Raw genomic sequence first — 112,002 nt, 5'->3', positions numbered from 1 at the left:
TTGCTTCCGACCCAGTATAAATCTTCGGTTACTTTTCTGACACAATGCATGTTAAAGTTCCTCCTTTATTTTCACTATGATTCTGTCAATCTATAGAAGTTCACATATTAACGTCTATATTTTAACATATTGAGATAAATTCGCAAGGCGGGTATGGGTTTTTGTGCAAAAAAATGACAGTTCCTTATAAAATCCTTAGAATTCGCTCTTAAAGTAAAGCTGTACAAAGAGAAGGGAGAATCATTTTATGGAAGAAATAATTTTGGAAACAAAAGAACTATGCAAGCAGTATCACAAACAGACTGTGCTGAAAAATATCAATATGAGAATTCCGAAAGGGTGTGTATACGGGCTTTTGGGAGCAAATGGCGCAGGAAAATCGACATTGATGAAAATATTGTGCGGGATGACGCGGGCAGATGCCGGGGAAGTATTTTTTGACGGAAAAATATGGAGTCGAAAGTGCATAGAACGGATTGGGGCTTTGATCGAGCTGCCTCCTGTTTATGAAAATTTAAGTGCAGTGGATAATCTGAAAGTGCGGACATGGACGCTTGGGATTTCAGATGCCCGGATCCTGGAGGTACTTGATATTGTGGATCTGAAAAATACGGGGAAAAAGCAGGTGGGAAAGTTTTCTATGGGAATGAAGCAGCGGCTGGGAATTGCGGTGGCATTGTTAAATGATCCGGATTTTCTGATCCTGGACGAACCGGCGAACGGACTGGATCCGTTTGGAATCCGTCAGCTTCGGGAAATGCTGGTTTCTTTTGCAGAAAGTGGGATGACAGTACTTGTCTCCAGCCATATTTTAGGTGAAATCCAGCAAACGGCAGACTACATTGGAATCCTGGCAAATGGAGTATTGGGATATCAGGGTGGACAGCAGGAAAATCTGGAAGAATTGTTCACGGAAATTGTGAGCAGAAACAGGGGGTGAACGGATATGAGAGCATATATCAAGGCAGAGCTTCTGAAAAACAGACATTCCGAATGGGCAAGACTGATGGTTATTTTTCCTACAATATCGATTTTATGTTCCGTATATTTTTCGTTTGGAAATGCAGCATATTATCAGATGAATCAGTATAACTGGTGGTATATGTGTTTCCTTCCAATCCAGGTAATCGCAGGCAGTATTTTTATCTGCCGGAGGGAGAAACGTCTGAAGTACAGAGCAGTGCAGATGCTTCCTGTATCAGCAGGGAAGATCTGGATAGCAAAGGTTGTCAGCTGTATTGGGCAGATCATTGTAAGTACAGGAATGATCGCAGCGGCGGTGGCCGGAATCAGTTTGGTTTTGAAACAATTATTTACAGGAGGAAATCTGTTTTCCCCGATTACTGTGGCAGCAGCATGGGGACTGTTAGTCTGCGCGATATGCTGGCAGATTCCTTTGTGGATGTTTTGTTATCAAAAGACGGGGATGGTCCTGACCTTTTTACTTGGGATGGGAGCGAATTCGATTCTTTCGACTGTTTGGACAACAGGATCCAGATGGTGGATGAATCCGTTTGCAATTTTGCCAAGGCTGATGTGTCCGGTTCTTCAAATACTGCCAAACGGACTTCCGGCAGTGCCGGAAAGTGTCATGTTTACGCCGCAGGTACTGGAAAAGAGTGTGATCGTTCCGGGAATCTTACTCAGTATGGGATTATTTGCCCTGTTGACAGCTATGACAGCAAGATGGTATCAGAGGAGGATGGAAGTCGGATGGGAAAAATAAAAAAACTGGTGGGAAGTGAATTCCTAAAATTGAAAGGAACCTGGATTTTCTGGATCCATTTGGGAGTTCCTGTTGCAGGCGCGGGATTGTTTTTATTGTATGGAGTGGCTGCAAAAAGAGAATGGCAGAGTGTACTGGAATTTTATGCAGAAACACTCGCGATCGTGTACCCGTCTGTTTCTGCGATCATCTGTATGCAGTCTGTGATGCAGGAATTAAAGGCGGGAAATTTTCAAAATCTGCTGTGTGTGTCAACATTGCGCTGGAGCGCAGTGTTGAGAAAGATACTCACACTTTGGATTCTCGGATTGGCGGCATCACTGCTTGCTTTTTTACTCTTTGGAATGGGCGTCTGGGGAACGAAAGCTGCGTGGAATCTGTCGGTAAAAGAATATCTTATATGCGGGCTGATCTTGTGGATAACGCAGGCAGGAATCTATCTTCTGCACTTTTTTCTGGCAATGCGTTTCGGAAGTGGAGCCTGTCTGGCAGCAGGGGTGACGCAGAGTCTGATTGCGGCATTGCTCTTTACTGGATTAGGAGATGGACTCTGGATGTGGTTTCCATGTGGATGGAGTGGACATCTGCTGTTGTATTATGTAAAATGGAAAACAGAGAGCGAAGTGTTTAAAATGGCGGGAGAAATGCTGAAAGAACAGATCAGGACGGGCGTTCTCTCAATGGTGGGAATGACGATAACAGGGCTGATCCTCTGGTGTATCTGGATACAGCATCACGACAGGAAAAGCATTTCACAATGACAGGAAAGAGGAGTCAAAATGGCATGGATATTGGCGGTAGATGATGAAGAAGGGATTCGGAATCTGATTCAGAATGCATTGGAAAAAGATGGACATCGGGTGAGTGTATGTAAAAATACAGAGGTGATAAAGGAAAAGGATTTGATTCACTATGATCTGATTTTACTGGATATCATGATGCCGGGAACAGACGGCATCACCTGGTGCAAAAAGATCAGACGGTATGTGGACTGCCCGATTTTATTTCTGACAGCAAAAGCGGAGGAAAAAAGTATCATGGAAGGGCTTGGTTCCGGTGGAGATGATTATATCTGTAAGCCGTTTGGAATCGGAGAACTCCGGGCAAGGGTTGCGGCACATTTGCGAAGAGAAGCCAGAGAAAAAACACATGCAGTGGAAATTTCAGGAATACGTTTTGATCTGGCGGGAAAGAGTGTTCAGGTGGGGGAAGAGAAAATTCCTCTGACGAAAAGTGAATATGAGATCAGTGAGCTTCTGGCATTGAACCATGGACAGGTTTTTTCCAAAGAGAAAATTTTTGAGAGTGTATTTGGATATGAGAGAGAAAGTGACAGCTCCGCAATTACAGAGCATGTGAAAAATATTCGGGCAAAATTTGCCAGATATGGGAAGAAGAATATACAGACAGTGTGGGGGATTGGGTACAAGTGGGAGTAAGGCAAAAGAATATTTCAGGGATTTTCAGACGTTTTCTGTTTAGTTTTTTACTTGCAGGAGCAGCAACTATACTGGTTTTGGGAGTGATTGTCCAGATTTTGACCATAAAGGCGGTGATACATCCCGCTAATTATGATGAACAGCAGTTGGAGCAAAAAAGGGAAGAAATCCAGGAAGCAGAAAAAGTGGAAGAAAGAATGCTCCCATACGGAACCAGGTTTGGAGTGTTTGATAATTCAGGCAGGTGGCTTTACGGAACATTTACAGAATCAGAAAGAGAAGAAGTATGGAAAGCTGTTTTGGAAGAGAAAAATGAAATCAGAAGTGGATATCTGAAACGATTCCAGAGAGAAGAGGAAATCTGTCTGGTATCCTATCAGCTTCGTGTTCAATTTGGAAATCCGGCACTCAGAGAACGGTTTCCGCATGTTCTGGAATTACTTTTGCTGGCAGCGCTTTTGATTTTTTGTGCGGAAGTGATGTTTTTGATCCGATATTTCAGCCGGAAGATTAAACAAGAACTTCAAAAAATTGAATGGATGACAGAAAAAATTGAGCATCAGGATCTGGAATTTCCATGTCCGGATTCTCAGGTTCTTGAAATCAAAAAAATCCTGGAGACGTTCGGAAGAATGCGGGATACACTGAAAGAGTCTCTGATGAAGCAGTGGGAGCTTGAATCAGCCAGAAAAGAGCAGATGGGAGCGCTGGCACATGATCTGAAGACGCCTTTGACTGTGATCCGGGGGAACGTACAGCTGATGGGAGAGGCAGAGAGTCTGGAAGAAGCACAAAAGTACAGCCTTGCATTGGAACAGGAAATTCAGGGAATCGAAGAATATTTGCAGATTTTGCAGGAGATGATCTCCACAGGAGGTTATCAGATGTACAAAAAAGAGCAGGTGGACATACGAGAACTGACAGGACAATTCAGAGAGCGGATCGAAGCGGCGGCTGCCGGGAAGAAGCAAACGATTCAGTTTGAATGTGAAAATCTTCCAAAGTGGATTTGTGTCAATGAGAAACTGTTGATACGGTCCTGGGAAAATCTGGTATATAACGCAATCGAATATACGCCACAGGGAGGAATGATACGAATCTGTATATCTGAGGGAAAGGAACAACTGGAAATTTCCGTAGAGGATGAGGGGAGCGGATTTTCGGCGGAAGATCTGCAGTCTGCGAAAAACCTGTTTTATCAGGGAGACAAAAGCAGACATTCCAGGAAACATTACGGGATGGGATTGTATCTGGCAGAGCAATTTGCAAAAGAAAACGGAGGAAGTCTTACATTGGCCAACTCTACGAGGATGAAAGGAGCATGGGTAAGACTGCGGATTGCGAAAGAATCCCAGAAATAAGTAATTGCAAAAGTTTGAAAAAGGATATAGAATACAAACGAAATCTAATACGAAAAGAAAGGAAGACAGACCGATGTTATTTGTACACTATCCGAAATGTACCACATGCAAACGTGCCAAAAAGTGGCTGGATGAGCATCAGATTTCTTATGAAGAACGAGATATCAAAGAGAATAACCCGTCACTGGAAGAGTTAAAAGAATGGTATCAGAGAAGCGGGCTTCCTCTTAAGCGCTTCTTTAATACAAGCGGGATGCTTTACAAAGAGATGAAGCTAAAAGATAAACTTCCGGAAATGAGCGAGGACGAACAGCTGGCACTGCTTGCTTCAGACGGAATGCTCGTAAAGCGTCCGATTGTTGTGACAAAAGAGAGCGTTCTTGTTGGGTTTAAAGAAGCACAGTGGGAAGAAGAGCTGTAATCGAAACAAAGAGTTCTGACAGGCAGGCAAAAAAAGGCTTGCCTGTTTTTTCATCTTGTGATATGTTAGAAACAGATTTGAAATGAAAGAGGTGGAAGGATGATTAATTTTTCTTGCAAGTAGAATGGAAAACAGCAGTGATTGTGCAGATACGCAATGATTGCGCCTTTTTGCAGGAAAGTTAAGAGTCTTGTTCACAGATATGGATCATTGGCCGCATACGTCTGATATGGGGATGGTTTGTGCTATGAGAAGCTGCAGGAATTGACTTTCTTGCAGTTTTTTTGACGTTAGGAGGCAGGGAGCAATGTCGATGATAAAAGTAGAAAATCTTACGTTTTCTTATCCGTCCAGTTATGATCCTATTTTTGAAAATGTGAGTTTTCAGATCGACACAGACTGGAAACTGGGATTTGTGGGGAGAAACGGCAGAGGAAAGACGACGTTTTTAAATCTTTTGATGGATCAGTATGAGTATCGGGGGAAAATTATAAAATCAGTCCGGTTTGATTATTTTCCGTATTTGGTAAAAGATACAAAAAAGTGGACGATGGAAGTACTGAATGAGGTGTGTCCGCAGGCAGAAGAGTGGCAGATACGGAAGGAACTTTACGCTTTGGAAGTGGATGAAGAAGTGCTTTGGCGTCCTTTTGAGACGCTTTCCAACGGAGAACAGACGAAAGTCCTTCTTGCAGCACTGTTTTTGAATGAAGGACATTTTCTGTTGATCGATGAGCCGACCAATCATCTGGATACACATGGCAGACAGATTGTATCGGAGTATTTGAGAAAAAGGAAGGGATTTATTCTGGTGTCCCATGACAGGTGTTTCCTGGATGGGTGTGTGGATCATATTTTATCCTTGAATCGAAGTAATATTGAAGTACAGAGCGGGACTTTTTCTGCGTTTCTTCAAAATTTTGAACAACAGCAGCGGTTGGAAGAAGCGCAGAATGCGTCTTTGAAAAAGGATATCCGAAGACTTTCGCAGTCAGCAAAACGTACACAAGGATGGTCAGACCGAGTGGAAGCCTCCAAAACCGGGGCTGCGGATAAAGGGTATATCGGGCATAAGTCTGCGAAGATGATGAAACGGGCCAAGTCGATCGAAGCGAGACAACAAAAGGCAATCGAGCAGAAGTCAGGCCTTTTGAAAAACCAGGAAAGGGCAGAAGAGTTAAAGCTGCTGCCCTTGCAATATCGTTCGGATACTCTGGTTACTTTTTCAGAGGTGTCAGTCTGTTATGAGAAAAATCCGGTAAGCTGTCCGGTGTCCTTTTCTATCCGTCGTGGAGAGCGGGTGGTATTAGAAGGAAGCAATGGAAGCGGCAAAAGCAGTCTGCTCAAATTCGTGGTGGGAGAAGCTTTGGAGCATACAGGGACGATCACGATGGGATCTGGACTTGTCATTTCTTATGTACCACAGGATGCGTCACATTTGCAGGGGACACTTTCTGATTTTGCGAAAAAGAACCAGATCGAGGAAGCTTTATTCAAAGCAATCCTGCGGAAACTGGATTTTGAGAGGATTCAGTTTGAAAAGGAAATACAGGATTTTTCCGGTGGTCAGAAGAAAAAGGTGCTGATCGCAAAAAGTCTCTGCGAACAGGCACACTTATATGTGTGGGATGAACCGCTGAATTTTGTGGATCTGTATTCCAGGATGCAGATTGAACAGCTGATCCGGGAATTCTCCCCGACGATGCTTCTGGTCGAGCATGATCAGGCATTTCGGGAGGCCGTGGCGACAAAAGTTATTCAAATAGAAGGAAAGTAAGTGATGTGCTATAGCATTTTTTAAGAAAAGGACGCTTTATGACAGGTATCAAAAACCATTATTTATTGTAGAGAATGGTCTTGGAGCTGTAGATTATCCAAAATATAAAAAAGACGGAGAAATAGAAATTTATAGAATCAAACGGCGAGGTATTAGATTAAGAATCATTAGATTACGACACGGAAAGGTATGTTGCCTGTTAAGTTGATTGAACCGCCGTGTACCGAACGGTACGCACGGTGGTGTGAGTAGGAGAGATTTCTCGTTTAGAGAAATCTCTCCTACTCGATTTATTGAAAAATTATAGTTTTTTTAGCTTTGCAGCAGACCGCTTATGCATAACCAAAATCAATATTATCATACATAAAGCAGAAACAACTAAGGAGAGGATCAGATTTCCATTTGTCAAACCGATCACAAGATATCCAATGAGGCAGCAGGCTGCTACAGTTAATGAATATACCATTTGTGTAGAAACATGAACCAAATGGTCCACACCGGCACCGGCGCTTGAGAGAATGGTTGTATCGGATATCGGTGAGCAATGGTCTCCAAATACACTGCCGGCAAGTGTGGCTGCCAGGGAAGCGACGAGTAAATCAGGACAAATGGCTTGTGCAACAGGGATAATGATTGGGATTAAAATACCAAATGTTCCCCAGGATGTTCCAGTCGCAAAACTTAGGAATCCAGAAAGTAAAAATACCAAAGCCGGAAGAAATGCACCGGGAAGTCCGGTTGTTTCAACAAATGTTTTTACAAAAGCCGGTGTACTTAATAAATCTCTGCAAATACCACCGATTGTCCATGCGAGCATTAGAATACATCCGGAAGTGATCATTTGTTGCATTCCTTTTGTGAAGTTGTCCATAAATTCTTTGAAACTCATAATTTTTCTGGGAACATACAAACAAAGTGCAGTGATCAGCCCGGCAAAGCTGCCCCAAACGAGAGCTTGTGCAGCAACACAGTTTCCGAGTGCGGCAGTGATGCTGTGCAAAGCAGGATCACCGCTCCAATAGCCGCCGTTATATAGCATTCCGAGGATTGCTATGATAATTAAAACGAGAATAGGAAGGATCATGTCAATGACATGCCCTTTTTTTGCAGAAACTTCTTTGTCTGCATTTTTTTCTTCAAGTTCTCCTAAAACCCCTGTTTTTGCCAATGCTTCATGTTTTGCCATAGGGCCAAAATCCAGTGAAAAGGCACACACAAGTAAAACCATGAAAAGGCTGAGAAGGGCATAAAAATTGTATGGGATAGCCGTAATAAAGGCTTTGAATTCAGAGTCAAATGCACCTGTATTTTTTAAATAACTTCCAACTGCAGCAGCCCAACTTGATATTGGTGCAATAATACAGATTGGTGCAGCGGTTGCATCAATAATATAAGCCAATTTTGCACGGCTGACTTTATATCTGTCAGTGACTGGTTTCATAACCGTTCCTACTGTCAGGCAATTAAAATAGTCATCTAAAAAGATAAGACAGCCAAGTAAACTAGTGAGTAAAAGTGAAGAGCGTTTGGTACGAATCACCTTAGAGGCCCATTTTCCGTACGCTTCTGCACCACCTGATGCGTTGACAAGGTAAACTAAACCTCCTAATAAAAAGCAGAAAACCATGATATTCATATCTGTTTTTTGAATCATGACTTCAAATGCGGTGGAAACAGATCCGATAATCGGATTGGTACCTGACGCGAAAGAATAAATTAGTGTACCGGATAGAATCCCGGTTATCAGTGAAAAAAGTACTTCTTTGGTAATCAAAGCCAGAATAATCGCAATTACTGGCGGGAGGATTGATAACCATCCTACATATACAGCATCCATAAAAAATCTCCTTACTTGTAAATTTTAATACAGTATTCATTGTTGAAAAGATGTAATTGACGAAATTCGCATGTCAAGTAAGGAAGAATAATTTCCAGGATAATGTGGAATACTCTGTTGCAGGAACAAGAACAGAATATTCAGGAAAGAAATTATAAAGTGTCTTCATAAAAATACCTCCTTTCAAAAAATATAGCATACACACAAATTGATTAAATGAAAAATGTGTATCAAAAAATGTAAAGATGTACATATACTAGATGAGTGGATAATAGCACGAAATGGCAAAATGTTCAATATATATCATTGAAAATATTTATTTTTGGTTAAAATAACTTATATTAGAAATAAAAAACTAGATAGAATAAATAAAATATTGACATTATATATACTGATGATATAATTTATAGATGTAAAATGTATTGAAAAAACATTAATTATATATAAAACGAAAAAAAGAGGAGCGCAATGGGGAAAAAGTTATTAGCATTAGATATTGATGGAACGTCTGTATGTGATGATTATAGTATGGGAGAAAAAAGTAAGAGAGCTATTCAATTAGCACAGAAGAAAGGATGCATTGTTGCATTCGTTTCCGGCAGAAGAGAAATGGATATGCTTACATTAAAGGAGGATCAATGGATTACAGATTATCAGATCCTTAATACGGGTGGGAAGATTATTAGGTGTGCAGATAAAAAAATCTTATATGATAAGAGGATTCCTTCAGAGGTTTGTAAGAAATTAATTTCATATTGTATGGAAAATGGACTTCAGATTCAATGGTGCAATGGGCTTAAATGGTATGTTTCTAAAATGACAGATGCAACTGCGGAATACGCAAAGGAAATCAACCTTTTGCCGAAGGTTGTGGATGTGTTTGAAAAAGTGGATTTTCAAGAAAAGATAGAAAGTTTTATGGCAGCGAAAGATTGGGAACGTGTAGCTGCATATATTGATTCTTCCATATTTGAGCTGACCTACACAAATTCTGAACCGGGTTCCATTGATATTATAGACAGGAATATAACAAAATGGCAGGGAATTGAAATTCTTGCAAATGAATTAGGGATCGCTTATGAAGATATAATCACAGTTGGAAACTATTACAATGACCTGGATATGCTGCAGAGGGCTGCTGTTGGAATTGCTGTCGGAAATGCAGTAGAGATTGTGAAAAATCAAGCGGATTTTGTTATGGAAAGAGATAACAATCACGATGTGGTAGAAGAAATTGTTACGAAAATGTTGAATCATGAGTTTGATTTATAAAAATAAATCGAAAAAAGGAAGGAGTGATGATATGAGCATGGTGTTCTGTAGACTGGAAGCAGGATGAAACTTACGGAGATGAGAGGCAGAATTATATGAGTTTAGGAGGTTGATTATGAAAATAGGAATGTTTACAAGTGGATATCAGAGAAATCCGTTGGAAGATTGTTTTAAAGATGCGAAAAGATTTGGATATGACTACATTGAGCTGTGGGGAGCTCGTCCACATGCGTATACATATGATCTGAAAGCAGGTGCGATTCATGAAGTTCGGCGTTTGATCGAGAAGTATGAGATTCCTGTTCGTGGATTTACGCCGGAACACAATGCATATCCATTTAACTATATGATCGGCACAGAAGCAATGCGGCAGGAATCCGTGGAGTATTTGAAGACCTCTATGGATATGGCAAAAGAAATGGGTGCAGATTTTACACTGATCAGTGCAGGACATTCGGGCTATGGAACCACATACAAAGAAATGTGGGATCGTTTAGTGAAAACTGTGCGGGAATTAGCAGATCATGCAGAAAAGATACAACATAAATTAATCATGGAAACATTGACAACATATGAGTCAAATGTGATAAAAAATGCCAACGATTTACAGGAGCTCTTTCGATGGGTTGACTCTCCATATTTAGTTGGAATGTGTGATATTGTTGCACCATTTACACAATCGGAGAGTATTATGGATTATTTTGATAAGTTGGGAGACAAGATGTATCATATGCACATCATTGATGGAGTATCTGATTCGGATTCTCATGTTATGCCGGGAGAAGGTCAGATCCCATTGCAAGAGCTGTTTTATGAATTGAAGGACATTGATTATCAGGGAACGGCAACAATTGAATTGGTTACAGGATATATCAATGAACCTAGAATGTATGGAAGAAGAGCAATTAACAATATTCGTGAAATGATGGATAAAGCAGGATATTAAGGCTATATTGTCAATATAAAAATTCCTCTTTGCAGAATTGCAAAAGAGGAATTTTTATATGTTGTTTCTGATATGGCAAAAACTATTTTATCAACAAATTTTCTTTGAGATAGTTGACAGACCGCTGTACAGAAGTATGAGGATCGTCCCAGTAAATGGAGTCATTGATTTCTAAATCTACGATTCCGGTATAATTATGCTTTTCTAAGATATTCAAGTATTCTTTTAATGGGAGGTTTCCGTCTCCGAGAATAAAATGACCGGAGGGATCTCCATCTGCATAATGAATGAATTGAATAGTGTCTTCTCCTAATACGTTATAATAATCTTCCAGGTTTTCTCCTGCGACTTCCATTGCAATCAAATCTACGCAGGTCTTTAAAGCAGGGCTGTGAACTTCGTTGAGCATTTCCTTCATCTGCGGAAGATTTACCAAAAGATTGCTTTCATATGGCTGCAGCTGCTCAAGTAAAATAGAAATACCACGTTTTTCAGCCATTTCACAAATCTTATGTATCGTTTCAACGGCGCGCTTCCAGCTGTCTTCTCTTGGAATATCGAGAGGGCCACACCCGCTGTTCATGAAAACACGGTTTGTACCAAGCGTTAGAGCATCGTCCATTGCCATGTCAAAGTAATCGACTGTACGATCCCGGATGGGCTGTTCTGGTGCACTGAAACTATATGGATATCCAAGGGTTTCAGGTGTATACATAACATATTTCATTCCCAGACTTTCTGCTTTTCGTCTCATCTCGAGAAGTTTTCGTTCTGCAGATGACGAGGTTAAGTAGTCGAGCCTGCAGTAATGAGGGGATCCGCCCCATAGATCAAGGTTCTTGATACCGCATTGATGCATCGAATCAAGATAGTAATCGAACGTGTAGTGTACGTATTGCACACTCATAACAGCAATCTGGTCCATTGTGATAATTGACATGCTAACACCTCCATGATATAATTTTTCTGTAGATAAGTATATAAAATAACAAACAATTATAAATAAAGAATATCATATCATGTTTAAAAGTCAATAGATAAAATGAAAAAATATTGGAGGCGATGAATATGGATACATTCATCCAAAATAAGACGAACAGGAAAGATTCTATGCTGCATGAATTATGGATTCTGGGGATGCCAACGATCGTAGAACAACTGCTGCAAACGGTTGTGTCGTATGTTGATACTGCAATGGTCGGGCAGATTGGTGCGATCGCGAGTGCTGCAATAGGATTGACAGCTACAGTGAACTGGCTGTTCAATGGAATGTTTTTTGCTGTTAGTATGGGAATGCTAAGTTATATAGCGAGGTATACCGGAGAAGGGGATGTAGTGATGGCACATCGCACATCGTCACAGGCTCTGTGGGTTGTTGTTTTTTTAGGGATTGCAGAAACAATCATTGCATTGCTGATCAGTCCGGTATTGCCGCAGTGGATGGGCGCAAGCAGGGAAATATGGAAAGATGCGAGCGAATATTTTTTCATTATAAACTGTCCATTGCTGTTTAGAGGGAGTTTGATCGTATATGGAAATATTTTAAGGGCGAATAAAGATTCCAAAACGCCATTATATATCAATCTGAGTGTAAATATTTTAAATATTATGTTAAATCAATTGTTGATTGGCACAGGTACTGCCTTTGTTTTGTTTGGGGAAAAAATAGTAATTCCGGGAGCAGGCTGGGGTGTGAAAGGAGCTGCTTTTGCTACAGCGCTCAGTCAGAGCATAGGAGGAATTGCAATTTTTATTGCTGCGATGCATAATCCGTTGCTAACGGTGACAGGCGGATTATTGAGACCGAAGTGGACAATTTTGAAGGATTGTATTCGAGTTTCCATGCCATTGGTCGGACAAAGAATGGTGATGGGATGTGGTTATGTAGTTTTTTCAGGACTGGTTGCAGGACTTGGAACGCTGAGTGTGGCAGCACATTCAATAGCGTTAATCATCGAACAAGCTTTTTATGTACCGGGATATGGGATTCAAACAGCAGTCAGTACTCTTTCCGGGAATGCGATGGGCAGGAAGAGTGAAAAAGAACTGGAATCCGTGGTTAAGTCGGGACTTTTCGTTGCTGTATCGATTATGACTACGATGGCAATTGGACTTTTTGCAAAAGCATCCGGTATCATGGCCTTGTTTACGATCGACAAAAATGTGATCAAACTGGGGGCCGTATTGTTGAGAATCGTGGCTGTGAGTGAGCCTCTTTATGCAGCATTGATTATCTATGAAGGTGTTTTCTTTGGTATTGGAGATACCAAAATGCCATTTTTGTTCTCTGTATTAACCATGTGGGGAATTCGGATATGTATGACATGGGGATATGTAAGTATGATAGGGAACAATTTAAAAATAGTCTGGGCTTTTATGGTAATGGATAATGTATGCAGGTGTATTCTGCTCTGGTGGTGGTACCGGAAAAGAAAGCAAAATACATTCATCGAATAAACAATAATAGTTGGAAAACCAACGAAAAAGTGATAATATAATACATATTCAGAACTAATACAAGGGAGGGATATTATATGGAATATCGAATTCCGCCAGGTGTAGAAGCGGTAGAAAAATTGGAAGATTTTATTGTGGTGAATCGACTAGCGCCGAATACAAGAATTCCATCAGAAAGAGACTTGTGTGAGATGTGGGGCGTAAGCAGATCTACACTAAGACAAGCGGTTGATGCATTGGTTTGCCGTGGCGTTCTGTATAGAATAAGCGGTTCAGGGGTTTATGTTTCCGGCGGCAAAAAAAATCGAAATATGGTTGGTGTAGATTCCATGGTCGGAGAGCTTCGTCAGCAGGGTGCTATTTTGGTTAAAAAAATTATTTCCTGCAGAAAAATGGAAGCAACCAAACAGATTTCAAAGAAATTGCGAGTACCGTTAGGACGTCAGGTTTATGAATATGTTCTTCTTAGAAAGATTGATGATATTCCGTGTATTTTAGAAACAACCTATATAGATTGTGAACGTTTCCCGGATTTTGATAAATATTATAACGAAAAAAATAGTATGGGACGTGTTGTGAAAAATATTTACCATAAAAAGCAGGTTGCCGGCGAGGAACGAATCAGTGTTACTTATGCAAGTGAACACGAAGCGGAATTTTTAGAAGTGCCTTCAGAGACGCCGCTGTTTTTTACATCAGGGATAATTGAAGATGAAGAAGGAATTGTTGTAATGTATTATAAACAATTGCTCAGAGGTGATAAATTCAAATTTGTAAGTAGGATTGATAATGAGCAGTCATAGCGCAGGCATATAAAGGAGAATACAGTGGATTCAGCAGAAAAAATGGTATATGAAGATGAAAAATTAAGTTATCGGACTCCGATTTATTTACAGTTAAGAGAAATTATAAGAAATAGAATCGAAGAAGGCGAGTATCTGCCTGGAACAGCGATTCCATCGGAAAATAAACTGGCAGAAACGTATGGGATCAATCGTTTGACAGTTCGAAATGCGGTTGATACTCTGGTGAATGAAGGGGTTCTGCAGAGGGTACAGGGAAAAGGTGTTTTTGTTGTTGGCGATAAATACGAAGAGAATCTGGAAGAGCACGGTGGTTTTGTAAGCATTATGTCTTCAGGATCCAAAAGAGTTTCCGTAAAGGAACAGTCGAAAGTATACAGACCGGCAGGAAATAAATTTGCAAATTATTTCAATATTGAACCAGAGGATCTGATTTTTTGTGTGCGACATTTTATTACTTTAGATGGCGAACCGTTATCAATAGAAGATATTTATGTTCCGAAGGAAGTACTTCCGGAATTGGAAGTTGTGAATTCTTCTGTGTTTACGATTAAGGACATTTTTGCATTTTATGGGATTGAACTTTCAAGTATGCAGCAAACGATGGAGATTATAGAAGGGACAGCAAAGTTAAGAAAATTGTTGGGAGCTCCGGAGGGAGTTGCGATCATCATGCTTGGCTGCGATTATTGGGACAGCAATGGAAGAGCCATTGCATACAGTCGGTCATTCATAAGAAGTGATCGAAGTTCGTTTACAATTCGGCTTCATGATTAAGGAAAATGAGGCTGCTGTATAAAAATATTCAGACAGTGAAAGTATATTGCGAGATGATGAATTTCGAGTCAGACAATGGAGTGGGATTTTATAAGTCCCACTCCATTTGTTATGGTTTGATTGATTCTTTTTACACTGTCTGTTATGTATCCGTCCGCAGGTGAATGTATTTATTCTGAGAGTCTGTGCATCAAATCTACGGTTGCTGGATATAAAGCATCATAAATGCTCTGGTACTTTTTATAAGCTTGATGGTGATCCATGTCAGGATAATAAGTTTTTCCGGGTTTGATAAAGTCAGTTAATTTATCGAATGACTCGAATCCCGGATATTGGATTCCGGAAGCAGCCATTAATGCATCGCCAAAGCTTGCACCGACAGTGATTTTTGGTGTGCTGATCTCTTTTCCTGTGACATCTGCAACGATCTGCATCCAAAGCTCATTTTTTACTCCGCCTCCAACAGCGAAAATCTGATCGATCGGAACGTCATGACTTAGCATGATATTTAACTGCTGATTTACAGAATATGCAACAGATTCTAATGCGCTTCTATACATATGCTGACGAGTATGGGAGAGTGATAATCCGAAGAGAATGCCTTTTGCAAGTGGATCGTTGATTGGTGTTCGCTCACCTGCAAAATATGGCAATGTGATAAGTCCGTCGCTTCCGAGTGGAATATCGGCCACTCCATCCATCATTGTCTGATATGCATCGATACCATTTTCAGTTTCGAGTTTTACACAGTCTGAAAAAATGTGATCCCGGTACCATTTTGTAAGAGAACCTGCAGCGTTTGTGCCTGCAGAAATATCACAAAGTCCGGGAACGATAAATTCTTCACGCCACAGGCGTTCATCATCTACCAATTCCTTTGTTCCGAGAATCATATAGATAGAAGAACCGAATTGGATCATCATTTTACCAGGTGCAACAACACCGGTGCTGATTGCTTCTGCTCCCGAGTCATCTGTTCCGACGATAACAGGTGTTCCAACGGCAAGTCCTGTTTCCTGTGAAGCTTTTTCCGTTACATATCCGGCAATATCATTTGCTTCTTTTACTTCAGCTAATTGATCGGGGCGGCAAATTGGTTTGCATGTTTCCGGATTTGGTGTTCCGTCATTAAAATATAGCGGGTTGAAGCTTGCAAGACCAAGAAAACGATCTACCACGTAGTTTCCGGTAAGTTTTGCAGTGATAAAACTGGAACCTGTTAAAAACTTATGTGTTTTTTCATAGACTTCAGGTTCTTTGTTTTTAATCCAGAGTATCTTTGGCATTACATCGCTGGAACAGAGCGGACGACCATACCAGTTTCGAATCTGTTCTTCACCATACATTTGTGTGAGCTGTTCCATTTCATCGGTTGCACGTGCATCAATTCCGTATAAGATTGCTTTGCGAAGTGGACGGCATTGTTCATCGACAGGGAGACAGTCTGCACCAAGGGCGCTTGCTCCCACGGCTTTGATATCAGAAGGTGAAATATTCGCATTTTTGATCAATGCATTACTGATGATGCAAAAATCTCCCCACCAGTCTTTGTCTGCATCGTGTTCATAGTGGCCGGGAGCGGGATTTGTCATTGCATGTTCGGTCGTGTATTCTGCAATGATTTCTCCGTGAGAATTGATTAGTACCCCTTTGCTTGAGTTTGTTCCGGTATCAATACCCATGAAATAAGATTCCATAATAAAGTGATCCCCTTTCTATAAATACTATATAAGATGTGAAAATAGTATACCATATATGTTTTAAAATAACAATAATATGTTGCTTTGAAATGTGATTTAACGTGAAATTATTGAAAAAATGAATGAAAATATAAAATTTTATGGAAATATATGGAAATAATATAAAAAAGCCTTAAAAAACAAACAAATAAAGTTGATTTTATGGGGAGTATACGAAAAAACAGGGTGTAAATCTAAAATAAATTAAATATATACAAAAAGTGTATTAAAAAATTGTAAAAAATGTAGAAAAGGAATAAGTTTGAGAAATAGTATTGAAATATACAAGCAGAGAAATTATAATACAAAACAACGATAGATAAGAAAAAACTTATCAGTTTAAGAGAAAGGAGAGAGAATATGGCAAAGGAGAGTCCAAAAACACCAATTCAAGTACATGGAGGAGAAAAAGAGCTAACGAGACGCTTGGGGTTAATGTCAGCTATTGTGCTTGGTGTAGGAACAACTGTAGGATCAGGAATCTTTACTTCTGTAGGAGGTGTAGCGGGAACAGCAGGAACAGCCGTTATGACTATTTTGGCATTTTTGATTGGCGGTTTGATCATGATTCCACAGAATTTATGCTATACAGAGTTGATGACAGCATATCCTGAGGACGGTTTATTCATTGTGTATTTCCGGGAAGCCGGATGGAATTTCCTGTCATTCTTTGGCGGATGGTCCTGCTTCTGGGCAACAGACCCGGTAGGTATTGCGATTACAGCACTTACTGTAGGAAACTACCTTGCATACTTTACTGGTTGGGAGCCGGGAATGGTACGGGCAGTTGCAATCGGAATGATTATTGTCTTTACTGCATTGCATATGATTCGAATGGATGCAGGTGCAAAATTCCAGAATATAATTACAGCAGTTAAAATTGTTCCATTTATTCTTCTTGTAGTAGTTGGTCTGTTCTGTGTAACAGGTTCGAACTACAGCGCACCAGCGGTAGAAGGAGTATCACCAGGGGTTATGTCACTGTTATTGGGAATTGCAGCTACAACATGGTCTTATGATGGTATGCAGACATGTGGAACAATGGCTGGAGAGATTAAAAATCCACACAAGAATATTCCGATTGCTCTGATCGGAACCGTGCTTTTGGTTACATTGCTGTATACAGGTTTGTCTACAGCCTGTGTAGGTCTCTGTGATGTTTCAACTCTTGCAGCATCAGGAGCACCGGTCGCCACAGCATTTGAAGCAGTTCCGTTTATCGGAAAAGCTTCAGGAACAATTGCTGCATTTTTGGCAATTATAGTTGTAACAGGTTCACTTTCATCCCTGATCATGTTCCAGGCACGTGTTGAATACAAATGTGCAACAGAAGGATACTGGTGGAAATCCTGGGGAAAAGTACATCCTGTATGGAAAACACCTTATGTTTCTATGTTATGGCAGAGCGGATTTGCAATTGTTTTAGTATTTGCAACAACACTTCAGACTTTGTTGGGATACTTTACACTAATTTGTCTGATCCGAAATGTATTATGTTTCTGTACATGGTTTAAGGTTAGAACTATAAATGAGCAAATTTGAAAAATTGCACAAAACTACACTGCGAATTTCATAAATGAATCAAAATCATTGCTTTCCTTTGCGCATTGAAAAAGATAACGATACTTTTCCAGCTGAATGGTATCACAGATTTCGTGATATCCAGTTTCAAACGAACAGAACCTACCAGTACCCACTGCACACATGAAATGTGCCAGTGACATAAGCAGCCAGTACCTTTTGATTCCCTGTGCAGAGCGTATCTGATAGCTGTCCAGTGCCAGTTTATCCTTACACTGGCGGAAAAATACTTCAATCGGCCATCGACACACATACCAGGAAAGAATCTCCTGTGTAGATAGGGCTGCGTTTGTACTGATGAAAGCACGCAATGCTTTGGGATTACCAAATGCTTTTTCCGGATAACTCAAAAGAACTACCGCATTTTCTATGCCGTTGAGGTTTCCCTCGTACCGGTACACATAATAGTTTCGTTTTTTGACTGTCACAAGGTCAAATTCACGATGTGTAACAGACAATTCGGCGGCCAGTTCACGAAGTTTCTTTTTCATTCCCGATGGATACAGCAAACGGTTTGTTTTCAAAGCACCGATGGTATGGAATCCTCTCTGTGCAAAGGTATTGATTATCTTTTCAGAAACATACCAGCAGTCGCAAAGAAAATAGGACATTACCGGTGGAACAGGCAGCTCCTTTGCAATGCTTTGTACAATGTCAATCTTGGAAATTGACTTATTGTACATTACAAAAGCATAGTTCAGAACAATGCCATTGCAGGAAAGCATAACAGCAACTGCCTGATGCCCGTAGTCCTGTTTTCCCTTTAAATGGGATTGGTGAAAATACGCATCTTCAATCGGATGTAAAGCCCGTGACGAAGGCTTTGTCTTTGAAGCAATCGTATCGTCCACAATGCAGAAAACAGGCTTTCCGGTGCGTGCTGCTTCTGAATAAATAATCTCAATGACAGAGCATTTTAACGTATCTGAAAGTAATGAATCATCCCATTTTCCGGAATTGAGAAAATGGGCAATCGTCGTTCTGTGGCAGGAACTGTTTTTAGCAAAGTCCGTAGTTTTTCCATGATATCCTGAAATGAAAATACTGATTAGGATACTCATAAGATGGTTTATTACTCGGTTCGAATAAAATTTGCATAAGTTTAATTTTTTAAACTGGTTGTATATGAATGAGGAATGATGTATAGTATTTGCGAGAGACACCTTCTTTCGTAAATGTTGCAAATGTTTGTTTTGGCACTTTCATTATACAACACATGGAATCGAGGTGTCTTTCTTTTATGCAAAATCACGAACTTGCTCATTTATAGTAGTGACAACATTTATTGACACTCCATTATTCAGTACAATTGCAGCAGTATTGGCGATTGGAACAGCAATTCCATTCTACTTCTACTTCAAGAAAGTAAATGCAGATTTAATCGCAGAAAAGAAAGCTGAACATGATGCCCTGGAAAGAGCAATGGAAGAGGCAGCAAGGGGAGAAGCAAAGAATTAAATAATGATTTGTATTCCTGATATAAAAAGGGGTACACGTTACTCCCTAATCTGTTTTTTAGAATGATTGGGGGGTATTTTTATACACATAGATTTTGGAGGGCAAAAAATGAAAACATATAGATTATCGAAAGAAGAAATTTTTCAATGGTGTTCAATTCCGAAAGAAGAATTGGCTTGTAAAGAAGGCTTGAAAGTAAAGCTGAATGTTTATGAAGATAAGGGAGCCTTGATGGAGAAACTTGGCAATATGATGGCAGATGAGGTAATCGAACATAATCAGAAAGAGATTCCTACGAAGTGGGTATTGCCGGCAGGGCCAACAGATGAATATGATATTTTTGTGAGACGTGTAAATGAAGAAAGAATCAGCCTGAAGAATCTGTGGATTTTCCATATGGATGAATTTTTAGATTGGGAAGGCCGCCCATTACCGGTTGCAGATACATATGAAAGTCTGGAAGGAACAATGAATGCATGCTTTTATGGTCGCATTGATGAAGAGTTAAACGTGCCAAAGGAACAGCGAATCTGGCCGAGAATCGACAACATTGATTATGCAGATAATTTGTGTGAGGAGCTGGGTGGTGTTGATACAGTATGGGCAGGAGTTGGAGCAACAGGTTTGGTTGCATTTAACGAAGCCCCCAGAAATTACTGTTATCGATTAACTGTAGATGAATATGCACAGGGAAAGACCAGGATTGTTGAGTTAAATGATGATTCTATGGTTGCAATGGCACACCGTTCTTTTGGATGTTGTCTGGACAGAATCCCACCCAAAGCGATTACGCTTGGATTTAAAGTCATGCTGTCAGCAAAAAGATGTGTTTATATGGTTGGAACTGGCCCTTGGAAACAGACCGTATGCAGAATTATTCTGTTTAGCGAACCAACTCTGGAGTATCCGGTTACCTTATTTCCTAAATATGTTCCAGAAGTGATTCTGTGTACAACAGAAGAAACAATTGATCACCCAATGGCGCATGAAACGAAAGGATGGTAATGAAGATGGAAAAAAAAGATGTAATTGTATTAAATAGTCATGGTGTTGGTCAATATGCCTATACAGATCATATGCCGAAATGGGGAGAAACGTTAAGTGTAAAAAAATGGCATGTGGCAGAAGATGGAGGAAAAGGAACAAATGTGGCTGTGGCATTAGGTCGATTGGGATTAAAAACAGCCTATATTGGGAAAGTAGGAAACGATCCGTGGGGAGATCTGGGAGAAAAATGGCTGGAGGATGCAGGAGTAGATCATACTTTTATGTATAGAACAGATGAAGTTTCTACAGGGACAGGACTGATTTTATTAGGACCAGATGGCCAAAATGCCATCATTGATGGCGACAGTTCCAGTGTAGCGTTGAAAGAGGAGGAAGTCATTCAGGCACTTGATGAAATGAAGGGATCGCAGTATTTTGTTACAGGGTTTGAAGTGCCTATGAAGATCGCTCTTTCTGGTGCAAAACATGCAAAGGAACTCGGAATGATCACAGCACTGAATCCAAGTCCGCTTCCGGAAGAAGACATGGGAAGGCTGGATTATGTGGATTACTTATTTATCAATGAAGTAGAAGCAAAATACATCTGTCAGGATGATGATGAAAAAGATCCAAAAGAGTTAATGAATAAAGTGCGTGAAAAGTATGGGGTTCAAAATGTAATTATGACTTTGGGAGGAGATGGAAGCGCGGCTCTTTGCAAGGATGAATACATGGAAGTAGCATCTGTGAAAGTAGAGAATGTTGTGAATACAGCAGGTGCAGGCGATGGATTTATGGCTGCAGTGATTGCAAATCTCGTTTGGGGGAAAGAATTAAAAGAAGCAATGGAATGGGCAAGTAAATATGCAGCATTATCCGTTACGATCGATGGGACAATACCGGCTTATCGACCATTAGAAGAAGTAGAAGCATTTATTTCCAGATGTTGTTAGGAGGGGAAGTATGAGTTTGCGTACTGCGATGATGGATGAGATTATGGAACAGGGAGAACTGCTTCAAGAAATATTTGAAAACAGGAAAGAAATCACAAAAAAGTTTGTGAAACTCTGCAAAGAACAGCAGTTTAAGAAAATTTATTTTGTGGGAAACGGATCCCCCTATTATGCGGGATACACGTTAAGTTTTGCGGCAGAAAAACTTATGGGAGCAGACGCAGTTGCGATTCCAGCGGGTGTGTTTCACAATCATTGTGTGTTTAACCGTGCAAAGCAGTATGCGAATGATGAAATCCTTCTGGTTTGTCCGGCCGAGTCCGGTCGGTCCAAAGGGCAGGTTGATGCAGCGCATCGTGCAAAAGAAGTTGGAATTAAAGTGATGTCAACAACTTTAAATCCAAACGGGATTCTGGCAGGATATTCCGATATTGTACTTACAAAACCAGGGCAGCATGAGCAGGCAATGGCGGCTACAAAAGGACAAACGATGGGGATTCTTTTGATCTTTCTCAATTTCCTGGAAGCGGCGTATCAGACGGGGAAGATAACGGAAGAAACATATCAGATGTATCTGGAAGGATGTAAACATTTGAGTGTCAATGTAAAGAAATCGATTCAGGATACGTGTAATTGGTTTTGGGAAAATAAAAGTCGTGTTATGGGTGCAGGAAAATATTTCCTGATCGGATATGGGGCAAATTATGGAACAGTACAGGAAGCGGGGCTGAAATTTTTAGAATGTCATGGAAAGCCAACGTATGCATTGGAATTGGAAGAATCACTTCATGGACCCTTTCGTGCCCTGCATAAAGATGACATGGTATTTTTTGTAGCAGCAGAAAAAGGGAATGAAAGAAATAGAATGGAAGCGCTGGCTGAAGCAATCGAGCCATATTGTAAACATAGAATTATCATTCAAAGTACGAAGGAGTTGGCTCAGGCAGATTCGTTACGGATACATAGTTCGGATCTGGAGTTGATCAATACAATGGAGTATTTGATCCCATTCCAGGTATTGTCGTTTTTGATTGCAGATGAGATGGGAATTGATTTGAGTATTCCGTTAGTTGCTTCACTAGATGATGCGATGAGCCCTGCATATGAGGATGAAAATGAAAATAGAGAAAAATTATGAAGATTCGTTAGTTTTGGCAGTTGATATAGGCGGATCGAAATACATAATAGGTTTTGTTGATTTTGAGGGGAATGTCCTGTATCAAGAAAGAATAGAGTGGATTTCCATGGATGAAAAATCGATCATCCATCAGATGATGGATTCGTTAGAAATGCTTTGCAGAAAAATGCCAGATTTATTTAAAAGAGTGGCAGTAGGTGGAGTTACGATCCCTGGATTTGCAGATCCTGTAACCGGTGTGTGGGAGGACTCTGATTTTTTAGATGTGCATGAATTTCCAATATGTGATGTGTTCCGGGAAAACACAGGGATTCCTTTTTATGCGGATAATGACTGCAATGCATGTGCGCTTGCAGAAAAGTACTTTGGAAGTGCGCAGGATAAAGATGATTTTCTGTATTTAACAGTGAGTACAGGAATTGGAGGTGCACTATATATAGAAGGAAATCTTTATTACGGAAGTCTGGGGCATGCAGGTGAGATCGGATTATTTGTAGTGGAAGAAAACGGAAGAGAATCTGATACCGGAAGTGTAAATGGAATTGTGGAAATGTATGCTTCAGGAAGAGGACTTTCAAGGAATTATCTGGAACTTGGCGGGAAACTGGAATCAGAAGAATCGCTGGGTGGGAAGACAATAGCAGAGTATGCAAGAAAAAATGATGAAATTGCGTTAAAAGCGATACGACGAGAAGGAATGTATTTGGGAAGAGTTATTGCCAATTCTTGTACATTTGCTGATTTCCAAAAGGTGATCATAGGCGGCGGGATTTCTTTGATGTTTGAACAATATAAGGAGTCTTTGCTCAAAGAATTTCAAAGAATTTTACCAGAAAGAAAGGTGGAAATTGAGTCTACGAAATTGGGGTATTCCGGAGCATTTTTAGGAGCGGCAGCAGTTGCATTACGTGGAAAGGAATGCACGGAAACATCTTTGAAAAATGGTTTTGGCCAGAAAATAACATTAGAGATCAAAATAACAGATTGTGCAGAGGCTTTTTTGGTAATAGATGGAAAAACATTGAAATGCAGGAATGCCAGGTTCGGTGAATTTTTATCGGCAGCACATATCTGTGAATCAGGCGATCAGCTCAATGAATTGTTGCAGAATGATGAAATCAGAAAGGCAGTGAAGCAATATTCGAGAGGTGATCAAGAGGCGAAGGATAAAATTTATGATCTTGGATACAAGATAGGGAAAGGAGTCGCATGTGCCTGTGTATTGTTAGATCCAGGAGAATTGCTTGTAGAAGGAAGTCTGGTTGGATTCAAAGACTTTCAAACAGGATTAAAAGATGCATTGATAAAAGAAACCTATTATCGGGGAGACTTTCCTTTTCAGATCCAATTTCAATAGAATTCAATAATGGAGGTGCAGGAAAATGACATTTGAAGGAAAAGTTGTGGCAGTGACAGGTGCAGGTGGAGGAATCGGCACAGCGATTGTCAGTAAATTTGTGGATTTGGGAGCAAAAGCAGTATTGTTGGATGTGAAAGAAGAATTTGCAAAAAGAACAGCAGATTTGCTGCATCTTACAGAAGAAAACAGTATGTGCCTGGGTGTAGATGTTTCAAAAGAAGAGGATGTAAAAGAAGCAGTATCAAAGATCAGAACACGTTTTAACAGAGTAGATGTGCTGGTGAATACGGCTGGAATACCAGGTCCGAGTGCAAGAACAGAAGATTATTCTTTTGAAGATATAAAAAAAGTATACGAAGTGAATGTGTTTGGGACTTTTCTGATGATGCAAAATATACTTCCGATCATGCAGGAACAAAAAAGTGGTGCAATTATCAATTTTGGATCTGTATCAGGAATGTTTGGGTATCCATATGAAATCGGTTATGGTTCAAGCAAGGCAGCGGTTATTTATATGACGAAAAATGCTGCAAATGAAAATGGATTTAATGGTGTCAGAATCAATGCAGTTTCACCGGGATGGGTGGATACCAATATGATGAAGACGGTTGTTGACAGTTACAAGGATGTTGGAATTGAAAATAGTTCGGACAATGTGACAATTGGACCAATGCGGAGGGTTGCGGCACCAGAGGAACTTGCAAATGTAGTTACATTCCTGGCATCAGAGGAAGCTTCTTATGTAAATGGGGCAAACTTCTTGGTGGATGGCGGAATGACACTTGGCTAAAAGCAAATAAATAAAATATCAAATTTGAAAGGAGAATAAAAATGGGACATTTTATTACAGGAGTACTTACAGAAATTTTAACACCTTTTAGAGAGGACGGTTCAATCGACTACAAACAGGTGGAAGAGTTGATTGAATGGCAGATGGCGCAAGGTATTGAGAACTTCTTTATCAATGGTTTAGCAGCAGAATGTCAGGCACTTAGAGTAGAAGAAAAAATGAAATTGTTGAAAACAATTTATGGTGTGACACAGGGAAAAGCGAAGATCATGGCCTGTGCATTTGAAAATTCTGTTGAGTTAAATAAAGAATTACTGGATTTATATGAAGAAATGGGTATGGCAGATTGTTATTGTATTACTGCTCCGCCTTATTTTAAACATACCCAGGATGCTTTATATGATTATGCTGCGGAACTGATTGATTATGCAAAACGTCCTGTTTATATTTACAACTGTGTACAGATGGGAACACTGTTTGCACCAGACACATTATGTCGGCTTGTAAACGAACATCCAAACTTAAGAGGATTTAAAGATGCATCGGTAGATATTTTGAATTTTATTCAGTGTACACTGCGCATCAATCCGGATGAATTTGATTTTCTTGGAGGCTGTGATGGATTAGATGGTGTTATGATGCAACTTGGCGCTGTTGGATGTGTTTCATTTATGGCAGTTCCTTTCCCAAAAGAAATGAAAGATATTGTAGATGCAGGTTTAGCAGGCGATTATAAAAAATGTATGGAAGCACAGCATAAAGTTCTCCGTATTCGAAATCTCTGTAAACAGGCCCCATTCAATGCAGCATGGATTTATGCGATGAAATATGGCGGAGGTCCGGTTGGAATGCATTCACGCATGCCAAAAGATCAAGACTTTGTTCCGGAAATGCTGAAAACGCAGTTGGATGATCTTGCGAAAGAATATGGGTATGACGTTTTGTAGAAAGGAGCATACATATGGAGTTGACAAAAATTAACTTCAAACCTTCTTTTTTTTCAGACAGACCAATAGAATTGCTGTCAGACGGTGAATTCAGCGCAGTAGCATTTCGTTACGAAACGGGTGTATGCGGATTAAAAATCAGAAATAAAAACTGTAATATGGTTGTTTTGCCTTATATGGGGCAACAGATTTGGTTTGCTGAATTTCATGGGAAAAATTTAACGCAAAAATCTATTTTTGATCAGCCCCAAAATACAACAAAATTTGGGGATAACTATGGTGGTTTGTTGATACATTGTGGATTGACCAACATCAATTGTGCAGATGAGGGAGAGGATTATCCACTTCATGGAGAATTGCCGTTTGCTTATTATCCGGATACTTATGTTGGGATTGGGCGAGATGAAAAAGGAAAATATTTAGTTGTGGGTGGAACATATGTATATCGAAACAGCCAGGAATATCATTATTCATATAGTCCTCAATTACGTCTTTATGAAAATAGTACTGTGGCAGAAATGCATATAGATATCCATAATCGCAGAAAAAGTCCATTGGATTATATGTTTATGTGTCATATGAACTGGCTGGCAGTAGAAGGCTCTCATATTGTCTATAGTGCTATCAAGGATAAGGAGCACATCAAACCGGATCCACCGATTTTAGAGGGAGATTCAGAAAGAGCGATAAAAATGCGTGAGTATGCAAAACGGATTTTCGACGATCCAATGATTGCAGATGTGTTAGATTCAGAATCCCAGTGCAATGATCCGGAAATGTGTATTAACATTAAGTATGAATCCGATGAGGAGGGCTGGGCGCATGCAATGCAGGTTATGCCGGAGGGAGACTCCTGCTATGTGCGTTTTAAAACAGAAAAACTTCCGTATGCATTGAGATGGCTGTGCAGGACCGGAGATGAAGATGGCATTGGAATTGCATTGCCTACAACTGGTACGAACCGATCAACAAAATATCAGAAAGAGAATCATTTATATAATACGATCAAACCAGGGGAACATGAAGAGTTGAGGTTTGATTTTGGCTATCTTGATATAGAAGAAACAAAGCTAGTGAAGCAGCATATAGAAGAAATTCTCGGGAAAAAGTAGAAAAGGAGGAAAAATGTCTATGAAAATTGCATTGTTTACAGGAGGATATTCAAATTACCCATTAGAAAGAGCATTTCAGGCGGCAGCGAAGTATGGCTATGGCGGAATTGAATTGGGTGGATTTAGACCACATGCGTATGCACCGGATCTGGCAAGAGGAGGAGCAGAAAGAATCAAGCAATTATCAAGAGATTATAATATGCCGATTATTGATTATGTTCCAGAAAATACTGGCTCTCCATATAGCTTAGTATTTGAAAATCCAGAAATGAACAAAGAAAGTTTGGAATATTTTAAATTGTCATTGGATATGGCAAGAGAGATTGATGCGAAATATTGTATGTTAGCCTGCAATCATCCTGGCTATGGAAGAAATAAAGAAGATGTGAAAAAACTTTTTATTGAAAATATGCAGATTTTGGCAGAACATGCAGAAAAAATCGGCCAGACAATTATTCTGGAGCCGGTTACACCGTATGAGGGAACCATTATTGTTTCATCGGATGATGTGAAATGGGCGTTGGATCAGGTGAATTCGCCAAACTTTAAATGTATGTTAGATCTTGCTGCACCATTTACTTATGGAGAGCCTGTTTGCTCATATTTTGAAAAAATGGGAGAGGATTGTAAGCATATTCATTTTGTTGATTGTGAAAAAACAAGTGAAGATCATTTGATTCCTGGTGATGGAGAGATGGATTTTCCAAGAATTGTGAGATATCTTAAAGAAGTAGGCTATGACGGTTATCTTTCTTTGGAGTTGTTTAGTCGCTATGCAAATGAGCCGGATTATGCTGCTGAAAGAGGGTATCAAGTGATCCGTGAATTGTTGGATGAAAATTAGAGGTGATAAAAATGGGAAAAATGGGACCAATTGATGTAATTGTATTAAATAGTCACGGAGTTGGACAAGTTTGTCATATCAAACGATTTCCGCGTCGGGGGGGAGACGCTGGAAGCAACAAATTGGCATGTAGAAGAAGATGGAGGAAAAGGTGCTACTGTTTCAGTTGCACTCGGACGTTTGGGTGTATCCACGGGATATATTGGAAAAGTAGGATATGATCCATGGGGAGATATGGGAGACCAGTGGATGAGTGAATCGGGTGTTGACACCACATACATGTATAGAGATCATTCAGTGTCAACAGGAACGGGACTGATTTTGATTGAAGAGGATAGCACAAATACGATCATCGATGGAGACAGTGCATGTCAGGCGTTGACTTTAGAAGAAACAAAAAATGCAATTGAGGCGATGAAAGAAGCAAAAGTGTTTATTACAGGATTTGGCATGCCTTTCCGAAAAGCATTGGACGGTGCGAAAATAGCAAAACAAGAGTACGGAATGACAACTTTATGTAACGTGAGTCCATTGCCAAGTGAAGAGATGGGAGAATTGGATTACCTGGATTATATGGTATTGAATGATGTTGAAGCAAAAATGTTGTGTAATCTTCCAGAAGATTCTGATCAGGAAAACTATGAAATTGTGAGAACACTACAGCAAAAATACCATTGTAAAGGCGTCATAATGACGTGTAGTTCCAAAGGAAGTGCGATCATTGATGGGGATGAATATTGGGAAGTAGAAGCGACACCGGTGAAAGCAGTGGATACCATTGGGGCAGGAGATGGATATCTTGCTGCCGTAGCTGCAAATCTTGTGTGGGGAAAAAGCCTGCGCGAATCTACAGAATGGGCCAGCAAGTATGCAGCTTATAAAGTGACACGTCCTGGAAGTATGACAAAGAAGCCAGGGTGTGGATATCCGAACAGAGAAGAAGTAGAACGATTTATCGATTCAATCAAATAAAGAAAGAGGATATGGGAATGTACTGTGAAAAGGGAGGAAGGATCCTTTTTCACAGTGCAAACATCCCTTCTTTAAGTCCGGAAAGGATGAAAGTATGAGATTAGCGGCCGTTGGAAGTAATTGTATCGATTATTATAAAAATTTAGAGGGAGGGAAAGCTTTTGCCGGAGGAGGTCCGGTAAATATGGCTGTTTACACGGTGAGACTTGGCGGAACAGCAGCGTATATTGGGCCGGTTGGAAATGATGACTATGGTCAGACGATGCTGCATGCAATCGCTGGCAAAGGAGTGGACATTTCGCATTTACGAGTTGCAGAAGGAAAAACAGCCGTTTCTCAGGTCGAAATTAAAAATGGTGAGCGCATTTTTGGAGATTACGATGAAGGTGTTTTGGCAGATTATGTTTTGACAGAAGCGGATATGGAATACATAAAGTCATTCGATGTCGTAGTTTGTGATATTTGGGGAAAAGTCGGAAAACAGTTTCGCGAATTACAAGAGAAAGGAATTATAACAGCGTTTGATTGTGCGACTGACCCGGATTCTGCAGAATCTAAAGTGGCAATTCCGTATACCAATTATCTGTTTTTCTCTGTTGATTGTGGAGATACCGATGAAGTGAGAAGGAAGATGAAATCACTGTATGATTCCGGCCCGGAACTTGTGATCTGCATGATGGGAGAAGAAGGCAGCTTATGTTTTGACGGAGAAGTATTTCATAAGTTTGGAATTGTGCCATGTGCAAATCTTGTGGATAGTTTGGGTGCAGGTGACAGTTACATTGCAGGATTTTTAAAGGGAATTGAAGATGGACTTTCCATTGAAAAATCTATGGAATTAGGTGCTGGAAATGCCACCGAGACATTAGGATATTTTGGGGCATGGTGATCGGCAGAACAATGTCTGCGATGAAAAGACAATATGGAGGGAACAGCATGAAATACGAAGCAAAAGCATGGAAAGAATCGGAAGGTGCCTGTTTACGCAATTTTAATGAACAGGCTCAAATTGAGAGTGTGAATGGAGCACTTGCATTGCGCTCACAAATTGAAAACGTAATCGATCAAATTTGGGAAGAAGGATTTGATGGGATATATTTTATAGGGATTGGTGGAACATATGCTTCCGGTATGCAGGTAGAAGTATATATGCGGGGGAGATCTAAATTACCGGTGTATGTGGAAAATGCAGCGGAGTTTCTAACAACCGGGAACAAAAGATTTACGGATAAATCGGTTGTTATTTACTCTTCTGTGTCTGGAAACACAAAAGAGATGGTTGAGTTAGTGGATCGCGTTCATGAGATTGGCGCGCGTGTGTTTGCGTTTATAGATACACCGGGTACAATTTTAACGCAACCAGACAAGAGAGAGCATTTAATTGTATATCCGATGAATGAACAATTGAAATTTTACATGGTTGCAAACTATCTTATGTATAAGAATGGTGAATTTGAAGAATATGATCGTTACAATAAAGAAATGGAATCCTATCTGGCGGAAGCGTTGGTTCAGGTAGAAAAGGATTCGGATGAATGGGCATATGAGTATGCAAAAAATAAAGTGGATTTTTGGAAAAAACATCCAGATCTTCCACATTACTTTATCGGATCAGGAAATCAATATGGTGCTACCTATTCTTATGCGATGTGTTATTGGGAAGAACAGATGTGGATCCGGACAAAATCAATTAGTTGTCAGGAATTTTTTCATGGTATGCAGGAAATTATTGTAGATGATACACCGGTTACTTTATTCATGGGTGAAGATGAGCAGCGCCCATTGGCGGAAAGAGTTGCAAGATTTTTACCAAAGGTGAATGCAAATTATACGATCATTGATACGAAAGAGCAGGAGTTAAAAGGAATCAGTCCAGAGTTTCGAGGAAGCATTTCGCATTTAGTGATGCACGGTGTAAATAATCGAGTAGATGCATATATGGAATTATTCTTAAGACATCCTCTTTCTATTCGCAGATATTATCGACAATTTGAATATTAAAATAAGTGGGTAAGGTTAGTGCTTGATAAGAGAAGTGAACCTTACCTTTTTAATTGGATGTTTTGTATTGTGTGGTTTTTAAAAATAAAATATTGACATACAGCATACCAGTGATATAATAAAAGTATAAAAATGTATTAAAAAATAATAAGTTGTTTAGTTGGAGGGAAAAGAAAATGTTATGGACTGAAAAATTGTTTGGAGTGAAAAAACCGATTATTGCGATGTTGCATCTTGATCCACTCCCGGGAGATCCGTTGTACAAAAAAGAAAATGATATGGATGTGATCATTGAACATGCAAGAGCTGATTTACATGCATTACAGGATGGCGGTGTGAATGGAATTATTTTTAGCAATGAATTTAGTTTCCCATATCAGAGAACAATGGATATGGTTACGCCGGCAGCCATGGCATATGTTATTGGAAATCTGAGATCAGAAATAAAAGTACCATATGGAGTAGATGCAATCAGTGATGGAAGGGCATGTTTGGAATTGGCGGCGGCAGTAAAAGCAAACTTTGTACGTGGAACATTTTGTGGTGTTTATGTAGGAGATGGTGGTTTTTATAACAATGATTTTAGCGCTTTGCTGAGAAGAAAAGCGGCGCTCCCTTTGGATGAACTGAAGATGTTATACTTTATTAACCCGGAATCAGATCAAAGCTTAGATACCAGACCACTTGCAGATATTGCCAAAACTACAATAGCAAAGGCTGCGCCAGATGGATTATGTATTTCGGCAGATGCTGCAGGACAAGATGTGGATGATGCTTTGATTGCAAGTGTGAAAGAGGCGAATCCAGATATTGTTGTTTTATGTAATACAGGATGTCGCATTAATACGATTGAGAGAAAACTTACAACTGCGGATGCAGCTGTTGTTGGAACAACTTTCAAGAAAGATGGAAAATTTGAAAATCGTGTAGATGTAAATCGTGTAAAAGAATTTATGCAGGTAGTTCATGAGTTTAGAGAACAAATTCAATAAAGTTGGGGGTGTGCTTTTTGGCACACCCTCAATGCAATTTATTTAAGAAATATATCCATTTGTTTGGAAAGATCTTCTAACCAATCCGAATATTTCCGTTTTCACATTCTACCTGGATTTTATGTTTTGCCTCTGAATTTGTACGGTAGGAAACTTCGGAGGAATCCTCTTCTTCAGAGATAAGAGCAGTTTCTTTTGCAGAAGGCAGAGCGATTTCCCCATATTCTGTGTGGAGATTGAATCCGTAGGAATCAAATGGATCCGGAAGCTGTATGGAAACATTTCCATTTTCACTCTTACAGTCAAAGGAGCCAAGTTTTGTGGCAGTCAGATCCAGATCTCCGTAGGACAATGTAAAAACTGCGCTTTCACTGGAAAATTGATTCAGCAAAACATTGCCGCTGTCATTTTTAACCGTGATCGCTTTGACGGTGCTTGTATTTGCAGAGAAATTGCCGGAATCCAATGTGAATGTGCCAACATCAGAAATCTCCGTATCTGTAAAGGAGACATCTCCGTATTCAGCAGTGACTTCCATGGACGTTCCATTCGTCTTGTTCAGTGTGATATTTCCGCTTTCATTATAAATCCGCGCAGCGCCAAGTGTACTGTCGGCGACGGTTATATGACCGGAATCCAAAGTCAGATCAGAGGCATTTTTCACAGCAGTGCCGTCCAGACGGACATCTCCGTAGTCGTTCTCCAGATGCAGGTCGTCAAATGTGCCGGATTTTAAAGAAATATTCCCGCTGTCATTGTAAACTGCGGCCGTTTTTCCAGAAAGGGTATCAGCGTTTAAATTTCCGGAACCTAAATTGAGACGAAGTTGTTCTTTTCCTTTGATATTTTTCAAAGTGACATCTCCGTAATCACATCCGAGACCAAAATCAGAGGCGGTCAGATCGGATGCCTGGATGTTTCCGGAGTCACTGTAGAGACTGCAGCTGTTCAATTCTGCTTTTTTCGGAACATACAGTGTGACGCTGCATTCAGAATTCTGGGATGCATGAAATCCAAATCCGACAATGGCGATCGGTTCCCGATCTTCCTGAGTCAGTGTGAGTGTGCCGTCTGTACATGAGAACACAGGTTTTGGGTATTCTCCTGGCAGATTGTATTCCAGATAAAATGCGTTGTCTGAAGATGGAAGAATCTGGATGTTTGCATAAGATAAAATCTTGATATCGATATTTTTTACAGAGTCCAGTTTCTTTTTCTCCATGATAAATGGCCGTTTTTCTTTTTCCATACTGTCAGCAGAGATAAATTTTCCATCGGAGAAGGCAAAGCCAAATCGTCCTCCATTCATATATCCGATTCCGGTGAAAAGAACACCGGCAGTCAGTGTGACTGCAGAAAGTGTCAGAATGATTTTTTTACTTTTCTTCATGTCTTTTTCCCCCTTTTCTCACAAGTTTGCCGAGCAGTCCGGCAAGTTTGATGATGATCCAGCGAGCCAGTAATATGGTGAAATATGTGACCAGGATTCCACAACCGATCAGCATCAGAGACAGACCGATCGTAACCAGTCCTCCCCCAAGAGTCTGAGGGATGATCGCAATTCCTCCAATGATGCCAAGCACGCTTCCTGCCACTGCGGCAAGTGCAGTGACTAAGATACCTCCAACGACTGCAAGTATTCCAAGGATCAGGGATGCGAGCACAGCCAGGATACAAAGTGCCAGAGGCAGTGCGATCGGGGCTGCAAAAAGTGCCAGAATAGCGATCCATAAAGCGGAAAAGCGCCGTTTCATTGTTTTTGGCGGTTTGACAGCATTTTCCTGTGCCAGATCCAGAATCAGTGCGGAAGCGGCTTCTTCCGGAGCGCCTAGGTCCTCGATGGCTTTTTGCTCATTTTCGATGCCTGCATCTTCAAAATATTCTTCAAAGTAGTCCATTGCTTTATCGAAATCCTCTTTAGGAAGACGACGAAGCTGGTATGCAAGTTTTTTCATATACTCTTTCTTAGTCATTTCCCATTCCTCCATTTACAATATCGTCAATGATCGTAATGTACTCTTTCCATTCCTTTTTTAGGTGTTCCTGCCGGATCTTTCCGCTTTGTGTAATCTTATAATATTTGCGGTTCCGTCCCTGAAACTGCTGGTCATAGGTCTCTACATAGCCGTTTTCCTGTAATTTCTTTAAAATCGGATACAGGGCAGAATCTTTGGTATCAGATACTCGTTTGATGATCTGGCTGATCTGATATCCATAGGCATCACCCTCGGCGATAATAGAAAGAACAAGAAAATCAAACATGGGTGTGTTGAGTGTAAATGTCATAAAATCCATCCCTTCCTTTCGTATATTTGATAGGTAAGAAAACTGTATATCTATCTTTTGAGCATATTATAGAAAATATAATATATACGGTCAATATATATAAACTTAAGAATTCTAAAGACTTTCTAAAGGTGAGCATTCTTGTCGTTGACAGTGAGCAAAAGCAAGGATATTATTTCTATATATAAGAGCGTGAAAGGGGAAGACGATGTATAAAATACTGATTGTGGAAGATGACCGTGTCATCGCGGATAAAATGAAGGAACATCTGGAAAAGTGGGATTATGAGGTGGCATGTGTGCAGGATTTCAAACGCGTACAGGAGGAGTATACAGCGTTTGATCCGCAGCTTGTGATCATGGATATTATTTTGCCGTTTTATAATGGATTTCACTGGTGTACCCAGATTCGTCAGATCTCCAGTGTGCCGATCCTGTTTTTATCATCCGCAAGTGACAATATGAATATCGTGATGGCAATGAACATGGGTGGGGATGATTTTGTGGAAAAACCATTTGATCGGAATGTCCTGACTGCAAAGATCCAGGCATTATTAAGGAGAGCGTATTCTTTTACCGGGCAGTTAAATGTGTTGGAGTATCGGGATGTGATCTTAAATCTGAACGATGCGGCAGTGACATTTCACGGAGAGCGTATGGAGCTGACGAAAAATGATTTCAAAATCTTGCAGATCCTGATGGAGAATGCGGGAAAGATCGTAAAAAGGGATCGGATCATGGAACGTCTCTGGGAGAGTGATGAGTTTATTGATGACAACACACTGACTGTAAATATGACCAGACTCAGAAAGAAACTGGAAAGTATTGGAATCTGTGATTTTATTGCTACAAAGAAAGGAATCGGGTACGTGATAGAATGAGATTGTTGATTTCTTATTTGAAAGAAAAACTTCCGGTTGTCGGAGTATATGCCGTAATGCTTGTGATTTTCTGTATATTATTCTGGTTAAAAGAAGTTCCCTTTGATGTGATCGAGTATGGAGCAGAGCTCTCTGCAATCTGGCTTTTATTTGTGGGAGCGCTGAATTTCTGGTTTTATCGGAAGCGGTATCAAAGTCTGCTGGATCTGTCTGCGGCACTTCCGCATGAATTGAAAGAGTTTCCGGATCCAAAGAGACGGATTGAAGCAGAATATCAGGAAATCACGGAGACAATTTTTGCATGGAGAGAGATGCTGGAAAACGAAGTACTCCTTAGCAAAAAGGATGCATCTGACTATTACAGTCTGTGGGTGCATCAGATCAAGACACCGATTTCCGCTATGCATCTTCTGATCCAGTCTTTTGAAGAACAGGCAATGGAATTTGAGGAACATGCAGAGGAGACACTGGATTTCCTAAATGAGATGAAAATGAAGATTTTTCAGACGGAAGAATATGTGGGAATGGTACTGTCTTATCTGCGGATGGAGGATATGGGGAATGACCTGAAATTCCAGTGGTATCCGATCGGTGATATTATGCGGCAGGCAGTTCGCAAATATTCCCAGATCTTCATTTTGAAAAAGATCCATTTGAATTTTCAGGACAGCAGGCAGATGGTGCTCACCGATGAAAAGTGGCTGCTGTTCGTGATCGAGCAGATACTGTCCAATGCCCTGAAATACACATCATCGGACGAAGTCCGCCCGCCGAAGGCAGGGAGCATTTCCCTTTATATAAAAGGCACGGAACTGGTGGTGGAGGATACTGGAATTGGAATCGCCCCGGAAGATCTTCCGCGTATTTTTGAGCGTGGATTTACCGGATATAACGGAAGAGAGCACCAGAAATCTACGGGAATCGGTCTGTACCTGTGCAAGACGATCATACAGAAATTAGGACACAGCATCCGGGCGGAATCCCGTGTCGGAGTGGGAACGAAAATTTATATTTCTCTGGAGCGGGAGGATGTAAAATTCGAATAAAATTATCAGTTTCAACACGAAAAAAATACAACAGCAAGAATGCTAAAAATGAAAGCAAGAAGCAAATTGACGAAAGCAGGGTTTTCTTCTATTCTTGATTTATACAAAGTAGACTATAACAGAGAAGAGAGAGGAGAATCATTTTGAAAGAGTGTACGAGCGGAAGGGTTACGATCCCTACAGATGTGGACGTTGTGCCGGAAACACTGGATTTGGTAAAGCGCTGGGGGGCAGATGCGATCCGTGACTGTGACGGAACCGATTATCCAGAAGAATTAAAGAATGTAGATGCAAAAGTATATTCTACTTATTATACAACCAGAAAAGACAACGCATGGGCAAAGGCAAATCCGGAAGAGATTCAGCAGATGTATATTATGACTCCTTTTTATACAGCAGTAGAAGAGGAGTTATCCATTCATCTGATGAACCATCTGTATCCGGATATGCTGAAGGTCAATGACCATGATGATATCACAAGATGGTGGGAAGTGATTGACCGTACCACGGGAGAAGTAGTTCCGACAGAGCAGTGGAGCTATGACAGCGAGAGCGGGGATGTGACGATCCACAGTGCAAAGGCATTTCATGATTATACAGTAAGTTTTCTTGCCTATATTATGTGGGATCCGGTACATATGTACAATGCGGTGACAAACGGATGGACAGACTTTGAAAAGCAGATCACATTTGATGTGCGTCAGCCAAAGACACACAAATATTCCATGGAGCGTCTCAGAAAATATATTCAGGACAATCCACATATCGACGTGATCCGTTATACGACATTTTTCCATCAGTTTACACTGATTTTTGATGAACTGGCGAGAGAGCGTTATGTAGACTGGTATGGATATTCTGCATCGGTAAGTCCATATATTCTGGAGCAGTTTGAGCAGGAGGTCGGATATAAGTTCCGTCCGGAATTTATTATCGATCAGGGATATATGAACAATACGTATCGGATTCCATCCAAAGAATTTAAGGATTTTCAGGCATTCCAGAGAAGAGAGGTTGCCAAGCTTGCAAAAGAGATGGTGGATATCACACATGAATGTGGAAAAGAAGCCATGATGTTCCTTGGAGATCACTGGATCGGAATGGAACCGTTTATGGATGAGTTCAAGACCATCGGTCTGGATGCAGTCGTAGGAAGTGTTGGAAACGGTGCGACGCTGCGTCTGATCAGTGATATTGACGGGGTGAAATATACAGAAGGAAGATTCTTGCCATACTTCTTCCCGGATACGTTCCATGAAGGAGGAGATCCGGTCAAGGAAGCAAAAGTCAACTGGGTAACGGCAAGACGTGCGATTTTAAGAAAACCGATTGACCGTATCGGATACGGCGGATACTTAAAACTGGCGATGGAGTTCCCGGAATTTATCGATTATGTAGAGAGTGTCTGCAACGAATTCCGTACTCTGTATACAAATATCAAAGGAACGACGCCATACTGCATCAAGAAGGTCGCAGTATTAAACTGCTGGGGCAAGATGCGTGCATGGGGAAATCATATGGTGCATCATGCGATCTACTACAAACAGAACTACTCTTATGCAGGTGTAATCGAAGCGCTCAGCGGTGCTCCGTTTGATGTCAGATTTATCAGCTTTGATGATATCCGTGAGAATCCGGCAATTTTAGATGACATTGATGTGGTACTGAATATTGGTGATGCAGATACTGCATACACAGGCGGAGACAACTGGACTGATGAGACGATCGTCACAGCGATCAAGAAATTTGTTTACAACGGCGGCGGATTTATCGGAGTCGGAGAGCCGGCTGCTCATCAGTATGAAGGTCATTTCTTCCAGCTTGCAACGGTGATGGGTGTAGAAAAAGAGACAGGATTTACACTGAACATGGATAAATATAACTGGGAAGAGCATGAGCACTTCATCACAGAAGACTGTAAAGGGGAGATCGACTTCGGAGAAGGCAAAAAGAGCATCTTTGCACTGGACGGTACAACGATCGTCAAACAGATTGACAAAGAAGTACAGCTTGCAGTCAATGAGTTTGGACAGGGACGCTGCGTTTACATCAGCGGACTTCCATATAGTTTCGAAAACAGCAGACTGTTATATCGTTCCATCATCTGGTCTTCTCATGATGAAGAAGATCTGCATAAGTGGTTCAGTACAAACTACAATGTAGAAGTACATGCGTATGTGAAGAATGGAAAATACTGTGTAGTGAATAACACTTATGAGCCACAGAGAACAACTGTCTACCGCGGAGACGGAAGTTGCTTTGATCTGGATATGGAAGCAAATGAAATTAAGTGGTATGAGATTTAGAGATTGATAAAAGAAAAAGGAACGCGATCATAGAAAGTTCTGTGAGAGCGTTCCTTTTTGTGTACCTATCCGGGTATTCAGGTATAAAATTTAATTCTTTGCATGTTCCTGCCGGTATTTCACCGGTGTCATATTAAAATTCTTCCGGAAAATCTGTGTAAAATAGGACTGGGAAGAAAATCCGGTGGAGGACGCAATATCAGAAATCGAATAGTTGGTATTTTTCAGCAAATGCTGTGCACGCTTCAGACGCGTCTGATTCAGATACTGAATTGGGGAGAGTCCGGCATATTTTGTAAAAGAGTGCACCATATAATATTTGTTCATATGTGTCAAACCGGTCAGCGTGTCCAGCGTAATGTGTTCTGCATAGTTTGAGTCCAGGTATTCTTTGATCTGGGCACATTCCTTTGTCATTCGGATCGAGTTGATCGATACGGGAATGAGCTGTTGGGATCGTATGATCTTCAGAATCAGAATCTCAAGCAGATGCTGGCAGATGGTCTGAGAACCGTATTGTGCGGTCCGGATTTCGTAGAGCATCTGGCGGAACAGTTCATGAATACTGGGATCATGCTCAAAATTGCAGAATACCTGTGCGCATTCTCTGTCTTTTTGGGACAGGAATGAAATTCCATCAATTCCGAGCACATAATATTCCAGCGGATGATTTTGAGAGGAACGTTCGGTATGTTCTGTGTAAGGCGGGATGATGACCAGATCTCCCCGGCGTAGAGGCGATTGCTCCTGGTTAAAAGAAAAGCTGCCTTCTCCACTGACTACAAATAAGAGTTCCGTAAAATGATGTGTATGCATAATACTTTTCCAGTCACCTTCGTCTTTGGAGAAAGCAATGGAAAGTAATTTGGCATTCAGATTTTGAAGATCTTCTGAATTGATCAGATAATGTCGGTTGCTCATACATGTCTCCTTTGTGAAAATAAATTTAAATCAGTCCAATAAAAGTTATCTCTATCATATACAAAACAAATAAAAAAAGCAAGAATGATAAAAAAGAAGAAAATAGATGAGAGCTTGTCATTATCGGGAGGAATCAGGAATATAATATTATGTTTCATGTGTTTTAGGAATCATGGACAGCAATTTTCAGAAGGAGAAATGAGAATGAAAAAAGGGATGTTAAAGGGACAGAGGAGGGAACTGCTTTTTACAGTGATTTTTATCATGATTCTGACAGTGAGTCTGAACATGATTGCGTTTATCTGGTTTCAGCTCAGGGTGTATCATATGACATTTCAGCAGGAATTTGTGGATATGAAACAGAAACGAATTTTACTGTATGGGGATATGGAAAACGAGTGTGAAAAACATTATTCTCTGGATCGGATTCATCCGAGTGAAATGGTCAAAGCGGGTTATATTTGTGAAGAAGGGCTGACACAATACGAAAAGCTGTATTTTAGCATTATGTAAGAAAAGGAATGTGAGCCTGTAGTATTGCCGGTCCAATATGGTGGAAAAAGAGGATGGATCCGTAGCAGAACAATTATAAATGGAAAGGAAAAAAATAAAAAGATTATCGGTGTACTGGAAAATTACGATGAACAAAAGGAAAAAGAGGCGGAAATAGAACATCACTTAAAAAATATCAATAAAATCCAAAAGGCATCGCAAAGAGACTTTCTGACAGGAGTGTACAATCGGGAAGGCTTGATACAGAATATTGAAAAAGCACTGAAAGAAGATAAAAATAAACAGGGAGTGGACGCATTTTTCATTCTGGATCTGGATCATTTTAAGGAAATCAATGATTTTCTGGGGCATGGAACAGGGGATCAGGTATTGCAAAACACAGCAAAGATTCTTGATCAATGTTTTCGAAAAGAAGATATTGTAGGACGTCTTGGCGGAGATGAATTTGTGCTGCTGATTCGAAGGATTGACCGGATAGAAGCGGTTCATCGGATGGCAAAGAAGTTGAATGAATCTCTATGCAATACTTATGAAAAGGACGGACAAAGGATTCAGATCAGTGCCTCAATAGGAATCGCACTTGGACAGGCGGAAACAGAGAGTTTTGAAAAACTTTATGAAAAAGCAGATGAGGCACTTTATGAAGTAAAAAGAGAACAGAAAAACGGATATAAAATATATGAAGGACAGAGTAGGGTGTGATTCCAGGCTCTGTCTTTTTACTGATGGTTTTTACCTATTCGGGTATCCCGTAACTTATGCCTTTAGCGGGCGGACTTCCTCCGATCAGGTATAAATATCAGGAATCTGTAGTCTCACGGCGAATCAGAACAGGAGTGATTTGTTTGTGAATGGGATGTTCTAAAGGAGTAGGTCTTCTTTTTTTCATCTCATCCATTTGCAAAATCAAAAGCTCCATTGCGGTTTTTGCGATTTTATCAATCTGTTGGCCAATCGTAGTAATTGGGAGAATTGCTTCGTTGGCAATTGGAGAATTATCAAAGCCTACGATTTGGTAATCTTCCGGTAATTTTCCATATTTTTGGAAAAGCAGGTTCAAAAATATATTTGCGTAAGTATCATTTGAAAGAAAGACTCCTTTTTTCTTTCCAGAATAGGTGCTGTCTATTTTTTGAAAAACCTGTCTGATCGCTACATAAGTAGTTTCATAAGTATAGCCAAGATCCTGAAGCATTAGTTCATATGGAATGTGATGTTCCTTACAAGTATCTTCAAATCCTCGGATACGGTTATAGGCAGGCACGTGTTCAGGTACAGGAACATTTACATGAATCAGTACATCACATTGATTGCGAATCAGCAGATTGGTTGCCTGTACAGCTCCCATATAGTTGTCTGTGTCTACGCTACAGATATGCTCAGCTTCCCGTTCAATTGCGACGATTGGAATGTGATAGGAAGCAAGCTCCTCGGAAGAAAAAGTATGGCTCAATATAATCAGACCTTCAATTTTATAAGCCATCAATTCATCCAGGTACTGTTGTTCCAGTTCCTTTTTGTCACTGCTTACGAATACAAGGAATTTGTAGTGGTAGTCACTGTAGCTGGACAAAAGCTGATTCAACATCTCAGAATAGTAGTGCAGATATAGATTGGGAATAATGATTCCTATAAATTCGCTTTTCCCATTTGCCAGAACTTTAGCAAGCTTATTTTCCTGATATCCAAGATCATCCAGAGCCTTTGCGATTTTTTCCTGATTTTCTAAAGTAAGAGAATCTGGACTATTAAAATATCTTGAAATCGTAGTTTTGGAAAAGTTCGTATATTTTGCAATATCTGCAAAGGTTACTTTCTTTTTGCCCATAATATAACAACTCCTGTTTTCTGTAAATTACTTTCAGTATAGCAAGAACAGCAGAAAAAAGCAATTAAGAAATAACTGGTTACGGAACCGGTTATGCAATAAGACTAAAATTTGGTGAACAGAGAACGTGTATTTATGAAAATATGTTGACATGTTAGAGAATCTGGTGTAATATCGAATTAAAAGTAACCGGTTACTTTACCGGTTGCATAACCGGTTTATTAAAAAGAAGCAGGGAGGAAAAAAGAAATGAGGACATTTACAAACAAGAAAGCGGTTCCGGTGAAGCAGACAGCAAAACAAAAGCTACAGTATGTCAGAAAAAACTGGCAGTTATACTTATTCTTTCTAATGCCGGCACTTCTTTTGACGATTATTTTCAAGTACATTCCAATGAGTGGAGTGCTGATCGCATTTGAGGATTATAATGTGATTGACGGTGTGTTTGGAAGTGAATGGGTAGGGTTGGAATATTTTCAGCGTTTTTTGTCATCACCAGATTTTATGAATTATCTGATGAACACGTTGAAGCTGAGTGCATATGGATTACTATGGGGCTTTCCGGTACCGATTATTCTTGCATTACTTTTAAACCGCATTAGAAAAGCAGGAATTCGAAAGAAGATTCAGTTACTGATCTATGCACCGAATTTTATTTCCGTAATCGTTCTCTGTGGTATGATCCGTATGTTTCTTTCTCCGGTAGGACCAATCAATCAGGTGTTGGGGATTGATACCAATTGGATGACAATGCCGGAATCGTTTCGTACAATCTATATCGCCAGCGGAATCTGGCAGACAGCAGGATGGGCATCGATCATGTATACTGCAGCGCTGTCAAATGCGAGCAAAGATCTGGAAGAGGCAGCAATTGTAGATGGTGCAAATATTTTACAGCAGATTTGGTATGTAGAACTTCCGGCAATCAAAAATATTATTGTCATCCAGTTTATTTTGCAGGCAGGAAATATTATGAGCATTGGATTTGAAAAGGCATTTGCGTTGCAGACAGATATGAATCTTCCAGCATCTGAGATCCTCTCTACTTATGTATATCGAATCGGTCTGTTAAATGGAGATTATGGATATTCGACAGCAGTGGGATTGTTCAATTCGATTATTAATGTAATCCTTCTAATCGCAGTAAACTGGATTGTAAAGAAACTCAATGACGGGGAAGGTCTTTAGGAGGTACGAAGATGGAAACAAGAAGAAAAATGAAACTTAGCACTTCGGATAAAGTGCTTTTAGGGTTTGGCTATGCGGTTCTGGGGATTTTTGTACTTGCGATACTCATTCCGCTGGTCTATGTTGTGGTTGCTTCTTTTATGGATCCGAATGTATTGAACAGCCAGGGAATCAGTTTCAATTTTAAAGACTGGACACTGGATGCATATAGAAGAGTGCTTGAAAATGAAATGATATGGAGAGGATTTTTGAATTCGTTCTTTTATTCAACAGCATTTACTGTAATTTCAGTTTTTGTAACTTTATTGGCAGCGTATCCAATGTCTAAAAAAGAATTTGTGGGAAGAAAGTTTTTTAATACTGTTTTTATCATCACCATGTTTTTTGGCGGCGGTCTGATACCTACATTTATTCTGGTAAATCAGCTCCATATGGTAAATACGGTCTGGGCAATTTTGCTTCCGGGAGCCTTTAATGTATGGAATATGATTTTGGCGAGAACATATTATCAGTCCATTCCAAAAGAGCTTCGAGAAGCGTCAGCTATTGACGGAGCAAATGAAATCCAGCACTTTTTCCGGATTATGCTTCCGGTGTGTAAACCAATCATTGCAGTTTTGGCACTCTGGTCTTTTGTGGGAATGTGGAACAGCTATTTTGATGCAATGATCTATCTGAATGATGCCAATTTACAGCCATTGCAGCTTGTACTACGTTCGATTTTGGTACAAAATACGCCACAGCCAGGTATGATTGCGGATATCCAGAGTACAGCAGAAATGGCAAAAGTAGCAGAATTACTGAAATATGCGACGATTGTTGTATCCAGTCTGCCGCTTTTGATCATGTATCCGTTTTTCCAGAAATATTTCGATAAGGGAATCATGGTCGGTTCAGTAAAAGGTTAGATGGTTAGGAGGTGCAGCTATGAAAAAAAGAATCAAATCGATTATTGCGGCAAGCCTTTCTCTTGTGCTTGTATTTTCAATGACGGGATGTGGAAGCAAAGAAAGGATGGAGGCAGAGATCAATCCGGATACACCAGTCGAAGACGTGGAGTTTCCTCTGAAAGAAAAAGCAGAATTATCATTTATCACCAGTGCTCCTGCAACATCTACACAGGAGCCGAACGAGCGAACAATCTTCAAACGGTTGGAAAAACAGACGAATGTACATATTGACTGGACCTGCTTTGTGGCAGATCAGTTTGCGGATAAGAAAAATCTGGCACTGGCACAGTTTGGAAATCTGCCGGATGGGCTCTTTAATGCGGGAATGAATGATTATGATCTCCTTCGTTATGCAAAACAGGGGATTATTATTCCGGTAGAGCATTTGATTGATAAATATATGCCGAATCTGAAGGCTATTTTTGAAAAATATCCGGAATACAGAACAATGTGTACAGCTCCGGACGGACATATCTATTCTTTCCCCTGGATCGAACAGCTGGGGGAAGGGAAAGAAGCAATTCAGGCGATTGGGAATATTCCGTATATCAATAAAAAATGGCTGGATTTTCTTGGATTGAAAGTACCTGAAACAACAGAAGAACTGGAAAAGGTATTAATTGCGTTCCGGGATCATGCGGAAGAACTAAAGTCAGAATTTGACATAGAGGGAGATGTGATACCGATGTCCTTTATCATCAACAATGGAGATCAGGATCCTGCAATTTTGATCAATGGATTTGGTGAGGGATACGGAGACACTGGGGATCACTTTGCAGTGACAGATGAAGGCAAGGTTATTTATACCACTGTACAGGAAGGCTATAAAGAAGGTATTCAGTGGCTGCATGAACTGGTAGAGCAGAAATTGGTTGATCCGGAAGCTTTTACACAGGAATGGTCTACTTATGTGGCGAAAGGGAAAAGCCACCGTTATGGTCTGTGTTTTACATGGGATATTTCGAATATTGATAATTATGAGGATTATGTGATGCTTCCGGCATTGGCTGGTCCGAATGGTCTGGTGAATATCACCAGACAGAATAACAGTGAGACAAGTGGATTTGACAGAGGACGCTGCGTGCTGACAACCAGCTGTAAAAACACAGCACTGGCAGCGGCGTGGATTGATCAGATGTATGCGCCTTTACAATCTCCACAGAACAATTGGGGAACATATGGAGAAAAAGATTCCTTTAATATTTTCGAGATGGGAACGAACAAGGATGGAGAGAAAATGTTAAAGCATATGGATCTTGGAAATGAGTCTCCGGTAGAAGTCAGAGAAGCTCAGTCAGTGAATGGACCGTTAGCAGTATTAAATGAATATTACGATGTTTATGTGACACAGCCTGCGGATGCAAAATGGCGTCTGGACAATATGCATGAAACCTATTTGGAAGATATGCACAGTAAATATGTATATCCAAATGTATTTATGAGTATTGAAGACACAAACAAAGTGACTCAATACGATACAGATATCAGAAAATATGCAGAACAGAAAAAAGCAGATTGGATATTAAATGGCGGAATTGAAAAAGAGTGGGACAGCTATTTAAAGAAAATGGAACAATATGGATTGTCTGATTATCTTGCAATCAAGCAGAAGTATTTTGACAAGTATCAGGAATCCTTGAAGAGTGAACAGGGGAAAGAATAGGAGACATTATGAGTATTGAATTAAAGAAAGCCAATGAATATGAAAAAACAGAACAAGAGAAAATTCCGGTAGAAGAAAAACCGGCATTTCATGTAGCTGCTCCAGTGGGATGGATCAATGATCCAAATGGATTTTCCTGGTATCAGGGACAGATTCATCTTTTTTATCAATATCATCCGTATACAACGGAGTGGGGACCAATGCACTGGGGACACAGTGTTTCAGATGATATGATTCATTGGAAGAATATGCCATCAGTACTTGCTCCGGATCAGGAATATGACAAACGAGGATGTTTTTCAGGAAGTGCAACGGAAAAAGATGGAAAACATGTACTCATCTATACCGGAGTAAGTAATGTGCAGATGGAGAATGGAAGCATTCAAGAACGACAGAATCAGTGTATTGCGTATGGAGATGGAGAAATCTATGTGAAATCACCCCAGAATCCTGTTATAACCGGAGATATGCTGCCTGCGGATTGTAGCAAGATTGATTTCAGAGATCCGAAAGTGTGGAAAAAAGGGAAAAACTATTATCTGATTGTTGGAAATAAGAACTCAGAGCAGAAAGGTCAGGTTGTACTTTTTTCCAGTAAAAATTTGGAGAAATGGAAATTTGAGACTGTGTTGGCAGAAAATAGCACAGGTCAGATTGGAACTATGTGGGAATGCCCGGATTTTTTTGAACTGGATGGGACACATTTTTTGATCTGTTCGCCACAGAACATGAAAGCGCAGAAATATGAATTTCATAATGGAAATAATTCCGTATATTTTTCAGGAAAATATAATGAAACAGAGCATACATTTCAGAAGGAAGCTCCAAAATCATTGGATTATGGTCTGGATTTTTATGCGCCGCAGACGACAAAACTTCCGGATGGACGTCGGATTCTAATCGCCTGGATGAAGTCATGGGATGCCTGTGTGATTCCGGATGGTCAAAAGTGGCAGGGAATGATGACACTGCCGAGAGAACTGCGGTATATGAATGGAAGATTATATCAAAATCCGGTGGAAGAACTGAAGCAGTATCGTAAAAATCCATGTTGTTTGAAAGACCAGGAGATTTCAGGAACTGTTCAGTTTGATGAAGTGAGAGGAAGGATGCTGGATCTGACTGTAGAAATCGAAAATGGCCAATTTGATGAATTTTGTCTGGAACTGGCACATAACATGGAATATACGACTACTTATACATATAATCGAAAAAAGCAGATTATGGAAGTGGATCGTACTTGTTGCGGAGTGACAAAAGATGTAATCTGCAGAAGAATATGGAAAGTTACGGAAGGAAAAGAAACATTGAAACTTCGTTTTATTCTGGACAGACAGTCCATTGAACTGTTTGTCAATGACGGAGAACAGGTTGTGACAACTGCAATCTGCACACCGATAGAGGCAGATGAGATTGTGTTCTCATGTGATGGAAAAGCGAAAGTGAATGTAGAAAAATATGAAATTGTAGTTTAAGACGGAGGGAAAATTCTTTTTATTCGGAAGAGTTTTCCCTTTTTACTGAGATTCATATAAAAAGGGAGAGTCCCACATTTACAATCCCGGCAAGTACCATGACCAGAACAGGATTGACTCGTTTTCTCAGAAGAATCAGACAGCCTGCAAAGATTACCACGGCCTTTGGGTTGCATGAGGAAAGCTTTATCCCCAAATCTCCAAAGAAAGCAGTGATCAGGATCGAAATTCCTGCAGAGGCAATCAGTGCAACGACGGCGGGACGAAGCATCCCAAGAATTCCCTGCAGGGTGTCCAGATTTCGGTATCTCATATACAGATATGCAATAATGGTCACAATGATGCAGGAGGGCAGGATACATCCGAGAGTCGCAACAAGTGCACCGGGCATTCCTGCGATCTTGATTCCGACAAAGGTGGCGGAATTGATGGCGATCGGTCCGGGAGTCATCTGGGAAATGGTGATCAGATCTGTGAACTCAGCCATTGAGATCCAATGATGAAGAGAGACGACCTGATTCTGGATCAGGGGGAGTGCAGCATAACCGCCGCCGAAGCTAAAGGTTCCGATTTGAAGAAAACTGAAAAAAAGCTGCAGGTAAATCATGAGAGTGTCCTCCTTTTCTGATACCAGGTCTGCAGGTAGCCAAGTGCAATACAAAATAAAATGATGTAGACGGCATTGATCTGAAACATATAGTTTGCAAGAAATGCTCCGCCCATGATCAGAAGAGAAATCGGTGTTTTTTCACGGATGATTCCGCGGCCCATATCATAAACAACTGATGCGATGACAGCCGCAACACCGGATTGCATCCCTTCCAGAAGAAGCCGTATCCAGACATTGCTCTGGAAAGCAGCGTAAAATACAGAAAGGATGGAAATAATGACAAAAGGCGGCAAAACGGTGGCGAGGACACAGAGCAGAACTCCTGGAATTCCTGCCAACTTGTAGCCGACAACAATTGCGCCGTTGACTGCGATAGCTCCCGGAGAAGACTGCGCGATGGCGATCAAATCCAGCATTTCCTCATCATCGATCCAGTGATACTGGTCCACAAATTTCTTTTTCATGAGTGTAACGATCACATAACCGCCGCCAAAAGTGAAGGCACTCAGATAAAGGGTAGAAATAAATAATTTGCTTAACAGATGTTTTTGAGATTTCATTTGCATATTCTCCTTTCATTTCTATTTTAAACTTGCTTTGCCAATATGTAAAATAGTAAAATGATAATATTCGGATTATTGGTTACTGTGAACCAGTAATTTAGCCGTAACAAGTGATCATCATAAAAGGAAGGAGCAGAGAATATGATACGATTTGCAACTATTGGAACGAGTGTGATTGTGGACCGTTTTCTGGAAGCGGCAGCTTTGTGTGAGGGACTGGTCCACACGGCAGTATTTTCAAGAAAGAAGGAGACAGCCAAGGCATTTGCAAAAAAGCACGGAGCAGAGTTTATTTATACAGATCTAAAGGAGCTGGCAGAATCCTCGGACATAGACGCGGTATACATTGCCAGCCCCAATTCCTGCCATTGTGAACAGGCAGTAGAGATGCTTAAGCACGGAAAGCATGTACTCTGTGAAAAGCCTGCTGCAAGTAATGCGGCAGAGCTGCAGAGGATGAGAGCGGCGGCGGAAAACGGACAGGCGGTGCTGTTAGAAGCCATGCGTTCGGTGTATGATCCCGGATTTCAGGCAATTGAAGCAAATCTGTATCGCCTTGGAAAAATCCGGAGTGTGAGCTTTCGATTTTGTCAGTATTCGTCGCGTTATGATAACTTCCGCAAAGGAATCATCGAGAATGCGTTTCGGCCGGAGCTTTCCAACGGGGCCTTGATGGACATCGGAGTGTATTGTGTACATCCGCTGGTACGATTGTTTGGAATGCCGGAGAAAATAGAAGGAGCTTCCGTCTTTCTGGAAAATGGTGTGGATGGTATGGGAACCATCCTGGCGCAGTATCCGGGCTGGCAGGCAGTTCTGCAGTATTCCAAAATTACAAGTGGATATACGGAAAGTGAGGTTCAGGGAGAAAACGGGAGTATGCAGATCGATCGGATCGCAGATACAAGAAAAATTACGATACATGAGCGTACTGGGCGCAGAGATGTGATCCTGATCCCAAAAGAAGAGAATAATATGGTATATGAAATACGGGAATGGCTGCGTCTGATCGAGAACAGTCAGGAGGATGAGAAAAGTAAAATATATGAGGAAGCGTCCGGAAACGAAATGCAGTTTCTGGATCTGGCAAGGGAAAAGATGGGAATCCGGTTTCCGGCAGATGTTTCTTAGGATAGCGCCATGTGAAAAAAGAGTTCGCCAAAAACAGCGGACTCTTTTTGCGTCTCAGATACAGACACGCAATGAAAGTGTGTGCATATGTTAAAAGAAAAAGGATTTTGTGTGATTGGAAAAAATCGGAATTATTGGCGGGGATCAGAGGCAGATTTATGTAAAACAATTTCTGGAAGAGCATGGATGGCAGACAGAAACAGCATTTTTTCCGGATGGTACCAGACAGGAGGAAACAACAGAGCGGCTTCGGGAGATTTTTGAGAACTGCCGGTTTGTGGTGCTTCCGGTGCCTGTATTGCGGAAAGGAAAGCTCAATACAGGAGCGGAATATAAACCAGATGCAGAGCAGCTCATGGAATATGTGAAACATGGACAGTGTATCTTTGGCGGCTGTTTTTCAAAAGAACTGAAAAACAGGATTTTATGCCGCGGCGGTGAGAGCTATGACCTGATGCAGCTGGAACGGATTGTAAGAGAAAATGTAGCTGCCACAGCAGAAGGTGCGGTTGCCGAAGCGGTACAAAACAGTCCGGTTACGCTTCGGGGGAGTTTGTGTATTCTGACAGGGTATGGCCGATGCGGAAGTGCAATTCATCAGTGCCTGAAAAACTGGGGATGTACGATCGTGGTGTATGACCGTGATGAGAACGCATGCGAACGTGCAAAAGAAGCAGGAGCGAAGATCTGTGAATATAAGGATCTTTCAAAAGTACTGAAAAAAGCAGCATTTCTTTTTAATACAGCGCCGTCTGCTGTGTGGACAGAGGGATTGCTGGAAGGAGTGCCACAAGAAGTCTGTATTCTGGAGCTGGCTTCCATGCCGGGAGGAATTGACCGGGATGCGGCAGACAGACTGGGAATCCATATAAATGTCCTGCCGGGCCTGCCGGGACGTTTTGCGCCGTGTACATCAGGCAGACTGCTGGGAGAGGAGATTTTGAAGGAAATAGAAAGAATCATAAAAAGGGAGTGTAAATCATGAAGCTAAAAGGCAGGAAGATCGGAGTTGCGATCACAGGATCTTTTTGCACTTATGAAAAAGTGTTTCAGGCACTGCGGGCATTAAAAAAGGAAGAGGCAGAGCTGCAGACCATTTTTTCAGATGCGGCACAGTCTATAGACAGTCGTTTTGGAAATGCAGAGGATTTTGTGACAAAGGCAAAGGAAATCACAGGGGCAGAGCCGATGCTGACAATCCCCCAGGCGGAGCCTATCGGACCGAAAGGCCTTTTGGATCTGCTGATTTTAATGCCGTGTACGGGAAACAGCATTGCGAAGCTGGCCAATGGGATTACGGACACTCCTGCGCTGATGGCTGCAAAAGCGCATCTGCGCAATGAGCGTCCGCTGCTGGTTTCGATTTCTACAAATGATGCACTGGGTATGAATATGAAAAATATCGGGTTGTTGTTAAACACTAAGCATGTTTATTTTGTACCGTTTAAACAGGATAATCCGCAGAAAAAGCCAAATTCGATGATCGCCAGCCTGGAGTATCTGATCCCGGCGGCCGAGGCGGCACTGGAAGGCAGACAGTATCAACCGATCATTCAGTAGAAAAGGGGAAGACAATGGGAACATTTACAGGATTTTGCAGCCGGAATATGGGATTTGCACCGGGACGCTGTGTGGAAGAAACAGAACATGCACATCCGGTTACATTAAAACGGCCGGGGCGCGTGTGTACGCTCATTTTGAATGGGGAACTATACAATGCAAAAGAGCTTGGGCGGGAGCTGAAAGCCGACACAGACAGAAATGAGGAATTGTTTCTGCTTGCCTATATGCAGTACGGACCGGAATTTGTGAAAAAAATAAATGGTGTTTTCGGTGCGGTGATCTGGGATGAAACGAAAAAAATATTGTTCTTGTTCAGAGACAGGATCGGGGCAAAACCAATGTTTTATACGCAGAAAAAGGAGACGCTGTTTTTTGCCTCTGCCATTGGAAGCTTATTTCAGTATCCGGGTGTGGACCCTGTGCTGGATGAGAATGGTCTCTGTGAAATTTTTGCGCTTGGTCCGGCAAGAACTCCCGGAAACGGTGTTTTTCGAGATATTTATGAAGTGCTTCCGGGACATTATCTTTCTTTTGCAGACGGAATTCTAAAAGATCATTGTTACTGGAATGTAAAAAGTCAGCCACATGAAGATTCCAGGGAAGAAACAGTAGAAAAAACAGCGTGGCTCTTGGAGGATTCGATTAAACGGCAGATGGAGAGTGAAGAGACGATCTCTACATTTCTCTCCGGCGGAGTGGACAGCAGCCTTGTGACGGCAGTCTGTGCGGATGCTCTGCGGGAAAAGGGGGAAAGGCTTCAGACATTTTCCTTTGATTTTGAAGGAAACCGGCAGTATTTTCAGGCAAATGCATTTCAGCCGAGTCAGGACCGGCCGTGGGTGGAACAGATGGCAGCATATTGCGGCAGTGAGCATCGCTATTTGGAGTGCAGCAATGAAAAGCTGGCGGAATATCTTTACAAAGCTGTGGATGCAAGGTGTCTGCCGTGTATGGCGGATGTGGAGTCCTCTATGCTGTATTTCTGCTCTCAGGTGTCACAGTACAGCAAGGCAGCTCTGACAGGAGAATGTGCGGATGAGATTTTCGGAGGATACCCGTGGTTTCATAAAAAAGAAGCCTTTGAGACAGACGGATTTCCGTGGTCAGCAGATCAATCTGTCCGGCAGAGTCTGCTTCAGGAAAAGTGGATTCGGAAGCTTCCGATGAAAGAGTATGCAGGGGAAGCATATGAGAAAGCCGTGCGGGAAACACCGTGCTGTACCGAGGATTCTTCTGTGGAGAAGCGTCGCAGAGAAATTGCGTATCTGAATTTGAAATGGTTTATGGCAACACTGTTAGACCGGATGGAGAGGACCAGTACCTGGTGTGGATTGTCGGCGCGAGTGCCGATCGCAGATTACCGCATCATCGAGTATGTATGGAATGTGCCCTGGTCTGTGAAATGTGAGGATGGTATTCCCAAAGCATTGCTTCGCCGTGCGGGAAAAGGAAAAGTACCGGACGAAGTACTCTGGAGAAAGAAAAGTCCATATCCGAAAACATACAATCCGCAGTACGAAGCACTTCTGGCAGACCGGCTGAGAGAAGAAGTGTTACAAGATACAAGTGCGCCCATTCGGGCATTTCTGGATCGAAAGAAGGCAGAGCGGTTTTTAAATTCGCCGAAGGATTACGGAAAACCGTGGTACGGACAGCTGATGGCAGGACCTCAGATGATCGCATATGTGCTGCAGATCAATTACTGGATGAAAAAATACCAGATCCAGATCAAATTGTAAAGAAAATAAGGATTGCAATGGGGGAAAAACGGAGTATAATAAATGTAAATAAAAAACAAGGGAGCTTGCGTATCAAGCAGGCTGAGAGGAAGCTGAATCGCTTCGACCTGTGACCTGATTTGGATAATGCCAACGTAGGGATAGAAAAGCTGAGACAGCGGGTATGCCATACATTGGTGTACCCGCTTTGTTGTGCGATAAGGCAGCAGATTCCAAAAAACAACTTCAGGTCTGAAAGGAGACATTTATGAAAAAATATCTGGAAACTGTGAGAAATCATTGCCCATTGGTACATAATATCACGAATTACGTGACCGTAAATGATGTGGCGAATATCATCCTGGCATGTGGTGCCAGCCCGATCATGGCGGATGAGCCGGAGGAAGTGCAGGAAATCACAACCATCTGTCAGGGGTTGAACATCAATATCGGAACGCTTCACAAGAGCAGTATTGAAAGTATGTTCCTGGCAGGAAAGAAGGCAAACGAACTGGGACATCCTGTGCTTCTGGATCCGGTTGGAGCCGGTGCGAGCACTCTTCGCACACAGACAGCAGTGAAACTGATGCAGGAAGTCCGCTTTTCTGTAATCCGTGGAAATATGTCAGAGATCAAAGTTCTCTCCGGCGGCATGGGCGGTGCAAGAGGAGTGGATGCCTGTGAGACGGATATTGTTACGGAAGAGACTTTAGAGGAGGCAGTGGCATTTGTAAAAGCGTTTGCAAAATCCTGTGGATGCATCGTGGCAGTAACAGGTGCGATCGATCTGGTGGCAGATGACAAACGTTGTTATGTGATCCGAAACGGCAGAAAAGAAATGGGACAGATTACAGGAACCGGATGTCAGCTCTCCGGGATGCTGACTGCATTTTTGTGTGCGAATCCGGAAGAAATGCTGGATGCGGCGGCAGCGGCTGTTTGTATCATGGGAACAGCAGGTGAGATCGGCTGGGAAAATATGCAGCCGGGAGACGGCAATTCCACCTACAGAAACCGGATCATTGATGCGGTCTGCAATCTGACCGGAGAAGAACTGGAAAGGAGAGCAAACTATGAGGTGCGATAAGGAATCTCTGCTTTTATATGCAGTGACGGACAGAAGCTGGACGAAAAACGACACGCTGTATCACCAGGTAGAGGAGGCCTTAAAAGGCGGGGTGACATTCCTGCAGCTGAGGGAAAAAGATCTGAATACAGAAAACTTTCTGCAGGAGGCAGAGGAGATGAAAAAGTTGTGTGCCGCATACAGAGTTCCGTTTGTGATCAACGACAATGTAGAAATCGCCCGTACAGTAGGAGCTGACGGTGTACATGTGGGGCAGGATGATATGCCCGCGTGGAAGGTGCGGGAGATTTTAGGAGAGGACAAGATCATTGGTGTGTCTGCACAGACTGTGGAGCAGGCTATAAAGGCAGAAAAAGATGGAGCAGATTACCTGGGAGTGGGAGCAGTATTTCCGACCAGCTCCAAAGCAGATGCGGTGGAAGTGGAACACGCCACACTTCGTGACATTTGTGTGGCAGTGCAGATTCCGGTCGTAGCAATCGGCGGAATCAGCGCAGAAAATGTCAGTCAGCTTGCAGGAACGGGAATCGACGGGATTGCAGTAATCAGTGCGATCTTTGCGCAGGATTTCCCGAAGCTGGCAGCAGAAGAATTGAAAAAGAAAGTAGAGGCGATCCAATGACGATCAAGGGGATCATCTGGGATGCGGACGGAACACTGTTGGATTCCATGGAAATCTGGGAGCATGCTCCGGATCATTATCTGGAGACACTGGGAATCGAGCCGGAACCAAATCTGGGAGAGATTCTGTTTGAGATGAGTCTGGAGCAGGGAGCAAAGTATCTGATCGATCGCTACCACCTGCCGGTTGGTGTGGCAGATGTTCTGGAGGGAATCCACTGCCAGATTGAAACCTTTTACAGAAGAGAAGTGACATTAAAACCGGGGGCAAAAGAGCTTCTGGCAGAATTCAAACAAAAAGGATACCCCATGATCCTGGCGACCTCAGGAGATCAAGACTGTATCCGACAGGCGTGTGAGCGGCTGGAGATCCGGCAGTATTTTACGGAGCTGTTATTCTGCAGCGAGGTTGGTGCAGGAAAAGACAGGCCGGACATTTATCTGGAAGCGGCGAGAAAGATGAATTGCAGGCCGGATGAAGCGCTGGTTGTGGAAGATGCACTCTATGCCATTGAGACTGCAAAAAAGGCAGGGTTTTCTACAGCAGCTGTCTATGACAAAGCAAACAAGGAACAGGAAAAAATCAGAGAGACAGCGGATATTTATCTGAAGTCTTTCGATGAACAACTGACAGAAATGATAACAGGAAGGATGTAAGTAACACATGACATCGATGAAGACAGGACTGACGATCGCGGGAAGCGACTGCAGCGGCGGTGCCGGAATCCAGGCGGACATCAAGACAATGACGACAAACGGAGTCTATGCGATGAGTGCGATCACGGCGCTGACGGCACAGAATACAACCGGAGTACGTGATATTCTGGAATTGTCTCCGCAATTTTTAAAAGAACAGCTGGATTGCATTTTTACAGATATCAGACCGGACGCGGTGAAGATCGGGATGGTATCGTCCACAGAATTGATTGAGGTGATCGCAGGATCATTGAGGCAATACGAGGCAGCACATATTGTCGTGGATCCGGTTATGGTGGCGACAAGCGGAGCAAGGCTGATCCGGGAGGATGCAATCTGCGCGATGCAGGAGAAGCTTTTTAAAATTGCTGAGGTGATCACGCCCAATATCCCGGAGGCTGAGCTTTTGTCCGGAATTGAAATTCAGACACAAAGAGATATGGAGAGGGCAGCAGAAATGATCGGCAGACAGTTTGGATGCAGTGTACTGTTAAAGGGAGGTCATCAAAGACAGGATGCCAATGACCTTTTGTGGAAAGAAGACGGAGCGATGCGGTGGTTTTACGGAACGAGAATAGAGAATCCGAATACTCACGGAACAGGATGCACGCTTTCGAGTGCGATCGCAGCCAATCTGGCGAAAGAATTTGAACTGGAAGAGTCTGTAAAAAGAGCAAAGCAGTATCTTTCAGATGCATTGGAGTTCAAGCTGGATCTGGGAGCCGGAAGTGGGCCGATGAACCATGCATTTGCATGGAACAGGAACGAATAAAAAATTATAATTGCATATTTATGCATCATCCAGTAAAATAAGAAAGGATACCCTGTTATGACAAGGCAAGTGCCGGAGCCAGGACAGGGTATTATCATGTGGAAAAGTAATAGAAAAGAGGATGAAAGAAAAAATGGATGGTTCTATGTTTATCGGAACTTGGTGGTCACTTGTGCCGCCGCTGCTTGCAATCGTGCTTGCGTTTCTCACAAAGGAAGTGTACAGCTCCCTGTTTGTAGGAGTTGCTGTGGGGGCACTGCTGTATACAGGATTTTCTCCCTGGGATTCTTTTGTGTCATTTTTTGAAATTATGAAAGAAAGCATGAATCTGAATATTCTTATCTTTGACGTGCTTCTGGGGATGATCATCGTGTTGATGGCAAAATCAGGAGGTTCTGCCGCCTATGGAAACTGGGCAGGAAGCAAGATCAGGAGCAAAAAAAGCGCGCTTCTTGCAACAACGGGACTTGGGGTGCTGATTTTTGTAGATGATTATTTCAACTGTCTGACGGTCGGTTCCGTGATGCGTCCGGTGACAGACCGCTATAAAGTTTCCAGAGCGAAGCTGGCGTATATCATTGATTCCACGGCAGCTCCGGTCTGCATCATCGCGCCGATTTCAAGCTGGGCGGCTGCGGTCAACTCTTATGTGCCGGACGATGCGGGGATTACAGGGTTTCAGCTGTTTTTAAGAACGATTCCCTACAATCTGTATGCGCTTCTGACACTGGCAATGGTATTGTTTGTGGTGATCACAGGATTTGATTTCGGACAGATGAAGCGTCATGAAAAGAATGCTGCAAACGGGGATCTCTTCACAAGCGGTGCGGAAGAATTTGAGACAGTTGAGACAGAAAATGCATCAGAAAAAGGGAAAGTGATGGATCTGATCCTGCCGGTAGCGGTTCTGATCCTGTCTGCGATCGGGGCTATGATCTACACCGGATATCTGGGCGGAGCAACCGATGTATTCACTGCCTTTTCCGGATGTGATGCAGAGACAAGTCTGATTTTTGCAACTTCTGTTACGATTTTATTTATGTTGATTTTATATCTGCCGAGAAAGGTCATTACATTTAAGGGATTTATGGACAGCTTCGTAGAAGGCTTTAAACTGATGATCCCGGCGGTGGCGATCCTGATTTTTGCATGGTCCTTAAAAGGAATGGGAGATGCCCTTGGAATTGGAGTATTTGTAGAGAATCTGGTGGGAACAAATGCTTCGGCAAGCGTGATCCTGCCTGCGGTGATGTTTATGATCGCGATTTTTCTTGCATTTTCAACAGGAACCTCATGGGGAACCTTTGCGATCCTGGTGCCGATCGTAGTAGCGATGTTCCCGGGACAGAAAAATCTGGAAATGATGATCATCTCTGTGGCGGCAGTTCTGGCAGGAGCAGTATGCGGAGATCACATTTCTCCAATCTCAGATACAACAGTAATGTCTTCTGCGGGTGCACAGAGCAATCACATCAATCATGTATCCACTCAGATGCAGTATGCCATGGTCGTGGCGGCAGTTTGTATCGTAGGATATCTGATCGCAGGAATCGTGAAGATCTGGTGGGCTGCACTGGGCAGCAGTCTTTTGATCTTGTTTGCAGTACTGACGGTTTTGAAGAGACGAGAGCAGAAAAAGGATGCGGAGGAACAGCATGCGTAATGTAATTGATGTGCCGTATCTGGATCAAAGTGTGCGTTATCCGACCGGATGCGAGAGTGTGTCGGCTGTGATGCTGCTTAGGTATCTGGGATACGAAATGTCTGTGGATGAATTTATTGAGCAATATCTGGACAGGCAGGAGTTTGAACTTCGTGAGGGGGAGCTTTACGGTCCGGATCCCACAAAATATTTTTGTGGAAGTCCCTATGATGAGGAGTCATTTGGCTGCTATGCACCGGTGATCACTCAGGCGCTGAAAAAAGCGATCGGTGAAATGTATGAGGTGCTGGATCTTACGGGAACAGAGATAAAAACTTTGCAAACAGAGTACATTGACAAAGGAATGCCGGTGATTCTCTGGGCGTGTATCAATATGAGAGAACCGATCACGGGCCCACAGTGGAAATTAAAAAACAGCGGGGAAGTATTTACCTGGATTTCCAATGAGCACTGTATGCTTTTGATCGGATATGATGAAGAAGGATATTATTTCAATGATCCGTATGAGAACAATGGAGTGATCCGCTATCCGAAAGAGATTGTAGAAGACAGATACAAAGCACAGCATATGCAGGCTGTGGCAGTAAAAAAGAAATAAAGAAGGACAGGAGTCTGTTGATCGATTCAAAATCAGCAGACTCCTGTTTTTCTTTTATAATAACTGGATTCCGTGTTCCAGTGCGCAGTTGTAAATGTCATCCGGCCAGAGGGAGGACTGTACCTCTCCGATATGTGCCTTGCGCAAATAATACATACAGATACGGGACTGTCCGATTCCGCCGCCGATCGTGTAAGGCAGTTCCCTGTTCAGCAGAGACTTCTGGAACGGAAGCTTTGCGCGGTCCTCGCATCCGGAAAGCTTTAACTGCTTTGCAAGCGCTTCTTCATCCACGCGGATTCCCATAGAGGAAAGCTCCAGGGCAATGTCCAGTACAGGGTAGTAGACGATGATATCACCGTTTAATTCCCAGTCATCATAGTCCGGGGCGCGTCCGTCATGCTTTTCACCTGAAGCGAGAACTTTTCCAATCTGTGCCACAAAGATCGCTCCCTTTTCTTTGGCAAGCCGGTGCTCTCTTTCCTTGGCGTCACATCCTGGATACAGGTCTTCAAGCTCCTGGGATGTGATAAAAAAGATATCGTCCGGAAGCAGCGGCTCGATATAGTTATACCGTCTGGAAATATAATCTTCTGTTTCTTTGAGTGCACTGTAGACCTTGCGGACTGTATACTGCAGTGTCTCCATGTTTCGTTCTTCTTTGGAAATCACTTTTTCCCAGTCCCACTGATCTACGTAGATAGAGTGAATATTGTCCGTATCCTCATCTCTGCGGATGGCACTCATATCGGTGTAAAGACCTTCACCGGAATGAAAACCGTAGTGCTTGAGTGCATAGCGTTTCCATTTTGCCAGAGAATGCACGATCTCCGCGGGAGTGTCCTCCTGCTCCTTGATCCCGAACGAAACCGGGCGCTCCACACCATTTAAATTATCATTCAGACCGGATTCCGGTTTTACAAATAAAGGTGCAGATACACGGGTAAGATGCAGTGATTTTGCAAGGGAGCGTTCAAAATAATCCTTGATCTCTTTGATCGCCACCTCAGTCTCGCGGATTGTCAGGGGAGAAACATACCCCTGTGGGATGGTTAAGTGTTCCATATGCCAAACTCCTTTCGTAGGTAAGCTGTATAAGTTTTTGTTCTTATTTAAAAAGATAGGTCTATTTTACAGTCCGAAAAAATGGAAGTCAATGGGAGAATGCAGACAAAGCATCAAAAAATAGAAATCACAGAGAAAAAAGAAGAAAAATGCGAGGGTTTTTGTTGATTTCTTTTGAAAACAATGTGGATTTGTGCACAATTTCACCACGATCCGGATTGCGATTCTTTTGGATTTAAGGTATAATACAACTATAGTGTGTAGGAGATATCATATTTAGGAGAACGAACATGAGAAGATCAAAACGAATTGAGACACTGGATCAGCGCCCGGTAAATCTTGACGGATATATCAATGAATGGCCGGAAATGGGATTTGTGGCAATGACAAGTCCGTATGATCCAAAGCCGTCTGTGAAAGTAGCAAACGGCAGAATTGTGGAACTGGATGGGAAAAAGAGAGGGGACTTTGATTTTATCGATCAGTTTATCGCTGATTATGCGATGAACGTAGAGCGTGCAGAAGCGTCCATGGCAGTATCTTCACTGGAGATCGCGCGCATGATCGTGGATATTCATGTGTCCAGAAAAGAGATTCTGGAGCTTGTGACAGGAATCACGCCTGCAAAGATGACAGAGGTTATGAATCATCTGAATGTCGTAGAGCTGATGATGGGAATGCAGAAGATCCGTGCGAGAAGAACACCGGGAAATCAGGCGCACATCACAAATCTGAAAGATGATCCGGTACAGATTGCAGCGGACGCGGCAGAGGGAGCTCTTCGTGGATTTGCGGAGGAAGAGACGACTATGGGAGTTGCCAGATATGCACCTCTGAGTGCCATGGCGCTTCTGATTGGTTCTCAGGTGGGGCGTCCGGGTGTGCTGACACAGTGCTCCGCAGAGGAAGCAACAGAGCTGGAGCTGGGAATCCGCGGACTGACGACTTATGCAGAGACACTCTCTGTATATGGAACGGAAAAGGTGTTTATCGATGGGGATGATACACCATATTCCAAAGCATTTTTGAATTCGGCGTATGCTTCCAGAGGACTGAAGGTCCGCTTTACATCAGGATCCGGTTCCGAGGTGCTGATGGGAAGCAGTGAAAAGAAATCTATGCTGTATCTGGAGTGCCGCTGTCTGTATGCGACAAAGGGAGCTGGAAGTCAGGGAATCCAGAATGGATCTGTAAGTTGTATCGGAGTGACAGGTTCCGTACCGTCCGGTATCCGGGAAGTCATCGCGGAAAACCTTGTGGCAGCGCTGCTTGGGCTGGAGTGTGCATCTTCCAATGACCAGAGCTTTTCCAACTCCGATATGCGCCGTACTGCAAGAACGATGCTGCAGTTCTTGCCGGGAACAGACTTTATCTTCTCCGGCTATGCGGCAGAGCCGAACTATGACAATATGTTTGCGGGATCGAACTTTGATGCCGAAGACTTTGATGATTACAATGTATTACAGAGAGATATGCAGGTAGACGGAGGACTTCGCCCGGTAACGGAAGAAGAAGTCATTCATGTCAGAAACAAGGCTGCAAGAGCGGTGCAGGCAGTGTTTACACAGCTGGGACTTTCACCGGTGACAGATGCGCAGGTGGAGGCAGTTACCTACGCACATGGAAGCAAAGATACACTGGATCGGGATGTGACCGCGGATCTGATGGCGGCTGAGGATGTATTAAAACGCGGCATCACGGGAATCGATGTCGTAAAAGCGCTGGCAGAGACTGGATTTGTGGATGTGGCAGAGAGTGTGTTGAGTATGTTAAAGCAGCGTGTGGTCGGAGATTACATGCAGACAGCAGCGATTTTGGACAAAGACTTCCATGTATTGTCCGGCATCAATACACCGAATGACTATATGGGACCTGGAACCGGATACCGGGTACAGGGAGAGCGCTGGGAAGAGATCAAGAAGATCCCGCACATCATCAACCCACAGGATATATAGGAGGCAGGATCATGCAGATTAGTGAAGAGTTAATTAAACAGATAACCAATGCCGTTCTTTCGGAGATGGGGCAGGAGACTGGATCACATACATCTTCCGAGGTGCCTTCTATGGCAGGGCGGGACAGGATCAATGAAGAAAAGACATCCTACAGAGATTATCCGCGGGCGAAGCAGGGGACAGATCCAAAGGAAGTTGTGATCGGAGTAGGAGCTGCATTCCAGAAAGAGATTAAAAGAACCATCTGCGGTATTTTACTGGAAGATGTTCTGAAAAATGTGAAAGCGGGAATTGAAGAGGAAGGAATGATCCCGAGAGTGGTCAAAATACTGGATACATCCGATGTCTGTTTTATGGCATTGGAAGCGGCAAAGCTTTCTGGTTCCGGAATCGGGATCGGCATCCAGTCGAAAGGGACAACCGTGATCCATCAGAGAGACCTTTATCCGCTTTCCAATCTGGAATTGTTTCCGCAGGCGCCTCTGATGAATCTGGAGACTTACCGTCAGATCGGACAGAATGCTGCCAAATATGTAAAGGGTGAGCAGGTAGTGCCGATTCCATGTACAAATGATCCGATGTCCAGACCAAAATATCAGGTGAAGGCAGCGTTGATGCACATTGCGGAGACAGAGCAGCTGGATCCGGAAGTTGGAATTGTTGAATGGGAGGAAAGATAAATGCAGTACCCGTTAGGTGAACACGAAAGAGAACAGATCGCATCCAAGACAGGAAAAAAACTGGATGAGATCACGCTGGATGCAGTGATGAGAAACCAGATTGCCCCGGATGACATTAAGATTTCAAAAGAAATGCTTTATGCACAGGGACAGGTGGCAAAAGAAAACGGCAATGATCCGATGGAAAAGAATTTTGAACGTGCTGCAGAACTGGTAGATGTTCCGGATGATGTGATTTTAAAGATGTACGATAAGCTTCGTCCGAATCGTTCCACAAAGCTGGAACTGGTTTTAATGGCACAGGAGCTGTTGGAAAAATACAATGCAAAAAACTGTGCGCGCCTTGTAATGGAAGCGGCAGAGGTTTATGAGAAAAGAGGGATTCTGCTTTGACATATATTGCCGGAGTTGATATTGGAAATTCTACAACAGAAGTCTGTATCGGAGAAGTCGGGGGAGCACAGGTCCATTTCTTAAGCAGTGCTTCCTGTAAGACGACAGGAACGAAGGGGACCATTGCCAATGTTCATGGGATACGGGCAGCATTGAAAGAAGCTATGGGAAAGATTGGGATGGAGACGGAAGCGCTTTCCCTGATCCGCCTGAATGAAGCCGCGCCGGTTATCGGAGATACAGCAATGGAGACGCTTACAGAGACGATCATTACAGATTCTTCCATGATCGGACATAACCCGTCTACCCCTGCAGGTGCAGGGCAGGCAGTCGGAAAAACGCTGGATTTTGAGCGAATCCGGGAAGGCGTGCCGGGAACGCCGTATATTGTATTTGCAAAAGCAGCCGCATCCTATGAGGAGATCGCAGAAGTTATCAACAGAGAGAGGAAGCGGCTGACGATCACAGGTGTGATCCTGCAGGCAGATGAGGCGGTTCTTGTGGAGAATCGTCTGGAAGAAAAAGTGCCGATCATTGATGAGGTGGCGGGAATTCAAAAGCTTCCGGATGATGTTCTGGCAGCGATCGAAGTGGCGCTTCCGGGACAGACAATCCGTATGCTTTCCAACCCGTACGGGATTGCAACGCTGCTCGGACTGGATGCAGAGCAGACGCGGATGATCACGCCGATTGCGAAAAGTCTGATCGGAAAGCGAAGTGCGGTCGTTTTAAAAACACCGGGCGGCAATATCCGGGAGAATCTTCTTCCCGCAGGAAAAATCTGTCTCCATGCAGATCAGGACGCAGTTGTTGATCTGGATGAAGGTGCCGAGAAGATCATGCAGGTAGTTTCGGATGCCGGTACGATCTACGATATGGAAGGAGAGCATGACACCAATGTGGGCAATATGTTCTCAAGGATCAAACAGGGAATGGAAAATCTGGATGAGACTGCGAAGAGAGAGATTCATATTACTGATATTCTGGCAGTGGATACGATGGCACCGGTTCGGATTTCCGGTGCCCTGGCAGGAGAGACCTGTCTTGAGAAAGCGGTCGGAATCGCGGCGATGGTAAAGACGAGGCATCTTCCGATGCAGAAGATTGCAGAACAATTACGGATAGAACTGGGTGTAAACGTGATGGTGGCAGGCGTGGAAGCGGTTATGGCCAGTCTCGGAGCCCTGACGACTCCCGGAACAAGCCTTCCGCTTGCAATTCTGGATATGGGCGGCGGTTCTACGGATGCAGCGGTGATTTCCGAGGATGGAAAGGTATCTATGACGCATCAGGCAGGTGCGGGAGAGCTTGTGTCCATGCTGATCGAGACAGAGCTTGGTCTGGGAGACCGGCACATGGCAGAGCAGATTAAAAAGTACCCGCTTGCCAAAGTGGAAAGTCTGTTCCATATGCGGATGGAAAACGGACAGATGACATTTGTGGAGCAGTCCATTGATCCGAGGTTTTACGGAAGAGTGGTCCTTCTTACGGAGGATGGAATGATTCGGCTGGAACAGGATATCCCGATGGAGAAGATTGTGCAGGTGCGAAGAGAGGCAAAACGTAAAGTGTTTGTGACCAATGCATTTCGTGCATTGAAGAAAGTGGCACCAGGGCAGGATCTGAAACATATTTCGAATGTTGTTTTAGTCGGCGGGTCTGCGGAGGATTTTGAGATTCCGGAAATGCTGATGGAAGAACTTTCAGAATTTCGGATCGTGTGCGGACGTGGAAATATCCGGGGAGAGGAAGGTCCGCGAAATGCAGTTGCAACAGGGCTGGTACTTTCATATATAGGAGAACAGCGATGATAGTGAAGAAACCTTCAATCTTTATATATACACATCTGGCAGATGAAGCAATTTTGCGGGAAGTCTGTGCAGGAGTGGAAGAAGAGGGTGTGTTTTATGAGATTACAGAGTTTCCGGATGAATGTATGGAAAAGCTTTCCTATAAAGCGGCACGGGATTCCATGCTGGGATCCGGAATCGGGATTTTTGGAACGGCCGTCTGTCTGAAAATGCGGGGGCTTGAGAAAGGGCGTAATATCGAGGCATATCTGTCTCCGACAAAAGAGCAGTGCAGAAAAGTGGGAGCAAACAGTGCCCGTGCGATTAAAAAACAGCCCTTTAAATAGCGAAAATGTTCCGGGAAAGGAAATGTGCAAATGAAAGTATATACCAAAAAAGGTGATGGCGGAAATACCTCTCTTGCAAATGGGATGAGTGTTTCGAAAGCAGACGATCGGATCGAGCTGATCGGGACGATCGATGAACTGAATAGTTATATCGGACATGCAAAAGTGCTTTCAGAGGATCATCTGAAGACGAATCTGGCAGAGATTCAGAGAACATTGATGAAGATCATGGCAGCAGTGGCAGATCCGAGAAATCTGGATTACCGCATGAGCGCAGAAGAGACTGTGCATCTGGAAGATCAGATCGATGAGTTGGAAGCTGCGTTTCCGAGAGCCAGGGACTTTGTTTTGTACGGAGGATGTGAGCTTTCCGCAAGACTGGATATTGCGCGGGCTGTGACAAGAAGGGCAGAGCGGAGATTCCGCAAAGTGGCACAGAATTACGGAGCAGATGCAAAAGCCATGCAGTATGTGAACAGACTTGCAGATTATCTGTATGTAGAAGCAAGATTTGCAGATCATCAGGCAGGAAATACAGAGGAAGGAAAGCTGCGGGAGACAGTGATCCAGAATGTGATGAAGAATTTTTAAGACAAAGACCGTATATCAGAAAAAGCACTGGTATACGGCCTTTTGGTTTTTACATAAAACAATAAAACTGTAAAATAAATAAAGAAAGATAAAAAGACAGATAATTATAAAATAAAATATATAAAAACTAAAAATACCATTGACAATATTAAAAAAGAGTGCTAATATAAAGTCAACAAATAAAACAGATGAAACAAACACTCATTTGAAGCGAGGAAAGATAACCGGTGAAAATGAAGAAATTATCGTAATGACGAGAAAGTTACGAGAGAAGTAAAATTCATTTGAGGGGCAGGGTTATCGAGGAAGCGAGAAAATGAGAATCACTTAAGAAAGGAAGGTACAGACCGCCAGGACAGTAAATCTTAAAAACAGGACTTATTAATAAGTGAAGAGAGGTAGAAAAGGTGATTGAGCCAACAATGTAAAGATGGATGTGAATCAAAATAAAAGATTTGCATCCATCTTTCTGTTGTATCTTTCTGAAAAAGTTGGTAAAATATAGGTTGCTATTGACAGATTCAGATAATAAGGGAGAGGTACAATGGATATGATAAATGAAATAGGAAGATGGCTGCAGGAAAAGGAAGTTTTGCCGACCGCATTAGAGCGGCTTGGAATGGCAGACAAGCTGGCAGAGATTGTGCTTATTTCGCTTGGAATTACGGTATTACTGGGAATTCTGAGCTGTTTCTTTGGATTGAAGCTGGCAAGATTCTGGTCATTTCTGACAGTTTTTGTGATTGGAACAGGAGCAGCAGCGGCTGTGGCGATGCAGATTACGTCAGATGAAACACTGAGCGGGATTATTGGTCTTGCGGCAGGGATTATTCTGGCAATCGTGTTTGCAATTTTGAAGCGGGCAGGAATGTTTGTGACTGCCTTTGTACTTGGAGCAGCACTAAGTATATACTGGCTCCGGCCGGCGAATCTGATCTGGCTGCTGGTGTGTGTTGGAATTGGTCTGGTATTTGCGTTGTTGACGATTAAGCTTTTTGTTCCGGTTCTGATGCTTCTTACAGGAGTGACCGGTGCTGTATGCATCAGTCAGGCGGGAACTGTTTTGCTGGGTCATGCAGGAGTTGAATTAGAGCGTTGGATGGTCACGCTGGCATTTGCGGTGCTGGCAGTCCTTGGAATTCTGGTACAGTTTCTGATGGAATCCGGAAAGCGTCAAAAGCTGCATCTGAAAAAAGCTGCGGAGATTCGCGAACAGAATTCCACAGAGAATGAAGTGGATAAAGCCAGAGCTCTTCTGGATGAAGAGTTTAAAGAAGAAAAGCAGGCAGAGAAAGAAGTACATACAGCGGCTGTTCCTCATGCAGAAGAGCTGGAAATGGAATTTGAAGATGAATTTGAAGACGATGACGAGGATGAGGAAGACGAAGAAGTGATGAAAGAAGATCTGATCGTGTCAGAAGAGATTGTTACAGAAGATGAGTATTTGGATAAGGATCTGGATGAAGATTTCGATGAAGATCTGGATGAGTTCTGGGATGATGAGGATGATGATGTAGAAATCGTGGAGATCGATCTTTCGGATCAGGATGACGAAGATAAGTAACACAGACGCACTTTTTCCAATGTGGAAAGCATTGGGAAGAGTGTGTTTTTTTGATGGACTTTCTTGTAAGAGGGATGGCAACGCGGTATAATAGAAAAAAGAGACGAAAGCCTGTGCGTAAGTAAAATGCAGAGACAAAAAGGAGGCTTATCTATGAAAATTGATATGCATTGCCATGTGAAAGAGGGATCGATTGACAGTAAGGTGAGTCTGGAGGATTACATCACACTCCTTAAAAAGAAGGGATTTCAGGGAATGGTGATCACAGACCATAACACATACAACGGATATCGATACTGGAAAAACCACATGAAAGGAAAGGTTCACACTGATTTTGTGGTATTAAAAGGGATCGAATATGATACAAGAGATGCAGGGCACATTCTGGTGATCATGCCGGAAGGCGTGAAGATGCGGCTTTTAGAGATGCGGGGAATGCCGGTATCGCTGCTGATCGATCTGGTGCATCGAAACGGAGGTGTGCTTGGACCGGCACATCCGTGCGGAGAAAAGTATATGAGTATCGCTAATACAAAGAAATTTTATCAGTCGCCGGAAATCATGAAACGGTTTGATTTTATTGAAGCTTATAACTGCTGTGAATCTGTAGTATCAAATACAGGGGCGGCAAGGCTGGCGGCAAAATATAAAAAGGTGACGACCGGTGGAAGTGATTCTCACAAGACCGGGTGTGTGGGACGTGCTTATACGATTCTGCCGGAGCCTGTGACGTGTGAGACAGAGCTGATCTCTATGATCCACAAGAAAGTTCCTTTTGAAGTGGGTGGCGTACAGTATGAAAAGACAACAAAGGACAGGATCGGAAAGGTGAATAAAGTTCTGGTGTATTCATTCTGGCTTTATAATAAAGGCGGCGAGCTTATAAAACGAAGAGGGCGGAAGGTTAAAATGGAGGAAGAACATCCGATTGATCCGATTGATCCGATCGAGTTGTACTACACGGGAAAATCATGATGACGATGCTGTTAAAGTCGATACTGATTTTTATCTTTGTCGTGATTTCCATTTCTGACTGGCGGACGCATAAGATTCCGGACAGATGGAATGCAGGGATTCTTCTGGTGGCAGTACTGCTGGCACTGGTGGATCCTTCGGTTTCCTGGCAGGAGAGGATACTAGGGATGTTTGCGGTAAGTGTCCCGATGGCATGCCTTTTGTTTTTTGTTCCGGGAAGCTTTGGCGGCGGTGATATCAAGTTTGTTGCAGCTGTCGGGGTGGCAATCGGAGTGAAGCTGGTCGTTATGGGAAGTGCGGCAGCAATCCTACTGGCAGGGATTTATTGTATCCGGCTTCTGGCAGAAAAAAGAAACGGGCAAAAGACAGCATTCGCCTTCGGCCCGTTTTTATGTATGGGTATGACAGCAGCCATGGTGTTTGGAGACGCATGGGCTGCGTGGTTTTTATCAGGATAGATTAATGTCTGCCAAGGTGCTGTTCCAGTTTTTGCCGGAACAATTCCAGCTGTGCTTTGTAATTTCTGGATTCCAGTTTCGGGAATGCCTTTAAGAGACGGCGTGCCGGTTTTGGAACCTTTTCTCCCAGATTCTGGGCTCTTGTTTTTAATTCTACAATCTGCATCCGGATTTCTTCGGATACTTCCAGTTTGACATCATCCAGTTTTTGTCTGGAACTTTCCTGCATATCCAGCACGTGCATTACATTCTGATAAAGCTCGGATCCGATCTGATTGGAAATTGCGTGTAATTCGTCGGTGATATGCTTCAGCCGTTCCAGATATTGATTGAACTTCACGATTGCAGAAGTGGTTACAATTATATCAGAAAGCAGAGCAATGCCAAGGATTGCAATCAAAGCAATTCCGGCTGTGTGCGGAATCAGGGATAACACCTGATGGATCAGCGGGTGGACAAAATATACGATGAAAACGCATGCAACGCCCCAGATCAAGGAAAATAAAAGGCAGACATACCCTCCGATATTGAAAGGCAGTTTGGAATAATCCCACCATTTGTTGTGGAACAGCTTGTCCATTGCCCATCCGGTTACGCCCTCTAAAACAGTTACCAGTATGACAGAAGAAATGTACAAAAGTAACAGGTTGGACTGGAAAGCTTCCAGGCATGCGATGACCAGTGTAACGCCAACCCCGTAGATCGGGCAGATCGGTCCGTTTAAAAATCCGCGGTTTACAAAACGATGCTGTTTAAAAGCTGCAAATATGACTTCTGTACACCATCCCAGAAAGCCATATACAAAAAAGTAGAGGATACTATAGTAAATCGACATTAAAAATCATCCTTTCTATCTGAAATATAAACAATATCATGAAGATACAGTGCATGGGCAGGAGCATGCCCGGAATAAGAATGTTCTCCTGCAAAGATCGAAGGAATACAGCAGGCATCCAGTGTGCCCGTTCCGATATCAAGCAGCAGCTGCATGAGTGTTGCGGGCATGAATGGCAGAAAATCACTGCCTTCCAGGAAAAGCTGCATTTCGTCATCGGAATGCTCAATCCGGAGAGAATAGAGTTCTCTCATGATTGCTTTTTTCTTTTTGACAGGAGAAAAGCAACGGACATCATGCCTGCCTTTCAAAAAAGAAAATGCTTCCTGCATTCGCAGGGGATCCGGCAAGTCGGGGAGAAATAAAGTATACTTCTGACGGAAAACATCAGGAGTCGGACCGGTTTTGATACAAAGCTCCCAGATACAGTGTTTGGGGAGTAATTCTGCATGAAAACGTTCGGAAACCTGTCTGGCATCTAAAACGGCGATATCCTGAGGCAGCACCTGATTCAGACTGCTCTTTAGAGCAGAAGGCAACAGGGAAGAAGTGGTCTGAAAGCTGAGAATCTGCCCTCTTGCATGAACACCAGGGTCTGTTTTTGCGGCACAGAATAACTGTATGTCCTCTTTGAGCAGCCTGGCAAGAGCAGTATGGATTCTCCCCAAGACCGTATCAAGATTTTCTTTTTTGGGAGCGGCCTTCCAGCCTGCATACCGGGTGCCGTCATATTCAACTGTAAGCATGAGAGTCTGCATAGAAATCCTCCTGAATATTTGATTCTAGTTCAATATTGTACAGGAAGACGAGACAGAATGCAATGAAATGAAAAGAAGAAGGTTTTATGCCTTCTTCTTTAACATGGACGCAGCCATATTGACGGTGCGGTCGATCTGTGCTTTTTCGGCATCTGATTTTCCTTCTTTCAGAAGATCCAGAATCAGAGTGATTTCTTCCGGCGAGAACTGAATATTATGCTTTCCCGCATTGGTGATCAGTGCGAACAAGATGGGCGCGAGGTCTTTTCCGGATTTTCCGGCAGTTTGTGCAGCGGCCATTTTAATCAGTTCCAGTTTGATTGGATCCATGTTCTGCATTTTTGGATGATTCATCCATTCGTTCATGTGAAGTACCTCCTTTAGAAGTTGTAAAATCCATTTGATTCATTGTATCGGAAAACATGGCATCATATGTCTGAAACATTTCTTTTTGTTCCGGATTCAACATTCCCATCAGCAGATCAGGAGAAAAACCGGTAGGATTGTCTGCCGGCATATTCTGAAAAAGCTCCATCATCTGCAGAAGCTGGTTTACCTGCGCCATCTGCTGTGATTCTTCTTCGGAAAGATAGGGTGAGAGGTCACTTAAAATCCGGGATGGAGAAAGAGAGTCAGAAGGAGGGGAAACCGGAAATCCCCGAAAGAGATGAATGGCATTCTGCAATTCATTCAGGCGGATGAAGATCCCCAGCATCCGTTGGCCGTTTGTTGGAAGATAGGGCAGCAAAAGTTTGATCGTCTGTAATTGTCTGGAAGTAGTCAGTTCATCAAAAGGTGTCAGAAAGTGTTTTGGATTCTTTTCCATAAATCCTCCCGGTATGTAGCGTTGTAAATATATATGTGGAAAAGTACACGAAAATGAATGAAAACCTGAATGACTTTTTTTAGTTGGTATCATACTATAAAGAAAGGAAGAAAAAAGAAAAGAGGATTTTTATGAAACGAAAACTGATCATTGACGGAAATGCGGTATACGAGATTGATGAAAACTGCATGTTGAAAAACAGGTTGGACAAAGAGAAGGAAAAGAAAGACAGAGAAAAGATCCGGTCGGAAAAAGCCGGGCATTAAAAATTCCCCGGCAGATTGCCGGGGAGTTTTGCGTTCAAAGGCAGATTAGCATCCGCATCCGTTATTGCTGCATCCACATCCGTTGTTTCCGAATCCATTGCCGCATCCTCCGCAGAAGATCAGAAGAAGGATGATCCACAGACAGCTGTCATTGCCGCATCCGTTACCGTTGCTCCATCCATTGCCACATCCGCCACAGCACAGAAGCAGGAGAATGATCCAGATACAGGAGTTCCCGCCAAAGTTTGATTCGCATCCACATCCGCAGTTTGTTGCACTTAATTCACTCATTTTAAATCCTCCAATAATGTTGTTTACAGTTCTATAATATGTGGATAGGGGAAATGTGTGAGAAAATTGTTTTAATAAATTTTTTACAGGAGTTGAATTGGTCTTAATACTTATTTTACTTGGCCTGTGCTATTTTTTAGAAAAGGGAAGGAGAAGATGGGTTATGAAGATCATAAAAATGGATAAAAAAATAGAGAAAGAACAGAATAGAGAACTGGAGCAGTTTTGCAGACAGATCAGAGAATATGTACAAAGCGGACGCATCCGTGAGTGTGAACAGTTGATTCCACAGTACATGCAGGTTTTCTGCCGGCAAGCTACAATATGGAGCAGTACAGTTCTTTTGCGAGAAAGTGTACGATAAGACCTGCGTATGGATGGGAAGACTGCGGGAGGAAAGGCACACATCATGGTATAAACACATCCGGCAGAAGAAGTGAATATTCTGATAAAAAAGGAATGTTCATAAATGAAACAGGCAAAGCAGATCATTGGATACTGGTGTGAAGAGATCCAAAGAGAAAGTGCTTTGGGGCAGGGAATCTGCGTCGCGGTTTTAGATACCGGGGAATGAGTTATTATAATGCTAAGTTAGAAAGAACCCAGTAAATACAAGGGTTTCGCTGACTTTTGTCCTACGAAAAAATGAGAAACACTATGATAATTTTGATGATGAGTACCGGTATCAGAGTCAAAATATAGTGGTGAAAAGGAGGTTTGCAATAATATAACTCAAGGTGGTTAGAGTATAAATTTGCTGGTTGATTTTATAATACTGATTTTCTTTCCGCCCGGAAGAAAGAGATATTATGATTAAAGGTTTTATGCTTTAAGTACATGGAGTTTGGTATTATTAAAAGTGATTTGCTGGTATTGGGAGGAGTGGGGTGTATATGATGAAGGAAAGATTAAGAAAATCAATAGTACGAGCTGTGTTTATATTCTTGTGGGGATGGCTAATGCACTATTTTTACATAGAAGAAGGACAGATTGATATATTCAAAATGTGGTTACTAATTGGTTTTCCGTTTGGCATATATAAAATTCATTTATGGTTGATACCTAAAAATTTAGATATTGGTGGTACTGTTGGTGTATGGACTATGAATATAATTATTGGGTGCATCATGGGTGGTTTTGTTGTGATAGGATATATTTTAAGATTACTATATGATGTTTTTACTGTAATGGTAGAGCGGGTTTGGTAACAGAAAAAAGCAAGTATGAGAAGAGTGCTACATACTTGCTTTTTCTGTTTCATCAGGTTCTAACAATTCATCGTAAGTAGTATTCAGACAATCCCGAATACCACGAAGTTGCGAAGCTGTGATGTGTTGAATTCCACGTTCGATTTTAACAAGAGATTCTCTTGTGATATTTATATTCTGTAACTGAAGCATACGGACAAGTTCGGTTTGATGGATACCTTTGGATAATCTGATTTTTCGTATGTTCTTTCCAATAAAGATATCTGTTTGTTTGATTTTTTGTTCCATAATTACCCTCTTATATCTGGACTCATATTAGTCCTTTTTTATCTTTATCATAACGGGTGAAAATGATACAATGGGACTAGAATGAGTCCACTTAGTGGAATAGTAAAAAGATATTTATTGAAAGGTGTTGGAATATGAAATTGAATGGACAGGGATGCTATCGAATTAAAAAGTGGGTATTTTGGGTAATGGTTTTATTGTTTATTACCTTAATTACTATGGCAGGGCAGAAAGAAAAGATTAGAGAGAAATGGCTGCACAGCCAAAAGAGAGTAGAGATATCTTTTGAGGGAGAAAAGTCCGAACTGAAAGATATTAGTACATGTTATTTATGCGGTTTAAACAATGAAAGTCTAATGGGGGTATTTCAGGGATCGGATGATATTGGAATTATATCTTTGTTGGATTGGTATATAGTGGAATTGAGATTAGATAGCTATAAGGATTCTAAAGGTTCACAGATTACATATACCAATACAGGAGGTACATTCTATTCGACTGGTGGATCACCAAGCCGGGGAATGGCAAATGCGGAAATAATGCTTCCAGATACTTATAAGTTGGATATGAATTTTTTGGCGGAGCATTTGTGTCAGAAATGTTTAGATAAGATTACAGAGAGCTTGAGATATTCAAAATGGGAATACGAAGAAAAGAAAGTAATACCACTTTGTATAGTCGATTTTCAGACTTTAGAAATATACTCTTTGCAAGATTATCATGCAGGATGTATGGTAAGAGATTATTGGATAAATATGGAACATGAAGAAAATGAAATTAGGGTTGAAGCATTTTATGTGCCAGAACGGATTTAAGGATACTTTCAGTGATATGAAGAAATGAACTATAATTTTCTAAATAAATATCTCCCATTATATGGTTTGGTGTGCTACCCGTCAAGTAGACAAATAAAAAAATATAAAGTTTTTGTGTTGCCCAGTATATGCCGGGCAACATTTTTATGCTACTAATAATTGTTTTTCGTAAAATTCCATCGGTGTTAAGATTCCAAGTCCACGCTGCGGACGATCATTTGTATAATAATTCATATATTCCGTAATTGCCTGAACTAATTCTTCTCTAGTATGAAACTTTTGTTTGTAGTACATTTCTCGTTTTAGGATTCCCCAAAAGCCTTTCATCGGACCATTATCTGTGCAATGAGCTACGAAGAATTTTCCGCAGACCGTATCTGTTTATGCGACATAGGGCTAGACGTATGGAACATCGTATTGCAAGGGCGGTAAGTGCTGGCGGTATTTCGGGCGGTGTGGCTGGTGCGGTGGCTGGAAGTGCCGTTGCTGGCAAGAGAGCCGAAAGAAAAAATACGGCTTCTAAAGAAAATCGGGGCAATACCACTTCCAGCATGGGACAGCGTGCAGGCTCAAAGGTGGGTGCTGTCTTAGATACGAAAAATAAAGTGAAAGACAAGGCAAACGCTGTCAAAGAAAATATCAAGGATATGCCGACTCAGACCGCTTATGCGGTGTATTCTGCAAAGGAAAAGGCAAAGTCCAGCGTGTCCGACTTCAAGCGTGTGTTGTGGTATACTAAAGTTGTAACATTCCGTTCGGATAAAATAGAATAAAACGAACAAGGAGAAACCACCATGACCAAAAAGTACAGCGAAGAATTTAAAAAGCAGATGGTACAGGAATATTTAAAAGGTACCAGCTATCCAAAACTTTCAAAAGAATATCAGGTTGCAAAATCCACCCTTGTAGGATGGGTAAAAAAATACAGCGAAGAATGCCAGTCTACAAAGCCACAAACCTCTCCCTCTTTTTCAGAAAATGCAAAGGAAATACACGAGCTTCATAAGCGTATCCAGGAACTGGAAAAGGAAAATCTTTTCTTAAAAAAAGCGGCGGCATTCTTTGCAAAGGAAATCGATTAGAGGCTTATCGATTTATTGATGAACATAAGGATTTCTTTGGGTTACGCTGGTTATTAAAGCATTTCCATATTTATCCCAATGCTTATTATAATTACCGGAAAAACCGGAAGAAATCTTTTCTGCAGCATCGGCAACAAGTTTTTGAACAAATTAAAACCATTTATTATAATAACAACCGAATTTTAGGACATAGACCCATGAGGATCTTTTTGAAAAGGCAGGAGATTTCTCTAAGTAAGACTACCGTCCATAAATATATGAACCAAATTCTGGGACTTCATGCAAGGATCATGAGAAAGAAGCCGGCATATGTCCATGGAACAAAAAATAAGATTTTCCCAAACCTCCTAAAGCAGGATTTCCATTGTACGGAGCCAAACCGGATATGGTGTACAGATTTCACCTATATCCGTATGAGGAATGGAAAAATGCGTTATAACTGCTCTATTCTTGATTTATATGACCGTAGTATAGTTGCCACTTTAAATTCGGATTATATCAATACGGAATTGGCAAAAGCAACTTTAGAGAAGGCACTGATGGAAGAAAAGCCTGAAAAAGGATTGATTTTACATAGCGATCAAGGCTGCCAGTTTACATCATGGGGGTTTATCAATTATTGTGAAAGCAGGGGGATTTGTCAGAGTATGAGTAAGGCAGGCTGTCCTTATGATAACGCACCGATGGAGCGCTTTTATAACACACTAAAAAATGAACTGATATATCCTAATCATTTTTATGATGCAGCCAGCTTAGATGAAGCACTAAACCGATATGTGTACGTATGGTACAATCATGTCCGTCCTCATTCCTACAATGATTGGAAAACACCATTTGAAGCTCGATATGCCGGGTGAATTTTCGAACAAAGTGTTACAAAAATGCTTGACCACTACAATACTTTAGGGTGGAAATCAATCGAGCTACTACTTTTTGATTGCGTCGGTTCGTATTATAGTTTGAACTATCCAGATAGGCGTCCTGTGATTCCCCATACTTTTCTGTAAAATAATAGGACATAAGCGAACGGAGGTTACGTTCGATCTGGAGTAAATATTTAAAAAATAAATCTCGTAAATCAGAGTCAAATTCATATAAGGCAACAATTTCCTCGAATGTTGTTCCTATTTTATATGTTTTGGTAAAAGGAACTCGGAATAAGTGCTTGTACCCACCAATCAAAGGGAAATATCCGATTTGCTTGAGCATGGCTTCTGCATAAGCTCGATCAGATATGATGATTACTTTGTCCTCTAAATGTTGTATTTGCTGCTCAAAGCTGGCAAATGTTTTTTTCGTCATAGTATTCACCTCTATATAGCAAAAGAGGGAGAGACCCGCAGGCTCTCCCCCGGTTACGGGCTTCGCAAGTTTCCGCAACACGATCACTGAACCTAATATAACAAACCAATGTAAAAATGTCAACTGTTTCCGAAGGAATCTTCCACAGGAGATTTACAAAGGATTATAAGGTTCTAGGGTAGTATATGTATTGACTGGGTAAATAATACATCAGAGAAATGAATGAAGGGGACTATAAGTATAAAAAAATAGCGTTCTATTAGGCTGCGGAGCAAGAAAAATTCTTCCATTCTTTATGTGGATAAAGTATAATATTATAAAACAAATCCAAATTGTATGTGGAGGAATATGAAGTGAAAATATATTACAAAGGCTTTTTATGCAATCTTGCCCCCTATCGTGTGATGGGCGAAGATAGACATGCATTATTTCCTATTACCCAGTCGAATGATCCTATATTTTATGAAGAATTTGATGAAGTTCACTATGGATTATGGGCGAAAGTATTAACAGATGAAGAATATCAAGAAATCGTTGATGCTGTTACGAAAAATGAATAGACAACTTTGAATTTGGGAGATATAAAAATGGTATATAATGATTTGAGAAGTAAGCTAAATGAATACAACTGGGATGACGGATTTGAAATTCCAAAACAAATACTTGCTGCCCCCAGTTGTGATTTAGCACTAGCATTAGAGATATTTTATTTAAGTGATGGTTATGCTTTCTTAGACGATTCAACAAAGACAACTGACTTAAAAGAATGGAGGAAATTTATTACCGTTCTCTATGATGATATATTGAACAATAAATTTCCAAAGACAAGCACAGCATTTGAAATTCCATTATCCCAAGTTCAAAAATACAAACTTCAGAAAAAAGGTATTTCAAAAATTTTTTTGACTGACTTATAACTTAGAATTTAAGGTAGAATTGATAATGACAATAGAAGAAGTTTTTAGTGATTTATATGATAAATATGGTGAAGATTTTAACTGGTATATGCTTCCGTTAACACAGGCTGATGGAATGTTTGTTACTGAATTGAAAAATGAAATTGGGGAAGATCACTTCTTATATGACAAAAGAATTTGGGCAGTAGCAAAGTGTGAATCTAATGATGATGTGTTATATGTTACTGACAACGGAAGGAATGCGGACATCTACTATATTTTTCATTTGACTTACTCAAAGTATAATTCTGATGGATTTCCTCGATATGAAGAATTAAAAGATGTATATGCAGTAAAAGCATTTATTGAACAGTCCATAATTTGAAAATAAAATTTAAACTACAACTACCAGTTTATAGAACTATGTTAAATCATAAAATCACATTGAGGTGGCAATTATGCGATATAAAAAAATTGTATTGAGTATTATAGCAAGTGTGCTTGGTTTAGGGCTGTTAAGTGGTTGTGGTGGTTATTCTCATGATTTTAATTCAAGTGAAGAAGCACAAAAATATGTATTAGCAAAATTAAAGGACAAATACAATGAAGAATTTACCATTAAAGAAGTGAAGAAGTACAAAGAAGAAAAAATTGGATTGAATTGGATTAGCGTAGAAGTTTCTAGTAAAGAAAATTCTTCTCAAACTTCTACTGTATATGCACGAAATACTGGTCTTTTTAAGGATGGTTATCATGTTTATTACTATTCTGATGAAATAGAAGAACTTGCAACTCCTTTATTTCAAGATAAGCCTTTCATAAGAAATTATCAACTTGAAGTACAAGGGCATACAACAACGACAGAATGGAATGGTAAGGAAAGTGTAGAAGAATATCTGAAAAAAAGAGAATATGAAATAGAAACAAGCATATATCTTAATGATGGAAAAACAGACGAGGAATATGCAGAAGAAATTTCCCATATCATGCAGGAAATTGTAGAAAGTAATTTGGTTTTAAATATTTCAGTATATACAAATGATGATAACATTATTTTCTATTCTCTACCAGAACAGCACAGTCAACCAGATGTAGAAGTGATTTTAGAAAAAATGGAAGATGTGAGAAGTTTACAAGAAACAAAAGAAGATTACAAAGAGTGGAAAAAACAAAATCAAAATAATGCAAAAGATTAAGAGTGGAAATATTTAAAAAAAATGGTGATTATTTGTATTTAAGAGAAGAAGGAGGATTTTGGTATGCAGAGAAATAAATCAAATGAAATAGCAAGAGATATAATTAGAACAGCCAAGGAAACATTTAATGAAAAGATAAATAATATAACTCTTTTTAATCTTACAGATGAGCCATATAAAATGTTTAGTATAAAATGTACGATATATAATTATTTTGTGCTTGTATTCAATTATGATAGAGGGCATTTTGGATGTAATATAGTGTGTGGAGATGATGCTATTGCGTTACCAAATGATAGAGAGTGGGATAATGATTGTGATTTTGCTGCATTTTGGAAAAATGTAGATGAGCAGATAAGATTACGAATACCAGATAAATATTTGCAGGCATATGGTTGGTTATAAATTTAATTATGTCTCCACATATAATGGTCTCATAAATGTTGTAGGACTAATGTACAATCCAATATTCCTAGCGTTGCTAAACATTAAATCTGAAAAAGCGTATAAATTATGTAGACAAAATTTGAATAAATGGATAGGCAGTCTGGTTGTTGATCAGGCTGCTTTTTGCATAAAAATTTTTATGATGTCATGTGTAAAAAAAATATATACAAGAAATATCTGATAATATATAATTCTATTATAAATTATCGACAAAGAAAAGGAGTGCTATTTTGATGAAATATATACGGATTTACACAGAATCAAAGTCAATGAACAGTTATTATTATGAGGAACAGACCGGAGAAATGTTCATTCTTGAGCAAAGCAAAGGTGGGAACGGGCTTTCTGTTGGAATCATTGCTGGAATTTCACTTGTGATATATGCGTTTGTAAGGAAAATAGAAAAGCCAATTTCTTTTGATGCAAATCTGTTGTATTGGATTTCTGTGGGGATCGGAGTTGCATTAGGCGTACTTATCGCTGGATATATGCTAAAACGTGCAAAAAGAAAAATTGAAAAAAATGTAAGAATCTATCCCTGTGGACTAAAAGAAAAGCAGGCAATGGCAAAACAGAATCACAGATATTTTTTTACATACATTTTTCTGATTCTTGTCATGGTTGGGATATGTGCAGCCTCTCATTTCCTAATGATATGGGTTGTTCCATCCGTTTTGGTATATGCTTTTTTAAATTCATTGATGTGCTTGTTGACAATTTTACTGACAATCGCTTTTATAGGAAATCATCCCATAAAGGGATGGAAAATTGCAAGTAGAATACTGAGAGGAGAAAGGTAATGGCATATTTAATTCCAACTTTATATGTAATTGTATCTTATACATTTTTTCTTTTACCCGGTTTATTTGATCATGTAATGGAATTGAAGATTCTTTCAATTCTTTTACCGTTTATTATGGGAGTTGTTAATTTGATTACTGTATTAACCGTAGGAAGAAAGTGGACAAGAAAAACACTGTTAAACTGTACGTTGATTATTAAATATGGCTTGATTCCGTTTTATTTGATTGGAGGTAGCATTACGATCGGCGTAACGGTTGCGGCATTATTTCCATTACCGTTAATGGCATTGCTTGGACTTGTAACGATTGTCTTTTTGATTTTTGGTTATGGAATTTTGTTGGGAGCATCTCCCTATGCACTTGCATATATCATAAAGTCGTGTAAAGAAGGAAAATACTCAAAAATAGTGGCGATTCTGTCCGGTATATGCCAATTTCTTTTTTCGTTTGATGTGCTTTCCATGATGATACTGACAATAAAGGAAAAGCATTTGGTCAAAACAACAATCTGTGTTTTGGGGGGAATGTGCCTCATAATTCTTTTGATTCTGTTAGACGTGTTTGCGTCATTTGTATAAATTGCAGGAAAGATGATTTTTAATAACAAGTGAAAAATATTTTGGAGGAATGATTATGATCACAATGAATGAAAAAGATAAAAATGAAATGTTAGACTCTATTTTAAATGAAAAGGAAGAGTATCTATGCAAACTTTGGGGAGTTTTAATGGCTGATTCCAAAACTTATGCAGCAATCGGAGGACTCTCTGCGATAGTAGGAGGTGGAGCTGCTGCATTAGGAGCATTAAGTAATGCTTACTGTTATATAGGTGTTACAGAGCAACATTTGAATTTTGTTGTTGTTGACTCTGTAGACGTTCGTAATATTAAAAACAGAATATCTATTCCAATGGAATGTATCACAAAAGCAGAAGTGAAGGGTGGACTCTTGCCGGGAAGAAAAGTTGTAACGGTATATTTCGAAAAAAACAAATTAAAAATCTCCCTTATGAATAATGCAATCGGTTCTGATATTCAAGGACAAAAAGAGAATGTAGAGAGAGTTTGCCAGATGATTCAAAAGGCTTGTAAAAACTAAAAATCAGCCGTTGGTCATAAAGAAGGTGATTCATGATGTGTGATAAATTGAAAAAGGAAGAATTTTTCAGGGTATTATCCCTTTGATCTTGTTCATTGATTTATAATTGAAACTCGTTATTGAATAATAGGAAGTGGTAGTGCTAGGAGAGTAGAATGCTAAAATTATGTTATAAAAATAATGATAAAAGAACAGATGAATATTATTTTGATTTACAATCTCAGAAAGTATATAAAATCTGTCTTTCAACATATTATGCAAAACAAAATACAAGAGGTATTCCATTTGTTTTCATCTCAGGTGGGATATTAGCAATACTTTTAGAGCAGGTATCTCAACGTGTATTATTACCTAAAAATGGTAGGATGCTGCTGTTGTTTCTGGTAATTGGAATATTAGTTCTGATTGATAAAAAAGTGAAAAAATCATTCATAGAAAAGTACCAATACATAGAGGAACACACAATGGGAATTCCTATGGAAAAAGAGGAGGTATTAAAGCTATACACGCTGGGGAAATGGAACAGAAGGGCGTTAGGTTTTATTGCCTTTATAGGTTTGCTTATTTTTCTTATTGGGATGATTCTTATAATACAGACAGCTCATCTTACTGGGATGTTTCTGGTTTTATTAGGTGGAATAATAGGGGTTATCTTTTTCCATTACGGAGAATTTATGGAAGTGGCAAAAGTAAAAAAATGTTTACGGACAAGTAATGTTTGAAATGAGTTTTCAAACAGAGAGGGAGATGTTCTTTTTGGAACGAAATAGATATATTCAGGTATGCAGGGAAAATGAGTACGCTGTTTTATATTATGACAATAAAGAAGAAAAAATAATACGATATAAAACAGGGAAAAAATTTTCATTTTCCTTAAAATATCAATTATGTATTTTGGTTACGTTGTATTTGGGATATTTATTAAATGCTAAGGTTTATATGGTATTGGCTCAAAATAGTTGCTTGAAACATTTTATCGCTTTTTTGTGCCTTAGTATCGGTTACATTGGTTTATTATTTTTTGAAAATGACATAGCAAAAAAGATAAAAAATGAGGGAGTAGAAGTGCCGTATATCCTATCTGATGAATTGCTGCAGAAAGGGCAAAAGGATTTAAAAACGCAAAAAATGATCATATATCTATGGACTTTGATTTCCGTGGTAATATTGTGGATCTTTTACCTGACGAATTTGGTTATGGTTTTGGTACTATTTTTAGTCAGCATGATTGCTTTATCCGCTATGGCTGCGGCAACAAGACCAGTTTTACGAGCAAAATTATATCAAGCATATACTAGAAAGAAGGGAGATTAGATATGAACCCAATTAAAGTATTGGAATGGAAAGGAATGTATCCCATTAAAAAAATACTACTTGTAATGATATGGCTGTTCGGATGCTTTTTATGTGTGGCAGGAATCATTATATTTATTTCTGACAATGATGTGAAGAATTTATTGGTTGGAATACTTTTTGGAATAGGGGGTGTCGTATTCTTTTCTCCAATTAAAAAATATGTGCTTACAACATATCACTGTGTTCCTGGTTTAAATTCCAAGTTACAAAAAGTGGAGCTTGAAAAGTTACTTGAAGGAGAAGTATTTGAAAAGATATCGAAGAAAGACAGTAATATTACGAATTGTGATATTAAATTAAGTGAACATTGGATTTGTGCAAAAGGGAAACTGATTGCTAAAAATCTTCTTATTATTGGGTATCCAAGAGTAACGTCTAGCTTAATAGGAAGAGCAACGACACCTATGGTATTTATTTATATGACCGGGGATATTGTTAAGGTGGATTTAAAGACGGATTTATCTGTAGAAAAAATATCTTTACTGAGGAAATATTTCTGGCATAATTTGGGGATTGTATCAACTGAGGTTTTAGGAAAATCTGAAGAAGAGGTAACAGATATTTTTTCAAAACAATTTCAAGTATTGAAAGAAGAGATGAACTTAGATGATCGTGAACTTCTCATAGAAATGATAAAGGAACCAGAAAAATATAGGAAAATATATATGGAAATATTACCGTACCATATAAAAAAATGGTGCAAAAAACAAAATATAGAGGAGAGAAAACAGTAAAGAATTCAATCACATAGAGGTGGTTCATATGCGATATAAAAAACTTATATTAGGTATGATAACAAGTGTGTTCTGCTTAGGACTTCTCAACGGCTGTAACCGTTATTCCTGTGATTTTCATTCCAGTGAAGAGGCACAGAAATATGTGTTAGCGAAATTAAAAGATAAATATAAAGAAGAATTTGTTATTACAAAAGTAAAGACCTACAAAGAAGAAAAAATCGGTTTGAATTGGGTGATTGCAGAAGTGGTCAGTAAAGAAAATTCATCTAAAACAGCTACCGTATATGCACGAAATACGGGATATTTTAAAGATGATTATCACGCCCATTATTTTTCAGAACAGTTAAAATCACTTGCAGATCCTTTATTTCAGGATAAGGATTTTGTAAAAGATTATCAATTTGAAATACAAGGTCATACAACTACCACAAAATGGAATGGTAAGGAAAGTATAGAAGAATACTTGGAAAAAAGAGAGTATGAAATAGAAGTATATCTATATCTTAATGATAGAAAAACGGATGAAGAATACGCAAAAGAGATTTCTGATATCATGCAAGAAATTGTAAAAAGTGATTTGAATTTTGATATTTCCGTATATGTAAATGATGAGGATCTTATTTTCTATTCGTTGCCTGACCAACACATAAAACCAGATATAGAAGTTATTTTGGAAGAAATGGATGATGTCAAAAGTCAGCAAGAAACACTAAAAAATTACAAAGAATGGAAAAAACAAAATCAGCATAATGAAACAAATCCTGAATGAAAGAGGAGGGGTATGGTGAAACGAAAAGTAGGAGCGATATTAGTTATTGTAGGAATGCAGTTGCTTATATTTGGAGTAATATGTTCACAATGGGTTTATATACGTATAGGATTAGGGAATCAATACATATTAGGGAGATCATTATTATCGACACTAGGAATCCTGTTTATGATACTCGGAAATGCCTTTTACAGAGTGTTGTATAGACCACATGAGGAGCATGCCTCAACCAAAGAAAAGTATGGAAAACCAAAGAACGTGCTATTACGAATAGAGTGGAAAAAGTGGTATCCATTAAAGAAATTTATTGCTTTTCTGTTGTGGAATATCTGTTTGTTTACAGTATTGATAAGTACGATATTTTATTGTTCTGAGCAAGAAACAGATTCTAAGACATTGTTTGGCTACATCATTTTTATAATCACTACAATTGCTACATTTTCACCTATGAGAAAGTATGTAAGTCCCAAATATCGTTGCCTTCCTCACATCGGAGATGTGCTTAGCAAAACAGAACTGAATAAAATGCTGGGGGATGAGGATTTTCAGGGAATAGAGAAATTTAAAGAAATGTCCATCTATCCATACGTAAAAGAAAGTAGAAATTGGTTCTGGATTGGTGGACTGCTGTTGCACAAAAAGATGGTGGTGGCAATAGATTTTGGATTGAGGACATCCCCTAATCATATGCATTCACAAATTAAATTGATGTACGTGGATGGAGAAGTAGGAGAAATTATTTTGTCTGACCTATATTATGAAAGAAGCACGGAACTATATGGGTATTTATGGAAAAAAGCAGGAATTTTAGGAGGCAACGTTGCGGGAATTCCGTGGTATAGAAAAAATACTGAAATAGCTAGGGAATATCTAAATAACAGTAAGTTTGGCAAAAAGGATTTTTATGAAAAAATGGAACATGTAGACGAAATCCGGATGCTGCTGATGGAGAAATTTGGCGATGAAGAGGATAAAATAAAATATCAAATCGGTGAAGAAAAAGCATCCAAGGCTATAAGACAGGGGAGGAATAGAAAGAGTATCAGAAAGTAAAACAAATTTGTAAGGGATAGAGTTTATTTTGGAAGAAATGTACAGCATCAAAATTTACAAGAGACAATGAAACATACTGGAGAATGGAAAAAAACAAAATCAGCATAATGAAGCAAATCCTGAACGAAAAAGGGAGTGGTAATAAGATGGGCATTTTGGACAGATTGAAAAGAGGAAAACGGACATCAAAGGAAGAGTGTAGTGGAGTTGTAAGCAATGCAAAGAAAAATAGTATGACAGCGGTTGAGTATGCAAAAAGCTTTCAAAAGAATTTTGATTTTTCTGAGAGAAGTATAGGGGATCTGGAAGAAATTCTGGATTATTATGCAAAGGATCTATTAGAAAGCAGACCAACAGAAAATCAAGTGTGGAGTATGTCCCTTATTTTTGGCTCTTATCTGGGGGAAGTGATGTTAAAAAACGGTCTTTCTAAAAGAGGGTATCATTGGGGAATGCAGAATACGGGCAATATTCCCCTGTTGATGGCTGATGATGAAAAATATGTTAAGATTGCAGATTCATTAGAAGAGTTTTTAATAAAAATACAGGAAGATGATAATTATTATTTAGAAAGAATCGTTTAAATCATAAAATCACATTGAGGTGGCGGATATGCGATATAAAAAAATTGTATTGAGTATTATAGCAAGTGTGCTTTGTTTAGGGCTATTGAATGGCTGTGGGCATGAAAATGAGATTTCAATAAAAATTGAAACCTATTTACAAGAAGAATATGGTGAAGAATTTGAAGTATTGTCTTGGAATCAACCAAAACTTTTACCATCAGACAATGGTGCAATCTATGCAACTTGTATTTCAAAAAATGACCCAAAGCATCCATTTGAGGGTAGCTATTTTAATCCCGAAGAACCAAACTCAGAAATAGAAATTATTTATGATGGTTATGGGCAACGCCTTTTGGCAAAACAAATGGAGTCTATGATAGAAGAAGCCATTTCGCAGGCAGCTGAGAACTATTATATTCAAGGTGATATTATTATACCTGAAGAATGGCAAGACATCCCAGTGGAGGAAATTTCACAATGGAAAAATTATGTTGATCTATGTAATCAAAGTAATTCAGATTATAAAACTTTAGGTTCAGCTTGGGTCTATATTGATGCTTCTACAATGAAAGGAAAAACTGATGAAGAAGAATATCAAATGTATGAAGAAGTCTATCGTGATAAATTAGGTGGTCAGGCATTGCTTTATGTTTATTATTTAGACCATAAGAGTTTTGAAAAAGCAGAAAAAATATTAGAAATTTTCACATCTGGTGATGAGGGTAGTAATTTTGAAGATATTATCGAAGGTCAGCCATACTTTGGAACAATCATGCGATATGGTTCAGATAAATTTGATGATAACTTAGAGATATTCAAGGCCGCAAAGCAGGGAAAAGAACAAGAAAAATATCAGTAAGTAAAGCAAGTTTTAATTGATGTGGGTATAAAGGAGTGGTTTAAAATGATTAAAAGAATATGGACATTTAAAAGAATTATATTAGCAATAATTATATTTATGTGTACTATAATTGTTGCAATCTCATTGCAAAAAAGTATTATGGGAACAGATAAATTACAAAGAGATTTTGGAGTCGCACTTCTTTTCATTGTTGTGCTTGTTTGTTTACTTTACTTTTTATATAAACTATTAATACCAAAAAGTTTTAGGTGTATGACAGTAGTAAAAAAATATTTATCTTTTAGAGAATTGAAAGATCGAATTAATAATGAATCGTTTTCAAAAGTCGTTATTGACGAGAAGAAATCTGGAAAGATTGAAATATATTATTCCTCTAAATGGATTTATGCTGATGAGGTTTATATACCAAGAAAATTAGTTTTGGATTTGATAGCAGAACGCAAATCTTTATATTCATCATTTGAAAAATTATCAATAGCAACAAAAAATGGAGAAAATATTGTATTTGCCATAATTGATATTGAAGAAGCAGAAAAAATCATAAAATCTTTGCAAGGAATTTTCGAAGAGTTTACATTGGATTTTAATAATATGAGAAAAATTCAAAATAGAATTTTAAGAAAAGAAATAAAGCAAGAATTTTATAAACGGGTTATAAATAAAGAAGACTTTTTGAAAGAAAGCGGTTTGTAGAGCGTGTTAAAGTAGGAGTTTCATAGTTTGTAACAATGCTTTATAGATAAATCGGAATTTTGTGGAGAGGAACAAGTTTGAGGTAAGAGGTAATATTCTATGAAAATATGGTACAAAGGAGTTTTATGCAATACCGACACATATCGTTATATGGGAGAAGATAAACCTGCGTTATATTATATTTATAGTCCAGACCAAGAAACAATGCTTAAAGCAGGATTTGTGGAAGATCATCCCTGCTTATGAGTCAAAGTATTAGCCGATGAGGAATATAATGAAATTATTACTATTTTGAATCAAATGATGGACTGATTGGATAACTTTCAGTTTGTAAAATTGAAAAATATGAATTTGAAGGGATGTGTTTCAAGTGACAAAGGAAGAACGACAAAAATATAAGGAACTAACAAAAGTGTTGCCTAAAATATTAAAAGATAAAATTAAAAAATATAAGTTTAAGAAAAAAGACTTTATGATTTGGTATAAGAAAAAAGAATTATTTTTCGATTTGCTTATTGATGTGAAAGTAAAGTCAGATGATAAGTGTTATTGTACTGCCGTAGAAACAATCAAACCATTGTGGTTAGATGATTTGTTATGGGATTTATTGAAAATGGAAACCAACAAAGAAACACCTTTAAGTTTGAGAACTATTGGTGCATTTACAGTTAGCGGAGCTGAATTGTTTAAAAATGAAACAGAATTAAAAGAATGGACAATCAGTGAATTAGAAGAAATCATAGATAATTATTTAGAACATTTTTATAAAACTGTTCAATCATCTTCAATCTGTGATTTTTACAATAATTTAGAAAATTCTATATACCATGTCGAATTAAGAAAAGCATTATCATTTATTTATGATCATAAATATCAAGATGCATTAGATTATTTATTAGATAAAGGCGATGGTGTTTTTAAAAATGGTGATATATCTATAAATAGTGCTATGAGAGAATACTGTAAAAACCAACTTTCTCATTGATAACTAGAGATATCTATACTCCTGTAACAGATGGATGGAGTTCACTTGATTGTGTGATGCAGGAATCAACTGAGAAAATAGACTTCTTAAAATTGTTACAACGCATTTTATTTGATGCCATAATTTGCAGAATTCGGAAAATTAAAACATCCCATTTTTAGCCTTGTTATAACGGTAATAATTTTTTCTATTACTGTTATAACAAGGATTCCAGGGGTTCGGGGATGGAAGATCCCCGTATTATTTCTGCACTATTTATTTTTCTGAAAATGGCATATTATAATGTGCTGATCAACAATATATGACAAAACAGGTCTTTCCGAAAGAGGAAGATTATTTTTTAAAGCAAATGGGGAAAGAACTGCATTGTAGTCAAGGATTTGCAATGCGGATGATTCTACAATGGCATTAGATTATGAAATCTCGAAGGAGTGCAGAATTTTATGTGGGAAATTTATTTACAGCAGATAAGAGAAGAGAAAGAACTATATGATGAGGAAATAAATTCCGGTGCATCCGAGAAAGAAATTTATGAATTGGTAACAACTGCAAAAGAGAAATGGAACATGGAAATTCCGCAACAATATCTGGATGTTCTTTCAAGGATAAACGGAATAGAATTTAATGGATTTATTTTATATGGTGTAGATCAGTATTTATTAGAGCATGAAATGAAGCAGCTTGTTTATGGACTATTGGAATTCAATCACATATGGTATGAAAATGAAAAGCAGAGAGAATACTTATTTTTAGGCGAAAGTAATATTAGCTGGTATGTCTACCAATATAAAAATCAATGTTATATGGAATTGGATCAGCCGTCTGGAAGAGAAATCCATCGATTCCGTAATTTTTACGAAATGTTTGATAAGGTTTTGGATGAGGCGATTAAGGGATAAGGAAGGGAATGCTTGATTATGCAACTAAAAAAATTAGAATGGCAACGATTATATCCAGTAAAAAAACTTTTATTTCTTGGGGCGTGGTTATTTTGTGTTTTTATATTTGTAGCGGCGATTATTTTGCTTGTTCGTGATGGAAATCGTGAAAACTTATGGCTTGGGATACTATGTGGAATAGCTGCCTTTGTGATGAGTTGCCCAATGATAAAATATATAAGAATTTCATATCATTGTATGCCATACTTTAATCGGATTTTTACAAAATGTGAACTAGAAGAGCTTGTGAAAAATGAAAAATTTTATCCTATTGAAAATACAATGGATAAAAAAGTGTTAGGATTACTAAAATCAGGAACACATTGGCTTTATGCAGGAGACAGGCTTATAGCAAAAGATCTGGCTATATTCGGATGGGCAGAAGGAAGCTCAAGCCTGAATGGAAGAGCAGTAACACCTGTGTTTTTTATTTATATGACAGGAGAGGTAATAAAGATAGATTTAGGTTTCAAAATACATATTAAAGAAATCGAAAATTATAATCAGTATCTTTGGGAAAAGTTTCAAATAATACCAAGAATTATAGTGGGAGAGCAAAGGGAACATATTATCAATGCTTTTGCACGCCAGTTTCAAGAGCTGAAAGAAAATCTGGGATTAAATGAAAAAGAGCTGGTGCAAACCATCCTGCAGAATCCAGAAAAATATCGGAATATGTATATGGAACGATTGCCTGATCACATAAAGAAGTGGTGTGAGACAAATCAGACATGGAGTTGGTTCTCTAGCAAATAAATCATTTAAAGGGAAGATAAAATATGAATATAAAAGAAGCAATAAAAATTATAAAGGACGAGAAATTACAAGGTTATAATATGAATGAAGAAAGGTATAATAGAGAAAATGAAGTTGTGTTAAGGTGTGAGAATGATAAGTGGATTGTTTATGCAACAGATGAAAGAGCTAGTAAGGTTACAAATTCACAAGATATTTATTTTGATGAGGAAGAAGCATTAGATAATTTTATTGATAGATTAAGAGCTCTTAATAGATTAAGGGGCTATAAAGTTAAGACTGTTACCAGTATTTAAAATTTAGGGAACTGATAGTATCACTGAGCAGGGAAGCCATAAAAGGTATTCCTACTTTTCTTATAGCGAAAAGAAACAGTCAGATAAAAGCTGATTGTTCTTGTCTAATAAGGATAGAAAACACAGTTGGAGTATGGTAGAATAAGGATAACAAATTTGAACTTGGAGGTTACTTATGAACTATGATATGAATTTGATTAAATACCGCAAAAGTGGGTTTTTCAGAATTGCAGCAGCTATTCTGATGATCTGTTTTACACTATTTGGGCTTACCGCTTGCGCCGATACTACTGACAGCAAAGATAATAATGATGATAATGCACTGATACAAGGAACATGGGAAATAGATACCGGCTCTGGTGCTGGTTATAAATTCGTTGACGATAAGTTTATGTGGTTAAAATTCATCGAGAATGTTAACGATAACTACTGGTACGGAGATGTTGAGTATTATAACGGTGCTGAAGCAATGGATATAGCAGGACTAACAGAGGAGGAACTTAAGAGCAGCCTGCCAGGTCTTAAACCCGAAAACATTTTTGTAACAAAATTAGATCCCGAAAAAATCATTACCGATGGTGAGGATAAAACTGCTACCAATATGAACGACCAAACCTTATGGACTCGCTTATGGCTTATTGAAGAAAATGAGGACAATGTTGTTGCGGTAGTGATTGATTTAGAAACTTTTAGTATGGAGAACTACACTAAAGTTGAGTAAAAAACAGAAATTAGAAGTTAATGAGATTATTTTTTTAAAATTTAATTGATAATTCTCAGTTTATTGGAAGAGAAAAATGGTATGACAAAATTTGTAATACTCAAAAATATAATAATTGGAGAAACAAAAAATGGGTTTATTCGGACTGTTTGGAAGAAAAAAAGAAGTTGAACTAGATAAAGTAAAAGATGATAATAAAGAAAAGTTCTTAAGAGAACCTGGTGATAATAATACAGAAGGAATCTTACAGTTTGAAAATTTAAATTTTAAACTTGCAGTAATTCAAGTTTTGATGTATGACTTGAATTTATTAAAGCCTTGTTTTGATATTTATGATTTTGCTGATGAGCATAAAGAACTAGAGATAAATACAGATAGCTATACTGTAATTGAACCGGCGCTTAATTTTTTTAGACAATTGTCTATCCCAAGGGAATTTGCACATTATGTAGAAAAAATCGACATGGATGGTGGCAATGAAGTGTATATGAATATAATTCCACAATGGGATGGAGAAGATGAATGCTTTGATTTAAACAATATAACTTCCTCAGAAATAAGACAATTTCCAAATCTTAAGGAAGCAACAATAATGAGCAGTAATTTTGATAAAGTAAAAGAAATTTTTGTTGCTGAAAATATTGATGTAGAATTGCTTTAAATTAGTTCTTCTATCCAACTTTCGGTTTGCAGAACTCAATAAGTAAATAAGAACACTACCCGTTAAAAAAGTCTCCCGATCTGTAAAAGACCGAGGAGACTTCTTTTATAATTGAAATTCTTTGGTATGTGTAGTTTGGATTGGAGGATTCCATCCAAGTATCATATCCACGTTACGACATACAGTATGTAGTTCTTTCTGGTAATCCCGGTAATAGTCGTATTGTTTCTGGAGAGTATCTTTTTGAGTTAGAAGTTTTTCCTTCTGTTCTCTCAGTTGCTTCATCGTGGGAAGGGGCTGCGTTCCGTTTTTCTCTTTTAGTGATGTTACAGCCTTTTCATAAAATGTAAGTTCGGCAGAATGTTCCTGACGGAATTTCTGCTTATTTTTGCTTTTACGAAATTGTGCATAGACAGATTTATTTGCAAGATACTGTCCGGTGTAGTGGAGTTGTTGATTGAGGTTCTTTAATTCCGATTCCACAGTTTTTAATTGAATATTCCGGATGGTTTTACATCAGCTGTCCGGTGATATGGAAATCACTTTTTAGATCCGTTTTTGTGCATACCGAATCATAATTTCTGTTGAGACATTGGTAAAGACTGCTACGCACCGCAGATGCGGCAAGGTCTTGACCAATATCCAAACAGAAATGGATAAGTCATCAAGCACAAAATAGGCGATTTCCGAGTACCGGAACTCTGATTTCCAAATTTCCGGAAGTGTGATTTCATCGCACAAGAATATTCATTTAATTGTTTTCTAGAATTAGAGGTTCGTTCTTTTACAGAAGAAAATTTATCTTCCAGAATTTCTCTGGTATCATATTCATGTTCCTGCACATAGGCAATGGTCTTTGCCATTTCCTGAAGATTGGTGAGTTTGACCTTTCGGGCATAGGCTTGGCTTTGTTGTGCTTTTACACAGTTTTGTAAGTCAATGACCAGTCGCAGATTAGATTTAATGAATAAGATGTCCATAGGATCAGAGGAAATATCAGGATGAATATTTGGAGTTCTGTGGTTGGATTCAAATTGCTGTTGCAGATAGTCTTTCTCATACTTTGTTCCTAAAGCACGTCCGGTAATATTCTTTTCTCGTTCCGGGTGCAGATAGCTGAAACGTCCACGATGTTCCGTTACAACGATCTGATATTTTTCATAAAGCTGTTTTTTAAAATCTTCCACATCTTTTGCTGTATGGGAAATTTCTGTAATAGCGTCTCGCAGGTATTGTTTCTGTGTCTGAAATGTGGTTTTGCGAGGTGTTAGTCCATCTGCAAGAATTTGTTCATTCAATTTATCTAATTTTTCTTGTCCGTACCGGGAGGCATAATATTCCCGATTTTTGATTTTATTTTCAGAAGGTGAGAGTAAATCCACCTGAGGGAGATTTTCTCGGTGGCAGGTATCCATGAGAGATTTTTGCAAGTGCCTTAGATAGTTATTTGTTAAATGGTGTTTGTATCCAGCAAGACAATCACTGTTTATAGTGGTTCAGTTGTCAAGACAAAAATCTAAGCTTTTTATAATGAACTGATATATGTAACTGGGTAGGGGAGAAAATCCCCCCTTAGGCTGCATGATCATCCAGTAACAGAATCGGATAATAGCAGGATGCCGGTGTTTGATTATTGAGTGCAGAATGACAACGTTCAAAGTTGTAAGTGTGCACATATTTACCGATTGCCTTCCGTGCTTCTCTGATATTGTTATATTGGGTCAGATATGCTTCCTCGTACTTGAAGCTTCGGAACCATCGTTCAATCATGATATTGTCAGCCCACCGGCTTTTACCATCCATGCTTTGACGGATCTGGTTCTCTTTGAGGAAATTCATGTACTCATTGCTTGTAAACTGACAGCCCTGATCTGAATTCAGGATAACAGGTTTTGCCACTATAAACGCCTTTTTTAACGCAGTTATGACCATTCTGGTATCCAGAGTATCATCGACTTCCCAGCCAACGATACAGCGGCTGTACCAGTCAATCACAGCGGTCAGATACAGAAATCCACGCTTAATGGGGATGTATGTAATGTCGATTGACCATGCCTGATTTGGACGGTCGATAACGGCGTTACGTAGCAGATACGGGCAGACTTTAGCCTGTCGCATACGTTTAGAAAGGTTCATTTTTGGATAAATTGGATCAATCCCCATTTCATTCATATAACGGCGCGTTTTCCGGCGACCAACCTGATGCCCACGCTTCTTCAGTTGAGCAGACAGTTGTCGTGCTCCCCAGGCCGGATTATCCGTGTGTAATCGATCTATGATCGATTTGCAATCCAACTCCTCCTGAGATATGGGCATGCCCTTGTAATAAACACTGGTACGATTGATATCAAGAAGTGTAGCTCCTGTTTTAACTGGAAGTTCTTTAGTCTTCAAAAGGTTTTGGACTAAATTTACTCTCGTAGTCAGGTCCAAGTGTTTCTTCAGATTTTTTTTTCAACCAATCCACCTGCATGGTGAGCTGGCCAACTTTTTTCGCATATTCAGCTTTTTCCTTGCGTTCTAAAGCGAGTTTTTCTTTCAGATTATCCTCTCGTGTGTCATTAAAAACCACGGATGCTTTATCGAGGAACTCCTTCTTCCAGTTGCGGAGAAGATTCGGCTGAATATTGTTTTCGGTTGCGATTGTATTTAAGTCTTTTTCTCCTTTGAGCAGTTCAATCACTAATTCTGATTTGAATTTGGCAGAGAAATTTCTTCTTGTTCGAGACATAATAATAATCCTTCTTTCTGTAGTGTTTACAGTATATCAGATTCATTAAGAAATGTCTCTTGAAGTGTCTTAAATTACGATACCATTATAGTTTCGTTCCATATAGCCCTCTTTCGGAATATCGTATTTTCTTAGACTATTGATTACGATATGCACATGGATATTGCCGCTTTCATTGTGACCATCCGTATGAGTACAGACAAGAGCCTGATGTCCGGGGAAATTTTTACGGGCATATTCTAGTCCCAGTTCCTGTGCTTTTTCTCCGGTTAATCCACATTCGTCACGATCAGCAGGATCAAAGCTGATGATATAATGATGGGATTTGATTTCATCATAGGTTTGGTTTTTGTGATATTGATCGTTAAGACGTTCGCATTCCTTATCAAATAACATTGGTTCGCAGTTCAATCCATCCAGATAATATTCCTCTCGTAATATCATTTGCCCATGTTCATTTAAAATCGGTTTCTTTGTTCGCTCATCATGTTGGAATAGGAGATAATCCAAAGATTCTCCGTAATTGGCATTTTTACTTACGATATGTTTCAACACTGCCATGAAAGTCACCTGCCATTCTTGTCACGTCTTTTCTTAAATTCCAAAGTTCAGAGATACAGGATTGAATTTCATCCTGCATGGTTTTAGATCGGACGCCGCCTGTATGAAAATAGCGGGCAATCTGGTTTAAGTTACTTCCGATTTTTCCAAACTCAGCGGTCAGTTTTTGTAATTCAGGGATATCAGCAACTACTTCATAGCGAATCGCTATTTTTCCTTCCAACACCATTTTGCGGATGTATTCGGATAAGGTAACTCCAGTTTCTTCAGCCGCATCTGTTATTAACCCATATTCCATATCTGTAAAACGGACTGTGATACGATACGGACGGGAGATTGTTTTTTTCGGTCTTGCCATAGGAAGCCTCCTTTCTTCTTCGTGCGTATGCACATCGTCAATACCTCGGTATTGCGCTGCGAACACAACTTTTTGTGAGAGCCAACCTGCAAGTTTTAAGTGCAGATTTTATATCGAGGGAATGGGGAGCGAAATCCCCATCAAGAAATGCCAAGTCTGCAAAAACCCGGAAACGGGTTATTGTCGGACATAGGCGAATCTTGCTCTGAAATGTTTTTCCCCTTCAATAACCCTGTTTGGGGGAGGTTAAGAAACAAGCAGAAAAAAGAAAATCTTTTCGATGCTTGTTTTTTTCATGTGCCGGGATTGGGTTTATGTAAGGATGAACCTTGACAAAAGAAGAACGGTTTTTAGAATGAGACAAGTTTCTGGACGCATAGAATCTCAAATAGGAAGGGGGTTATGCTTTTGGATGGGAAAACTTTGCAGGAATTGAAGCGTGTAAATATAAAAGAAGTAAATCCAGATGAGCTTGTGGATATTAGTGAAATTGAGATTGATACGAAACAGTCAGTACAAAAACGAGTGAAAGAGTATGTAGAGCAGGTACATAATCCCTATCTTGTCCGGGTGGGGGAGTATGTTGTGAAGATTGGGTATTCCGACTGTGAAGAGACATTGAATGATCGGATGAAACAGTATATTTCAAAAATTGCAGAAACAAAATACTAAAAATTTCAACAGACTCTTTACAGTAGCAGGATGTTATGGTAACTTAGATGCAGGACAAAACAGCGAAATCCTGAAAATTACTATAAGAAGTAACCTCGTAGGACAGGTTCAACTGACTGAAATAAAAAATAGTAAAAATCAGGAGGAAGCAGAATGCAGAAAAAAATAATGTATCATGCTGCGATTTATCTCCGTTTATCGAGAGATGATGAAGATATTGATGGCAGCGCAAAACGAGAGAGCGATAGTATTTCATCCCAACGTGAGCTGGCACGTTCCTTTGTAAGAGAACAGCCGGATATGGAGTTATTCGATATTTATATTGATGACGGATATTCGGGAGCCAACTTTGACCGACCAGATTTTAAAAGAATGATGGCGGACATTGAAAATGGAAATGTAAATTGTGTCGTTGTAAAAGATTTATCCAGATTTGGACGAGATTATATTGAAGCCGGGCGGTTCATTCAAAAGACCTTCCCGGCTTTTTCTGTGCGTTTCATTGCGATCACAGATCATTACGATAGTTTGACTGCGGATCAGAGTACCACATCTCTTGTGATTCCGGTTAAAAACTTTGTGAATGATTCCTACTGTCAGGATATTTCAGAAAAGGTAAAATCACATCAGAGAGTAAAACGGGAGAAAGGAAAATTTATCGGTGCATTTGCAGTCTATGGATATCAGAAAGACCATGAAGATAAAAATAAGCTGGTCATAGATGAATATGCGGCAAAGATTGTAAAAAATATTTTCACATGGAAACTGGATGGTATGAGCAATCTTGCCATTGCAAACCGACTGAATGAGAATGGAATTTTCTCTCCATTGGAATATAAGAAATCTTACGGAGAGCATTATTCCACAGGTTTTCAAGCCGGAATTGTATCAAAATGGTCTGCGGTGGCGGTAAAGCGTATTTTAACCAATGAAATTTACACCGGAATGATGGTACAGGGAAAACGGGAGAAAGTCAATTATAAGGTAGATAAGATTTTAGAAAAGCCGGAGTCAGAGTGGTTTAAGGTGGAAGGCACACATGAGGCAATCATTTCCAAAGAGGATTACCAAAATGTACAGCGGCTTTTAAAAGTCGATACCAGAGCCGGGAAGGGAAAAGAAAAAGCGCACATGTTTTCGGGACTTCTGTTTTGCGGAGACTGTAAAGAACCTATGGTACGCCGAATAAACAGATATAAGGGGACGGAAAAAATATATTATATCTGTTCTACGAGAAATCGGAGTGAGGGATGCAGCAGGCATAGTATTCCGGAAACAGACTTAAAAAGAGTTGTGTTTCAGATTATCCGGTCACAGGTTACACTTCTGATGGACGTAAACCGACAGATGCAGTATCTCCAGACAAAGGAAATGAACTTTGAGGATGTGGTCGGATTTGATAAAGAGATTACTCGATTAAGGAATGAGCAGGAAAAATATCTGGAGCTGCGGGCGGGACTTTATGAAGATTTGAAAACGGGAATCATCACACAGACAGACTTTAAGAATTTTAGCAAAATCTATGAAAAGCAGTATATAGAAACAGAGAAGGCATTGACAAGACAGGAGGATATGTTAAAGAAACTGTTTTACAATGGAGTGCAGTCCGGTGTGAAGCTGGAACGCTTGAAAGAAACGATGCAGATTGCCACATTAGACAGGGATACCCTATTAGCCTTTGTAGACAGGATAGAAGTATATGAGGAGAAAAAGGTATCGGTACAGTTTTGTTATCAGGAAGAAATGGAAAAGATGCTAGTGTTGTCGGAGTTTCTTTCTTCACAATCAGAAGTAGTGAAGGAGGTGATCTAAATGGCAAGAACATCCAAACGTAAGGTTCGGTTAGAAAGCCAATCACTGCAAGAAAATGTATCGGTGAAAACATACATGGCAGGTATTTATGCAAGATTATCTGTGGATAATCATGACGGGAAAGAAATCTCCATTGAAACGCAGATTGAGATGGCAAAAGAATATTTGAAATCCCATACAGAGATTACACTGTATGATTGCTATTCAGATTTGGGAGCTACCGGGACAAATTTTCAGCGGAGTGATTTTGAACGGTTGATGCAAGATGTGAGAGATGGATTGATAAACTGTATCATTGTAAAAGATTTTTCCCGGTTTGGAAGAAATTATATTGAGACAGGAAATTTTGTAGAGAAGATTTTTCCATTTTTAGGTGTTCGTTTTATTGCCATTACAGATCAGTATGACAGCATCAAACAGGCGGACTGCAACGAAGCGCTTTCCATGCATTTGAAAAATATTGCCAATGAACTGTATGCAAGGGACATTGCAGAAAAGGTCACAGCAAGTAAACAGGCAAAGATGAAACAGGGAGAATATCTGGGGAGTATTCCGCCGTATGGTTTTCAAATCGAAAAGATAGACGGAAAACGGACTTTAGTGTCGGAACCTGTGACCAGTGAGATTGTCAGGGAGATCTTTAACCGGTATGCTTCTGGGGAGACATTTGTATCTCTTGTAAAATGGCTGTATAGACAAAAGATTCATCGCCCAAGTGATTATAAAAAATACAAAACGGTTTATCAGCAGGAGGGGCAGCAGTTAAGACAGTGGGAAAGAGAATCTATCCGGTTTCTATTAACCAACGATGCCTACATAGGGAATCTTGTGCAATCCGGAAAGCACATGAAAGAACAGATTACAGCGGAACACACACATGAACCTTTGGTTTCGGAAGAAGTATTTTATCGGGTATGGGAAAGGATAGAAGGAAATATTAAAATACAAAACCGCAGACCACTTAGAAAGGATACGATGGAAGATATTTTCCGTGGGGTTTTGTATTGCGGTGAGTGCGGGCATAAGTTAAGCCGTATGGTGACGGAGAGAAAGGCTTCTTATAAAGAAGTAAAAACATTTGTATTTTATAGCTGTCCGAATAGCAAACGGATTGATGAAGAAAAATGTGAAAACGAACAGATTACATTTCTTCAGATTCAGAAAGTGATCCTTCATCTGCTGAAAAAAGAGTTTCTTTTAAGCAGTACACAGATGAAAAAACTGATGGAATTTAATAAAGAGGCAGGAGAAAAACGAAAAGAACAGATACAGAAAGCACAGGATGAACTGCAAAAATCGGTGGATGGTGCTGACAGGAAGATCAGTTCCTATTATCTGGAGTATCGAAACGGGAGCATTTCACAGGCACAATTTCTGGAAACAAAGAAGAAACTGGAAGAAAAAAAGGAACAGGATCGGCAGGCATTACGTGATTTACATACAGAGTATTCTTCCATTGACAGAATGGTAGATAAGCAGAATCAATTTCTCCGTACTATTTTGAAATACAAAAGCTGTGCCGAACTAAATGCGGAATTGGTGCAAAACCTGATAGAGAAAATTTATGTGTATCGTGGAAAACGGGTAGAAATCATTTGGAAGTGGAATGATGAGTTTGCGAAGGTGATGGGAGGAACTGACGATGAAAAATAGACTGAAGATAGCAATGTATCTGCGATTGTCCAAGGAAGATGACTGGAATGCACAGGAGAGTAACAGTATTTCTTATCAGCGTTTGTTGTTAAGAGGATATATTGAGCGAAATTTTGAAAATTATGAGATTTTAGAATTTGTGGATGATGGTTACAGCGGAACCAGTATGGACAGACCTGCAATGCAGGAATTATTAGCCGCTGCCCGGCAGAAAAAAGTAGATTGTATTATCGTAAAAGATTTTTCACGTTTTGCCAGAGACTATGTAGAAACAGGTTTCTATGTAGAGCAGATTTTTCCATTTTTAGGAATCCGTTTTATCTCTGTGAATGACCATTATGATAGTGAAGCTGTCACTAAAAAAACGATTGGGATGAATCTGGCATTTAAAACGCTGGTCAATGATCTCTATTCTAAGGATTTATCGGTAAAGGTAACTTCTTCCCTACATTCTAAAAAAGAACGGGGGATTTACTGCAGCGGGAACTGTCCTTTTGGATATCGCAAAAAAGCAGAGGACAGAAATCAAGTGGAGATTGTAGAAGAGGAGGCGGCAGTTGTCCGGGAAATTTTTCGACTGACATTAGAAGGATATACTTCTGTGGATATTGCAAAGAAGTTTCATAAAGAAAAGGTAAAAACACCTGTGGAATATCTGATAGAGAGAGGAGCAACACACCGGAAGCCAGTTGGCAAGGAATTTTCATGGCAGCATACAACAATCTGCACGATACTGAAAAATCATTTTTATGCAGGAGATATGGTATATGGAAAATATAAGAAGGATAAGGTTGGAGGGAAAAATCACTTAAAGCCAAGAAGTGAATGGAAGATTACTTATAATCATCATGAACCGATCATCGAACGGGAAGTATTTGATGCAGTACAGCAGACGAGGGGGATATCGAAACCTTATCAGCCACAAAAAGCACATATTCTGATAGGAAAGGTTGTATGCGGGGAGTGTGGTAAGGCTTTGCGCTATCGTAAAGCAAAAAATCCTTATTTTTATTGTAATGAACGTTATACGACAGGTGATGAGAATTGTGTGAGCCAAGTCAATGTATTCTTTTTGGAACAGGTTCTTTTAGCTGCTTTGCAAAAGGAAATCCGCAGACAGATGGAATTGGAAGAAGTGTGGAGTCAGTATCAGGAAGTACAAAAAGAGAAGTATCATGTGAAGAGGGATAAGTTGCAAAAATCTCAACAAGCCTTAGATGCTGTGGGAAAAGAACAGATCACACTTTATGAGAGATATGGAAAGCGGGAAATCCAAAGGGAAGAATACATAGAGTTCAGAGAGGAATTGCAGAAAAAGGAAGATTTTATAAAAAGTGAAATCCAAGAGCAGGAGATGCGATTGGCAGAGGTGGAGACAGAGTTTCATGCAGAACTGCCGGATGCTCATATCATTTGGAAAGAATGTAAGATCAATGAACTAAATCAAGAGGTGGTGGATACTTTTATAAAGAAGATAAATGTATGGGATGAACAGCATATGGAGATTATCTGGAACTTTAGTGATGGAAAAGAATAGCTATGGGATAGCAGGGGGAAATGATAGGGAATAAAGTATGATGAAAAGCAAGTCTGAAAACGGCTTGCTTTTTTCTTTACAATGATGTTGGGTGATGTATAATTATAAATAAAGTGAGAAATATGAATTTGTAAAAGTGAGAACTAAATAAAAATTATTAGGGAGAATTTATGAAGTGGCAAGTAGACATGAAAGTAAAGGATTATATTCGTAATTGGAGCGATCAAGAAATTCATACAGAATATAAAGGAGTTACTGCAAATATAAAAATAAAAGATAATAACTGTAAATTAGAACTTGAAGGGGAAGAGAATGTCAAAATTGTATTCCAACTTCTTTGGGAATTGCTGTTTCTTTATGATGGATATTTTTATGAACCAATATCATATGAAATTGATGGGGTTAAAATGGAATGTAAAGAGCTTATTACATTACCATTTTATAAAACAGACAAAATGTGGTATTGTTCAGAATTATTAGGGAGAGCACAAAGAGACCTGTCATCAGAAGTGTTAGAAAAATATGATAAATTTCGTAACACGGGCATTTCAGATAAAAAAATGACAAAATCAGTTGTGAATGCTTTTTACTATTTGAATTCAGAAAATTATGGAAAGATAAATGTAAATCATAGACTATCTTTATTATTGAATATTGCAGATGGTTTCATAATAAACACTTATAAAGAGACAAATAATGTAAAAGGTAGTTATGATATATTTTTTAAGAAAATAGTAAATAGTCAGAAGTTACAACAAGGAATTTCTTTGCTTGGAATAGATGGAGAAAAATATAAGGGGTTATTATCTCAAGAAAGACATACATTTTATCATTATATATATTCAAAAAATAGTTTGGCTGCGTTAATTCATGACTCCGAAGATAAAATTACAGATTATGCAAATTGGTATTTTGTATATGTACTTGAACTTGTAATTAGAGTAAACTTTTTAAAAGTGTCTGGTGTTGTGTTAAATCAGGAAGCTGTGGATTACGCATTAGAGTCGATAAATGATTGGATTATATATGAAAATAATCTTGACAAAGACTGTATAACACATCGTTATCAGATGGCTCAAGAATTGAAACGAATGGGAATTACTATGAAATAGATATTTAGGTTATTAAATTTTATTCAAAAAATGAAATGAGGTATGCAAGATGGCAAACAATAGAGATGATTTTTCCTTGGCTACGAAGGAGTTGCTTGCAAATCGAGTAGGCAGAAGATGTAGCAATCCGAAATGTCAAAAACTAACTTGTGCTGCAAATACTGATCCAGATAAAATTACAAATATTGGTGTAGCTGCCATATTTGTGCCGCAGCAAAGGGTGGTCCAAGATATGATGAAAGTATGACACCAGAAGAACGAAAGTCTTCTGAGAATGGAATATGGCTATGCCAGTCTTGCTCAAAGTTAATAGATACAGATACCACTCGTTATTCAAAAGCAGTTCTTTTAGAGTGGAAAAAGGCTGCAGAATTATCAGCACTTTCAGAGATTGAAAAGATTTCGCCAATACAATCTATGGAAGAGGATAAAGCGATTATCAAATTCTTTGTTCAATGTTTTGATCGTCCAGCTTTTCAAGATGACATTTATCAGGAAGGTCGAATGGAGGATTTTGATAAAGCCATCGAAGATACTCTTATCGCATTGAATACAGGGGTTATGCGTACCAGAGATGGTGAGAAACTAAAACAAGCGGAAGGAAAATCGGCGATTCAAAATCCAATATGGCGTAAAAAACTCGATACAATTGCAGATATGCTTAATGATATCCGTAGACGATTAAAGGTGGCTGAAGCAGAGCATACATATACAAAATATGGTTCAGGACAGGATGTTTTTTATTGTTTTTCAGATAGAGAACTCGGTGAGTGGTTTAATCTTACAAGAGAAGAAATATTGAAAATCTTATCTTCTATTTGTAGGGAGGCTGGATTGCGTGAATTACATTTTCCTTGCAGAAGGTATAAATGGTAAAAGAGAAGGAGAGGGGTATAGTCATCATAGGCTATATCCCTCAAAATCATTTCTCTACTAACGTTTTATAAACTCTACTTGATTTGTTTGCATCTATTTATCAAAGCCTTTTGCGGATTTATAGCATTTATTTAACACCCAGCCGTTATTTTGAAGAAAAAGTGCTGAAATACCTGATAAAATCGTAAAAAAAGCGAAAGAAAATTGCCTGCAACTACTTGACACAAGAGGGCATCTGCGCACATCCTGATTTTGGAAAACGGATATTGGAATTCAGGGATTTTGTACATCGAAAGGAGCAGATGTATGATGACAGCGGTCACGGAACACATGTGGCCGGAATTTTGGCGGGCGACGGGCGGCTTTCCGGCGGAACCTACGCGGGAATAGCGCCGAAAGCCTCCTTGCTGATTGCAAAGGTACTGGATCAGGATGGAAACGGAAGTGTGGAGAGTGTTCTGGAAGGAATGCGCTGGGTACTGTCTATGCGGAAAAAATATCCCATCCGGGTCGTCAATATTTCTGTAGGAGCAAAGCCTAATCTGGAACAGAGGCAGAAAAAACGACTGATACTCGGTGCGGAATCTCTATGGGATGCAGGAATTGCGGTGGTGGCGTCTGCGGGAAATGACGGTCCGGAAAGAGGCAGTATTGCTTCACCGGGAGACAGCAGAAAGATCATCACAGTAGGCGCTTATGAGGAAATCAGGCGGGGCAGGACACGTATGGGACAGCGGTGGAAATATTCCGGAAGAGGACCATCCGATACGTGCATTGTAAAACCGGATCTTGTGGCGCCGGGACTTGGGATCATAAGCTGTGGCAGAATTGACAAAGAAAAGAAAGCTTATGTGGAGAAAAGCGGCACATCCATGGCAGCACCGATCGTATCAGGTGCGGTTGCATGTCTGCTGTCAGAATATCCGGACATGACCAATGTAGAAGTGAAACTGAAGCTGAGGGAGTCCTGCATTTCGCTGGACGAAGAAGGAACCGGGTGGGGTCTCCTTAATATAGGGGAGCTTTTGTAAGCGCGAATGGCAAAGAAAGAAGGTGTCAAGAAAAAGTACTTGACACCTCTTTTTTTTTGAGTTATGATAGCAAAGGTGATTTGAGTGAATGATATTTTAGAACAGGCATTGTTATACGACTTTTACGGTGAACTTCTTACCAGTCACCAGAAAGAGATTTATGAACAGTTTGTACTGGAAGATTTATCTTTGAGTGAGATTGCAGGTGAGGCAGGCATCAGCCGCCAGGGAGTGCATGACCTGATCAAGCGGTGTCAGAAGGCTCTGGAAGGCTATGAGGAGAAGCTGCATCTGGTAGAAAAATTTCTTTCTATCAAGGAGAAGGTTCACGAGATCGACAGTGTGCTGGATGCTTATGAATCCGGTGCCGGAAATCAGAAACCGCAAGAGATGATAGAGAAGATCCGGAAGATATCGGATACAATTATAGAGGAGTTATAGCATGGCATTTGACAGTTTAACAGAAAAACTTCAAAACGTATTTAAGAATCTCCGAAGCAAAGGTCGTCTGACGGAAGATGATGTAAAGGCGGCACTGAAAGAAGTGAAGATGGCACTTCTGGAGGCGGATGTAAACTTTAAAGTCGTAAAGAAGTTTGTAAAAGATGTGCAGGAGCGAGCAGTCGGACAGGATGTGATGAACGGACTGAATCCGGGACAGATGGTGATCAAGATCGTAAATGAAGAACTTGTAAATCTGATGGGTTCTGAGACGACGGAGATCAAATTGCAGCCGGGAAGTGCAATCACGGTGATCATGATGGCAGGACTTCAGGGTGCAGGTAAGACCACGACTACTGCAAAGCTGGCAGGCAAGTACAAGCTGAAAGGCAAGAAACCACTGCTTGTTGCGTGTGATGTGTATCGTCCGGCAGCGATTAAACAGCTGCAGATCAACGGAGAGAAGCAGGGCGTGGAAGTATTCTCCATGGGAGATAAAAACAAGCCTGCTGATATCGCAAAAGCGGCGCTTGAGCATGCGCGCAAGAATGGAAATAACATCGTGATTCTGGATACAGCGGGACGTCTTCACATTGATGAAGATATGATGGCAGAGCTTCAGGAGATCAAAGGAACAGTGGATGTGCATCAGACGATTTTAGTTGTGGATGCGATGACCGGACAGGATGCGGTCAATGTGGCCGGAAGTTTCAATGATAAGATTGGGATTGACGGTGTGATCGTGACAAAGCTGGACGGCGATACAAGAGGCGGTGCTGCACTTTCGATCAAGGCAGTGACCGGATGCCCGATTCTTTATGTGGGTATGGGAGAGAAGCTCTCAGATCTGGAGCAGTTCTATCCGGATCGAATGGCATCCCGTATTCTTGGAATGGGAGATGTTCTGACACTGATTGAGAAAGCCGGGGCTGAGCTGGATGAAGAGAAAGCACAGCAGATGGCAGAGAAGATGAAAAAAGCCCAGTTTGATTTTGAAGATTATCTGGAAAGTATGAACCAGATGAAGAAAATGGGCGGATTATCCAGTGTTCTCGGTATGATGCCGGGACTCGGAGGCATGGGGGCAAAGATGCCGGAACTTGACTCCGAAGAAAATGAAAAGAAGATGGCAAGGATGGAGGCCATGATCCAGTCAATGACAGTAGAGGAAAGACAGAACCCGGATCTTTTGAATCCATCCAGAAAACACCGTATTGCAAGAGGCGCTGGTGTAGATATTTCCGAAGTCAACCGTATGGTAAAGCAGTTTAACGAATCCAGAAAACTGATGAAGCGACTTCCGGGACTGATGGGTAAAGGTGGTAAAAAAGGCAGATTTAAGCTTCCTTTTTAGCACATAGATAACAAAAAAGAAAAATATTAAGAAGAGGTGAAAGAAATGGCAGTAAAAATCAGATTAAAAAGAATGGGACAGAAGAAAGCTCCTTTCTATAGAATCGTTGTAGCGGATGCGAGAGCACCAAGAGATGGAAAGTTCATTGAGGAGATCGGAACATACGATCCAAATCAGAACCCAAGCGTATTCAAAGTAGATGAAGAAGCAGCTAAAAAATGGCTGAACAACGGAGCTCAGCCTACAGAAGTTGTAGGAAAGATCTTTAAGGCAGCTGGAATCGAAAAATAAGCTGTTTCGCGGAGGTGCGCGTAAATGAAAGAGTTAGTTGAAGTGATTGCGAAAGCATTAGTAGACGATCCGGACAGCGTTGCAGTTTCTGAGAGACAGGACGGCAGAACTACGGTTATTGAAGTACGTGTCGCTGACAGTGACATGGGAAAAGTGATCGGAAAACAGGGGCGCATTGCAAAAGCGATCCGTTCTGTTGTAAAAGCAGCAGCGGCAAAGGAAGATAAGAAAGTTGTTGTTGATATCATACAGTAACTTGACAAAAAGGGGACAGGCTTTGGATCAAAGCAGCTGCCCCCTTTCTTTTTCGCAGAGAGGATAGGAGAAGAGCATGGAACAGTTTTTACAGGTAGGTGTGATCTCATCCACACATGGAATCCGCGGGGAAGTCAAAGTATTTCCGACCACGGATGATCCAAACAGGTTTAAAAAGCTCAAAAAAGTGATTCTGGAGACAAAGAAAGAGAAGCTTTCGCTGGAAGTCCAGGGAGTGAAATTTTTTAAACAGTTTGTCATCGTGAAATTCAAAGGGATTGACAACATCAATGATATCGAACAGTACAAAGGCTGTTCTCTTTTTGTCAGCCGTGAGGATGCAGTTGCACTGGAGGAAGACGAATATTTTATTGCTGATCTGATCGGGATGGAAGTTTACACGGATGAGAATCCCGAGGAACTTTTCGGGACATTAAAAGATGTGATCGAAACCGGGGCGAATGAAGTGTATCTTGTAGAGTCAAAAACACATGGGGAAGTGCTGATCCCGGCAATCCGCCAGTGTATTCTTTCCGTGGATGTAAAAGCGCAGAAAATGCAGGTGCATCTGCTGAACGGATTGCTGGATCAATGATTTCAATGAAAGAAAGTGCAGGACAGATACGATGAATTTTCATATTTTGACATTATTTCCGGACATGGTCATGCAGGGACTGGGTACCAGTATCATCGGAAGAGCGGTAAACAACGGGCTGCTTTCCATTGAGGCGGTCAATATCCGGGATTACGCGTTTAACAAACATCAAAGCGTGGATGATTATCCATATGGAGGCGGAGCAGGTATGCTGATGCAGGCAGAACCTGTTTATCAGGCATATGAGGCGATCGCAGAAAAAGTGAAAAAGAAGCCGCGTGTCGTGTATCTTTCTCCACAGGGAGCGACTTTTTCCCAGACTATGGCAGAAGAACTGGCAAAAGAAGAAGAACTGGTGCTGCTCTGCGGGCACTATGAAGGAATCGATGAACGTGTTCTGGAGGAAATTGTGACAGATTATGTTTCTATCGGAGATTATGTGCTCACAGGCGGAGAATTGCCGGCCATGGTCATGGTGGATGCGATTTCCCGTCTGATTCCGGGTGTGCTGCACAATGATGTATCCGCAGAATTTGAATCTTTTCAGGATGATCTGCTGGAATATCCGCAGTATTCGAGACCCGAGGAATGGCATGGGAAAAAAGTTCCGCCGATTCTTCTGTCCGGACATCACGCCAATATTGAAAAGTGGAGAAGAGAGCAGTCGATCATCCGGACAAAGGAGAGAAGACCGGATCTTTTGGAAAAGTGCATGAAAAGCGGAGTTCTGGATAAGAAAGAAATGAAGTTTTTGCAGGAACTTTTGGCAAAAGATGAGGAAAATGCTTGAAACTATTTACAAAATATGATAGAATAAAACAGTTGTGAAAAGAAGAGATGGTCCTCTGGTACCGAAGTGGTATTAAGAACGTCCAAGATGAAGGAGGAACACAATGAACGAAATTATCAGAAAAATCGAAGCTGAGCAGATGAAAGAAAATGCACCTGAGTTTAACGTTGGTGATACTGTAAAAGTATACGCTAAGATTAAAGAGGGTAACCGTGAAAGAATCCAGGTTTTCGAAGGAACAGTTCTGAAAAAACAGGGTGGCGGAGTAAGAGCTACTTTCACAGTAAGAAAATTCTCTAACGGAATCGGTGTTGAAAAAACATGGCCAATCCACTCTCCACACGTTGAGAAAGTGGAAGTTGTTCGCAGAGGTAAAGTAAGAAGAGCAAAACTGAACTACTTAAGATCACGTATCGGTAAAGCAGCTAAGGTTAAAGAATTAGTAAAATAGTAGGAATGATGAGAGGGACAATTACAGAAGTGTAGATTGTCCCTTTTCTGTTATAAGGAGAATGTATGCGGCACTTAAAGTTTCGAAAAAAGCGAAAAAGAGCGCCACACAAGGCAAAACTGCATTTTCTGAGTGAAAAGATCCATTGGAACAAAAAAGCGGTTGCGCTCTGGATCGCAGAGATTGCAGTCGTCTGTGCACTTGCATTTATACTGGTATTTTATTTTGGACAGCGAGTGAGCAATGCAGGCGATTCGATGCGGCCGGAATTAAAAAACGGAGATGTTGTTCTGGTGAACCGTCTGGTGTATAATGCCATGACTCCGAAAAGAGGAGATATTATTGCGTTTAAGCCAAATGGCAGAGAAAATGCACATTATTATATCAAAAGGATCGTGGGACTGCCGGGAGAGACGGTTCAGATCAAGGATGGAAAAGTATATATTAACGGAAAAGAACAGAAAAAAGATATCTTTGTGTCCGAAATTGAAAAGCCGGGAGTTGCCCAGGATGAGATCACACTTGGTGAGAATGAGTATTTTGTACTGGGAGATCAGGCGTCCAGCAGCGATGACAGCAGGATGGCTGATATCGGAAATGTAAAACGTTCGGAAATTTACGGGAAGATATGGTTTAATACGAGTGTGGGCAGTAATTTTGGATTTGTAAAATAGTGAGGAGGGACAATATGCATTTTCAGTGGTATCCGGGACATATGACAAAGGCAAAACGGATGATGCAGGAGAATATCAAACTGATCGATCTGGTGATCGAACTGGTGGATGCAAGGCTGCCGGTCAGCAGCCGGAATCCGGACATTGATGAGCTCGGAAAAAATAAAGCACGTCTCATTCTTTTAAATAAAGCCGATCTGGCAGAAGAAAAGTGGAATGATGCATGGGCAGAGTATTTTAAGAAGAAAGGATATTCTGTAGTCAAGGTCAATTCAAAGAGAGGCGGGGGGATCAAGTCGATTCAGGGCGTGATTCAGGAAGCCTGTAAAGAGAAGATAGAAAGAGACAGAAAGCGCGGGATCTTAAACCGCCCGGTGCGTGCAATGGTCGTTGGGATTCCGAATGTAGGAAAATCAACGTTTATCAATGCACTGGCAGGAAAAGCCTGTGCCAAGACCGGGAATAAGCCGGGAGTGACAAAAGGAAAACAGTGGATCCGTTTAAATAAAAATGTAGAACTTTTAGATACGCCGGGTATTCTCTGGCCGAAGTTTGAAGACCAGACCGTGGGACTTCGGCTGGCATTTATCGGTTCTATTAAAGATGAGATTCTCAATACAGAAGAGCTGGGAGGCGAGCTGATCCGGTTTCTGGTACAGAGTTATCCGGGTGTATTGCAGGAAAAATATGATGTGAGTGAGTCACAGGATATTTATGCGTGTCTGGAAGAAATTGCGAAGAACAGGCATTGTCTGGTACGAGGCAGTGAGCTGGATATGGAAAAGGCGGCAAGGCTGTTGTTAGATGATTTTAGAAATGGAAGAATTGGAAGAATTACTCTGGAATTCCCTCAGGATTATGAAGAGACAGACGGAGAGTAAAGAGGGGGCAGTCGTAGCATGAAAGAGAAAGATCAGGATAGAAGTATTTTCAAAGAAATTTTAGGATGGCTCGTGTATATTGCGATTTTGCTGGCTGCGGTATATGTTCTGATTACGTATGTGGGACAGCGGACAGAAGTCAGCGGACATTCTATGGAACCGACACTGCAACATGGAGACAATCTGATCGTAGACAAGATCAGTTATCGTTTCAGGGAACCTGAGCGGTATGAGATTATCGTATTCCCTTATCAATATAAGGAAAATACATATTATATCAAACGGATCATCGGACTGCCGGGAGAAACTGTCCAGATTATAGACGGAGAGGTCTATATCAATGGAGAACTGCTGGCGGATGAACATTATGGAAAAGAAGTGATGCTGGATCCGGGGATTGCAGCAGAATCGATCACACTGGGAGACGATGAATATTTTGTTCTGGGTGACAATCGAAATCACAGTTCTGACAGCAGGGATCCGAGTGTAGGCGTGCTGCACAGGAAGGATCTGATCGGGCGAGCCTGGGTGAGGATCTGGCCGTTTAGTGACATTGGGTTTATCCGGCACGATTAAGAGGAAGTAGATTGAGGAAAAGAAATGAAAAGTATCAGTGAGATCAGAACAGAGTTTGAAGCGTGCCGGGGTTCAAGAGCAGAATTGTATGAGATGTATGCGTATGATACAAGGATGGGAGTGCAAAAGCTCATTCAGAAATATCAGAAGCAGGACGAAAAGCTTGCAAATGAAAGACTTCGTTTAAAGCAGATGCGGCAGTATGAAGAAAAGTATAGTCATTGTGACTATATCTGCGGAATTGATGAGGTTGGAAGAGGACCACTGGCAGGTCCGGTTGTGGCAGCGGCGGTAATTCTCCCGAAAGACGCCGAGATTCTATATTTGAATGATTCCAAAAAGCTCTCGGCAAAGCGAAGAGAAGAGCTGTATGATGAGATACAGGAAAAAGCAATTGCAATTGGGATCGGAATGGCGGGACCGGCGCGAATTGATGAGATCAATATTCTTCAGGCAACCTATGAAGCGATGCGTCAGGCAATCGGTCAGCTGTCTGTAGAACCGGAGGTTCTTTTAAATGATGCAGTCACGATCCCGGAGGTTGTGATTCCACAGGTGCCGATCATCAAAGGAGATGCAAAAAGTGTTTCAATTGCGGCCGCAAGTGTAATTGCGAAAGTAACAAGAGACCGTCTGATGGAAGAGTATGATCAGGTACTTGCGGGATACGGGTTTGCTGACAATAAGGGATATGGCTCGGCAGAGCATATCGCAGCACTTCGGAAACTTGGACCGACGCCGATTCACCGCCGTACCTTTATTAAAAATTTTGTCTGAAAAATGTGGTGTTTTCCGGGCGCAGTGTGAAAAGGATGAAACAAAACAACAGAGCTGTCGGCACTGCCTATGAGCAGATTGCCGGCAGATTTTTAGAAAAGAAGGGATTTCAGATCCTGGAGTATAACTACAGGTGTCGGGCAGGGGAGATCGATCTGATTGCCAGGGACAGGGAGTATTTGGTATTCTGTGAAGTGAAATACCGGCGAACAAAAAGTGCGGGCAGTGCGCTGGAAGCAGTGGATACAAAAAAGCAGAAACGATTGTACCGATGCGCTCAGCAATATGTGGCGGCACATAAAATACCCGATGCTGCGGCAAGGTTTGATGTAGTTGCAATAGAGGGGAACGAGGTGTGTCACATTGAAAATGCCTTTGAGGGGGCATAGAATATAAAAAGGGGAGTGGAAAAAATGGGATTAGGACTTCGTTATAAGAATGAAGAACAGATTTTTCAGGAACAATATACAGAACCACCATACCTGGAATATCCGATGTTTCGAGAGACAGGGATTGTAAAGCATGGATTTTCTACAAGGATAGGAGGCGTCAGCAAAGGCTGTTTTTCTTCATTGAATTTAAGTTTCACAAGAGGGGATGAAGAAGAGGCTGTTCGTGAAAATTTCCGAAGGATCGGATCAGCGATGGGAATCCGATGTGAGGATATGGTGTTTACTCACCAGACACATACGACCAATGTGCGGGTAGTGACAGAAGCAGACAAAGGCTGCGGGATCGTAAAACCTAGGACCTACTCGGATGTAGATGGTCTGGTGACTGACATTCCGGGAATTTGTCTGGTAACATTTTATGCGGACTGCGTTCCTTTGTATTTTGTGGATCCGGTAAAGAAAGTGATCGGACTGAGTCATTCCGGATGGAGAGGAACCGTAGGAAAGATCGGAAAGGTGACTGTGGAAACGATGTGCAGAGAATTTAAAAGCAGACCGGAGGATATTCTCGCAGCGGTCGGACCGTCAATCTGTCAGGACTGCTATGAGGTCAGTGAAGATGTGATCCGGCAGTTTCAGAAAAATTTTCCGGAAGACTGCTGGGATGCGTTGTTTTATCAAAAAGAAAATCAGAAGTACCAGCTGAATCTGTGGAAAGCCAATGAACTGATCTTTTATGAGGCAGGGATTTTGCCGGAGCATATTGCAGTGACCAATCTGTGTACGCATTGTAACAGTGAGATTCTATATTCTCACAGACAGGCAGGAGATGCCAGAGGAAATCTCTGTGCGTTTCTGGCATTAAATCAGGAGGTGTAAGAGTGACATTTTTAGCAACAGAGGAAATCCAGGATGTAGTACAGTCCCCGGAAGAAGTGGCAAAAGATGTAAACCAGTTTGTACAGTGGTTTGAGGATCAGATTCCAACCTTGATCTCTTTCGGGATTAAGGTTGTGCTTGCAATCGTATTTTTCTTTATCGGAAGAGCGGTGATCCATGGAATCCAGAAGATGGTGAAGCATTCCATGCAGCGGGCAAATGCGGATACAGGAGTGATCCAGTTTGTTGAATCATTTTTGAAATTTGGTCTGTATGCACTGCTTTTGTTTATGATCGCAACAAATTTTGGAATTGAGACATCCTCGGTTGCGGCGCTGATCGCATCCGGAGGTGTGGCAATCGGTCTCGCGCTGCAGGGGAGTCTTTCGAACTTTGCGGGAGGCGTACTGATCCTGCTTTTGAAACCGTTTGTAGTAGGTGACTACATCATTGTTGCCAATGATGGAACAGAAGGAACGGTAAAAGTCATCCAGATCTTCTATACAAAGCTGACAACGGTAGATAATAAGACGATCGTGATTCCAAATGGAACGCTTTCCAACAGCAGTCTGACGAATGTTACGGCAAGACCGGAACGGCAGTTGGATTTAAAAGTAGGGATCGCCTATGATGCAGATCTGAAAAAAGCAAAAGATCTGATCGAAACGCTGTTAAAACAGGATGATTCCATTATTCAGGACGAGGATATCAAGGTGTTTGTCGATTCTCTGGCTGACAGTTCTGTTATACTGGGACTGCGCGCATGGGTGAAGACAGAGGAGTACTGGAGTACAAGATGGAGACTTCTGGAAGAAATCAAGCTGATATTTGATGAAGAAGGTATTGAGATACCGTTCAATCAGCTGACTGTGCATATGGCGGAAAAATAATAAAAGAATATTGAGTAAAAGTAACAGAAAAAGAGAGCTGGAAAAGAAAAGCTCTCTTTTTTATGCAAAAAACGTAAAAAACAAAGAAAAAACAAATAAAATATGGAAGTTTTGCTGGAATAAGAGTATACTGAAAACGTAAATATGCTTAGGGGATATAACTGTACAGAAGTTATAAAAAATGAGAAAGGAGTCAATGAAGCAAGGAACAAAACAAAAACAGGAGGAAATGAAGGTATGAAAAAAGAGAGAAAAAAAGTGTTGCTTGTATGGGTCATGACACTGGCAATGCTTTTTGGTGTTCTGCAGCCGGCAGTGGGGAT

Annotated in this window: 129 protein-coding genes and 3 pseudogenes (2 of these 132 only partly in view); 106 read left to right on the top strand and 26 right to left on the bottom strand. The window is 40.5% G+C overall.

From position 1 onward, the window contains the following. Positions 1–50 carry the beginning of an FprA family A-type flavoprotein gene (locus tag FXV78_RS01615; RefSeq protein ID WP_004841918.1) on the bottom strand. Its footprint begins 1,156 nt before the window's first position, so the window shows 50 of its 1,206 coding nt (coding positions 1–50); its start codon is at positions 48–50; its stop codon lies beyond the left edge, outside the window. Between the two features lie 197 nt (positions 51–247). Between FXV78_RS01615 and FXV78_RS01610 the strand changes: the two genes are divergently transcribed. The 8 genes and pseudogenes from FXV78_RS01610 to FXV78_RS18930 all read left to right on the top strand — a co-directional run. After that, positions 248–940, top strand: coding sequence for a lantibiotic protection ABC transporter ATP-binding protein (locus tag FXV78_RS01610; RefSeq protein ID WP_004841916.1), 693 nt, complete (start codon positions 248–250; stop codon positions 938–940). Between the two features lie 6 nt (positions 941–946). Further along, a complete protein-coding gene (locus FXV78_RS01605; RefSeq protein ID WP_004841915.1) occupies positions 947–1,726 on the top strand; it encodes a lantibiotic immunity ABC transporter MutE/EpiE family permease subunit in 780 nt (259 codons plus the stop codon). Beyond that, positions 1,714–2,487, top strand: a complete 774-nt coding sequence (locus FXV78_RS01600; protein WP_009244860.1) for a lantibiotic immunity ABC transporter MutG family permease subunit — start codon at positions 1,714–1,716, stop codon at positions 2,485–2,487. The genes FXV78_RS01605 and FXV78_RS01600 overlap by 13 nt, the downstream gene beginning before the upstream one ends. Positions 2,488–2,505: 18 nt before the next feature. Then, positions 2,506–3,165 carry a response regulator transcription factor gene (locus FXV78_RS01595; protein ID WP_004841910.1) on the top strand — a complete coding sequence of 220 codons (660 nt, stop codon included), beginning with the start codon at positions 2,506–2,508 and terminating at the stop codon, positions 3,163–3,165. Continuing rightward, positions 3,156–4,526 (top strand): HAMP domain-containing sensor histidine kinase, encoded by a 1,371-nt coding sequence (locus tag FXV78_RS01590; RefSeq protein WP_004841909.1) that lies wholly within the window; start codon positions 3,156–3,158, stop codon positions 4,524–4,526. The genes FXV78_RS01595 and FXV78_RS01590 overlap by 10 nt, the downstream gene beginning before the upstream one ends. A 73-nt stretch (positions 4,527–4,599) precedes the next feature. Next, on the top strand, positions 4,600–4,947 hold the full coding sequence (locus FXV78_RS01585) for an arsenate reductase family protein (protein ID WP_009244858.1): 348 nt from the start codon (positions 4,600–4,602) through the stop codon (positions 4,945–4,947). A 307-nt stretch (positions 4,948–5,254) separates the two neighbouring features. Then, a complete protein-coding gene (gene abc-f, locus FXV78_RS01580) occupies positions 5,255–6,724 on the top strand; it encodes a ribosomal protection-like ABC-F family protein (protein WP_039959509.1) in 1,470 nt (489 codons plus the stop codon). Positions 6,725–6,755: 31 nt separating this feature from the next. Continuing rightward, positions 6,756–6,824 (top strand): annotated as a pseudogene (locus FXV78_RS18930) (family 1 glycosylhydrolase); the annotation flags it as partial. A 201-nt stretch (positions 6,825–7,025) separates the two neighbouring features. Here the strand turns inward: FXV78_RS18930 and FXV78_RS01575 are convergent. Then, positions 7,026–8,561, bottom strand: coding sequence for a Na+/H+ antiporter NhaC family protein (locus FXV78_RS01575; protein WP_004841899.1), 1,536 nt, complete (start codon positions 8,559–8,561; stop codon positions 7,026–7,028). Positions 8,562–9,029: 468 nt separating this feature from the next. Between FXV78_RS01575 and FXV78_RS01570 the strand changes: the two genes are divergently transcribed. Beyond that, the gene (locus FXV78_RS01570) at positions 9,030–9,833 is read left to right on the top strand and encodes a Cof-type HAD-IIB family hydrolase (RefSeq protein WP_004841895.1); all 804 of its coding nucleotides are present in this window, start codon (positions 9,030–9,032) and stop codon (positions 9,831–9,833) included. Between the two features lie 115 nt (positions 9,834–9,948). Next, the gene (gene frlC, locus FXV78_RS01565; protein ID WP_004841892.1) at positions 9,949–10,779 is read left to right on the top strand and encodes a fructoselysine 3-epimerase; all 831 of its coding nucleotides are present in this window, start codon (positions 9,949–9,951) and stop codon (positions 10,777–10,779) included. 82 nt (positions 10,780–10,861) lie between these two features. Here the strand turns inward: frlC and FXV78_RS01560 are convergent, their stop codons facing one another. Then, positions 10,862–11,719, bottom strand: a complete 858-nt coding sequence (locus FXV78_RS01560) for a sugar phosphate isomerase/epimerase family protein (RefSeq protein ID WP_004841889.1) — start codon at positions 11,717–11,719, stop codon at positions 10,862–10,864. Between the two features lie 128 nt (positions 11,720–11,847). Here FXV78_RS01560 and FXV78_RS01555 point away from each other — a divergent pair, with 128 nt between their 5' ends. The 3 genes from FXV78_RS01555 to FXV78_RS01545 all read left to right on the top strand — a co-directional run bounded on the left by FXV78_RS01555 (position 11,848) and on the right by FXV78_RS01545 (position 14,816). Further along, positions 11,848–13,236: an MATE family efflux transporter gene (locus tag FXV78_RS01555; RefSeq protein WP_039959508.1), complete on the top strand. Its 1,389-nt coding sequence runs from the start codon at positions 11,848–11,850 to the stop codon at positions 13,234–13,236. A gap of 77 nt (positions 13,237–13,313) precedes the next feature. Then, positions 13,314–14,039, top strand: coding sequence for a GntR family transcriptional regulator (locus tag FXV78_RS01550; protein WP_004841887.1), 726 nt, complete (start codon positions 13,314–13,316; stop codon positions 14,037–14,039). A gap of 24 nt (positions 14,040–14,063) precedes the next feature. Further along, complete coding sequence (locus FXV78_RS01545) at positions 14,064–14,816, top strand: GntR family transcriptional regulator (protein WP_233447396.1); 753 nt, start codon at positions 14,064–14,066, stop codon at positions 14,814–14,816. A 170-nt stretch (positions 14,817–14,986) separates the two neighbouring features. Here FXV78_RS01545 and FXV78_RS01540 read toward each other — a convergent pair whose 3' ends face one another. After that, positions 14,987–16,513, bottom strand: a complete 1,527-nt coding sequence (locus FXV78_RS01540; protein ID WP_004841882.1) for an FGGY-family carbohydrate kinase — start codon at positions 16,511–16,513, stop codon at positions 14,987–14,989. A gap of 402 nt (positions 16,514–16,915) precedes the next feature. On the opposite strand from FXV78_RS01540, the gene FXV78_RS01535 reads away from it, so the two are divergent. Next, complete coding sequence (locus tag FXV78_RS01535; RefSeq protein WP_004841880.1) at positions 16,916–18,097, top strand: amino acid permease; 1,182 nt, start codon at positions 16,916–16,918, stop codon at positions 18,095–18,097. 14 nt (positions 18,098–18,111) lie between these two features. Here the strand turns inward: FXV78_RS01535 and FXV78_RS01530 are convergent, their stop codons facing one another. Beyond that, complete coding sequence (locus tag FXV78_RS01530) at positions 18,112–19,197, bottom strand: IS701 family transposase (RefSeq protein WP_004841879.1); 1,086 nt, start codon at positions 19,195–19,197, stop codon at positions 18,112–18,114. 211 nt (positions 19,198–19,408) lie between these two features. On the opposite strand from FXV78_RS01530, the gene FXV78_RS01525 reads away from it, so the two are divergent. From FXV78_RS01525 to FXV78_RS01465, 13 genes are all read left to right on the top strand, one after another. Continuing rightward, the gene (locus FXV78_RS01525; protein WP_004841877.1) at positions 19,409–19,594 is read left to right on the top strand and encodes a hypothetical protein; all 186 of its coding nucleotides are present in this window, start codon (positions 19,409–19,411) and stop codon (positions 19,592–19,594) included. 108 nt (positions 19,595–19,702) lie between these two features. Continuing rightward, positions 19,703–20,599, top strand: coding sequence for a 6-phosphogluconolactonase (locus FXV78_RS01520; RefSeq protein ID WP_039959504.1), 897 nt, complete (start codon positions 19,703–19,705; stop codon positions 20,597–20,599). A 5-nt stretch (positions 20,600–20,604) separates the two neighbouring features. After that, positions 20,605–21,534, top strand: coding sequence for a ribokinase (locus FXV78_RS01515; RefSeq protein ID WP_050785330.1), 930 nt, complete (start codon positions 20,605–20,607; stop codon positions 21,532–21,534). 10 nt (positions 21,535–21,544) lie between these two features. Further along, entirely contained in the window at positions 21,545–22,672 is a 1,128-nt protein-coding gene (locus FXV78_RS01510) for an SIS domain-containing protein (RefSeq protein WP_004841870.1), read from the top strand. After that, entirely contained in the window at positions 22,650–24,029 is a 1,380-nt protein-coding gene (locus FXV78_RS01505; protein WP_050785328.1) for an ROK family protein, read from the top strand. The genes FXV78_RS01510 and FXV78_RS01505 overlap by 23 nt, the downstream gene beginning before the upstream one ends. 25 nt (positions 24,030–24,054) lie before the next feature. Beyond that, positions 24,055–24,822, top strand: coding sequence for an SDR family NAD(P)-dependent oxidoreductase (locus tag FXV78_RS01500; RefSeq protein ID WP_004841866.1), 768 nt, complete (start codon positions 24,055–24,057; stop codon positions 24,820–24,822). Between the two features lie 41 nt (positions 24,823–24,863). Beyond that, positions 24,864–25,769, top strand: coding sequence for a dihydrodipicolinate synthase family protein (locus tag FXV78_RS01495; protein WP_004841864.1), 906 nt, complete (start codon positions 24,864–24,866; stop codon positions 25,767–25,769). 14 nt (positions 25,770–25,783) lie between these two features. Next, positions 25,784–26,881 (top strand): DUF4432 family protein, encoded by a 1,098-nt coding sequence (locus tag FXV78_RS01490; RefSeq protein ID WP_004841862.1) that lies wholly within the window; start codon positions 25,784–25,786, stop codon positions 26,879–26,881. A gap of 19 nt (positions 26,882–26,900) precedes the next feature. Continuing rightward, positions 26,901–27,725, top strand: coding sequence for a TIM barrel protein (locus FXV78_RS01485; RefSeq protein ID WP_004841860.1), 825 nt, complete (start codon positions 26,901–26,903; stop codon positions 27,723–27,725). 60 nt (positions 27,726–27,785) lie between these two features. Next, on the top strand, positions 27,786–28,697 hold the full coding sequence (locus tag FXV78_RS01480) for a PfkB family carbohydrate kinase (RefSeq protein ID WP_004841857.1): 912 nt from the start codon (positions 27,786–27,788) through the stop codon (positions 28,695–28,697). Between the two features lie 94 nt (positions 28,698–28,791). After that, positions 28,792–29,586: a fructoselysine 6-kinase gene (frlD, locus tag FXV78_RS01475; RefSeq protein ID WP_004841856.1), complete on the top strand. Its 795-nt coding sequence runs from the start codon at positions 28,792–28,794 to the stop codon at positions 29,584–29,586. A 47-nt stretch (positions 29,587–29,633) separates the two neighbouring features. Beyond that, entirely contained in the window at positions 29,634–30,698 is a 1,065-nt protein-coding gene (locus tag FXV78_RS01470) for an SIS domain-containing protein (RefSeq protein WP_050785329.1), read from the top strand. A gap of 176 nt (positions 30,699–30,874) precedes the next feature. Beyond that, the gene (locus FXV78_RS01465) at positions 30,875–31,690 is read left to right on the top strand and encodes a BtpA/SgcQ family protein (RefSeq protein ID WP_004841853.1); all 816 of its coding nucleotides are present in this window, start codon (positions 30,875–30,877) and stop codon (positions 31,688–31,690) included. A gap of 76 nt (positions 31,691–31,766) precedes the next feature. On the opposite strand, the gene FXV78_RS01460 is transcribed toward FXV78_RS01465, so the two are convergent. The 3 genes from FXV78_RS01460 to FXV78_RS01450 are packed head-to-tail and all read right to left on the bottom strand — an operon-like array spanning position 31,767 to position 33,976. Then, positions 31,767–33,080, bottom strand: a complete 1,314-nt coding sequence (locus tag FXV78_RS01460) for a DUF4097 family beta strand repeat-containing protein (RefSeq protein WP_004841852.1) — start codon at positions 33,078–33,080, stop codon at positions 31,767–31,769. After that, on the bottom strand, positions 33,067–33,663 hold the full coding sequence (locus tag FXV78_RS01455; RefSeq protein WP_009244854.1) for a DUF1700 domain-containing protein: 597 nt from the start codon (positions 33,661–33,663) through the stop codon (positions 33,067–33,069). The genes FXV78_RS01460 and FXV78_RS01455 overlap by 14 nt, the downstream gene beginning before the upstream one ends. Further along, entirely contained in the window at positions 33,656–33,976 is a 321-nt protein-coding gene (locus tag FXV78_RS01450; RefSeq protein WP_172624240.1) for a PadR family transcriptional regulator, read from the bottom strand. The genes FXV78_RS01455 and FXV78_RS01450 overlap by 8 nt, the downstream gene beginning before the upstream one ends. 208 nt (positions 33,977–34,184) lie before the next feature. Between FXV78_RS01450 and FXV78_RS01445 the strand changes: the two genes are divergently transcribed. The 3 genes from FXV78_RS01445 to gnpA all read left to right on the top strand — a co-directional run bounded on the left by FXV78_RS01445 (position 34,185) and on the right by gnpA (position 38,208). Then, on the top strand, positions 34,185–34,856 hold the full coding sequence (locus FXV78_RS01445; RefSeq protein WP_004841848.1) for a response regulator transcription factor: 672 nt from the start codon (positions 34,185–34,187) through the stop codon (positions 34,854–34,856). Then, positions 34,853–35,902, top strand: a complete 1,050-nt coding sequence (locus tag FXV78_RS01440) for a sensor histidine kinase (RefSeq protein WP_004841845.1) — start codon at positions 34,853–34,855, stop codon at positions 35,900–35,902. Before FXV78_RS01445 ends, FXV78_RS01440 begins: the two co-directional genes overlap by 4 nt. A gap of 143 nt (positions 35,903–36,045) precedes the next feature. Further along, positions 36,046–38,208, top strand: coding sequence for a 1,3-beta-galactosyl-N-acetylhexosamine phosphorylase (gene gnpA, locus FXV78_RS01435; RefSeq protein WP_039959503.1), 2,163 nt, complete (start codon positions 36,046–36,048; stop codon positions 38,206–38,208). Between the two features lie 90 nt (positions 38,209–38,298). Here gnpA and FXV78_RS01430 read toward each other — a convergent pair whose 3' ends face one another. Beyond that, a complete protein-coding gene (locus FXV78_RS01430) occupies positions 38,299–39,129 on the bottom strand; it encodes a helix-turn-helix transcriptional regulator (RefSeq protein WP_004841839.1) in 831 nt (276 codons plus the stop codon). Positions 39,130–39,333: 204 nt separating this feature from the next. Between FXV78_RS01430 and FXV78_RS01425 the strand changes: the two genes are divergently transcribed. Continuing rightward, positions 39,334–39,642 carry a hypothetical protein gene (locus tag FXV78_RS01425; protein WP_009244851.1) on the top strand — a complete coding sequence of 103 codons (309 nt, stop codon included), beginning with the start codon at positions 39,334–39,336 and terminating at the stop codon, positions 39,640–39,642. Between the two features lie 24 nt (positions 39,643–39,666). Further along, on the top strand, positions 39,667–40,344 hold the full coding sequence (locus FXV78_RS01420) for a GGDEF domain-containing protein (RefSeq protein ID WP_004841836.1): 678 nt from the start codon (positions 39,667–39,669) through the stop codon (positions 40,342–40,344). 97 nt (positions 40,345–40,441) lie between these two features. Here FXV78_RS01420 and FXV78_RS01415 read toward each other — a convergent pair whose 3' ends face one another. Continuing rightward, complete coding sequence (locus FXV78_RS01415) at positions 40,442–41,470, bottom strand: LacI family DNA-binding transcriptional regulator (RefSeq protein ID WP_004841835.1); 1,029 nt, start codon at positions 41,468–41,470, stop codon at positions 40,442–40,444. A gap of 249 nt (positions 41,471–41,719) precedes the next feature. Here FXV78_RS01415 and FXV78_RS01410 point away from each other — a divergent pair, with 249 nt between their 5' ends. From FXV78_RS01410 to FXV78_RS01395, 4 genes are read left to right on the top strand one after another with little or no spacing between them, the layout of a single operon-like run. Next, positions 41,720–42,658 (top strand): ABC transporter permease, encoded by a 939-nt coding sequence (locus tag FXV78_RS01410; RefSeq protein WP_004841832.1) that lies wholly within the window; start codon positions 41,720–41,722, stop codon positions 42,656–42,658. 11 nt (positions 42,659–42,669) lie between these two features. After that, positions 42,670–43,566 (top strand): carbohydrate ABC transporter permease, encoded by an 897-nt coding sequence (locus FXV78_RS01405; protein ID WP_004841831.1) that lies wholly within the window; start codon positions 42,670–42,672, stop codon positions 43,564–43,566. A gap of 19 nt (positions 43,567–43,585) precedes the next feature. Beyond that, positions 43,586–45,271 carry a type 2 periplasmic-binding domain-containing protein gene (locus FXV78_RS01400; RefSeq protein WP_004841828.1) on the top strand — a complete coding sequence of 562 codons (1,686 nt, stop codon included), beginning with the start codon at positions 43,586–43,588 and terminating at the stop codon, positions 45,269–45,271. An 8-nt stretch (positions 45,272–45,279) separates the two neighbouring features. After that, positions 45,280–46,746, top strand: a complete 1,467-nt coding sequence (locus FXV78_RS01395) for a glycoside hydrolase family 32 protein (RefSeq protein WP_004841826.1) — start codon at positions 45,280–45,282, stop codon at positions 46,744–46,746. 52 nt (positions 46,747–46,798) lie between these two features. Here FXV78_RS01395 and FXV78_RS01390 read toward each other — a convergent pair whose 3' ends face one another. Further along, complete coding sequence (locus tag FXV78_RS01390) at positions 46,799–47,353, bottom strand: chromate transporter (protein ID WP_004841824.1); 555 nt, start codon at positions 47,351–47,353, stop codon at positions 46,799–46,801. After that, on the bottom strand, positions 47,350–47,916 hold the full coding sequence (locus tag FXV78_RS01385; RefSeq protein ID WP_009244847.1) for a chromate transporter: 567 nt from the start codon (positions 47,914–47,916) through the stop codon (positions 47,350–47,352). The genes FXV78_RS01390 and FXV78_RS01385 overlap by 4 nt, the downstream gene beginning before the upstream one ends. A gap of 144 nt (positions 47,917–48,060) precedes the next feature. Between FXV78_RS01385 and FXV78_RS01380 the strand changes: the two genes are divergently transcribed. The 10 genes from FXV78_RS01380 to FXV78_RS01335 all read left to right on the top strand — a co-directional run bounded on the left by FXV78_RS01380 (position 48,061) and on the right by FXV78_RS01335 (position 57,768). Further along, positions 48,061–49,050 carry a Gfo/Idh/MocA family protein gene (locus tag FXV78_RS01380; protein ID WP_004841821.1) on the top strand — a complete coding sequence of 330 codons (990 nt, stop codon included), beginning with the start codon at positions 48,061–48,063 and terminating at the stop codon, positions 49,048–49,050. Between the two features lie 115 nt (positions 49,051–49,165). Next, the gene (locus FXV78_RS01375; RefSeq protein WP_004841820.1) at positions 49,166–50,035 is read left to right on the top strand and encodes a dipicolinate synthase subunit DpsA; all 870 of its coding nucleotides are present in this window, start codon (positions 49,166–49,168) and stop codon (positions 50,033–50,035) included. Continuing rightward, the gene (locus FXV78_RS01370; RefSeq protein WP_004841818.1) at positions 50,032–50,610 is read left to right on the top strand and encodes a dipicolinate synthase subunit B; all 579 of its coding nucleotides are present in this window, start codon (positions 50,032–50,034) and stop codon (positions 50,608–50,610) included. Before FXV78_RS01375 ends, FXV78_RS01370 begins: the two co-directional genes overlap by 4 nt. Positions 50,611–50,657: 47 nt before the next feature. Next, a complete protein-coding gene (gene asnB / locus FXV78_RS01365; protein WP_004841816.1) occupies positions 50,658–52,352 on the top strand; it encodes an asparagine synthase (glutamine-hydrolyzing) in 1,695 nt (564 codons plus the stop codon). A 247-nt stretch (positions 52,353–52,599) separates the two neighbouring features. Beyond that, positions 52,600–53,418, top strand: coding sequence for a hydroxyethylthiazole kinase (thiM, locus tag FXV78_RS01360; RefSeq protein WP_004841812.1), 819 nt, complete (start codon positions 52,600–52,602; stop codon positions 53,416–53,418). Next, positions 53,405–54,040: a thiamine phosphate synthase gene (gene thiE / locus FXV78_RS01355; RefSeq protein WP_004841810.1), complete on the top strand. Its 636-nt coding sequence runs from the start codon at positions 53,405–53,407 to the stop codon at positions 54,038–54,040. The genes thiM and thiE overlap by 14 nt, the downstream gene beginning before the upstream one ends. Further along, on the top strand, positions 54,037–54,696 hold the full coding sequence (locus tag FXV78_RS01350) for an HAD family hydrolase (protein ID WP_004841809.1): 660 nt from the start codon (positions 54,037–54,039) through the stop codon (positions 54,694–54,696). The genes thiE and FXV78_RS01350 overlap by 4 nt, the downstream gene beginning before the upstream one ends. A gap of 16 nt (positions 54,697–54,712) precedes the next feature. Then, positions 54,713–55,507, top strand: a complete 795-nt coding sequence (gene thiD / locus FXV78_RS01345; RefSeq protein ID WP_004841807.1) for a bifunctional hydroxymethylpyrimidine kinase/phosphomethylpyrimidine kinase — start codon at positions 54,713–54,715, stop codon at positions 55,505–55,507. Positions 55,508–55,640: 133 nt separating this feature from the next. After that, entirely contained in the window at positions 55,641–57,170 is a 1,530-nt protein-coding gene (locus tag FXV78_RS01340; RefSeq protein ID WP_009244840.1) for a Na+/H+ antiporter NhaC family protein, read from the top strand. Then, positions 57,163–57,768, top strand: a complete 606-nt coding sequence (locus FXV78_RS01335) for a C39 family peptidase (RefSeq protein ID WP_004841803.1) — start codon at positions 57,163–57,165, stop codon at positions 57,766–57,768. Before FXV78_RS01340 ends, FXV78_RS01335 begins: the two co-directional genes overlap by 8 nt. Positions 57,769–57,822: 54 nt before the next feature. Here the strand turns inward: FXV78_RS01335 and asnA are convergent, their stop codons facing one another. Continuing rightward, positions 57,823–58,833: an aspartate--ammonia ligase gene (asnA, locus tag FXV78_RS01330; protein ID WP_004841800.1), complete on the bottom strand. Its 1,011-nt coding sequence runs from the start codon at positions 58,831–58,833 to the stop codon at positions 57,823–57,825. Between the two features lie 290 nt (positions 58,834–59,123). Between asnA and FXV78_RS01325 the strand changes: the two genes are divergently transcribed. From FXV78_RS01325 to FXV78_RS01285, 9 genes are all read left to right on the top strand, one after another. Next, positions 59,124–60,788: a propanediol/glycerol family dehydratase large subunit gene (locus FXV78_RS01325; protein WP_004841799.1), complete on the top strand. Its 1,665-nt coding sequence runs from the start codon at positions 59,124–59,126 to the stop codon at positions 60,786–60,788. Positions 60,789–60,799: 11 nt separating this feature from the next. Then, complete coding sequence (locus FXV78_RS01320) at positions 60,800–61,468, top strand: propanediol/glycerol family dehydratase medium subunit (protein WP_004841797.1); 669 nt, start codon at positions 60,800–60,802, stop codon at positions 61,466–61,468. After that, the gene (locus tag FXV78_RS01315) at positions 61,469–61,861 is read left to right on the top strand and encodes a diol dehydratase small subunit (protein ID WP_004841796.1); all 393 of its coding nucleotides are present in this window, start codon (positions 61,469–61,471) and stop codon (positions 61,859–61,861) included. Then, a complete protein-coding gene (locus FXV78_RS01310) occupies positions 61,858–63,672 on the top strand; it encodes a diol dehydratase reactivase subunit alpha (RefSeq protein WP_004841795.1) in 1,815 nt (604 codons plus the stop codon). Before FXV78_RS01315 ends, FXV78_RS01310 begins: the two co-directional genes overlap by 4 nt. Then, a complete protein-coding gene (locus FXV78_RS01305; RefSeq protein ID WP_004841794.1) occupies positions 63,669–63,998 on the top strand; it encodes a glycerol dehydratase reactivase beta/small subunit family protein in 330 nt (109 codons plus the stop codon). The genes FXV78_RS01310 and FXV78_RS01305 overlap by 4 nt, the downstream gene beginning before the upstream one ends. Before the next feature lie 30 nt (positions 63,999–64,028). Continuing rightward, on the top strand, positions 64,029–64,589 hold the full coding sequence (locus FXV78_RS01300; protein WP_004841792.1) for a cob(I)yrinic acid a,c-diamide adenosyltransferase: 561 nt from the start codon (positions 64,029–64,031) through the stop codon (positions 64,587–64,589). A gap of 544 nt (positions 64,590–65,133) precedes the next feature. Continuing rightward, on the top strand, positions 65,134–66,153 hold the full coding sequence (locus tag FXV78_RS17755; protein ID WP_004841791.1) for an ABC-2 transporter permease: 1,020 nt from the start codon (positions 65,134–65,136) through the stop codon (positions 66,151–66,153). A 153-nt stretch (positions 66,154–66,306) separates the two neighbouring features. Continuing rightward, positions 66,307–67,128 carry a PHP domain-containing protein gene (locus tag FXV78_RS01290; protein WP_009244833.1) on the top strand — a complete coding sequence of 274 codons (822 nt, stop codon included), beginning with the start codon at positions 66,307–66,309 and terminating at the stop codon, positions 67,126–67,128. Then, positions 67,128–67,586 (top strand): prepilin peptidase, encoded by a 459-nt coding sequence (locus FXV78_RS01285; RefSeq protein ID WP_050785327.1) that lies wholly within the window; start codon positions 67,128–67,130, stop codon positions 67,584–67,586. Before FXV78_RS01290 ends, FXV78_RS01285 begins: the two co-directional genes overlap by 1 nt. A gap of 1 nt (position 67,587) precedes the next feature. Here FXV78_RS01285 and FXV78_RS01280 read toward each other — a convergent pair whose 3' ends face one another. The 4 genes from FXV78_RS01280 to FXV78_RS01265 all read right to left on the bottom strand — a co-directional run bounded on the left by FXV78_RS01280 (position 67,588) and on the right by FXV78_RS01265 (position 70,005). Further along, positions 67,588–68,421 carry a putative ABC transporter permease gene (locus FXV78_RS01280; protein WP_004841786.1) on the bottom strand — a complete coding sequence of 278 codons (834 nt, stop codon included), beginning with the start codon at positions 68,419–68,421 and terminating at the stop codon, positions 67,588–67,590. Further along, a complete protein-coding gene (locus FXV78_RS01275) occupies positions 68,421–69,179 on the bottom strand; it encodes a tRNA pseudouridine synthase A (RefSeq protein WP_004841784.1) in 759 nt (252 codons plus the stop codon). Before FXV78_RS01275 ends, FXV78_RS01280 begins: the two co-directional genes overlap by 1 nt. 84 nt (positions 69,180–69,263) lie before the next feature. Continuing rightward, entirely contained in the window at positions 69,264–69,545 is a 282-nt protein-coding gene (locus tag FXV78_RS01270) for a hypothetical protein (RefSeq protein WP_024854290.1), read from the bottom strand. Then, a complete protein-coding gene (locus FXV78_RS01265) occupies positions 69,481–70,005 on the bottom strand; it encodes a hypothetical protein (RefSeq protein ID WP_004841781.1) in 525 nt (174 codons plus the stop codon). The genes FXV78_RS01270 and FXV78_RS01265 overlap by 65 nt, the downstream gene beginning before the upstream one ends. A gap of 131 nt (positions 70,006–70,136) precedes the next feature. Between FXV78_RS01265 and FXV78_RS18410 the strand changes: the two genes are divergently transcribed. Continuing rightward, positions 70,137–70,271 (top strand): hypothetical protein, encoded by a 135-nt coding sequence (locus FXV78_RS18410; RefSeq protein ID WP_009244828.1) that lies wholly within the window; start codon positions 70,137–70,139, stop codon positions 70,269–70,271. Between the two features lie 45 nt (positions 70,272–70,316). Here the strand turns inward: FXV78_RS18410 and FXV78_RS01260 are convergent, their stop codons facing one another. Further along, positions 70,317–70,562 carry a hypothetical protein gene (locus tag FXV78_RS01260; protein ID WP_004841775.1) on the bottom strand — a complete coding sequence of 82 codons (246 nt, stop codon included), beginning with the start codon at positions 70,560–70,562 and terminating at the stop codon, positions 70,317–70,319. Between the two features lie 163 nt (positions 70,563–70,725). Between FXV78_RS01260 and FXV78_RS01255 the strand changes: the two genes are divergently transcribed. Together FXV78_RS01255 and FXV78_RS01250 are read left to right on the top strand one after the other, a co-directional pair. Next, a complete protein-coding gene (locus FXV78_RS01255) occupies positions 70,726–70,926 on the top strand; it encodes a hypothetical protein (RefSeq protein ID WP_004841773.1) in 201 nt (66 codons plus the stop codon). Positions 70,927–71,455: 529 nt separating this feature from the next. Continuing rightward, complete coding sequence (locus FXV78_RS01250) at positions 71,456–71,770, top strand: DUF6050 family protein (protein WP_003021560.1); 315 nt, start codon at positions 71,456–71,458, stop codon at positions 71,768–71,770. Positions 71,771–71,797: 27 nt separating this feature from the next. Here the strand turns inward: FXV78_RS01250 and FXV78_RS01245 are convergent, their stop codons facing one another. Continuing rightward, a complete protein-coding gene (locus FXV78_RS01245; protein WP_003021562.1) occupies positions 71,798–72,058 on the bottom strand; it encodes a helix-turn-helix domain-containing protein in 261 nt (86 codons plus the stop codon). Positions 72,059–72,192: 134 nt separating this feature from the next. On the opposite strand from FXV78_RS01245, the gene FXV78_RS01240 reads away from it, so the two are divergent. Then, positions 72,193–72,873 carry a hypothetical protein gene (locus FXV78_RS01240; protein ID WP_003021564.1) on the top strand — a complete coding sequence of 227 codons (681 nt, stop codon included), beginning with the start codon at positions 72,193–72,195 and terminating at the stop codon, positions 72,871–72,873. Between the two features lie 144 nt (positions 72,874–73,017). Here the strand turns inward: FXV78_RS01240 and FXV78_RS18750 are convergent, their stop codons facing one another. After that, positions 73,018–73,167, bottom strand: a complete 150-nt coding sequence (locus FXV78_RS18750) for an IS3 family transposase (RefSeq protein ID WP_233447402.1) — start codon at positions 73,165–73,167, stop codon at positions 73,018–73,020. Positions 73,168–73,226: 59 nt separating this feature from the next. Here FXV78_RS18750 and FXV78_RS01230 point away from each other — a divergent pair. Continuing rightward, positions 73,227–73,595, top strand: a pseudogene (locus FXV78_RS01230) (YtxH domain-containing protein); the annotation flags it as partial. A gap of 72 nt (positions 73,596–73,667) precedes the next feature. Continuing rightward, a protein-coding gene (locus tag FXV78_RS01225; RefSeq protein ID WP_089438678.1) for an IS3 family transposase occupies positions 73,668–74,812 on the top strand; the annotation gives its coding sequence in 2 pieces (ribosomal slippage) (positions 73,668–73,913 and positions 73,916–74,812; 1,143 coding nt in all). Between the two features lie 16 nt (positions 74,813–74,828). Here the strand turns inward: FXV78_RS01225 and FXV78_RS01220 are convergent. Next, positions 74,829–75,257 (bottom strand): Abi family protein, encoded by a 429-nt coding sequence (locus tag FXV78_RS01220; RefSeq protein ID WP_233447395.1) that lies wholly within the window; start codon positions 75,255–75,257, stop codon positions 74,829–74,831. Positions 75,258–75,610: 353 nt separating this feature from the next. Here FXV78_RS01220 and FXV78_RS01215 point away from each other — a divergent pair, with 353 nt between their 5' ends. The 22 genes from FXV78_RS01215 (at position 75,611) to FXV78_RS01100 (ending at position 90,090) form a co-directional block, all read left to right on the top strand. Next, positions 75,611–75,817, top strand: a complete 207-nt coding sequence (locus tag FXV78_RS01215; protein ID WP_172620979.1) for a hypothetical protein — start codon at positions 75,611–75,613, stop codon at positions 75,815–75,817. Positions 75,818–75,844: 27 nt separating this feature from the next. Continuing rightward, complete coding sequence (locus FXV78_RS01210; RefSeq protein WP_004221612.1) at positions 75,845–76,174, top strand: DUF4274 domain-containing protein; 330 nt, start codon at positions 75,845–75,847, stop codon at positions 76,172–76,174. A 25-nt stretch (positions 76,175–76,199) separates the two neighbouring features. Then, the gene (locus FXV78_RS01205; RefSeq protein WP_004221613.1) at positions 76,200–76,538 is read left to right on the top strand and encodes a hypothetical protein; all 339 of its coding nucleotides are present in this window, start codon (positions 76,200–76,202) and stop codon (positions 76,536–76,538) included. A 73-nt stretch (positions 76,539–76,611) separates the two neighbouring features. Beyond that, entirely contained in the window at positions 76,612–77,349 is a 738-nt protein-coding gene (locus FXV78_RS01200; RefSeq protein ID WP_004221614.1) for a hypothetical protein, read from the top strand. Positions 77,350–77,412: 63 nt separating this feature from the next. Continuing rightward, positions 77,413–77,754 carry a hypothetical protein gene (locus tag FXV78_RS01195; protein WP_004221615.1) on the top strand — a complete coding sequence of 114 codons (342 nt, stop codon included), beginning with the start codon at positions 77,413–77,415 and terminating at the stop codon, positions 77,752–77,754. A gap of 275 nt (positions 77,755–78,029) precedes the next feature. Continuing rightward, entirely contained in the window at positions 78,030–78,596 is a 567-nt protein-coding gene (locus FXV78_RS01185) for a hypothetical protein (RefSeq protein WP_004841759.1), read from the top strand. Then, positions 78,596–79,177, top strand: a complete 582-nt coding sequence (locus tag FXV78_RS01180; protein ID WP_004221621.1) for a DUF6652 family protein — start codon at positions 78,596–78,598, stop codon at positions 79,175–79,177. The genes FXV78_RS01185 and FXV78_RS01180 overlap by 1 nt, the downstream gene beginning before the upstream one ends. Before the next feature lie 55 nt (positions 79,178–79,232). Then, entirely contained in the window at positions 79,233–79,697 is a 465-nt protein-coding gene (locus tag FXV78_RS01175) for a hypothetical protein (protein WP_039959497.1), read from the top strand. A gap of 155 nt (positions 79,698–79,852) precedes the next feature. Further along, the gene (locus FXV78_RS01170) at positions 79,853–80,419 is read left to right on the top strand and encodes a hypothetical protein (protein ID WP_004221626.1); all 567 of its coding nucleotides are present in this window, start codon (positions 79,853–79,855) and stop codon (positions 80,417–80,419) included. A 25-nt stretch (positions 80,420–80,444) separates the two neighbouring features. Then, positions 80,445–81,011, top strand: coding sequence for a hypothetical protein (locus tag FXV78_RS01165; RefSeq protein ID WP_172620989.1), 567 nt, complete (start codon positions 80,445–80,447; stop codon positions 81,009–81,011). A gap of 2 nt (positions 81,012–81,013) precedes the next feature. After that, a complete protein-coding gene (locus FXV78_RS01160) occupies positions 81,014–81,787 on the top strand; it encodes a hypothetical protein (RefSeq protein WP_004221631.1) in 774 nt (257 codons plus the stop codon). A 28-nt stretch (positions 81,788–81,815) separates the two neighbouring features. Continuing rightward, a complete protein-coding gene (locus tag FXV78_RS01155; RefSeq protein WP_004221634.1) occupies positions 81,816–82,559 on the top strand; it encodes a hypothetical protein in 744 nt (247 codons plus the stop codon). Positions 82,560–82,571: 12 nt separating this feature from the next. Continuing rightward, a complete protein-coding gene (locus FXV78_RS01150) occupies positions 82,572–83,612 on the top strand; it encodes a hypothetical protein (RefSeq protein WP_004221635.1) in 1,041 nt (346 codons plus the stop codon). A gap of 83 nt (positions 83,613–83,695) precedes the next feature. Further along, positions 83,696–84,196, top strand: coding sequence for a hypothetical protein (locus tag FXV78_RS01145; protein ID WP_004221637.1), 501 nt, complete (start codon positions 83,696–83,698; stop codon positions 84,194–84,196). Between the two features lie 28 nt (positions 84,197–84,224). Next, positions 84,225–85,037, top strand: coding sequence for a DUF5037 domain-containing protein (locus tag FXV78_RS01140; protein WP_004221639.1), 813 nt, complete (start codon positions 84,225–84,227; stop codon positions 85,035–85,037). A 45-nt stretch (positions 85,038–85,082) separates the two neighbouring features. Next, positions 85,083–85,733, top strand: coding sequence for a hypothetical protein (locus FXV78_RS01135; RefSeq protein WP_039959494.1), 651 nt, complete (start codon positions 85,083–85,085; stop codon positions 85,731–85,733). 370 nt (positions 85,734–86,103) lie between these two features. Continuing rightward, positions 86,104–86,718: a hypothetical protein gene (locus tag FXV78_RS01125; protein WP_226971810.1), complete on the top strand. Its 615-nt coding sequence runs from the start codon at positions 86,104–86,106 to the stop codon at positions 86,716–86,718. Positions 86,719–87,161: 443 nt separating this feature from the next. Next, on the top strand, positions 87,162–87,617 hold the full coding sequence (locus tag FXV78_RS01120; protein ID WP_004221650.1) for a YrhA family protein: 456 nt from the start codon (positions 87,162–87,164) through the stop codon (positions 87,615–87,617). A gap of 18 nt (positions 87,618–87,635) precedes the next feature. Continuing rightward, on the top strand, positions 87,636–88,412 hold the full coding sequence (locus FXV78_RS01115; protein WP_004221651.1) for a hypothetical protein: 777 nt from the start codon (positions 87,636–87,638) through the stop codon (positions 88,410–88,412). Positions 88,413–88,435: 23 nt separating this feature from the next. Beyond that, positions 88,436–88,708 carry an Imm59 family immunity protein gene (locus tag FXV78_RS01110; RefSeq protein WP_004221655.1) on the top strand — a complete coding sequence of 91 codons (273 nt, stop codon included), beginning with the start codon at positions 88,436–88,438 and terminating at the stop codon, positions 88,706–88,708. A gap of 175 nt (positions 88,709–88,883) precedes the next feature. Beyond that, positions 88,884–89,429 (top strand): hypothetical protein, encoded by a 546-nt coding sequence (locus FXV78_RS01105; RefSeq protein ID WP_004221658.1) that lies wholly within the window; start codon positions 88,884–88,886, stop codon positions 89,427–89,429. A 130-nt stretch (positions 89,430–89,559) separates the two neighbouring features. Beyond that, positions 89,560–90,090 (top strand): DUF6892 domain-containing protein, encoded by a 531-nt coding sequence (locus FXV78_RS01100; protein WP_004221660.1) that lies wholly within the window; start codon positions 89,560–89,562, stop codon positions 90,088–90,090. A 605-nt stretch (positions 90,091–90,695) separates the two neighbouring features. Here FXV78_RS01100 and FXV78_RS01085 read toward each other — a convergent pair. The 5 genes and pseudogenes from FXV78_RS01085 to FXV78_RS01070 form a co-directional block, all read right to left on the bottom strand. Further along, positions 90,696–91,388 (bottom strand): hypothetical protein, encoded by a 693-nt coding sequence (locus tag FXV78_RS01085; protein ID WP_233447394.1) that lies wholly within the window; start codon positions 91,386–91,388, stop codon positions 90,696–90,698. A 274-nt stretch (positions 91,389–91,662) separates the two neighbouring features. Next, complete coding sequence (locus tag FXV78_RS01080; protein ID WP_004841748.1) at positions 91,663–92,484, bottom strand: IS3 family transposase; 822 nt, start codon at positions 92,482–92,484, stop codon at positions 91,663–91,665. Beyond that, complete coding sequence (locus tag FXV78_RS18105) at positions 92,474–92,821, bottom strand: transposase (RefSeq protein WP_004615306.1); 348 nt, start codon at positions 92,819–92,821, stop codon at positions 92,474–92,476. The genes FXV78_RS01080 and FXV78_RS18105 overlap by 11 nt, the downstream gene beginning before the upstream one ends. Before the next feature lie 93 nt (positions 92,822–92,914). Continuing rightward, positions 92,915–93,382 (bottom strand): annotated as a pseudogene (locus tag FXV78_RS01075) (relaxase/mobilization nuclease domain-containing protein); the annotation flags it as partial. After that, on the bottom strand, positions 93,354–93,740 hold the full coding sequence (locus FXV78_RS01070) for a DUF6290 family protein (protein ID WP_039959488.1): 387 nt from the start codon (positions 93,738–93,740) through the stop codon (positions 93,354–93,356). The pseudogene FXV78_RS01075 and the gene FXV78_RS01070, both read right to left, overlap by 29 nt. A 402-nt stretch (positions 93,741–94,142) precedes the next feature. Here FXV78_RS01070 and FXV78_RS01060 point away from each other — a divergent pair, with 402 nt between their 5' ends. From FXV78_RS01060 to FXV78_RS00950, 23 genes are all read left to right on the top strand, one after another. Then, a complete protein-coding gene (locus FXV78_RS01060; RefSeq protein ID WP_004221676.1) occupies positions 94,143–94,412 on the top strand; it encodes a DUF6870 family protein in 270 nt (89 codons plus the stop codon). A gap of 153 nt (positions 94,413–94,565) precedes the next feature. Further along, positions 94,566–96,224, top strand: coding sequence for a recombinase family protein (locus FXV78_RS01055; RefSeq protein WP_004221681.1), 1,659 nt, complete (start codon positions 94,566–94,568; stop codon positions 96,222–96,224). Then, positions 96,225–97,877 (top strand): recombinase family protein, encoded by a 1,653-nt coding sequence (locus FXV78_RS01050; RefSeq protein WP_004221684.1) that lies wholly within the window; start codon positions 96,225–96,227, stop codon positions 97,875–97,877. It begins immediately after the preceding gene. After that, a complete protein-coding gene (locus FXV78_RS01045) occupies positions 97,867–99,414 on the top strand; it encodes a recombinase family protein (protein WP_004221691.1) in 1,548 nt (515 codons plus the stop codon). The genes FXV78_RS01050 and FXV78_RS01045 overlap by 11 nt, the downstream gene beginning before the upstream one ends. Before the next feature lie 170 nt (positions 99,415–99,584). After that, a complete protein-coding gene (locus FXV78_RS01040) occupies positions 99,585–100,526 on the top strand; it encodes a hypothetical protein (protein WP_004221692.1) in 942 nt (313 codons plus the stop codon). Between the two features lie 49 nt (positions 100,527–100,575). After that, on the top strand, positions 100,576–100,773 hold the full coding sequence (locus FXV78_RS01035; RefSeq protein ID WP_004221693.1) for a hypothetical protein: 198 nt from the start codon (positions 100,576–100,578) through the stop codon (positions 100,771–100,773). Next, the gene (locus FXV78_RS01030; protein WP_004221696.1) at positions 100,770–101,402 is read left to right on the top strand and encodes a hypothetical protein; all 633 of its coding nucleotides are present in this window, start codon (positions 100,770–100,772) and stop codon (positions 101,400–101,402) included. The genes FXV78_RS01035 and FXV78_RS01030 overlap by 4 nt, the downstream gene beginning before the upstream one ends. Before the next feature lie 266 nt (positions 101,403–101,668). Beyond that, complete coding sequence (locus FXV78_RS01025) at positions 101,669–102,433, top strand: S8 family peptidase (RefSeq protein ID WP_226971673.1); 765 nt, start codon at positions 101,669–101,671, stop codon at positions 102,431–102,433. Between the two features lie 84 nt (positions 102,434–102,517). Then, entirely contained in the window at positions 102,518–102,874 is a 357-nt protein-coding gene (ylxM, locus tag FXV78_RS01020) for a YlxM family DNA-binding protein (RefSeq protein WP_004841738.1), read from the top strand. 1 nt (position 102,875) lies between these two features. Next, entirely contained in the window at positions 102,876–104,228 is a 1,353-nt protein-coding gene (gene ffh, locus FXV78_RS01015; protein WP_004841737.1) for a signal recognition particle protein, read from the top strand. Between the two features lie 45 nt (positions 104,229–104,273). Then, positions 104,274–104,519, top strand: a complete 246-nt coding sequence (gene rpsP / locus FXV78_RS01010; protein ID WP_004841734.1) for a 30S ribosomal protein S16 — start codon at positions 104,274–104,276, stop codon at positions 104,517–104,519. A gap of 24 nt (positions 104,520–104,543) precedes the next feature. Continuing rightward, the gene (locus FXV78_RS01005) at positions 104,544–104,774 is read left to right on the top strand and encodes a KH domain-containing protein (RefSeq protein ID WP_004841733.1); all 231 of its coding nucleotides are present in this window, start codon (positions 104,544–104,546) and stop codon (positions 104,772–104,774) included. A 76-nt stretch (positions 104,775–104,850) separates the two neighbouring features. Continuing rightward, on the top strand, positions 104,851–105,369 hold the full coding sequence (gene rimM, locus FXV78_RS01000; protein ID WP_004841730.1) for a ribosome maturation factor RimM: 519 nt from the start codon (positions 104,851–104,853) through the stop codon (positions 105,367–105,369). Between the two features lie 31 nt (positions 105,370–105,400). After that, positions 105,401–106,159: a tRNA (guanosine(37)-N1)-methyltransferase TrmD gene (trmD, locus tag FXV78_RS00995; RefSeq protein WP_004841728.1), complete on the top strand. Its 759-nt coding sequence runs from the start codon at positions 105,401–105,403 to the stop codon at positions 106,157–106,159. 103 nt (positions 106,160–106,262) lie between these two features. Beyond that, the gene (gene rplS, locus FXV78_RS00990; RefSeq protein ID WP_004841726.1) at positions 106,263–106,610 is read left to right on the top strand and encodes a 50S ribosomal protein L19; all 348 of its coding nucleotides are present in this window, start codon (positions 106,263–106,265) and stop codon (positions 106,608–106,610) included. Between the two features lie 65 nt (positions 106,611–106,675). Continuing rightward, the gene (gene lepB, locus FXV78_RS00985) at positions 106,676–107,284 is read left to right on the top strand and encodes a signal peptidase I (RefSeq protein WP_004841724.1); all 609 of its coding nucleotides are present in this window, start codon (positions 106,676–106,678) and stop codon (positions 107,282–107,284) included. 14 nt (positions 107,285–107,298) lie between these two features. Beyond that, on the top strand, positions 107,299–108,165 hold the full coding sequence (gene ylqF, locus FXV78_RS00980; RefSeq protein ID WP_004841723.1) for a ribosome biogenesis GTPase YlqF: 867 nt from the start codon (positions 107,299–107,301) through the stop codon (positions 108,163–108,165). 18 nt (positions 108,166–108,183) lie between these two features. Then, entirely contained in the window at positions 108,184–108,741 is a 558-nt protein-coding gene (lepB, locus tag FXV78_RS00975; RefSeq protein ID WP_004841721.1) for a signal peptidase I, read from the top strand. Between the two features lie 24 nt (positions 108,742–108,765). After that, the gene (locus FXV78_RS00970) at positions 108,766–109,518 is read left to right on the top strand and encodes a ribonuclease HII (protein ID WP_004841720.1); all 753 of its coding nucleotides are present in this window, start codon (positions 108,766–108,768) and stop codon (positions 109,516–109,518) included. 35 nt (positions 109,519–109,553) lie between these two features. Further along, positions 109,554–109,907: a YraN family protein gene (locus FXV78_RS00965; RefSeq protein ID WP_004841718.1), complete on the top strand. Its 354-nt coding sequence runs from the start codon at positions 109,554–109,556 to the stop codon at positions 109,905–109,907. 24 nt (positions 109,908–109,931) lie between these two features. Further along, on the top strand, positions 109,932–110,789 hold the full coding sequence (gene pgeF, locus FXV78_RS00960; RefSeq protein WP_004841716.1) for a peptidoglycan editing factor PgeF: 858 nt from the start codon (positions 109,932–109,934) through the stop codon (positions 110,787–110,789). A gap of 2 nt (positions 110,790–110,791) precedes the next feature. After that, a complete protein-coding gene (locus FXV78_RS00955; RefSeq protein WP_004841714.1) occupies positions 110,792–111,679 on the top strand; it encodes a mechanosensitive ion channel family protein in 888 nt (295 codons plus the stop codon). A 237-nt stretch (positions 111,680–111,916) separates the two neighbouring features. Further along, positions 111,917–112,002 carry the start of a leucine-rich repeat protein gene (locus tag FXV78_RS00950; RefSeq protein WP_159308429.1) on the top strand. The gene runs 4,984 nt beyond the window's last position, so 86 of the gene's 5,070 nt are visible here — the first part of the coding sequence; it begins with the start codon at positions 111,917–111,919; its stop codon lies off the right edge, out of view.

Origin of the sequence: Mediterraneibacter gnavus ATCC 29149 (assembly GCF_008121495.1) — a bacterium.
GTDB classification, from domain to species: Bacteria; Bacillota; Clostridia; order Lachnospirales; family Lachnospiraceae; genus Mediterraneibacter; species Mediterraneibacter gnavus.
This window is presented reverse-complemented; position numbering and strand designations above follow the sequence as displayed.

What these genes read in the sequence shown, in the direction of transcription:
- FXV78_RS01610 (WP_004841916.1), top strand. Translation starts at nt 248, where the DNA reads ATGGAAGAAATAATTTTGGAAACAAAAGAACTATGCAAGCAGTATCAC.
- FXV78_RS01605 (WP_004841915.1), top strand. Translation starts at nt 947, where the DNA reads ATGAGAGCATATATCAAGGCAGAGCTTCTGAAAAACAGACATTCCGAA.
- FXV78_RS01600 (WP_009244860.1), top strand. Translation starts at nt 1,714, where the DNA reads ATGGGAAAAATAAAAAAACTGGTGGGAAGTGAATTCCTAAAATTGAAA.
- FXV78_RS01595 (WP_004841910.1), top strand. Translation starts at nt 2,506, where the DNA reads ATGGCATGGATATTGGCGGTAGATGATGAAGAAGGGATTCGGAATCTG.
- FXV78_RS01585 (WP_009244858.1), top strand. Translation starts at nt 4,600, where the DNA reads ATGTTATTTGTACACTATCCGAAATGTACCACATGCAAACGTGCCAAA.
- abc-f (WP_039959509.1), top strand. Translation starts at nt 5,255, where the DNA reads ATGTCGATGATAAAAGTAGAAAATCTTACGTTTTCTTATCCGTCCAGT.
- FXV78_RS01575 (WP_004841899.1), bottom strand. Translation starts at nt 8,561, where the DNA reads ATGGATGCTGTATATGTAGGATGGTTATCAATCCTCCCGCCAGTAATT.
- FXV78_RS01570 (WP_004841895.1), top strand. Translation starts at nt 9,030, where the DNA reads ATGGGGAAAAAGTTATTAGCATTAGATATTGATGGAACGTCTGTATGT.
- frlC (WP_004841892.1), top strand. Translation starts at nt 9,949, where the DNA reads ATGAAAATAGGAATGTTTACAAGTGGATATCAGAGAAATCCGTTGGAA.
- FXV78_RS01560 (WP_004841889.1), bottom strand. Translation starts at nt 11,719, where the DNA reads ATGTCAATTATCACAATGGACCAGATTGCTGTTATGAGTGTGCAATAC.
- FXV78_RS01555 (WP_039959508.1), top strand. Translation starts at nt 11,848, where the DNA reads ATGGATACATTCATCCAAAATAAGACGAACAGGAAAGATTCTATGCTG.
- FXV78_RS01550 (WP_004841887.1), top strand. Translation starts at nt 13,314, where the DNA reads ATGGAATATCGAATTCCGCCAGGTGTAGAAGCGGTAGAAAAATTGGAA.
- FXV78_RS01540 (WP_004841882.1), bottom strand. Translation starts at nt 16,513, where the DNA reads ATGGAATCTTATTTCATGGGTATTGATACCGGAACAAACTCAAGCAAA.
- FXV78_RS01535 (WP_004841880.1), top strand. Translation starts at nt 16,916, where the DNA reads ATGGCAAAGGAGAGTCCAAAAACACCAATTCAAGTACATGGAGGAGAA.
- FXV78_RS01530 (WP_004841879.1), bottom strand. Translation starts at nt 19,197, where the DNA reads ATGAGTATCCTAATCAGTATTTTCATTTCAGGATATCATGGAAAAACT.
- FXV78_RS01520 (WP_039959504.1), top strand. Translation starts at nt 19,703, where the DNA reads ATGAAAACATATAGATTATCGAAAGAAGAAATTTTTCAATGGTGTTCA.
- FXV78_RS01515 (WP_050785330.1), top strand. Translation starts at nt 20,605, where the DNA reads ATGGAAAAAAAAGATGTAATTGTATTAAATAGTCATGGTGTTGGTCAA.
- FXV78_RS01510 (WP_004841870.1), top strand. Translation starts at nt 21,545, where the DNA reads ATGAGTTTGCGTACTGCGATGATGGATGAGATTATGGAACAGGGAGAA.
- FXV78_RS01505 (WP_050785328.1), top strand. Translation starts at nt 22,650, where the DNA reads ATGAAAATAGAGAAAAATTATGAAGATTCGTTAGTTTTGGCAGTTGAT.
- FXV78_RS01500 (WP_004841866.1), top strand. Translation starts at nt 24,055, where the DNA reads ATGACATTTGAAGGAAAAGTTGTGGCAGTGACAGGTGCAGGTGGAGGA.
- FXV78_RS01495 (WP_004841864.1), top strand. Translation starts at nt 24,864, where the DNA reads ATGGGACATTTTATTACAGGAGTACTTACAGAAATTTTAACACCTTTT.
- FXV78_RS01490 (WP_004841862.1), top strand. Translation starts at nt 25,784, where the DNA reads ATGGAGTTGACAAAAATTAACTTCAAACCTTCTTTTTTTTCAGACAGA.
- FXV78_RS01485 (WP_004841860.1), top strand. Translation starts at nt 26,901, where the DNA reads ATGAAAATTGCATTGTTTACAGGAGGATATTCAAATTACCCATTAGAA.
- frlD (WP_004841856.1), top strand. Translation starts at nt 28,792, where the DNA reads ATGAGATTAGCGGCCGTTGGAAGTAATTGTATCGATTATTATAAAAAT.
- FXV78_RS01470 (WP_050785329.1), top strand. Translation starts at nt 29,634, where the DNA reads ATGAAATACGAAGCAAAAGCATGGAAAGAATCGGAAGGTGCCTGTTTA.
- FXV78_RS01465 (WP_004841853.1), top strand. Translation starts at nt 30,875, where the DNA reads ATGTTATGGACTGAAAAATTGTTTGGAGTGAAAAAACCGATTATTGCG.
- FXV78_RS01460 (WP_004841852.1), bottom strand. Translation starts at nt 33,080, where the DNA reads ATGAAGAAAAGTAAAAAAATCATTCTGACACTTTCTGCAGTCACACTG.
- FXV78_RS01455 (WP_009244854.1), bottom strand. Translation starts at nt 33,663, where the DNA reads ATGACTAAGAAAGAGTATATGAAAAAACTTGCATACCAGCTTCGTCGT.
- FXV78_RS01450 (WP_172624240.1), bottom strand. Translation starts at nt 33,976, where the DNA reads ATGACATTTACACTCAACACACCCATGTTTGATTTTCTTGTTCTTTCT.
- FXV78_RS01445 (WP_004841848.1), top strand. Translation starts at nt 34,185, where the DNA reads ATGTATAAAATACTGATTGTGGAAGATGACCGTGTCATCGCGGATAAA.
- FXV78_RS01440 (WP_004841845.1), top strand. Translation starts at nt 34,853, where the DNA reads ATGAGATTGTTGATTTCTTATTTGAAAGAAAAACTTCCGGTTGTCGGA.
- FXV78_RS01430 (WP_004841839.1), bottom strand. Translation starts at nt 39,129, where the DNA reads ATGAGCAACCGACATTATCTGATCAATTCAGAAGATCTTCAAAATCTG.
- FXV78_RS01425 (WP_009244851.1), top strand. Translation starts at nt 39,334, where the DNA reads ATGAAAAAAGGGATGTTAAAGGGACAGAGGAGGGAACTGCTTTTTACA.
- FXV78_RS01415 (WP_004841835.1), bottom strand. Translation starts at nt 41,470, where the DNA reads ATGGGCAAAAAGAAAGTAACCTTTGCAGATATTGCAAAATATACGAAC.
- FXV78_RS01410 (WP_004841832.1), top strand. Translation starts at nt 41,720, where the DNA reads ATGAGGACATTTACAAACAAGAAAGCGGTTCCGGTGAAGCAGACAGCA.
- FXV78_RS01405 (WP_004841831.1), top strand. Translation starts at nt 42,670, where the DNA reads ATGGAAACAAGAAGAAAAATGAAACTTAGCACTTCGGATAAAGTGCTT.
- FXV78_RS01400 (WP_004841828.1), top strand. Translation starts at nt 43,586, where the DNA reads ATGAAAAAAAGAATCAAATCGATTATTGCGGCAAGCCTTTCTCTTGTG.
- FXV78_RS01395 (WP_004841826.1), top strand. Translation starts at nt 45,280, where the DNA reads ATGAGTATTGAATTAAAGAAAGCCAATGAATATGAAAAAACAGAACAA.
- FXV78_RS01390 (WP_004841824.1), bottom strand. Translation starts at nt 47,353, where the DNA reads ATGATTTACCTGCAGCTTTTTTTCAGTTTTCTTCAAATCGGAACCTTT.
- FXV78_RS01385 (WP_009244847.1), bottom strand. Translation starts at nt 47,916, where the DNA reads ATGAAATCTCAAAAACATCTGTTAAGCAAATTATTTATTTCTACCCTT.
- FXV78_RS01380 (WP_004841821.1), top strand. Translation starts at nt 48,061, where the DNA reads ATGATACGATTTGCAACTATTGGAACGAGTGTGATTGTGGACCGTTTT.
- FXV78_RS01370 (WP_004841818.1), top strand. Translation starts at nt 50,032, where the DNA reads ATGAAGCTAAAAGGCAGGAAGATCGGAGTTGCGATCACAGGATCTTTT.
- asnB (WP_004841816.1), top strand. Translation starts at nt 50,658, where the DNA reads ATGGGATTTGCACCGGGACGCTGTGTGGAAGAAACAGAACATGCACAT.
- thiM (WP_004841812.1), top strand. Translation starts at nt 52,600, where the DNA reads ATGAAAAAATATCTGGAAACTGTGAGAAATCATTGCCCATTGGTACAT.
- thiE (WP_004841810.1), top strand. Translation starts at nt 53,405, where the DNA reads ATGAGGTGCGATAAGGAATCTCTGCTTTTATATGCAGTGACGGACAGA.
- FXV78_RS01350 (WP_004841809.1), top strand. Translation starts at nt 54,037, where the DNA reads ATGACGATCAAGGGGATCATCTGGGATGCGGACGGAACACTGTTGGAT.
- thiD (WP_004841807.1), top strand. Translation starts at nt 54,713, where the DNA reads ATGAAGACAGGACTGACGATCGCGGGAAGCGACTGCAGCGGCGGTGCC.
- FXV78_RS01340 (WP_009244840.1), top strand. Translation starts at nt 55,641, where the DNA reads ATGGATGGTTCTATGTTTATCGGAACTTGGTGGTCACTTGTGCCGCCG.
- FXV78_RS01335 (WP_004841803.1), top strand. Translation starts at nt 57,163, where the DNA reads ATGCGTAATGTAATTGATGTGCCGTATCTGGATCAAAGTGTGCGTTAT.
- asnA (WP_004841800.1), bottom strand. Translation starts at nt 58,833, where the DNA reads ATGGAACACTTAACCATCCCACAGGGGTATGTTTCTCCCCTGACAATC.
- FXV78_RS01325 (WP_004841799.1), top strand. Translation starts at nt 59,124, where the DNA reads ATGAGAAGATCAAAACGAATTGAGACACTGGATCAGCGCCCGGTAAAT.
- FXV78_RS01320 (WP_004841797.1), top strand. Translation starts at nt 60,800, where the DNA reads ATGCAGATTAGTGAAGAGTTAATTAAACAGATAACCAATGCCGTTCTT.
- FXV78_RS01315 (WP_004841796.1), top strand. Translation starts at nt 61,469, where the DNA reads ATGCAGTACCCGTTAGGTGAACACGAAAGAGAACAGATCGCATCCAAG.
- FXV78_RS01305 (WP_004841794.1), top strand. Translation starts at nt 63,669, where the DNA reads ATGATAGTGAAGAAACCTTCAATCTTTATATATACACATCTGGCAGAT.
- FXV78_RS01300 (WP_004841792.1), top strand. Translation starts at nt 64,029, where the DNA reads ATGAAAGTATATACCAAAAAAGGTGATGGCGGAAATACCTCTCTTGCA.
- FXV78_RS17755 (WP_004841791.1), top strand. Translation starts at nt 65,134, where the DNA reads ATGGATATGATAAATGAAATAGGAAGATGGCTGCAGGAAAAGGAAGTT.
- FXV78_RS01290 (WP_009244833.1), top strand. Translation starts at nt 66,307, where the DNA reads ATGAAAATTGATATGCATTGCCATGTGAAAGAGGGATCGATTGACAGT.
- FXV78_RS01285 (WP_050785327.1), top strand. Translation starts at nt 67,128, where the DNA reads ATGACGATGCTGTTAAAGTCGATACTGATTTTTATCTTTGTCGTGATT.
- FXV78_RS01280 (WP_004841786.1), bottom strand. Translation starts at nt 68,421, where the DNA reads ATGTCGATTTACTATAGTATCCTCTACTTTTTTGTATATGGCTTTCTG.
- FXV78_RS01275 (WP_004841784.1), bottom strand. Translation starts at nt 69,179, where the DNA reads ATGCAGACTCTCATGCTTACAGTTGAATATGACGGCACCCGGTATGCA.
- FXV78_RS01270 (WP_024854290.1), bottom strand. Translation starts at nt 69,545, where the DNA reads ATGAACGAATGGATGAATCATCCAAAAATGCAGAACATGGATCCAATC.
- FXV78_RS01265 (WP_004841781.1), bottom strand. Translation starts at nt 70,005, where the DNA reads ATGGAAAAGAATCCAAAACACTTTCTGACACCTTTTGATGAACTGACT.
- FXV78_RS18410 (WP_009244828.1), top strand. Translation starts at nt 70,137, where the DNA reads ATGAAACGAAAACTGATCATTGACGGAAATGCGGTATACGAGATTGAT.
- FXV78_RS01260 (WP_004841775.1), bottom strand. Translation starts at nt 70,562, where the DNA reads ATGAGTGAATTAAGTGCAACAAACTGCGGATGTGGATGCGAATCAAAC.
- FXV78_RS01255 (WP_004841773.1), top strand. Translation starts at nt 70,726, where the DNA reads ATGAAGATCATAAAAATGGATAAAAAAATAGAGAAAGAACAGAATAGA.
- FXV78_RS01250 (WP_003021560.1), top strand. Translation starts at nt 71,456, where the DNA reads ATGATGAAGGAAAGATTAAGAAAATCAATAGTACGAGCTGTGTTTATA.
- FXV78_RS01245 (WP_003021562.1), bottom strand. Translation starts at nt 72,058, where the DNA reads ATGGAACAAAAAATCAAACAAACAGATATCTTTATTGGAAAGAACATA.
- FXV78_RS01240 (WP_003021564.1), top strand. Translation starts at nt 72,193, where the DNA reads ATGAAATTGAATGGACAGGGATGCTATCGAATTAAAAAGTGGGTATTT.
- FXV78_RS18750 (WP_233447402.1), bottom strand. Translation starts at nt 73,167, where the DNA reads ATGTACTACAAACAAAAGTTTCATACTAGAGAAGAATTAGTTCAGGCA.
- FXV78_RS01220 (WP_233447395.1), bottom strand. Translation starts at nt 75,257, where the DNA reads ATGACGAAAAAAACATTTGCCAGCTTTGAGCAGCAAATACAACATTTA.
- FXV78_RS01210 (WP_004221612.1), top strand. Translation starts at nt 75,845, where the DNA reads ATGGTATATAATGATTTGAGAAGTAAGCTAAATGAATACAACTGGGAT.
- FXV78_RS01205 (WP_004221613.1), top strand. Translation starts at nt 76,200, where the DNA reads ATGACAATAGAAGAAGTTTTTAGTGATTTATATGATAAATATGGTGAA.
- FXV78_RS01200 (WP_004221614.1), top strand. Translation starts at nt 76,612, where the DNA reads ATGCGATATAAAAAAATTGTATTGAGTATTATAGCAAGTGTGCTTGGT.
- FXV78_RS01195 (WP_004221615.1), top strand. Translation starts at nt 77,413, where the DNA reads ATGCAGAGAAATAAATCAAATGAAATAGCAAGAGATATAATTAGAACA.
- FXV78_RS01185 (WP_004841759.1), top strand. Translation starts at nt 78,030, where the DNA reads ATGAAATATATACGGATTTACACAGAATCAAAGTCAATGAACAGTTAT.
- FXV78_RS01180 (WP_004221621.1), top strand. Translation starts at nt 78,596, where the DNA reads ATGGCATATTTAATTCCAACTTTATATGTAATTGTATCTTATACATTT.
- FXV78_RS01175 (WP_039959497.1), top strand. Translation starts at nt 79,233, where the DNA reads ATGATCACAATGAATGAAAAAGATAAAAATGAAATGTTAGACTCTATT.
- FXV78_RS01170 (WP_004221626.1), top strand. Translation starts at nt 79,853, where the DNA reads ATGCTAAAATTATGTTATAAAAATAATGATAAAAGAACAGATGAATAT.
- FXV78_RS01165 (WP_172620989.1), top strand. Translation starts at nt 80,445, where the DNA reads ATGTTCTTTTTGGAACGAAATAGATATATTCAGGTATGCAGGGAAAAT.
- FXV78_RS01160 (WP_004221631.1), top strand. Translation starts at nt 81,014, where the DNA reads ATGAACCCAATTAAAGTATTGGAATGGAAAGGAATGTATCCCATTAAA.
- FXV78_RS01155 (WP_004221634.1), top strand. Translation starts at nt 81,816, where the DNA reads ATGCGATATAAAAAACTTATATTAGGTATGATAACAAGTGTGTTCTGC.
- FXV78_RS01150 (WP_004221635.1), top strand. Translation starts at nt 82,572, where the DNA reads ATGGTGAAACGAAAAGTAGGAGCGATATTAGTTATTGTAGGAATGCAG.
- FXV78_RS01145 (WP_004221637.1), top strand. Translation starts at nt 83,696, where the DNA reads ATGGAAAAAAACAAAATCAGCATAATGAAGCAAATCCTGAACGAAAAA.
- FXV78_RS01140 (WP_004221639.1), top strand. Translation starts at nt 84,225, where the DNA reads ATGCGATATAAAAAAATTGTATTGAGTATTATAGCAAGTGTGCTTTGT.
- FXV78_RS01135 (WP_039959494.1), top strand. Translation starts at nt 85,083, where the DNA reads ATGATTAAAAGAATATGGACATTTAAAAGAATTATATTAGCAATAATT.
- FXV78_RS01120 (WP_004221650.1), top strand. Translation starts at nt 87,162, where the DNA reads ATGTGGGAAATTTATTTACAGCAGATAAGAGAAGAGAAAGAACTATAT.
- FXV78_RS01115 (WP_004221651.1), top strand. Translation starts at nt 87,636, where the DNA reads ATGCAACTAAAAAAATTAGAATGGCAACGATTATATCCAGTAAAAAAA.
- FXV78_RS01110 (WP_004221655.1), top strand. Translation starts at nt 88,436, where the DNA reads ATGAATATAAAAGAAGCAATAAAAATTATAAAGGACGAGAAATTACAA.
- FXV78_RS01105 (WP_004221658.1), top strand. Translation starts at nt 88,884, where the DNA reads ATGAACTATGATATGAATTTGATTAAATACCGCAAAAGTGGGTTTTTC.
- FXV78_RS01100 (WP_004221660.1), top strand. Translation starts at nt 89,560, where the DNA reads ATGGGTTTATTCGGACTGTTTGGAAGAAAAAAAGAAGTTGAACTAGAT.
- FXV78_RS18105 (WP_004615306.1), bottom strand. Translation starts at nt 92,821, where the DNA reads ATGTCTCGAACAAGAAGAAATTTCTCTGCCAAATTCAAATCAGAATTA.
- FXV78_RS01070 (WP_039959488.1), bottom strand. Translation starts at nt 93,740, where the DNA reads ATGGCAAGACCGAAAAAAACAATCTCCCGTCCGTATCGTATCACAGTC.
- FXV78_RS01060 (WP_004221676.1), top strand. Translation starts at nt 94,143, where the DNA reads ATGCTTTTGGATGGGAAAACTTTGCAGGAATTGAAGCGTGTAAATATA.
- FXV78_RS01055 (WP_004221681.1), top strand. Translation starts at nt 94,566, where the DNA reads ATGCAGAAAAAAATAATGTATCATGCTGCGATTTATCTCCGTTTATCG.
- FXV78_RS01050 (WP_004221684.1), top strand. Translation starts at nt 96,225, where the DNA reads ATGGCAAGAACATCCAAACGTAAGGTTCGGTTAGAAAGCCAATCACTG.
- FXV78_RS01045 (WP_004221691.1), top strand. Translation starts at nt 97,867, where the DNA reads ATGAAAAATAGACTGAAGATAGCAATGTATCTGCGATTGTCCAAGGAA.
- FXV78_RS01040 (WP_004221692.1), top strand. Translation starts at nt 99,585, where the DNA reads ATGAAGTGGCAAGTAGACATGAAAGTAAAGGATTATATTCGTAATTGG.
- FXV78_RS01035 (WP_004221693.1), top strand. Translation starts at nt 100,576, where the DNA reads ATGGCAAACAATAGAGATGATTTTTCCTTGGCTACGAAGGAGTTGCTT.
- FXV78_RS01030 (WP_004221696.1), top strand. Translation starts at nt 100,770, where the DNA reads ATGACACCAGAAGAACGAAAGTCTTCTGAGAATGGAATATGGCTATGC.
- ffh (WP_004841737.1), top strand. Translation starts at nt 102,876, where the DNA reads ATGGCATTTGACAGTTTAACAGAAAAACTTCAAAACGTATTTAAGAAT.
- rpsP (WP_004841734.1), top strand. Translation starts at nt 104,274, where the DNA reads ATGGCAGTAAAAATCAGATTAAAAAGAATGGGACAGAAGAAAGCTCCT.
- FXV78_RS01005 (WP_004841733.1), top strand. Translation starts at nt 104,544, where the DNA reads ATGAAAGAGTTAGTTGAAGTGATTGCGAAAGCATTAGTAGACGATCCG.
- rimM (WP_004841730.1), top strand. Translation starts at nt 104,851, where the DNA reads ATGGAACAGTTTTTACAGGTAGGTGTGATCTCATCCACACATGGAATC.
- trmD (WP_004841728.1), top strand. Translation starts at nt 105,401, where the DNA reads ATGAATTTTCATATTTTGACATTATTTCCGGACATGGTCATGCAGGGA.
- rplS (WP_004841726.1), top strand. Translation starts at nt 106,263, where the DNA reads ATGAACGAAATTATCAGAAAAATCGAAGCTGAGCAGATGAAAGAAAAT.
- lepB (WP_004841724.1), top strand. Translation starts at nt 106,676, where the DNA reads ATGCGGCACTTAAAGTTTCGAAAAAAGCGAAAAAGAGCGCCACACAAG.
- ylqF (WP_004841723.1), top strand. Translation starts at nt 107,299, where the DNA reads ATGCATTTTCAGTGGTATCCGGGACATATGACAAAGGCAAAACGGATG.
- lepB (WP_004841721.1), top strand. Translation starts at nt 108,184, where the DNA reads ATGAAAGAGAAAGATCAGGATAGAAGTATTTTCAAAGAAATTTTAGGA.
- FXV78_RS00970 (WP_004841720.1), top strand. Translation starts at nt 108,766, where the DNA reads ATGAAAAGTATCAGTGAGATCAGAACAGAGTTTGAAGCGTGCCGGGGT.
- FXV78_RS00965 (WP_004841718.1), top strand. Translation starts at nt 109,554, where the DNA reads ATGAAACAAAACAACAGAGCTGTCGGCACTGCCTATGAGCAGATTGCC.
- pgeF (WP_004841716.1), top strand. Translation starts at nt 109,932, where the DNA reads ATGGGATTAGGACTTCGTTATAAGAATGAAGAACAGATTTTTCAGGAA.